Origin of the sequence: Peptostreptococcus russellii (assembly GCF_900110295.1) — a bacterium.
Taxonomy (GTDB): Bacteria; Bacillota; Clostridia; order Peptostreptococcales; family Peptostreptococcaceae; genus Peptostreptococcus; species Peptostreptococcus russellii_A.
In genome coordinates, this window is sequence record NZ_FODF01000007.1 from 1 (window position 1) to 115,343 (window position 115,343).

Annotated in this window: 94 protein-coding genes, 1 pseudogene and 1 other annotated feature (1 of these 96 running past the window's edge); of the genes and pseudogenes, 11 read left to right on the top strand and 84 right to left on the bottom strand. The window is 30.8% G+C overall.

Features of this window, described 5'->3' with window-relative positions:
• Nucleotides 1–280 precede the first annotated feature (280 nt).
• The 3 genes from BMY82_RS05275 to BMY82_RS05285 all read right to left on the bottom strand — a co-directional run bounded on the left by BMY82_RS05275 (nucleotide 281) and on the right by BMY82_RS05285 (nucleotide 3,629).
• Complete coding sequence (locus tag BMY82_RS05275; RefSeq protein WP_180366742.1) at nucleotides 281–1,609, bottom strand: TldD/PmbA family protein; 1,329 nt, start codon at nucleotides 1,607–1,609, stop codon at nucleotides 281–283.
• A 10-nt stretch (nucleotides 1,610–1,619) separates the two neighbouring features.
• Nucleotides 1,620–3,005, bottom strand: a complete 1,386-nt coding sequence (locus BMY82_RS05280) for a TldD/PmbA family protein (protein WP_091975452.1) — start codon at nucleotides 3,003–3,005, stop codon at nucleotides 1,620–1,622.
• 315 nt (nucleotides 3,006–3,320) lie between these two features.
• Nucleotides 3,321–3,629 carry a hypothetical protein gene (locus tag BMY82_RS05285; protein ID WP_091975454.1) on the bottom strand — a complete coding sequence of 103 codons (309 nt, stop codon included), beginning with the start codon at nucleotides 3,627–3,629 and terminating at the stop codon, nucleotides 3,321–3,323.
• A gap of 1,015 nt (nucleotides 3,630–4,644) precedes the next feature.
• On the opposite strand from BMY82_RS05285, the gene BMY82_RS05290 reads away from it, so the two are divergent.
• Nucleotides 4,645–5,604, top strand: a complete 960-nt coding sequence (locus tag BMY82_RS05290) for an Abi family protein (protein ID WP_180366743.1) — start codon at nucleotides 4,645–4,647, stop codon at nucleotides 5,602–5,604.
• A gap of 43 nt (nucleotides 5,605–5,647) precedes the next feature.
• Here BMY82_RS05290 and BMY82_RS05295 read toward each other — a convergent pair whose 3' ends face one another.
• The 18 genes and pseudogenes from BMY82_RS05295 to scfB form a co-directional block, all read right to left on the bottom strand.
• Nucleotides 5,648–6,952: a UDP-glucose dehydrogenase family protein gene (locus tag BMY82_RS05295; protein ID WP_091975458.1), complete on the bottom strand. Its 1,305-nt coding sequence runs from the start codon at nucleotides 6,950–6,952 to the stop codon at nucleotides 5,648–5,650.
• A 26-nt stretch (nucleotides 6,953–6,978) separates the two neighbouring features.
• Entirely contained in the window at nucleotides 6,979–8,187 is a 1,209-nt protein-coding gene (locus tag BMY82_RS05300; RefSeq protein WP_091975460.1) for a CDP-glycerol glycerophosphotransferase family protein, read from the bottom strand.
• Between the two features lie 237 nt (nucleotides 8,188–8,424).
• Nucleotides 8,425–9,396, bottom strand: coding sequence for a phosphate acetyltransferase (pta, locus tag BMY82_RS05305; RefSeq protein WP_091975462.1), 972 nt, complete (start codon nucleotides 9,394–9,396; stop codon nucleotides 8,425–8,427).
• 31 nt (nucleotides 9,397–9,427) lie between these two features.
• Nucleotides 9,428–9,793, bottom strand: a pseudogene (locus BMY82_RS05310) (SoxR reducing system RseC family protein); the annotation flags it as partial.
• Between the two features lie 155 nt (nucleotides 9,794–9,948).
• Nucleotides 9,949–11,736: an aspartate--tRNA ligase gene (aspS, locus tag BMY82_RS05315; protein WP_091975465.1), complete on the bottom strand. Its 1,788-nt coding sequence runs from the start codon at nucleotides 11,734–11,736 to the stop codon at nucleotides 9,949–9,951.
• Between the two features lie 16 nt (nucleotides 11,737–11,752).
• Complete coding sequence (gene hisS, locus BMY82_RS05320; RefSeq protein ID WP_091975467.1) at nucleotides 11,753–13,015, bottom strand: histidine--tRNA ligase; 1,263 nt, start codon at nucleotides 13,013–13,015, stop codon at nucleotides 11,753–11,755.
• Nucleotides 13,005–14,699, bottom strand: coding sequence for a coproporphyrinogen dehydrogenase HemZ (hemZ, locus tag BMY82_RS05325; protein ID WP_091975469.1), 1,695 nt, complete (start codon nucleotides 14,697–14,699; stop codon nucleotides 13,005–13,007). Before hemZ ends, hisS begins: the two co-directional genes overlap by 11 nt.
• Before the next feature lies 1 nt (nucleotide 14,700).
• Nucleotides 14,701–15,327 carry an MBL fold metallo-hydrolase gene (locus BMY82_RS05330; RefSeq protein ID WP_091975471.1) on the bottom strand — a complete coding sequence of 209 codons (627 nt, stop codon included), beginning with the start codon at nucleotides 15,325–15,327 and terminating at the stop codon, nucleotides 14,701–14,703.
• Nucleotides 15,328–15,336: 9 nt separating this feature from the next.
• The gene (dtd, locus tag BMY82_RS05335; protein ID WP_091975473.1) at nucleotides 15,337–15,786 is read right to left on the bottom strand and encodes a D-aminoacyl-tRNA deacylase; all 450 of its coding nucleotides are present in this window, start codon (nucleotides 15,784–15,786) and stop codon (nucleotides 15,337–15,339) included.
• 20 nt (nucleotides 15,787–15,806) lie between these two features.
• On the bottom strand, nucleotides 15,807–18,032 hold the full coding sequence (locus BMY82_RS05340) for a RelA/SpoT family protein (protein ID WP_091975475.1): 2,226 nt from the start codon (nucleotides 18,030–18,032) through the stop codon (nucleotides 15,807–15,809).
• 61 nt (nucleotides 18,033–18,093) lie between these two features.
• Complete coding sequence (locus BMY82_RS05345) at nucleotides 18,094–18,612, bottom strand: adenine phosphoribosyltransferase (RefSeq protein WP_091975477.1); 519 nt, start codon at nucleotides 18,610–18,612, stop codon at nucleotides 18,094–18,096.
• Nucleotides 18,613–18,629: 17 nt separating this feature from the next.
• Nucleotides 18,630–21,185, bottom strand: a complete 2,556-nt coding sequence (recJ, locus tag BMY82_RS05350) for a single-stranded-DNA-specific exonuclease RecJ (RefSeq protein ID WP_091975479.1) — start codon at nucleotides 21,183–21,185, stop codon at nucleotides 18,630–18,632.
• Nucleotides 21,186–21,195: 10 nt separating this feature from the next.
• On the bottom strand, nucleotides 21,196–22,740 hold the full coding sequence (gene murJ / locus BMY82_RS05355) for a murein biosynthesis integral membrane protein MurJ (protein ID WP_091975481.1): 1,545 nt from the start codon (nucleotides 22,738–22,740) through the stop codon (nucleotides 21,196–21,198).
• An 11-nt stretch (nucleotides 22,741–22,751) separates the two neighbouring features.
• Entirely contained in the window at nucleotides 22,752–23,645 is an 894-nt protein-coding gene (locus BMY82_RS05360) for a PIG-L deacetylase family protein (protein ID WP_091975483.1), read from the bottom strand.
• A gap of 4 nt (nucleotides 23,646–23,649) precedes the next feature.
• A complete protein-coding gene (locus BMY82_RS05365; protein ID WP_091975485.1) occupies nucleotides 23,650–24,849 on the bottom strand; it encodes an ATP-binding protein in 1,200 nt (399 codons plus the stop codon).
• Between the two features lie 85 nt (nucleotides 24,850–24,934).
• Nucleotides 24,935–26,041 carry a glycosyltransferase gene (locus tag BMY82_RS05370; RefSeq protein WP_091975496.1) on the bottom strand — a complete coding sequence of 369 codons (1,107 nt, stop codon included), beginning with the start codon at nucleotides 26,039–26,041 and terminating at the stop codon, nucleotides 24,935–24,937.
• Nucleotides 26,042–26,073: 32 nt separating this feature from the next.
• On the bottom strand, nucleotides 26,074–27,756 hold the full coding sequence (locus BMY82_RS05375) for an ABC1 kinase family protein (RefSeq protein ID WP_091975498.1): 1,683 nt from the start codon (nucleotides 27,754–27,756) through the stop codon (nucleotides 26,074–26,076).
• Between the two features lie 125 nt (nucleotides 27,757–27,881).
• Nucleotides 27,882–29,255, bottom strand: coding sequence for a thioether cross-link-forming SCIFF peptide maturase (gene scfB, locus BMY82_RS05380; protein WP_091975500.1), 1,374 nt, complete (start codon nucleotides 29,253–29,255; stop codon nucleotides 27,882–27,884).
• Nucleotides 29,256–29,495: 240 nt separating this feature from the next.
• On the opposite strand from scfB, the gene BMY82_RS05385 reads away from it, so the two are divergent.
• Entirely contained in the window at nucleotides 29,496–30,578 is a 1,083-nt protein-coding gene (locus BMY82_RS05385) for a hypothetical protein (protein WP_091975502.1), read from the top strand.
• A gap of 339 nt (nucleotides 30,579–30,917) precedes the next feature.
• On the opposite strand, the gene BMY82_RS05390 is transcribed toward BMY82_RS05385, so the two are convergent.
• From BMY82_RS05390 to BMY82_RS05415, 6 genes are all read right to left on the bottom strand, one after another.
• Complete coding sequence (locus BMY82_RS05390; protein ID WP_091975504.1) at nucleotides 30,918–31,571, bottom strand: hypothetical protein; 654 nt, start codon at nucleotides 31,569–31,571, stop codon at nucleotides 30,918–30,920.
• A 516-nt stretch (nucleotides 31,572–32,087) separates the two neighbouring features.
• A complete protein-coding gene (gene ptsP / locus BMY82_RS05395; protein WP_091975506.1) occupies nucleotides 32,088–33,800 on the bottom strand; it encodes a phosphoenolpyruvate--protein phosphotransferase in 1,713 nt (570 codons plus the stop codon).
• A 214-nt stretch (nucleotides 33,801–34,014) separates the two neighbouring features.
• Nucleotides 34,015–34,278, bottom strand: a complete 264-nt coding sequence (locus BMY82_RS05400) for an HPr family phosphocarrier protein (protein WP_091975508.1) — start codon at nucleotides 34,276–34,278, stop codon at nucleotides 34,015–34,017.
• 151 nt (nucleotides 34,279–34,429) lie between these two features.
• Entirely contained in the window at nucleotides 34,430–36,079 is a 1,650-nt protein-coding gene (locus tag BMY82_RS05405; protein ID WP_180366744.1) for an Eco57I restriction-modification methylase domain-containing protein, read from the bottom strand.
• A gap of 18 nt (nucleotides 36,080–36,097) precedes the next feature.
• Nucleotides 36,098–37,060 carry an N-acetylmuramoyl-L-alanine amidase family protein gene (locus BMY82_RS05410; protein WP_091975512.1) on the bottom strand — a complete coding sequence of 321 codons (963 nt, stop codon included), beginning with the start codon at nucleotides 37,058–37,060 and terminating at the stop codon, nucleotides 36,098–36,100.
• Between the two features lie 13 nt (nucleotides 37,061–37,073).
• A complete protein-coding gene (locus tag BMY82_RS05415) occupies nucleotides 37,074–37,868 on the bottom strand; it encodes an HAD family hydrolase (protein WP_091975514.1) in 795 nt (264 codons plus the stop codon).
• A 352-nt stretch (nucleotides 37,869–38,220) separates the two neighbouring features.
• Between BMY82_RS05415 and BMY82_RS05420 the strand changes: the two genes are divergently transcribed.
• From BMY82_RS05420 to BMY82_RS05430, 3 genes are all read left to right on the top strand, one after another.
• Nucleotides 38,221–39,270 carry an LCP family protein gene (locus tag BMY82_RS05420; protein WP_091975516.1) on the top strand — a complete coding sequence of 350 codons (1,050 nt, stop codon included), beginning with the start codon at nucleotides 38,221–38,223 and terminating at the stop codon, nucleotides 39,268–39,270.
• 209 nt (nucleotides 39,271–39,479) lie between these two features.
• The gene (locus BMY82_RS05425) at nucleotides 39,480–40,460 is read left to right on the top strand and encodes an LCP family protein (protein ID WP_091975518.1); all 981 of its coding nucleotides are present in this window, start codon (nucleotides 39,480–39,482) and stop codon (nucleotides 40,458–40,460) included.
• A 231-nt stretch (nucleotides 40,461–40,691) separates the two neighbouring features.
• Nucleotides 40,692–41,267, top strand: a complete 576-nt coding sequence (locus BMY82_RS05430; RefSeq protein WP_091975520.1) for a YdcF family protein — start codon at nucleotides 40,692–40,694, stop codon at nucleotides 41,265–41,267.
• Nucleotides 41,268–41,381: 114 nt separating this feature from the next.
• On the opposite strand, the gene BMY82_RS05435 is transcribed toward BMY82_RS05430, so the two are convergent.
• From BMY82_RS05435 to ruvC, 43 genes are all read right to left on the bottom strand, one after another.
• A complete protein-coding gene (locus BMY82_RS05435; RefSeq protein WP_091975522.1) occupies nucleotides 41,382–42,731 on the bottom strand; it encodes an alanine/glycine:cation symporter family protein in 1,350 nt (449 codons plus the stop codon).
• A gap of 102 nt (nucleotides 42,732–42,833) precedes the next feature.
• A complete protein-coding gene (locus tag BMY82_RS05440; RefSeq protein WP_091975524.1) occupies nucleotides 42,834–44,981 on the bottom strand; it encodes a family 10 glycosylhydrolase in 2,148 nt (715 codons plus the stop codon).
• 354 nt (nucleotides 44,982–45,335) lie between these two features.
• Nucleotides 45,336–46,811, bottom strand: a complete 1,476-nt coding sequence (locus BMY82_RS05445) for an NlpC/P60 family protein (protein WP_091975526.1) — start codon at nucleotides 46,809–46,811, stop codon at nucleotides 45,336–45,338.
• 600 nt (nucleotides 46,812–47,411) lie between these two features.
• A complete protein-coding gene (locus tag BMY82_RS05450) occupies nucleotides 47,412–48,860 on the bottom strand; it encodes a polysaccharide biosynthesis protein (protein WP_091975528.1) in 1,449 nt (482 codons plus the stop codon).
• Nucleotides 48,861–48,950: 90 nt separating this feature from the next.
• Nucleotides 48,951–49,718, bottom strand: a complete 768-nt coding sequence (locus BMY82_RS05455; protein ID WP_091975530.1) for a glycosyltransferase family 2 protein — start codon at nucleotides 49,716–49,718, stop codon at nucleotides 48,951–48,953.
• Nucleotides 49,719–49,748: 30 nt separating this feature from the next.
• Nucleotides 49,749–50,858, bottom strand: a complete 1,110-nt coding sequence (locus BMY82_RS05460) for a hypothetical protein (protein ID WP_091975532.1) — start codon at nucleotides 50,856–50,858, stop codon at nucleotides 49,749–49,751.
• 48 nt (nucleotides 50,859–50,906) lie between these two features.
• Complete coding sequence (locus BMY82_RS05465; RefSeq protein ID WP_091975534.1) at nucleotides 50,907–51,719, bottom strand: glycosyltransferase family 2 protein; 813 nt, start codon at nucleotides 51,717–51,719, stop codon at nucleotides 50,907–50,909.
• Nucleotides 51,720–51,731: 12 nt separating this feature from the next.
• Nucleotides 51,732–52,502 (bottom strand): glycosyltransferase family 2 protein, encoded by a 771-nt coding sequence (locus BMY82_RS05470; RefSeq protein WP_091975536.1) that lies wholly within the window; start codon nucleotides 52,500–52,502, stop codon nucleotides 51,732–51,734.
• Nucleotides 52,503–52,516: 14 nt separating this feature from the next.
• Complete coding sequence (locus tag BMY82_RS05475) at nucleotides 52,517–53,179, bottom strand: sugar transferase (protein ID WP_091975538.1); 663 nt, start codon at nucleotides 53,177–53,179, stop codon at nucleotides 52,517–52,519.
• Nucleotides 53,180–53,366: 187 nt separating this feature from the next.
• Entirely contained in the window at nucleotides 53,367–54,464 is a 1,098-nt protein-coding gene (locus BMY82_RS05480; RefSeq protein WP_091975550.1) for a cell wall-binding repeat-containing protein, read from the bottom strand.
• A 259-nt stretch (nucleotides 54,465–54,723) separates the two neighbouring features.
• Complete coding sequence (locus BMY82_RS05485) at nucleotides 54,724–56,583, bottom strand: N-acetylmuramoyl-L-alanine amidase (protein WP_091975552.1); 1,860 nt, start codon at nucleotides 56,581–56,583, stop codon at nucleotides 54,724–54,726.
• A gap of 179 nt (nucleotides 56,584–56,762) precedes the next feature.
• On the bottom strand, nucleotides 56,763–58,130 hold the full coding sequence (locus BMY82_RS05490; protein WP_091975554.1) for a phosphatidylinositol-specific phospholipase C/glycerophosphodiester phosphodiesterase family protein: 1,368 nt from the start codon (nucleotides 58,128–58,130) through the stop codon (nucleotides 56,763–56,765).
• 13 nt (nucleotides 58,131–58,143) lie between these two features.
• Nucleotides 58,144–59,502: a DUF5009 domain-containing protein gene (locus tag BMY82_RS05495; protein WP_091975556.1), complete on the bottom strand. Its 1,359-nt coding sequence runs from the start codon at nucleotides 59,500–59,502 to the stop codon at nucleotides 58,144–58,146.
• Nucleotides 59,503–59,504: 2 nt separating this feature from the next.
• The gene (secA, locus tag BMY82_RS05500; RefSeq protein WP_091975558.1) at nucleotides 59,505–61,868 is read right to left on the bottom strand and encodes a preprotein translocase subunit SecA; all 2,364 of its coding nucleotides are present in this window, start codon (nucleotides 61,866–61,868) and stop codon (nucleotides 59,505–59,507) included.
• A gap of 475 nt (nucleotides 61,869–62,343) precedes the next feature.
• Nucleotides 62,344–63,093, bottom strand: coding sequence for a glucosamine-6-phosphate deaminase (nagB, locus tag BMY82_RS05505; protein WP_091975559.1), 750 nt, complete (start codon nucleotides 63,091–63,093; stop codon nucleotides 62,344–62,346).
• A gap of 155 nt (nucleotides 63,094–63,248) precedes the next feature.
• Nucleotides 63,249–64,091, bottom strand: a complete 843-nt coding sequence (locus BMY82_RS05510; protein ID WP_420358842.1) for a CvfB family protein — start codon at nucleotides 64,089–64,091, stop codon at nucleotides 63,249–63,251.
• Nucleotides 64,092–64,104: 13 nt separating this feature from the next.
• A complete protein-coding gene (locus BMY82_RS05515) occupies nucleotides 64,105–65,280 on the bottom strand; it encodes an NAD(P)-dependent malic enzyme (protein ID WP_091975561.1) in 1,176 nt (391 codons plus the stop codon).
• A 27-nt stretch (nucleotides 65,281–65,307) separates the two neighbouring features.
• On the bottom strand, nucleotides 65,308–65,838 hold the full coding sequence (locus BMY82_RS05520; RefSeq protein WP_091975562.1) for a Fe-S-containing hydro-lyase: 531 nt from the start codon (nucleotides 65,836–65,838) through the stop codon (nucleotides 65,308–65,310).
• Nucleotides 65,839–65,847: 9 nt separating this feature from the next.
• Nucleotides 65,848–66,687 (bottom strand): fumarate hydratase, encoded by an 840-nt coding sequence (locus tag BMY82_RS05525; protein WP_091975563.1) that lies wholly within the window; start codon nucleotides 66,685–66,687, stop codon nucleotides 65,848–65,850.
• Nucleotides 66,688–66,697: 10 nt separating this feature from the next.
• Entirely contained in the window at nucleotides 66,698–67,183 is a 486-nt protein-coding gene (ybaK, locus tag BMY82_RS05530; RefSeq protein ID WP_091975564.1) for a Cys-tRNA(Pro) deacylase, read from the bottom strand.
• Between the two features lie 16 nt (nucleotides 67,184–67,199).
• Complete coding sequence (locus tag BMY82_RS05535) at nucleotides 67,200–68,594, bottom strand: DUF3329 domain-containing protein (RefSeq protein WP_091975565.1); 1,395 nt, start codon at nucleotides 68,592–68,594, stop codon at nucleotides 67,200–67,202.
• 123 nt (nucleotides 68,595–68,717) lie between these two features.
• Complete coding sequence (locus BMY82_RS05540) at nucleotides 68,718–69,956, bottom strand: 30S ribosomal protein S1 (RefSeq protein WP_330386683.1); 1,239 nt, start codon at nucleotides 69,954–69,956, stop codon at nucleotides 68,718–68,720.
• A 323-nt stretch (nucleotides 69,957–70,279) separates the two neighbouring features.
• Nucleotides 70,280–71,779, bottom strand: a complete 1,500-nt coding sequence (locus BMY82_RS05545) for a DUF1846 domain-containing protein (protein WP_091975567.1) — start codon at nucleotides 71,777–71,779, stop codon at nucleotides 70,280–70,282.
• A 290-nt stretch (nucleotides 71,780–72,069) separates the two neighbouring features.
• Nucleotides 72,070–72,423 carry a DUF6483 family protein gene (locus BMY82_RS05550; protein ID WP_091975568.1) on the bottom strand — a complete coding sequence of 118 codons (354 nt, stop codon included), beginning with the start codon at nucleotides 72,421–72,423 and terminating at the stop codon, nucleotides 72,070–72,072.
• A gap of 301 nt (nucleotides 72,424–72,724) precedes the next feature.
• On the bottom strand, nucleotides 72,725–73,792 hold the full coding sequence (locus tag BMY82_RS05555) for an SPFH domain-containing protein (RefSeq protein ID WP_091975569.1): 1,068 nt from the start codon (nucleotides 73,790–73,792) through the stop codon (nucleotides 72,725–72,727).
• Between the two features lie 60 nt (nucleotides 73,793–73,852).
• Nucleotides 73,853–74,305 (bottom strand): NfeD family protein, encoded by a 453-nt coding sequence (locus BMY82_RS05560; protein WP_242938928.1) that lies wholly within the window; start codon nucleotides 74,303–74,305, stop codon nucleotides 73,853–73,855.
• Between the two features lie 16 nt (nucleotides 74,306–74,321).
• Complete coding sequence (locus BMY82_RS05565) at nucleotides 74,322–75,854, bottom strand: NAD(P)H-hydrate dehydratase (protein WP_091975571.1); 1,533 nt, start codon at nucleotides 75,852–75,854, stop codon at nucleotides 74,322–74,324.
• An 89-nt stretch (nucleotides 75,855–75,943) separates the two neighbouring features.
• On the bottom strand, nucleotides 75,944–78,400 hold the full coding sequence (locus BMY82_RS05570; protein WP_091975572.1) for a U32 family peptidase: 2,457 nt from the start codon (nucleotides 78,398–78,400) through the stop codon (nucleotides 75,944–75,946).
• 175 nt (nucleotides 78,401–78,575) lie between these two features.
• On the bottom strand, nucleotides 78,576–79,154 hold the full coding sequence (locus BMY82_RS05575) for a cell division protein ZapA (protein WP_091975573.1): 579 nt from the start codon (nucleotides 79,152–79,154) through the stop codon (nucleotides 78,576–78,578).
• A gap of 218 nt (nucleotides 79,155–79,372) precedes the next feature.
• Nucleotides 79,373–81,769: a phenylalanine--tRNA ligase subunit beta gene (gene pheT / locus BMY82_RS05580; RefSeq protein ID WP_091975574.1), complete on the bottom strand. Its 2,397-nt coding sequence runs from the start codon at nucleotides 81,767–81,769 to the stop codon at nucleotides 79,373–79,375.
• An 18-nt stretch (nucleotides 81,770–81,787) separates the two neighbouring features.
• The gene (pheS, locus tag BMY82_RS05585; protein ID WP_091975575.1) at nucleotides 81,788–82,819 is read right to left on the bottom strand and encodes a phenylalanine--tRNA ligase subunit alpha; all 1,032 of its coding nucleotides are present in this window, start codon (nucleotides 82,817–82,819) and stop codon (nucleotides 81,788–81,790) included.
• Nucleotides 82,820–82,894: 75 nt separating this feature from the next.
• Nucleotides 82,895–83,119, bottom strand: a binding site (T-box leader).
• 132 nt (nucleotides 83,120–83,251) lie between these two features.
• Nucleotides 83,252–84,034 (bottom strand): TrmH family RNA methyltransferase, encoded by a 783-nt coding sequence (locus BMY82_RS05590; protein ID WP_180366745.1) that lies wholly within the window; start codon nucleotides 84,032–84,034, stop codon nucleotides 83,252–83,254.
• A gap of 15 nt (nucleotides 84,035–84,049) precedes the next feature.
• On the bottom strand, nucleotides 84,050–84,715 hold the full coding sequence (locus tag BMY82_RS05595) for a potassium channel family protein (protein WP_091975576.1): 666 nt from the start codon (nucleotides 84,713–84,715) through the stop codon (nucleotides 84,050–84,052).
• A 137-nt stretch (nucleotides 84,716–84,852) separates the two neighbouring features.
• Nucleotides 84,853–86,226: a TrkH family potassium uptake protein gene (locus BMY82_RS05600; RefSeq protein ID WP_091975577.1), complete on the bottom strand. Its 1,374-nt coding sequence runs from the start codon at nucleotides 86,224–86,226 to the stop codon at nucleotides 84,853–84,855.
• A gap of 391 nt (nucleotides 86,227–86,617) precedes the next feature.
• The gene (locus BMY82_RS05605; RefSeq protein WP_091975578.1) at nucleotides 86,618–88,783 is read right to left on the bottom strand and encodes an LTA synthase family protein; all 2,166 of its coding nucleotides are present in this window, start codon (nucleotides 88,781–88,783) and stop codon (nucleotides 86,618–86,620) included.
• Between the two features lie 12 nt (nucleotides 88,784–88,795).
• The gene (locus BMY82_RS05610; RefSeq protein WP_091975579.1) at nucleotides 88,796–89,752 is read right to left on the bottom strand and encodes a cell wall-binding repeat-containing protein; all 957 of its coding nucleotides are present in this window, start codon (nucleotides 89,750–89,752) and stop codon (nucleotides 88,796–88,798) included.
• A gap of 139 nt (nucleotides 89,753–89,891) precedes the next feature.
• Entirely contained in the window at nucleotides 89,892–90,035 is a 144-nt protein-coding gene (scfA, locus tag BMY82_RS05615) for a six-cysteine ranthipeptide SCIFF (RefSeq protein ID WP_021122491.1), read from the bottom strand.
• A gap of 142 nt (nucleotides 90,036–90,177) precedes the next feature.
• A complete protein-coding gene (gene yajC / locus BMY82_RS05620) occupies nucleotides 90,178–90,498 on the bottom strand; it encodes a preprotein translocase subunit YajC (RefSeq protein ID WP_091975580.1) in 321 nt (106 codons plus the stop codon).
• 210 nt (nucleotides 90,499–90,708) lie between these two features.
• Nucleotides 90,709–91,833 (bottom strand): tRNA guanosine(34) transglycosylase Tgt, encoded by a 1,125-nt coding sequence (gene tgt, locus BMY82_RS05625; RefSeq protein ID WP_091975581.1) that lies wholly within the window; start codon nucleotides 91,831–91,833, stop codon nucleotides 90,709–90,711.
• Nucleotides 91,834–91,900: 67 nt separating this feature from the next.
• Nucleotides 91,901–92,926, bottom strand: a complete 1,026-nt coding sequence (queA, locus tag BMY82_RS05630; RefSeq protein WP_091975582.1) for a tRNA preQ1(34) S-adenosylmethionine ribosyltransferase-isomerase QueA — start codon at nucleotides 92,924–92,926, stop codon at nucleotides 91,901–91,903.
• Between the two features lie 26 nt (nucleotides 92,927–92,952).
• Entirely contained in the window at nucleotides 92,953–93,963 is a 1,011-nt protein-coding gene (gene ruvB / locus BMY82_RS05635; RefSeq protein ID WP_091975583.1) for a Holliday junction branch migration DNA helicase RuvB, read from the bottom strand.
• A gap of 46 nt (nucleotides 93,964–94,009) precedes the next feature.
• On the bottom strand, nucleotides 94,010–94,621 hold the full coding sequence (gene ruvA, locus BMY82_RS05640; RefSeq protein WP_091975584.1) for a Holliday junction branch migration protein RuvA: 612 nt from the start codon (nucleotides 94,619–94,621) through the stop codon (nucleotides 94,010–94,012).
• Nucleotides 94,622–94,753: 132 nt separating this feature from the next.
• A complete protein-coding gene (ruvC, locus tag BMY82_RS05645) occupies nucleotides 94,754–95,254 on the bottom strand; it encodes a crossover junction endodeoxyribonuclease RuvC (protein WP_091975585.1) in 501 nt (166 codons plus the stop codon).
• 204 nt (nucleotides 95,255–95,458) lie between these two features.
• Here ruvC and BMY82_RS05650 point away from each other — a divergent pair, with 204 nt between their 5' ends.
• On the top strand, nucleotides 95,459–96,028 hold the full coding sequence (locus tag BMY82_RS05650) for a helix-turn-helix domain-containing protein (protein ID WP_091975586.1): 570 nt from the start codon (nucleotides 95,459–95,461) through the stop codon (nucleotides 96,026–96,028).
• Nucleotides 96,029–96,189: 161 nt separating this feature from the next.
• On the opposite strand, the gene BMY82_RS05655 is transcribed toward BMY82_RS05650, so the two are convergent.
• Nucleotides 96,190–96,855 (bottom strand): 3D domain-containing protein, encoded by a 666-nt coding sequence (locus tag BMY82_RS05655; RefSeq protein WP_091975587.1) that lies wholly within the window; start codon nucleotides 96,853–96,855, stop codon nucleotides 96,190–96,192.
• Nucleotides 96,856–97,300: 445 nt separating this feature from the next.
• On the opposite strand from BMY82_RS05655, the gene BMY82_RS05660 reads away from it, so the two are divergent.
• The gene (locus tag BMY82_RS05660) at nucleotides 97,301–97,816 is read left to right on the top strand and encodes a YtxH domain-containing protein (RefSeq protein ID WP_091975588.1); all 516 of its coding nucleotides are present in this window, start codon (nucleotides 97,301–97,303) and stop codon (nucleotides 97,814–97,816) included.
• 30 nt (nucleotides 97,817–97,846) lie between these two features.
• Nucleotides 97,847–98,185: a hypothetical protein gene (locus BMY82_RS05665; protein WP_091975589.1), complete on the top strand. Its 339-nt coding sequence runs from the start codon at nucleotides 97,847–97,849 to the stop codon at nucleotides 98,183–98,185.
• Between the two features lie 50 nt (nucleotides 98,186–98,235).
• Here the strand turns inward: BMY82_RS05665 and BMY82_RS05670 are convergent, their stop codons facing one another.
• The 3 genes from BMY82_RS05670 to BMY82_RS05680 form a co-directional block, all read right to left on the bottom strand.
• Entirely contained in the window at nucleotides 98,236–98,886 is a 651-nt protein-coding gene (locus BMY82_RS05670; RefSeq protein ID WP_180366746.1) for a TetR/AcrR family transcriptional regulator, read from the bottom strand.
• A gap of 597 nt (nucleotides 98,887–99,483) precedes the next feature.
• A complete protein-coding gene (locus tag BMY82_RS05675; protein ID WP_091975591.1) occupies nucleotides 99,484–100,599 on the bottom strand; it encodes a YkvI family membrane protein in 1,116 nt (371 codons plus the stop codon).
• Between the two features lie 35 nt (nucleotides 100,600–100,634).
• Nucleotides 100,635–101,957, bottom strand: coding sequence for an aminotransferase class III-fold pyridoxal phosphate-dependent enzyme (locus BMY82_RS05680; RefSeq protein WP_091975592.1), 1,323 nt, complete (start codon nucleotides 101,955–101,957; stop codon nucleotides 100,635–100,637).
• Nucleotides 101,958–102,320: 363 nt separating this feature from the next.
• On the opposite strand from BMY82_RS05680, the gene alr reads away from it, so the two are divergent.
• Both alr and BMY82_RS05690 read left to right on the top strand, forming a co-directional pair.
• Nucleotides 102,321–103,487, top strand: coding sequence for an alanine racemase (alr, locus tag BMY82_RS05685; protein WP_091975593.1), 1,167 nt, complete (start codon nucleotides 102,321–102,323; stop codon nucleotides 103,485–103,487).
• A 377-nt stretch (nucleotides 103,488–103,864) separates the two neighbouring features.
• Complete coding sequence (locus BMY82_RS05690; RefSeq protein ID WP_330386685.1) at nucleotides 103,865–104,953, top strand: Ldh family oxidoreductase; 1,089 nt, start codon at nucleotides 103,865–103,867, stop codon at nucleotides 104,951–104,953.
• Between the two features lie 293 nt (nucleotides 104,954–105,246).
• Here BMY82_RS05690 and rplT read toward each other — a convergent pair whose 3' ends face one another.
• The 4 genes from rplT to BMY82_RS05710 form a co-directional block, all read right to left on the bottom strand.
• Nucleotides 105,247–105,603, bottom strand: a complete 357-nt coding sequence (gene rplT, locus BMY82_RS05695; protein WP_091975594.1) for a 50S ribosomal protein L20 — start codon at nucleotides 105,601–105,603, stop codon at nucleotides 105,247–105,249.
• 32 nt (nucleotides 105,604–105,635) lie between these two features.
• Complete coding sequence (gene rpmI / locus BMY82_RS05700) at nucleotides 105,636–105,833, bottom strand: 50S ribosomal protein L35 (protein ID WP_091975595.1); 198 nt, start codon at nucleotides 105,831–105,833, stop codon at nucleotides 105,636–105,638.
• 26 nt (nucleotides 105,834–105,859) lie between these two features.
• Complete coding sequence (gene infC, locus BMY82_RS05705) at nucleotides 105,860–106,429, bottom strand: translation initiation factor IF-3 (protein WP_091975615.1); 570 nt, start codon at nucleotides 106,427–106,429, stop codon at nucleotides 105,860–105,862.
• A 219-nt stretch (nucleotides 106,430–106,648) separates the two neighbouring features.
• Nucleotides 106,649–107,512 carry a methionyl aminopeptidase gene (locus BMY82_RS05710; RefSeq protein WP_091975596.1) on the bottom strand — a complete coding sequence of 288 codons (864 nt, stop codon included), beginning with the start codon at nucleotides 107,510–107,512 and terminating at the stop codon, nucleotides 106,649–106,651.
• A gap of 722 nt (nucleotides 107,513–108,234) precedes the next feature.
• Between BMY82_RS05710 and BMY82_RS05715 the strand changes: the two genes are divergently transcribed.
• On the top strand, nucleotides 108,235–108,843 hold the full coding sequence (locus tag BMY82_RS05715; protein ID WP_091975597.1) for an ECF transporter S component: 609 nt from the start codon (nucleotides 108,235–108,237) through the stop codon (nucleotides 108,841–108,843).
• 187 nt (nucleotides 108,844–109,030) lie between these two features.
• Here the strand turns inward: BMY82_RS05715 and BMY82_RS05720 are convergent, their stop codons facing one another.
• The 6 genes from BMY82_RS05720 to BMY82_RS05745 form a co-directional block, all read right to left on the bottom strand.
• On the bottom strand, nucleotides 109,031–109,879 hold the full coding sequence (locus tag BMY82_RS05720; RefSeq protein ID WP_091975598.1) for a pirin family protein: 849 nt from the start codon (nucleotides 109,877–109,879) through the stop codon (nucleotides 109,031–109,033).
• Between the two features lie 24 nt (nucleotides 109,880–109,903).
• The gene (locus BMY82_RS05725) at nucleotides 109,904–110,314 is read right to left on the bottom strand and encodes a MarR family winged helix-turn-helix transcriptional regulator (RefSeq protein WP_091975599.1); all 411 of its coding nucleotides are present in this window, start codon (nucleotides 110,312–110,314) and stop codon (nucleotides 109,904–109,906) included.
• 9 nt (nucleotides 110,315–110,323) lie between these two features.
• On the bottom strand, nucleotides 110,324–110,890 hold the full coding sequence (locus BMY82_RS05730) for a nitroreductase family protein (protein WP_091975600.1): 567 nt from the start codon (nucleotides 110,888–110,890) through the stop codon (nucleotides 110,324–110,326).
• Nucleotides 110,891–111,081: 191 nt separating this feature from the next.
• On the bottom strand, nucleotides 111,082–113,007 hold the full coding sequence (gene thrS, locus BMY82_RS05735; protein ID WP_091975601.1) for a threonine--tRNA ligase: 1,926 nt from the start codon (nucleotides 113,005–113,007) through the stop codon (nucleotides 111,082–111,084).
• Nucleotides 113,008–113,504: 497 nt separating this feature from the next.
• Nucleotides 113,505–114,359: a DUF6873 family GME fold protein gene (locus BMY82_RS05740; protein WP_091975602.1), complete on the bottom strand. Its 855-nt coding sequence runs from the start codon at nucleotides 114,357–114,359 to the stop codon at nucleotides 113,505–113,507.
• Between the two features lie 129 nt (nucleotides 114,360–114,488).
• Nucleotides 114,489–115,343, bottom strand: partial view of a glycosyltransferase family 4 protein gene (locus BMY82_RS05745; RefSeq protein WP_091975603.1) — the 3' portion only. It continues 372 nt past the right edge of the window; the window shows 855 of its 1,227 coding nt (coding positions 373–1,227); its start codon lies beyond the right edge, outside the window — the gene reads right to left on this strand; its stop codon occupies nucleotides 114,489–114,491.

Below are 115,343 nucleotides of genomic sequence, written 5' to 3' on the forward strand. Positions count from 1 at the left end.
ATAACCATATATCTAATACCTTTTATATTTTTGTAGTCACTGCTTATAATTTTTAAATTTTTATCGCTAATTCCTAAAATTTTTGTTATACTATTATTTGAACACATATGATTAATCCTTTCTTATTTTTTTGTGGTGATTAAATTATACAATGGATTTCGTATGTGTTCATCTTTTTTTTGAAAAAATAGTGTTGATAGCAATTTTATCCATTTTCGTCTTACGACGTTTATGGATTATTTATTGCCATCAACACTAAATATTATAGAGCCCTTTTATTTTAAGAACCTGATATGTTTATATTTTCTAACATTATGCTAGGTACATATGAACCATCAAGGGTTATTTTAGAATCACTTCCTATTTCTACAATAGAGTTTAAGAACTCTTTTATATTTGAAGACATTATAATCTGGTTAACTGCTCTTTTTACCTTTCCTGATTCCACAAGAAATCCGTTGCAAGGAACAGAAAACTCTCCTGAAACAGGATTTAGCCCAGAATGAAGACCTTGGATAGATGTTATAAGCAAACCATCTCCCATTTTCTCTAGCAAAGATTCAAAGTCAGTATCGCCCGCTTCTATCAATAAATTGCTAATTCCAGGGAATGAAGTCGACTTGTAGCTTCTAGCTGCACTTGCAGTAGTTTCTACTCCATCCTTATCGGCAGTTTCAATATTATGTACGAAACTCTTTAAAACTCCATCTTTGATTATTTCTAAATCCTTTTTATCTACACCTTCATCATCAAAACTTTCTATAATGTTTGTTCCAGGTAAAACTTTTACATCTTTCATAGTAAGTTTGTCAAAAGCTATTTTTTCATTTAAAAGTCCCTTTAAGGGAGACATATTTTTTTGAACACTTTTGGCTGAAAATGCTGATTCTAATGCTGATAAAAGGCTTGATACCTCATCATTAATCAGTATAACTTTATACTTACCACTCTCTACTGATTCTGCTCCAAACTCTCTTTCAGCTTTTTTAACTGCATATTTTGCAATTCTTTCAAAATCACAATCCATAAAGTTATCTTTTAGTTCAAACTCTATTCCAGACTTCATTTCATCATTCTTTTTCAATATTGCATATGAATATACATAAGCATATGAATTTTCTTCATATTTTTCAAGACCATAAGTATTTGCAATATATTTTCTACTAGATATTTCTACACCCTTACCTTCTATTTGGTGTATAGAATCTGACATTTTTTTAGAAACTTCATACATTCCCAGTATTTTTTCTATCTTTTTATCTGACTCCACTTTTTCTGATTGAAATTCTCTACTTATAGCTTCCTTTTTTTCTGGCTTATAAATATATATTTTTTCTTTTTCACCGACAACTTGCATTGATTGGTAAGCTGTATCAATTAAATAATCTATTGAATTTTCACTTATATCCTCACTATAAGAATATCCTTCCATATTTTGAAAAATACCTCTAAAAGATACACCTGCTGTTTCTGAAATAGTAAATTTTTCAAGTTCGTCATCATAAGTAGATACAACAGTTGTATTTACACTATTAATATATATCTCACAGTTTTCAAATTTCTCTTTTGCCTTTTTAAAAATCTTTTCCTTAAATTCTTTATAGTTCACAATAACACCTCTATTCTCTTCCGCCTACTGTTAGACCTTTTATTCTTACCTGAGGTTGACCTACACCTGCAGGGATTGATCCTGAACTAGCACCGCATACACCTTCTGCAAGCTTTAAATCTTTACCTATCATATCTATATTCTTAAGCACTTCCAAACCAGTACCTACTAAAGATGCTCCCTTTACAGAATGATCTATTTTTCCATTTTTTATAATATATCCTTCCATAACAGCAAAGTTAAATTCTCCTGTTACAACATCTACTGATCCGCCACCTAACTTAGCCGCATAAAGACCAAAGTCTACTCCTGATACCATTTCTTCAAAACTTGAATTGCCCTTATCTATAAAAGTATTGTTCATTCTAGATGTAGGAGCATACTTATATGATTGACGTCTAGCTGATCCTGTAGATTTCATCCCCATTCTCTTTCCATTAAGATTATCTACAAGATATGATTTTAATACACCATTTTCAATAAGCACATTTCTCTGAGTAGGAGTGCCTTCATCATCTATATTGGAACTTCCCCATTGATTCTTTATTGTTCCATCATCTATTGCTGTTACCAAATCAGATGCTATTTTTTCACCTAATTTTCCTGCATAGACAGATGAGTTCTTAGAAACAAACTCTGCCTCTAAACCATGCCCACAAGCCTCGTGAAATAAAACTCCACCAAAAGCATTATCCATTATTACAGGCATCTTACCAGAAGGTGCATATGGTGATTTTGCCATTGTAACAGCTACTCTTGCAGCTTCCTTTGCTATATCATCTATATCTATCGTATCAAAAAACTCAAATCCCATTGCAGCGCCTGGGCTAGAACTTCCAGATTGAATATCTCCATTATATGAAGCTACTGCATTTTGCATAATTCTAGTTCTAACTCTTCTATCTCTTTCAAAGAGACCTTCGCTATTTGCAATTAATATTTTTTGATCAGAGTCAGCATATGCTGAACTTGCTTGAACTATTATCTCATCATAGTTAAGCATTATATCATGAGAATGTCTTAAAATATCTAATTTCTTCTTCAACTCAACATCAGCTGGATAAATCTTTATTGGAGTATTATTAATTTCTATGTCTCTATTTATAAAATTCATGACTTTTTTCTGGCTAGGAGATTTAAACGCCCTAGCAGCTTCCTTGGCAACACTTATTAAATTATTTTCTGAAACATCATTTGTATAGGCATATATTGTATTAAACCCCTTTATAAGTCTTATACCAACTCCAAAATCATTTCCCAAAACAGCATTTTCTATTTTATTATCTGAAAAAAGAAGATTTGTATTAATTCTATCTTCTGCAAAAATCTCTGCAAAATCTGCCCCGCTATCTATAGCAGCTGTTATTACATTATAAACTACTTTTTTATCTAACATATTTCCTCCTTCTTGCCTTTCACTTTTCATCTATATTACTATTATTATAAACTTTTATATTGTATTTTACAAATTTAGTCAAAGTCTCTATATCTTTTATATACTCTTAAATATTTATTTTAAACTTTTATTATAACAAAAAAGTGGCTCTTAAGAACCACTTTTCATTTCTTTGATTATACATCGCCTACATGTTCTTTTAAAATACTAATCACTCATAAGTACACACTTATTCTTAAATTATTCTAAGTATCTAAATCATAAATTTAGCCAATTAAATTATGGATTTATCTGTGCAAAACGTTTTTCTTTTTCTTAAATAAACATACTAGGCAACCATCTGTATCTCTCATATTTTTTATAATTTTCGCTACTATAATCAGGTACATCTTCAATATCATCAAATGAATCTTCTTGAAGTTTAATTATCTCTTCGCATAAAGAATCTACCTCTTCATCACTTATGTCTACTTCTACTGTGCAATTAGCATCTTCTTCCATCATTCCCAACTTCAACAGCTCGTAATCTTCTTCAAAAATTTCAACTGCTATTTCCGGACGTAGTTCAGACATCAGCTCTTTAAACGAAAGTGCTATACCCTTATCAATACTTGAAATCTTCATGTCAACCCCCGTATATATCTCAAAAATTTGTTATCATATTATATTGTACTCTCTTAGATATATACTTGTAAATACTATTTTAATTATTTTAAATAAAATAACCATATTTCCATGGTTGTATGATATTATTTTGACAATTTTTTCTATTATTTTTAAGAAAATGGCAGTTTTCCCCATTATATTACTATTTTTACTAACTATATTTTTTTATATGAATTCTATAAACAAAATTTTAACATTTTTTTGTAATTCATAATAATGTTTTTCAAAAAAATGATTATAGAAAACTTTTGGATTATCTTTTCTTATAGAGAAAAATAGCTGCCATATAGGCAGCTATCTACTAAAAATAAAAAACAATTTTAAAAAGGAACCATTTATTTAAAATGAAATTATAATTATAGTATAGCATATTTATGGCAAAATACAAGCTTATTCTTAAATAAAGTTGATAATAATAGAATTAATCTATTGCTAATTTTATTTTTTTATATTTTTACCTTTTATAATTAATTTAGTATATATTAATTATATTAAGTTTATCCTAAAATTATTTTTTCTAATAAAAACGTTTTCAATTTATTTTAGTTATTTTCTAATATTTATTACGTCTTTATAGCATTTTTATTTATTTAACTAATAATTCATATAATTATATTATTATAGTTATTTTTACGTCAAAATTTAATATTATAAACTCTTTAAAAATTCTATTTTTATATATTAACTTTTCTATTGACTAAAAAATTTGACACATTCATTGTTCTGATGTATATTTAAATTAATAAAAGATACTTAATCTTTTAAATAGTTTTCAATCCCTCCACATACTTCCAGATACGTTCTGACGTGGAGGTTTTTTATACAAAAAATATAACTAAAATATAAATATATTGTTCAAAAATACTCTAAAATGAACTTTTGTATCTTAATCTTTTGTATTTTAAAGTTCTTAACTATTGTATTCTTTACAATTTATTTTATATTTTTTGTTTTAATTTTAGAGGTGGTTATTATGTCAAAAAATCCTGAATCAGAAAAACATCTGTCCTTTGAAGAGCAGATTGATTTGTTTATGGAAAGAGGTATGTTTGTCGAAGATCGAAAAAAGGCTGCAAAGATATTAAAAAATATAGGCTATTATAAGTTAAAAGACTTCACCTATCCTTTCGCAAAAGTACACAAGCATAAAAATAGAAAAGACAGTATTGAATATTTCAATATTTCCTTTAATGAAGTTGTTTTTAGATATAATCAGGATAAAGACTTTAGACTATCTCTTTTACATGCAATAGAGGATATTGAAGTTTCCATAAAAACACAAATTGCCCATACTCTAAGTAGAAAGTATGGTGCTATGGGTTATCTTAACTTTGCCTCATGGTCAAATAGAGAAAGCAACGATAAAAAGAAAATAAATAGTATAGAAAAGCAATTCAAAAGCACCCTACATAGCGCTGTAAAAAGAGTAAAAAAATCTGAATTTGAACACTATAATATATTAGGAGATTTTCCTACTGTTTGGGTTATGGTAGATATTATTTCTTTTGGAGATGTAATCAAGCTACTTGATTGTATGTCTACTGCAAACCTCAAGGAAATTGCATCTCATTACAATTGTACTAAAAATGAGCTACTTACTTGGATGAATCTTATTAAACTCGTAAGAAATATTTGTGCTCATAATAAAAACGGTATTGATCTTCAAATTAAAACAATGCCGATAATAAGAAATGAATGGAAAAAGTTTTTATTTATGTATAGGGATAATCAGGCCAGCAATAGAATTGCCTTTATTATATGTATAGTTATGTACTTGGTAAATGAAATCAACCCTGACTACTCTTTTGACTCTATATGGAAGCCCCTTGACAAACTGATCAATGAAAGTGATAAAAGGGCAATGAGATATGGTTTCAAGAATTATGAGGCTACTATCAAATTAAGAGAATACATTAAAAATCTTAAAAGATAATAAAAAAGCGATTATAGATTTTTTTCTATAATCGCTTTTTTTATTAATAGCTAGCCCTACCTATTGAATAGTATTTTACTCCCTTTTCTTCCATTATCTTGGGATCATAACAATTTCTTCCGTCATACACTATAGGACTCTTCATAAGCTCTATAAACTCTTCAGCCTTTATATTCTTAATTTCACTCCACTCAGTCATTACAAAACATATGTCTGCATCTCTTAAAGCATCTTCTATCTTTTCACAGTAATTGATCTTATTTCCATATATCTTCTTGGCATTTTCCAGACCTACTGGATCATAGGCAAATACTGTAGCATCTCTTTCTAAAAGACTGTCTATATTTACAAGTGCTGGAGCTTCTCTTAAATCGTCTGTTCCAGGCTTATAAGTAACTCCTAGCACAGCAGCCTTTAAACCTTCAAAGCTTTCTATGTCCTCTGCAGCCTTCTTTATTAACTTCAGTTTTTGAGCTTCATTTACTTCAATAGCTGCACTAACTGTTTTTAGTTCATATCCGTTTGAATTTGAAAGCCAATGAAGTGCCTTTGTGTCTTTAGGGAAACATGAACCCCCATAGCCTATACCTGCTCTTAAAAACTTTGATCCTATTCTATCATCAAAACTCATTCCATATGCAACATCTTCCACATTTGCGCCTACTATTTCACACAAATTCGCTATATCACTCATGTATGAAATTTTAAGAGCTAGGAAATCATTAGAAGCGTATTTTATCATCTCAGCAGAATTTCTATTAGTTATAACTTTCGGAGAATCAAATCCCTCATAAACTTTTTCAAGAATTTTTCTTGCTTTATTGCTTTCAGTTCCTATTACTATTCTAGAGGCTTCAAGAGTGTCTCTTACAGCTGTCCCTTGAGCTAAAAACTCTGGATTTGAAGCTAACTCAATCCAAACATCATTTTTAAGATGTTTTTTAATATATTTTTCTATTGTCTCATTTGTACCAGCAGGAACTGTCGACTTAATAACTACAAGACAATCTTTTTTTACAAAATTGGATATCTGCCTTGCAACCTGTTTTATATACTCAAGATTTGCCGAACCATCAGATCTCTCAGGAGTTCCAACAGCTATAAAGATAACATCTGCATCTTCATAGGCGCTCTCGCTATCTGTTGTAAAATCAATATTTCCATTTTCAAGACCTTCTTTTAATAGTTCTTCAAGATTTTCTTCGTATATAGGCGACTGCCCTTTTTTTAACTTTTCTATTCTATTTTCATCTACATCTACACACACAACATTATGAATTCCCTTGTGTGCTAGACATACCCCTGTTACTAAACCAACATATCCTGTTCCAGCAATAGCAATCTTCATACAACTTCCTCTTTCCATTTTAATTTCTATTTTTTAATCTTTAATATCTCTTCAAAAATTCTGTCACAATTGTGGGAATCCCTAATATTAAAGTCCTTATTTATTCTTTCAAGATATTTCTCTTCGATTTTAAATTCTGTGTCCATAAGTTTTATTAAATAATCAACTAACTTTTCTTCATCTGAGTACACAGGTCCAAAGCCATCTCTATCATAATCAAAATATCCCATTTTATAATGTTCTTCTATTGAGTCAAACTGATAATAGGCTTGTGGCTTTCTCATATATGCAAAATCAAACTGAATAGACGAAAAGTCAGTAACCATTGCCTTTGAACTTTTTAAAAGTCCTTGAACATCATACTTATCCTTAGAAGCCAATATAAGCTCACTATTATTACAATCAAAACAATCAATATATGGCTGTATTTCATAGTGAGGATAAAAGACAAGCTTTATCTTGTGTTCTTTTAGAACTTTTTCCAATCTTTTATTGTTTATAAGTGAATTAAATCTATTGAAATACTCACTACTCTTAAAAAGCTCTACATCTCTCGTATCGCTTTTCATATAGGATGGAGTAATAATATTCTTCCTCCATGTCGGCATTATCAATATTTCATCTTTTAATTCAAACTCATTTAACTTGTCATATCTAGCTATACCTGTCTGAACAACTTCGCCAGAATCATAACCATAAATACTAGAAGATATTGATTCATACTCTCTTTTTGTCGTAGTTATAAACAAATCAGCCTTTATTTTATTTTTTGCAAGAAATTCACTTAAATCGTGAAGTATTACTCCATGTTGTAAAAATACAAATACTTTTTCATCTTTCCTATCTATTAAAAGTTTGTATAGTTTATAACTCCAAGGCTCTAAAAATCCTGCATGTGAAGATATGGCATACTTTGCAAGTATATAGGCTATCTTGTGTTCAAAACTACCATACTCTATAAGCCTATCTTTATAAGGCTCTACCTTTTTATAATCATCCCCTGAAGCTTCCTTATCAATTACATATCTAGCATTTATCTCAGGATGCTTTTCGCAAAGATATTCAAAAAAACAAAAGCCATTATCCTTAGCCTCAGTACCTCTCTCCGATATTATCCAAAGGTCTTTGTACTTGGGGTCATCTTTGTATGCTTTTGCTTTGAAATTATAATATATCATACTAAAAGACTGCTTAGTTAGTCTTATAATCTTCTCTACTTTCTCTTTTATTCCCATAAAAAATCAACCATTCCTATTTCATATTATTTTATATTGACCTTAATCCTAATCAATCTACTATATTATATCACAAGTATATTTTTTTTAAAAGAATCACATATCTATACATTATCTATACTAAGAAATCTAATTAGAAATATATTTTATATTATAATTTCAAATTTTCATATAAAAAATACCTCCCGTAAAAAATACCTCCCGACATAGGTCGGAAGGTATAATCATTAATAATTACTACATAACGCTCTGACAAGCTGTTATTATACTTAGCTTATAAACATCTTCTGCATTACATCCTCTTGATAAGTCAGTTATAGGCTTATTTAATCCCTGAAGTATTGGACCTAATGCTTCGAATCCACCTAATCTCTGAGCTATCTTATATCCTATATTACCAGCTTCTAGAGATGGGAATATAAATACATTAGCATGTCCTGCAACCTTAGAACCTGGAGCCTTCTGACTACCTACTGATTCAACTATAGCAGCATCAAACTGTAATTCTCCGTCAAGTTCTAATTCTGGATCTAATTCATGAGCAAGCTTTGTAGCTTCTTCAACCTTAGTTGCTAAATCATGCTTAGCTGATCCCTTAGTTGAGAAACTTAACATAGCAACCTTTGGGTCTATTCCAAACATTTTTGCAGTCTTTGCACTTTCTACTGCAACCCCTGCTAGACCCTCAGCATCTAGTTCTATGTTTATTGCACAGTCACCAAATATGTATCTAGTGTCGTCCTTCATCATTACGAAAGCACCACTTGTTCTTGATACGCCTGGCTTAGTCTTTATTATCTGAAGAGCTGGTCTTACAGTATCACCAGTTGAATGAACTGCACCACTTACCATACCGTCAACCTTGCCCATATAAGTAAGCATTGTTCCAAAATAGTTTTCGTCAAGAAGCTTCTTCTTAGCATCTTCTACAGTTGCCTTCCCCTTTCTTCTTTCAACGAAAGAATCTACCATAGCATCGAACTCATCATAGTTAGCTGGATCAACTATTTCAACACCTTCAATATCTATATTCTTTTCAGCAGCTACTGCCTTAATCGCATCTACGCTACCTACTAGAACTGGTACTAATATACCTTCCTTGTGTAGTCTTGAAGCAGCTTCAAGTATTCTTGGTTCCTTTCCTTCTGGTAGTACTATTCTTACATTCTTACCTTCAATCTGAGCCTTTAGGCTTTCCATTAATTCCATTTTATACCTCCAAATATTTATTTAATACGGTTTATAGAGTATCTACCGTATCTAAATCTATCATAACGCGAGTTACTGTAGGCATATATTCTCTACTATCCCTAAGTTTTGCGTCTTTAAGCTTGATTCCTAAATAAGCAAGCCCTGTAAATGCAAATCCAATCAGCATACTATACACTTCTAGCATATCGCCACCTATTGTATTTTTAAGGACATAGTATCCTCCTACTGTACCAATAAGCAAAGCTATTAGCGGTATTCCATACATTATCCCCAATGCCTTCATTACATTTACCTTTTCCATACTTACCTCTACATAGTCACCAACCTTGGCACCTGCAGAGTTGTCGACCTCAACAATAAGATCTTGAGATTCACTACTTGTCTTCGAACTGAAGCACTTTCCACACTTCGCTCATGCAGATTGCCTCTGCATTTTAAATCTTGCAGTTTTTTCGTCGACTATCTCAACAATATATCCTTTTTGGTCCATACTTTAACCTCATTTTCTAATACACAAACTGTAAATAAACTTATTATAAATAAGTATTTCTATTTTTCTTCTTTAACATCTACCTTTATACTTAACTCTTCTAACTGCTCATCATCAGCAAATGACGGTGCATTTGTCATAGGGCAAACAGCATTTTGATTCTTAGGGAAAGCTATGACTTCTCTTATATTATCTGCACCAGCAAGAAGCATTACAAGTCTATCAAGACCAAATGCCAAACCACCATGTGGTGGAGTACCAAACTTAAATGCATCTATAAGGAATCCAAATTTATTGTAGGCTTCCTCATCAGTAAATCCTAAAGCTCTAAACATCTTCTGCTGTATTTGAGAGTCAGATATTCTTATTGAACCTCCACCTACTTCATAACCGTTCATTACTATATCATACGCCTTTGCTCTTAGCTTATGCTTGTCTCCAGTTTCCAAATCATCAACATCTTCATCTAAAGGTGAAGTAAATGGATGATGCATTGCTGCAAATCTTCCTGTTTCTTCATCTTCTTCAAATATTGGGAATTCTGTTACCCATAACATATTAAACTGGTTTTTATCTGCTAATTCTAGCTTCTCTGCAACTGCTATTCTAACCTGTCCTAAGGCATTGAATACTACAGAGTCCTTATCAGCTACAAATAATAGAAGATCCCCTTCTTTTGCATTCATAGCCTTTACTATATTTTCAAGTTCTTCTTCTGTAAAGAACTTAGCTATAGGAGATGCTACTCCTTCATCTGTAATCTTCATCCAAGCAAGTCCCTTAGCCTTATAAGTCTTTGCGTGATCTTCTAAGTGTGAAATTGCCTTTCTTGTGAACTTTTCAGCTCCGCCTTCTACATTTATACCTCTTACTGAGTATCCTTCCTTAGCACATCCTGAAAATACCTTAAATCCACAATCTGCTACTGTATCTGTAATGTCTACAAATTCTAGACCATATCTTGTATCCGGCTTATCTGAACCAAATCTTCTCATAGCTTCTGCATATGTAATTCTAGGGAATGGAATCTCAACGTCCTTATTTAAAACCTGTTTAAATATTTCTTTAAGCATTCCTTCCATTATTGTCATTACATCTTCTTCTTCTACAAATGACATTTCACAGTCTATCTGAGTAAACTCTGGCTGTCTGTCAGCTCTTAAATCTTCATCTCTGAAACATTTTACTATCTGGAAGTATCTATCCATACCACTTACCATTAGTAGCTGCTTGTATAGCTGTGGTGACTGTGGAAGTGCATAGAACTTTCCTTCATTTACTCTTGATGGAACAAGATAGTCTCTTGCACCTTCTGGAGTAGGTTTTACTAAGAATGGTGTTTCTATTTCACAGAAATGATTATCTGATAAATAATTTCTTACAACATTTGTAACCTTGTGTCTAAGCATAAGATTTTTCTGCATCTTAGGCTTTCTAAGATCTAAGTATCTATACTTTAATCTTAAAGATTCACTTACTTCATCGTCATCCTTTATATATATTGGTGGTGTTTGAGATTCATTAAGAACTCTAAGTTCTTCTGCAAATATTTCAATATCTCCAGTAGGCATATTAGCATTCTTAGACTGTCTTTCACATACCTTACCTCTTACTGCTATTACATATTCGCTACCTAGCTTTTCTGCCTTCTTAAAAGCTTCTTCGCTAACATCTGTATCAAATACAACCTGAGCAATTCCAGCTCTATCTCTCAAATCAACGAAAACAAGTCCACCAAGATTTCTTTTCTTCTGAACCCATCCCATTATTATTACTTCTTTTCCTATGTCAGAAGCTCTTAAATCTCCTGCATAAGAAGTTCTCTTAAATCCTTTTAAATTATCCAATTAAAGTACCTCCGATTTATAGTTCCTTTTTTAGCTCTTTTACAAGTTCACTTATTTTTACTTGTTTTTGTTCGCCAGTTTCCATATTCTTCAACGATGCTTCATCTTTTTCCAATTCATCATCGCCTATTACTATAGTATATTTGGCATTTATTTTATTAGCATATTTAAACTGAGCCTTAACACTTTTGTCAAGATGATCTTTATCAGCTGATATATAATTGCTTCTAAGTTCCTTCAATATAGCAAATGACTTTAGCTTTGCTCTATCTCCTATAGTTACAATAAATATGTCTGTAGGAGCTGGTTTTTCTATTTCTATATTATTCGCCTCAAGTGTCAGCATCAATCTCTCTGCACCCATCGCAAATCCTATACCACTATATCCTTCTGGTCCACCTATTTGTTCCACTAGACCATCATATCTTCCTCCGCCACATACTGTTGACTGACTTCCTAATCCATTTGCAATTATTTCAAATGCTGTTCTTTTGTAATAATCTAGTCCTCTAACTATTTTCTTATCTACTTCATATCTAATGCCCATTTCATCTAGATATTTCTTCAAAGTCTCAAAGTGTTCCTTACAATCGTCACATAAATTATCTGCAATTAGAGGAATATCCTGAATATTTGCCTGACAAGTCTCATTTTTACAATCTATAACTCTCATAGGATTTTTTTCTCTTCTATCATTGCATAAGTCGCAAAGTACATCTGACTTAGCCTCAAGATATTTTTTTAGTTTTTCATTGTATGTTTTTCTACATACTGGACAACCAACTGAATTTAATGAAACACTTAGATCTTTAAGACCTACTTCGTTTAAATACTGCATTGCAAGTTCTATTGCTTCTGCATCTAAAGAAGGTGTATCACTTCCTATGGCTTCTACTCCAAACTGATGGAATTGTCTCTGTCTCCCTGATTGTGGTCTTTCATATCTAAAACAAGGAATTATATAAAACAGCTTTGTAGGCTGTGCATCTGCATACATTTTATTTTCAATAAACGCTCTTATAACTCCTGCAGTACCTTCAGGCTTTAAGGTAATACTTCTATCACCTCTATCTTTAAAGGAATACATTTCCTTCTGTACTATATCTGTAGTGTCTCCCACACCTCTCTGAAATAATTCAGTGTGCTCAAAAATAGGAGTTCTTATCTCTTCATATCCATAAAGTGAGCAAAGTTTTCTAAATTTGCTTTCAAGGTAATTCCACTTATATGATTCTGAAGGGATGATATCTTTAGTTCCTCTTGGAGCTTTAATTACCATTTTTCTCTACCTCCCTGTATTTTTTCAATATCATATCGTCTACTCTTTCCAAATATACTTGTAGATTTTTTACATCATCTACTCTTTCTATTCTATTTTCATCAAGATAGACAAACTTTGAAACTGCACCCGCGCCTATTGCATAGTTCGACTGCTTTTCTTCCATTATCTGCATATTATACAGACACTCATATCCTTCTTTAGCATAGCCTATATTTTCTAGATTTCCAAGCATATGCTTTTGTCTATACATATAATACGGATTATACCCGTATTCATCCATATATTTTCTAGATAAAGATATCATATCTATTACCGTCTGATATCCTATTAATGCATCTTTATATGATTCCATATTAATATTTAAATCTGATGCTCTCTTTAAAGCCAGAGTATGTACTGTTACACTCTCAGGATTTAAAGAAACAATTTCTTTCATAGTATTTTCAACCATATCTAGATTTTCTCCAGGTAGCCCCAAAATCAAGTCCATATTTATATTGTCAAATCCTAATTCTCTTGCCAGAATAAAACAATCTTTAATGTCTTCTACACTGTGTTTTCTTCCTACAAAATCAAGTGTTTCTTGATTCATAGTCTGAGGATTTATACTTATTCTAGAAACATTGTTCCTCTTTAGAGCTTCAAGCTTTTCTCTTGTAATACTGTCAGGTCTACCTGCTTCAACTGTAAATTCTTTGATATTTGAAAGATCCAATCTCTCAAATAATCCCTGAATAAGATATTCTAGATCTTCTGCTTCTAATGCAGTCGGTGTTCCTCCACCTATATAAAGAGTCTCTATTTCTTTTCCCTGTTTTTCAATTATATCTGCTACACCTTCAGCTTCTTTTAAAACAGTTTCTACATATTCATGTCTGTAACTTCCAAACTTTTCCAAAGGATGTGAAGGGAAGGAACAATAAAGACATCTAGTAGGGCAAAATGGTACACTTACATATAAAGATATTTTTTTATCTGTTACAGGATATATAAAGGGTCTCTCCCTAAGCGCTATATCTATTATTAGATCAAGCTTCTCATCCCTAATAAGATACTGTTTCTTCATATTTTCTCTTATATCTTCAATTTCTAGACCATCATCCAATAATTCCTGAACTATCTTGACAGGTCTAATACCTGTAAGAATTCCCCAAGGAACATTTGCATCAAATTTTTCATTTAAATAATAAAACAAACTTCTCTCGATTATTCTTTTAGATATTGTTCTAATATTATTATCTAATTTTTTATTAGTTTTTGCAAATATTTTTTTATTGTGCTCATTATTATCTACTATTACTGTAGATATATTACCACTTTTTAGAGAATCTGTCATTCTATACTCAGAATTTAAGATATTTTTATTGCCTAAAATGCCTGATTTTTCTGCAATAATACTATTTTTTTCTTCTTCACTAATTTTTCTTATATATATCTTTTCCGAAATTTCTTTTTTATATACTTCAACTGAATTTTCAAATACTATAGTTTTAGTGAAAAGCTCAACACGGTCCTCTTTTCTCTCAACTTTTAATTCATTGACAACTAGTTCTGAATTTTCAACATCTTTGATAACGTCAAAATCTTCTGAGCCCTCCACAAAGGAAAACTCAGAAGAAAATAACTTCAAAAATTCAGCGATTTCGTATTTGTAATCGTGTCCTTTTAACAAAACTCGCATACTACTTCACCAATTTCATATAATAATTGCTCTTATTTTCTGCAGCAATTGTACTTGATGGTCCGTGTCCAGGATATATAGTCATACTGCCATCTAACTTTGAAAGTTTCTTCAAAGAATTTAGCATCTTTTCATAATCCCCACCATATAAATCAGTTCTTCCTATAGAACCCATAAATAATGTATCTCCAGTAAATATCTTATCTTCATTAACTATACACATTCCACCAGTAGTGTGACCTGGAGTGTCTATAAAAGTAAATTTATGCTTACCCATTGTCAGTTCATCACCTTCTGATACATAGATATCGGCTTCAAACTCTATTCCGCTTGTATAAAAATCACTACTTAAATTTTTCTTAGCGTCTATAAGCATTTCTCTTTCATTTTTATTTGCTACAACTTCTGCACCAGTAATTTTCTTTAATTCCTCAACATCTGCAATATGATCCGCATGTGAGTGAGTAAGAATTATATATTTAACCTTAAGATTTTTATTTTTTATAAATTTTGCTTCTCTTTCAAGACATAAAGCAGGGTCTATAATTACTGCTTCTAAAGTGTTTTCATCATAATATATATATGAATTTTCCTGCATCATCGAATCAATAAATACTTCTATTTTCATTGCTTCCTCCTAAAAATTTTTCTTAGAATCAATAAGGAGTGTAACAGGTCCATCGTTTATTAATTCAACCATCATATGCGTTTGAAATCTTCCTGTTTCTGTCTTGATTCCCATTGCCTTTGCTTTGTTTACAAAGTCTATATAATATTCGTCTGCCTTATCAGGTCTTGCTGCATCACTAAATCCTGGTCTTCTACCTTTTCTGCAATCTCCAAATAATGTAAACTGGCTGACTACAAGAAGTTCTCCTCCTACATCTTTAAGCGAAAGATTCATCTTGTCATCCTCATCTTCAAATATACGAAGATTTACTATTTTTTCAACCATATATGAAGTGTCTTTTTCAGTGTCGTCTTCTCCTACACCTAATAAAACTAATAAACCTTTTTCTATTTGTCCTGTAACTTCTCCATCTACTTTTACATTAGATGAAACAACTCTTTGTACTACTGCTCTCATTGTCTCTCCTAACTATATACCTATCTGCCCTTTACCCTTCTAGCAGTTTCTACGCCAGGTATATTTTTTATTTTTTTCATAATATCATTTAACTGTTCTTTTCCATTTACTTCAAGTATCAAAAATACATTGATTCCAAGTTCATGACCTTTTCTTGCATATATTCCAGTAAGGCTTATTTTCTCATTATTTATTACATGAGTAATTTCATTTACCATGCCTCTTCTATCAAGTGCCGATACCTCTATTTCTGCCTCAAATCTAGAATTATTATCCTCTACCCAAGACACTTCTACCATACGACTACAGTCTTTTTCCTTATCTCTTATTAGATTTTCACAATCAACTCTGTGTACCGTTACTCCTCTACCTCTAGTAATATATCCTACTATATCATCTCCTGGTAATGGATTACAGCACTTGGCAAATCTAACATATATTCCTTCTAAACCATCTACATGGACTACAGTGTGTCTTTTTTTATCACGTTTCTTCTGATTCGTCTTGGACTTTTCTACTTCTATATTATGTTTTTCAATATCTTCTTCAAGGTTTGCCTTACCTTCTTTTTCTTGCTGTCTCTCAGTCTTTAAAAGTACATCTTTAACTTTTGTCAAAACCTGATTTGCAGCAATTCCACCATATCCTATAGTTGCAAGAAAATCGTCATAATCTGGTTGATTAAACTTTTTACCAACTTCCTTTAAAATATTTGTGATTTCAGGATCGCTTCTATTTATATCATTTCTTTTGCATTCCTTGTCGAGAATTTCAATACCTCTTTCAATATTTTCTTCTCTTCTTTCTTTTTTGAAAAACTGTCTTATTCTATTTCTTGCATTTGGAGTCTTAACTATATTAAGCCAATCTCTGCTAGGACCTGGAGAATTTGAAGAAGTTAGAATTTCTACTATTTCTCCATTTTTCAAGTTGTATTCAAGTGGAACTATTCTTCCATTTACTTTCGCACCAACACAGGCATTACCTATCTTTGAATGTATTCTATATGCAAAGTCTATTGGAGTAGCTCCATTTGGAAGCTCAATTACATCTCCTTGAGGTGTAAAAACATAGACCTGTGCACTAAAGACATCGTCTTTTAGAGCATCTAAAAACTCATGTGGATCTGTAACATCTTTCTCCCACTCCATCATTCTTCTAAGCCACTGCAATCTTTCATCAGCCTTAGAAACATCTTTATCTGTTATGCCTTCTTTATACTTCCAATGGGCAGCGATACCAAACTCTGCTATATCATGCATTTCATGAGTTCTTATCTGTATCTCAACAGGTTCCCCATCTGGACCTACTACAGTAGTATGAAGTGACTGATAAAGATTGGGCTTTGGCATGGCTATATAATCCTTAAATCTTCCTGGTATAGGTTTCCAAAGAGTATGAACTACCCCCAAAACCGCATAACAGTCTTTAACTGAGTCTACTAGAACTCTTACAGCTGTTAAATCATATATTTCATCAAAGCTTTTATTTTTCTTCTTCATTTTTCTATATATGCTATAAAAATGCTTTGGTCTACCATATACTTTACATGGTATTTCCATTCTCTCAAATGTTTTAGTAAGCAAATCAACTATATTTTGAATATATTTTTCTCTTTGCTCTCTTTTCATCCTTACTTTTTTGACTAACTCATAGTATCCCTGAGCATCTAAATATCTTAAAGAAAGATCTTCAAGTTCCCACTTGATTTTTGATATACCAAGCCTATGAGCTATACCTGCATATATATCTAGTGTTTCCTGTGCTTTATATTTAGCTTTTGCAGGATCCATATATTCTAGAGTTCTCATATTATGAAGTCTATCTGAAAGCTTTATAAGAATTACTCTCATGTCCTTTGCCATTGCCAAGAACATCTTTCTTAGATTCTCTGATTGAGACTCTTCTTTTGTCATGTACTTAATTTTACCAAGTTTGGTAACACCATCTACTAGTATAGCGACATTCTTGCCAAACTCTTCTTCTATGTCTTCTAATTCGTAGTCTGTATCCTCTACAACATCATGTAAAAGACCGCCACATATTGTATCTTCATCTAGCTGCATATCTGCTAATATATTGGCAACAGCCTTTGGATGAATAAAATACGGTTCACCAGATTTTCTGAATTGACCTTCGTGTGCTTTTTTTGCTAAATTGTAAGCTCTTGCCACCTTATCAAAATCAGCATTTGGTGAATATGTTTTTATTTTTTCTATTAATTTTTGTAAATCTTCATCATACATAATATCACCTCTCTAAACTAAAAACTCGCTAAATTTAATAAAAAGCGACAAGAATAAATAATTATTCAGTATAGTGTATAAGAGAATTTACTTCATATCCCTCAAGATGCTTTCTTCCATTAAGAAAATCTAGTTCAATAAGAAACTCTATATCTACAACTTCACCGCCTAATTTTTCTACCATTTTGGTAGCCGCCGCTATTGTACCACCTGTTGCAAGTAAATCATCTACTATTGCTACTTTTGTTCCTGGCTTTATAGCATCTTTGTGCATTTCAAGAATATCAGTACCATACTCAAGGCTGTACTCATATGATATAACTTCTGCAGGAAGTTTCCCAGGCTTTCTTATAGGAACAAATCCTATACCTAATTCATATGCAACAGGTGTTCCCATTATAAAACCTCTAGCTTCTGGTCCTATTACAAGGTCTGCACCCTTTGCTTTAACATTCTCTGCTATCTTCTTAATTGCATATCTAAATGCTTCTCCATCCTGTAATAATGTTGTTATGTCCTTAAATCCTATTCCAGGCTTTGGAAAATCCTGTATATTTCTTATTTTTTCTTCTAAATTCATTTCTTCCTCCATTTTGACTAATTGATAACCTTCTTTGAGTTAAAAAAACTAACTATATTATTCTCTTCCAAATTTAATTTATTTTTTGGTTTTGGAAGTAATTCAAATTCAAATAAATCATTGTCGTAGTCCACACTATACTTGATAAGATTTTCAGTTGATAATACCTTTAGTATTATATGGACCTTAATAGGAGAAAGACCTAAATTATGCACAAATTCGCTATATTTCATACTTAGTCCCTTATTTGCCATAAAAAACTTATATGCCAAAACAAATTCATCTCTGTTAAAGAAACTTTCCCTATTTTTATTTCTGATATATACATAGTCGCTAGAATTGAAATTTATTAAAAATTCCGAATCATTTCTCTTAGATTCTAAAATATATTCTATTTCATTACAATTATCAAAATAATCATACATAATAAGTTTATTATATACTTTAAAATCAGTTTTATCAATATTTGACAAGAATATATAGTCAATTTTTTTATCCGATAGTAGATTAATGTCGGACTTTGCTCTATAATAGCCATTCATACTATTGACTATAAGTAAATCCCCATCATCTAATAAGTCTGTAATATATTGAATTCTAGCGATTTCAACTGCATTTTTATCTTCAGTTTCTTTCTTTTTTTCCTTCTTGCATATATACCCAATTTTTCTCTCCGATAAATTATATTTTTTATCGTGTATTTTTGATTTATTTGAATCTATTAAGTCAATTTCATTTAAATTGTTTATTTCTCTATTATAAAAGTATTCTTCCTGTTCTTTGTTTGAACTTCTATACTTACTTATAGCTTTTTCAATATTATCTATATTTAAAAGTTTTTCAATTTCTTTCATATTGTTCGGATATTTCAAAATGTTCTCTGGTCTGCTTAGTCTAATATCTTTTAATAAAAGTTGAACTTTTGTATTCCCATTGAAAGTATTCTCATCTATTTGAAATACTATATCCACCAAATCTCCTATATCAAAATTATCCATCAAATGGCTTAAACCAAATCCTATACACTCAAAATCTCTAGACTTTTCTATATTTAATTTTAAATGATTTTTGTCTTTCCCTATTAGGTAGGCATTTTTTACATAGCAGTCCCTCAAAAGAAAATACGGCGTAGGATTTTTTATTCCAAAAGGTTCGAGAATATGGAGTTTATCTACAAAAGCCAAATCAACTATTTTTTCATCAATTTCATATTCTATCTTAATTTCCTCTATAAGATCTTCTTGCTCAAGTTCATAATCTGCTATTTCATTAATTTTATCTCTTAACTTATCTATATTTTCAACTTTTACAGTAAGTCCTGCCGCTTGTTCATGACCACCAAACTTTTCCATAAGCTCTTTGCACTCTGATAGAGATGCAAACATATCAAATCCCTTTATAGATCTAGCTGAACCTGTTGCTTCATCTCCTTCTATACATAAAAGTACTGTAGGTTTATAATATTTTTCTGTTAGTTTAGATGCCACTATTCCTATAATACCATGGTGCCAATTTTCTCCTGCCAAAACAAGAACCTTATCGTCTTTAAATCTCGGATTAGATTTTAGCATTTCTTCTGCTTCTTGATATATTCTAGCTTCTATAAGCTGTCTTTCTTCATTTTTCATATCCATTGCAAGAGCTAATTTTTCCGCTTCTTTTTTATCCTTAGTAGTAAAAAGCTCTACTCCTAAATTAGAGTAGCCAAGTCTTCCAGAAGCATTTATTCTAGGTCCAATTGCAAATCCAAGATGAGAACTTCTTATTTTAGTATCTTCTAACCCACATACTTTAACTAACTCTCTCATCCCAATATTATCTCCGCTACCTATAAGTTCAAGACCGTTTTTTACTATTATTCTATTTTCATCAAGAACAGGCATTACATCACATATAGTAGCTAATGAAACTATTTCAATATACTTTCTTATATCTTTTTTAAAATCTTCACCGCTTAATCCATGAATTAATTTAAAGGCAACACCACAACCACATATTCCCTTAAAAGGATATGGACAAGCTTCTTGCTTTGGATTTATTACTGAATACGCATTTGGAACTTCTCCTTGACACTCATGATGATCCGTTATTATTACATCCATTCCCAATTCATTGGCAACTTCAACTTCTTTAATAGATGTAATACCACAATCTACTGTAATCATCAGCTGAGTTCCCAGTTCATAAACGTACTTAACAGCATCTTCATTAAGACCATAGCCCTCTTCTAATCTATTTGGAATATAGTATTGAACAGGATATCCTATTGAATCAAAATATATCTTCAAAATAGATGTAGATGAAACACCATCTACATCATAATCACCATATATACATATTTTTTCTTTATTAGAGATTGCTTCTTTTATTCTACTTACAGCCCTATCCATTCCCTTTAACAAAAATGGATCTCTTAAAAAGTCAAAAGAAGGATTTATATACATTTTTATGTCTTCAAGCTTTTCTATTCCTCTATTTATCATTATATCGGCTATATTTTTATCTATACCTAGATACTCTGTAGCAGAGTTTCCATGTGGCATTGATTTTTCTTTTAAAAGCCACTTCTTCATAATGCACCTCCTATCTATTTTTCAATAACTTTTTCTTAAAAGAGCTAAATACATAGTCTATTTCATCAATTTTTAAAACTTTCACTATTACAATATATAAGGCTCCACCTAGAGCAGCACTTATACCTAGCATTAAAAGGCTTACTATTTTAGAATCGCTTAAAATACCAACTCCAAAATGGTAGGAAGTTTTAACAACTATAGCCATAATAACTGTAGCTATAATTGATTTTATAAATGTTGCTGTCATAGATTTGAAGTTAATACCATTAATCTTCTTTCTAAGTGAAAGAAGGAGTATCACTACACATACTATTGATGAAACACTTGTTGCAAGTGCTATTCCAGATATTCCCATATATTTTACCAAAATCAAGTTTAAAACTATATTTATAACAACTGCTATTACACCATTGTACATTGGAGTCTTAGTATCCTGCATTGAATAAAAAACATTAGCTATTACATTTTTAAGACTAAGTCCTATTAATCCTATTGAATAAAAAGCTAATGCAGCTGAGGTCATCTGAGTAGCTGCACTATCAAAAGCACCTCTTTCAAATAGCAACACTACTATTGGCTCTGCCAAGACAATGGCTATTGCTGTAATCGGAAGTATCATAAGTATTACAACATTTATAGATGTTTTTATATACTCATTAAATTTTTCATATTGTTTTTCTGATTTTAGCTTTGAAAGCATTGGATAGATTACTATTGTAATGGACGATATAAACAATCCCAAAACAAAAGTATTTAATCTATCGGCATATTTCATTGCTGAAATACTACCTACTGCTAATTGAGAAGCTAAAGTTCTATCTACCATAGTATTAATTTGACTTGCACCTACACCTATCATAACAGGCATAGTAAGCATCATCATTTCCTTAATATATCTATCCTTAGGATTATATACTAAACTGTACTTATAGCCTCTTTTTTTAGACCTTGGAATCTGAAAGAAAAATTGTGATGCCAAGGCTAAAACTGCACCTATAGGTAATATATACAAACCAAAGTATTTACTTAAAACAATACTAGCAATAATTATTATATTAAAAGGAAAACCTATCATTCCTGAAATATAATACTCCCCCTTACTCTGCAAATAGGACTGCATTATCTTTGAAAGTCCTGAAAATATTGTTCCAAATAATATTATTCTTGTAAACTGCACTGTCAACTTTAGGGCTTGCTCATTAAAACCACTTGCAAATATTTTAGCTAAAGGTTTTGCAAAAATAAAAGCAAAGATAGAAATAACAATTCCTATACTAATGGTAATATTAAGCACATTATTTGTAAAATAATTGCCTTTCTCTTCTCCACCCTCTTTAATATTATCAAAGAATAGTGGTATATATGTAGTTGATATGGCTGTACCTATTACTTGGAATACCAATCGTGATATATCTAAAGATACGAGATATACATCGCTGTACATTGTAGCGCCATAAAAAGCACTTAATACAAGGTCACGACCAAATCCAAGAACTTTGGAAATCAATGTGATAACCATTAAACCTATAGTGGCTTTAGCTACTTTACTCATAAATTCTCCTTTTACTTCATTAATTTTCTATACTTTTTATTACTTTCCAAAAATTTTATTAATCTTATACTAGAAGTAGCTGTATGCATTTTTTTTCTAAAATTATTGTCATAATTACTTTTAGCAATAAGTTCCTCTATACTAAGGCTTGAAAATATTTCAGCTGCTTCATATCTTTCTTTTTCAAAGATATCTATATTCAGCTTCTTTTTATCCATAATTTTCAAGGTAGAAAAAGTGATATACTTTTGGCTTTTAAAAAAATCATATGCCTTCCATTTTTTTTCAGCTTCCTCTTTATCTAATTTACTAATACAATTTAATGCCTCACCCTGTATAGAGTTGTTTATATCATATAAATAAAACTGTGTGTTTTCCCTTATCTTACCTTCTTTTGCAAGCTTTAAAATAGCTTTGTAAGCTGCAAAATGATCATCATTGCACTCATAGGGAGCTGTTAAAAATATTGCATCATAATCTGATAATACTATACTTTTTTCTATTTTTTCTGCCAGCTTATCTATATTATTCAGTAGTGTTTTATTGATAAAATTAAGAACAACATTTTTATCAATACCGTATATTTCACAAGCCTTTTTAGCTTCCTCTAATCTTATTTTTGAGCTTACTATATCATCTTCACTTAGTCTGCCATCTGTCAAATAAATAATATCTAGCACTACTCCCTTTTTATTTAACTTTGCCATTGTTCCACCAAGTCCTATTGATTCGTCATCTTGATGTGGTGATACTACAAGTGCTTTTTTCATATTTTTTATTGCAGAATCAATATCTTTTATAGAGGACTTATTATTTTTTATTTTTTTATAATAGTTATCAAGATATATAGCGTTTGCTATATTAAATGTTGGCTCTAAAACACTTTTTACTGCTTTTTTTAACATATTTTTACCTTCCAAATATTTTCTTTTTTATTTTTTTAAATGCTTTTAAAATAAGTTCTTTTTTATATGCCTTATATGTTAAAATATCATCTTTGTCCTTAACTGAATCTATAAAGTATCCCTTTTCTTTATAGAATTTATACTCACTTTTCCAGTCTATTTTTTTTGCCATACATGCTCTAATATCATAGGACTGAAGCACCCAATAAGCACTTACTTTACTCCAGTCAAATAAAACTTCTTTTTCTTTATTTGGATTTAGCATATCTTTGTATATTCTATATACAAAATCATTTCCTATTTTATCATTGATATTAGCTTCTATAGGAAATCTTCCATTTACTTCAATTAGAACAAATTCCTTATATTTCTCAGAATACTTAAATTCAATCATGGCTATACCAGTGTAGTCCTTTTCTTCCAAAAGTTTCACTGACAAGTCGGCAAGCTTTTTATTATCTACTGTAATGTGACAAGAACCAGTTCCATTTTCAATTGGGTACTCTCTCAACTTCTTTACAATGTTGCCTATTATACAATATCCGAATTCATTTCTATACATAGTAATACAATAAAGATTTTCTGTTTCTCCCGCTATTACTTCCTGTGATATTGAACCACCCTTGCTAGACAGTTCATCTAAGTACTCTTTTAATTGAGTCTTATCATTTGCTATAAGAACCTTTTTACCCATTCTTAAAGTATGAGATAGAGGCTTTATCATTACAGGAAATTCTTCTATTTTGTATTGACTATCTCCCGTATAAGTTTTTGGCACTCTTATATTTTTTAAATTATTTTTCAATAACTTTTTGTCAGTTATATTTTTATATTCTTCTATTTTTTCTTTTATTGGCAAAATATAATAGTCTTTTATTTCATCAAAATGTTCTAACATCTGATCCATAGTTTGATCGCCATCAGTGAAAAATACTATTTTTTTATCACTAACTTTTCTAAACTCCTTAGCTATTTTTATTATATATTTTATCCAATCATTTTTGTCTTCTATACAAAGGGCATTCTTTCCAAGTGCCTCTATAAGATATCTTTCATGGCTTATTGCAATAATATCTACACCATACTTTTGAAGTCCTCTCTTGATTCCAAGTGAACCTACATTATGCATTGCAATAAGTACAGGATTTTTTTCTAAATTAATATTTTCAAATAATAAACCATAATCTATGTTTTTATTTTGCATTTATTTAAAAACCTTTCTTTCTATAAAAATATACAGTTATAAGCAGACAGCTTACTTCTGTAATAAAATCTATATAAATTTTATATTATTTCTTATTTTCTTCAAGAATCATATCATATATTAAAGATATATCGTAGAAATTGTCATTTACTTCATAGTTGTTTCTAACAAAAACTCTTCCATATTTTCCCATCTCTGCTCTTTTATCTTCATCGTCTATTAGCATAGACATTGCCAACACAAGCTCTTCAACAGATGCAGGGCTTACTACTAGACCACTTTTACCAGTTTCTATGGATTCCTTATGACCTCCAACATCAGTTATTATCACTGGTGTTTCACAGGCTTCAGACTCAATAGCAGCCACACCAAATCCTTCTCTTAAAGATGGAAATACAGAAAACTCGAAGCTATTGAACTCTTTACATATGTCCTCTGGTTGAACTCTTCCTAAAAATTCAACTGAATCTTCAATTCCTAAGTCTTTAACTTGAGCTTTTAGATTTTCTTCGTCTTTACCACTTCCACCTATCACAAGCTTTAGTTTTCTTCCTCTTACTTCTCCGTCATACATTTCTAGAATATCTTTAAAAGCACTTATTAAATAAGTTATACCATATTTTTTTTCTAGACTTTTTATTATTCCTATTCTATAGTATTCATCTTTTTCCACTTCCATAGGATGAAATCTTTCCATGTCTACACCGAAAAATGTTACATATACCTTTTTCTTAGTATACAAATTAGCTTCTCTAGCCATATCTACACTATTTGAAAAAATATAATCAGCCTTTCTGAAGTTGTGCTTAATTATACTTTTCTGTATAAATCCATTTCTCGGAAAATCATATATATCTGTTCCCCAAACCGAAACTACATATGGATGGTATCCCAAAAGACTACCTATAAATCCATATGAACTCGCATACTGCGCGTGAAGAATATCTGGCTTTAATTCATGTACAAGCTCCTTTATCTTTTTTATATTACTTAAATAGCTTGTTTTTTTATAAATTTTTTCATTTCTTACTTCATTTACATTAGTTTGGAAATTGTGTACTGTTACTCCATCAATTTCTCCCCCATTTAAACTTATACAATGTATCTCATAATCTCTCTTTAAAAAATAATCACACCATTTTTTAACATGTGGATTAGATGCATCTGCAAGATAACAAATTCTTTTCTTCATTTTTTTCCCTTTCTATAACAAAGTTTATATCATTATTTACTATTTTTATGATAATTGTTCTTTAATATCAGAAATACAAGAGTTATTCCTATAATAAATGAAATTATAAAACCTAGTATACTTACATATTTTATCATTTTGCTCCATTTTATATTATCTGACGCCATTATTAGAGAAGAACCTACTATACAAGCAGCAAGCATAATACTCATAGATACTTGTGTTGTAAAGTTTTTTATATTTTCTTCTAGCTTAGGAGATTTCATTTCACCTATATCCATTTTCAAATTGTTCTTTTCAAGTATTCCCAATATAGTCTTTATTTGACCTGGTACTGTAACCATGTCGTAATAGTATTCGTCCACATCAGACTTTAGTCTTTCCATATTTCTTTTTATATTCATCTTATCTTCCCTATAATATCTCATATAGGATCTAGCTATTGTTTCAACACTAAAGTTTTTATATAAACCTCTAGAAGTTCCCTCTAAAGTTATAACTGTTTTTCCTAAAAGTACTAATTGAGATGGAAGTGTTATTTTATGACTTCTCATAAATCTAAATGCTTCATTTAAAACTTCTGCAATACTTAATTTATCAAATGGTATATCATAATAATAATGTATAAGGTATAGAAGATCTCTTCTTAGAACTTCATTATTAGATTCATTTGGCATTGCATTCATGTCTGTAAGTATTCTTATAATTTTATCAATATTTTTATTTGTTGATGCAATAATCATCTGATTCAAGTGTTTTAGTGTTTTTTCATCTATTATTCCTATCATTCCAAAATCTATAAATGCAAGTTTGTTTATTCCATTGCTGGACTCAACTATAAATATATTTCCTGGATGTGGATCTGCATGAAAAAATCCACAAGTCATTACCTGTCTGAAAAATGATCTTACACCTATATCTACGATTCTCTTTTTTTCATCATCACTTATTTGATGATTCTCTATATCTGATAGACATATACCATTAACTTTATCCATTACCAATATCTTTTCAGTTGTATAGTCATTGTAAATTTTAGGTATAAATACATCTTTGCTGTTTTTAAATATTTTTCTCAGCTTTATTCCATTAATAGCTTCAAATTTATAATCTAACTCCCTTAAAAGCTGTACTTCTAATTCAGAAATCATTTCTTTAACGTCAATATTCCATTCTTTATTAAAATAGTCAAGATTTTCAGCAAGTCTTTTTAATATTGAAATATCAGCTTTTATAGTATTTTCTATTTCTGGACGTTGTATTTTTACAACTACTTCTTTACCATCTAAAAAAGTTGCATCATATACTTGACCGATTGAAGCTGCTGCTATAGGTTCTGAACTCACATAGCTAAAGACTTCATCTATATTGCAGGCAAGTTCCCTTTCAAGTATGTCCATTGCAATCTTATTATCTATTGGTATAACATCATCTCTCAGCTTGGACAATTCTGATATTATTTCATCGTCAAATAAATCTTTTCTTGTACTCAAAATCTGACCTATCTTTATATATGTAGGTCCCAATTCTTCAAAGGCGCATCTTATTCTCTGACCTGTTGTCATTACTTTTACATCCCCCTTAGGTGACTTTGTACTTATCTTTGAGGCAACAGAATCTTTATTTAGTTTTTCTATTACATATCCGAAACCGTATTTTATTAATACTCCTGCTATTTCTTTATATCTTCCAATGTATTTATAACTTATTCTCATAGATCTATTCACCCTTTTCAATTTAAAGTAATGACATAATAGTCAGACTTATATAAGTGTAAAAGGCTACTAACACAAAATATATTGTAGTAACCTGTAGCCTTTTTACCTATATCAATCCAATATTATTTTCCTTCAGATAGAAGCTTTGCCTGTATCATTATTGCACATTCTGTTCTCTTTCTTTGCATTTCACAACCAAGTTCATATGGCTTTCTTATATCGCCATTAAAGTTGATTGCATTTGCATGACAACCGCCTGAGCAGTAGAACTTATTCCAGCAAGTCTTGCATTCTTCTTTATTATAGACATGAGCATTTCTAAACATTTCTCTCATATCTTCTGGTATTTCAATCTTTTCATCATTTAAGTTAGCCATTATAAATTCTTCTTTACCAACAAACTGATGACATGGATATATATCTCCATTTGGAGTTATTGATATATATTCATTACCAGCACCACATCCTGTTATTCTCTTAATAACACATGGTCCCTGATTTAAGTCTATCATAAAGTGGAAGAATTTAAGTTTTTCACCCTTTAACTGTCTTTCTGCAAGTTCTGCAGCATAATTTTCATATTCTTCAAATATCTTAGGAAGATCTTCTTCTCTAAGAGCAAATGGATTTGACTCATCATCTACTACTGGTTCTACTGAAGTAAGCTCAAAACCTAGATCAGCAAAGTGATTTATATCCTTTGAAAAGTCAAGATTATTTCTTGTAAATGTTCCTCTTACATAATAATACTTATCCTTTGGTCTTTGAGATACTAACTTTTGGAATTTAGGAACTATTACATCATAGCTTCCCTTGTCATTTACTGTTAGTCTCATATTATCATTTATTTCTTTTCTACCATCAAGAGAAAGAACTACATTATGCATATGTTCGTTTATAAAATCTATTTTTTCATCATCTAAAAGAACACCATTAGTTGTAATTGTAAATCTCATATTCTTTCCTGCTGGCTTTTCTATTTCTCTACCATATTTAACTAATTCTTTGACAACTTCCCAGTTCATAAGAGGTTCTCCACCAAAGAAGTCCACATCTAGATTTCTTCTATTACCACTGTTGGCAACAAGAAAATCCATGGCCTTCTTACCAATTTCAAGTGGCATAAGTTCAGCATTGCCACCGAAATCTCCCTGCTTAGCAAAACAGTATTTACACTTTAAGTTGCAATCATGTGCTACATTAAGACATAGTGCCTTTATAACTGGTTCTCTATTTACAAAGCTTGGATGAAACTCATACTCATCTTCTGTGTATAATAAACCTTCCTTAACTAACTCTTCTATTTCCTTATATGACTCTTCAACTTTTTTTCTATCAAATTCATTAGATAATAGTTCTACTATTTCTTCTAAATTCTTATCTTCATAAAAGTCTAAAACTCTATAAGTCACATCATCAACAACATGAACAGCTCCACCATTTACATCTATTACTATATTGTATCCGTTCATATTGTACTTATGTATCATCTTCAAAACAAATTCCTCCCTTTTAACCCTATAATGTCAAATTATATTATATCACATTTATATGTACATTGTGAACTTATGTCTAATGTAGTAAATTACATAATTAAATTAAAATTCTCTCTACTTTATAGACATTAAAATTTCAATATTAGAGCTATTTCTGAGTCATCTTTTTCTTATTTTTTATATGTTTAATCGTATTTTTGTGTTATAATGATACATATGTATTAATGGAGGTGAATAATTTTGAAGCTATTCAAAAAAACTATGGTGACTCTTTTAGCGTTAACTATGTCAGCTACAATGGTTGCATGTGGCCCTAAAAAGAAGACTTCAACGAAAAATGACACTCAGAAAATTGAATATATAACAGAGATAACAAAGGATAATGTAGAAGAGGTGGTAATTGAATACAAGGAAATTCTTTCATACTACAATGAACTGAAGAATAACCTTAAAACAATTGACGATGTAAGTAAGAATCCAGATCTTGAAAGAGATGCTGTATCAGCTAAGGACTCTATAAAGAATGGCAAGACTCTTCTTAAAAATACACAAACACTTTACAAACCTCTTGTAGAGGCAAAGTCCCTGTTGTTGAAAATGTATGATATATCTCTTGAACTTGCAGATACTGTTGTAACTGACCCTAATACTTATCAGGAAAAGTTAAAAGAATATGACAAGTTATTTAACAAATTCAAGGATATGATGGATAAGATACGTTCTGATATTAAGGAAGTAAGAGGTAAGGCTCCTACAGACGATAAGAACGCTCCAAAGGATGATAAAGAATCTAGTGACAAGGACAAAGATAATAAGAATGATAGGGATAATTCAGATATAAATTCTCTTGATGACGAAAAGAATTCTAACAAGAAGAATGATTCTAGTTCATCTGATAAGGGTAACAATAGCGGAAATTCTGATAGAGATAATAACTCAGGAAATTCTTCTAGTTCAAGTTCTTCTGGAAACTCAGGTGGATCAAGCAGTTCTTCTGGATCAAACAGTTCTTCTGGTGGATCTTCTGGAGGCTCAGGTGGATCAAGCAGTTCTTCTGGTGGATCAAGTAGTTCTTCTGGAAATGACGAATTTGTTCCATCAGTATCAAGTCTTAACAACAATTTAAGAAGTGAAATTAGAAGTGCTGGATACAACTCAGGTGCAAGTTACAAGCAGAGTGGTGGAAATTCTTCTAACCTTGATCAGGTAGCTGCACAGATGTTTAATGACTTGGAGGGAGATAATCCAATTCAGTCAAATCAGATATCTGAAGCAAGAGCAATATTCGTAAGTGCATTTAAGCAAGCATATAATAGTAAATAAATAAATTTAAGCCATTGCAAAAGCAATGGCTTTTTTTATTTTCTTTTTTCATTAATTAATTTCTATTACTTTCAAAAGCTAAATTATTTTCATACATAGTCAACTTCTATACTCTCTTTACAAATCTCATTTAGCTTTAGTTACTTTCTATTTCCTATTATTTTACAAAAAAAAAGAGACTCTGGCGAAGTCTCTTTTTCCGACCTTCTCAGATTTCCGCTGATTCTGATATTTTCAAAATCTATACTTTAAACTGTTTCAAGTCTTTTGAGTGATTATGGTAGTTTTTTGTAAACAAAACCTATCTGCTTTTTTGTTTCATCCATTTAGGATCTTTTATTAATTAAATACCTTTTTAAGGTCTTGATTTCTGCATTCTAAATCGTCATTATTTGTAGCTTCCATTACTATTGAATATCTGTCTCCATCTACAAAGAATACTATAACTTTTTTATCGCTAAAATTGTACTCTCTATACTTGTCCATTTCCTTATTGCATACTTCACGCAACTTTTCAATATCATTGTCTTCAGTATTTATTACGTACTTTGCGTCAGCCTTGGCAAGAAGATTAATTATATTTTTTTCTTCTCCAGCTTCGTATATTCCATATCTATTTACTACTCTATCTAACTGTTCATCAGCTAATTTAACATTAATTGGATTTCCTGAATCATTTCTAGCTATTCTTCCATAAACGTCCTGATGATGAACTGGATAAAGCTCTTCAGGATTAACATCCATTATCTTATCAAAATGAACATACTGTTTGTTGTTTACATAACCTTCATTTTTAATTTCAACAAAACCTGGAATATCTCCAATACAGAAGTTCTCTATTGAATCCTTGTTATATCTGCTTGTAAAAGGCAATATTTTTATGATATCGTTTTCTTCATCCTTGTCTAATACTATAGCATAATCTAATGCATATGTCTCCTTATCTGCATCGTCTAAAGTGAAAAAATTGTATCTAACTATATCTCCTATCATCTGTTACGCCTCCTATAATTTTAAATAAGCTCTATATTAATTGTGAAATCACTTTCCAATTCAATAGTAACATATTTATTTCTTTTTGTCCATGATTTTTAAGCTATTTAATTGGATATAATATATATTATATCTATTTTTATTATATATAGTATATCATATTTATATAAAAACTCTATATTTACATCATATATCTTCTATTAGTATTTTATTTTGTCCAAGATGGACTATCTTTGACCATCTATTATTAGTCCCTCACCAGGATTGATTTTACTATAATTTTATTTTCAATATTAAATAATTATTTCTGCAGATGTATAAAAAAAGTTTTTATTTTTTATTTTTAAAAATCTATTTATTTCGTTTTTTTATGTTTTATAGTTATTTTCTATTTATCATATTTTTTATTTAATTTTATTAATATTTGTCTTTCACACTAAAAAAGACCGTCTGTTGAGATGACGGCCCTTTTTAGGTATATTAAAATTTTATATTATATATCTTTTAAACTTTCTACTATCTATTTGATATAAACTTTTCCATATATTCTTCTATTTCCTCTGCTGTACTCAAGCTTAATACTTCATTAGCAAGAGCCTTCATATCAGCTTCACTTACTGAAGTTACTAATTTTCTAGCTCTTAGTATTGATATTGGAGACATTGAGAACTCATCAAGACCAAATCCTAAAAGAATAGGTATCATCTTCTGATCTCCTGCTGATTCTCCACACATTCCAACCCACTTACCTTCTGCATGAGCGTTCTTTATTACAAGATTTATTAATCTAAGAACTGCAGGGTTAAACTGATTATATAGATAGCTTATCTTCTGATTCATTCTATCTACAGCACAAGTGTACTGAATAAGGTCATTTGTACCTATTGAGAAGAAATCAACATGCTTAGCAAGTATATCTGAGATTACTGCTGCTGATGGAACTTCTATCATCATACCGATTTCTACATCCTTAGAATACTCAATACCTTCATTAGATAGTTCCTTCTTTACTTCATTACAAATTTCCTTTGCCTTTAAAAGTTCTTCTAATGAAGAAATCATTGGGAACATTATTCTAAGCTTACCGTGTACTGAAGCTCTATAAAGTGCTCTTAGCTGTGTCTTAAATATTTCAGTCTTATCAAGACAAAGTCTTATAGCTCTATATCCTAAGAATGGATTCATTTCCTTTTCCATTTCAAAGTAGCTAAGCTTCTTATCTCCACCTATATCTAAAGTTCTTATTACTACTGGTTTACCTTCCATACCTTCTAATACAGCCTTGTAAGCTTCATACTGTGTATCTTCTTCAGGGAACTTGTCGCTATTCATATAAAGGAATTCTGTTCTATAAAGTCCTACTCCTTCAGCATCATTTTTTATTAAACCTTCTATATCGTTTGGTGTACCAATATTTCCAGCAAGTTCAACATGCTTTCCATCAGTAGTTACTGACTTCTTACCCTTTAAAAGTTCAAGTTCTTTCTTTTCTTCTTCAAAAAGTCTCTTCTTTTCTGTATATTCATCTATTAAAGACTGTTCTGGATTTACAAATACTTCGCCAGTATCTCCATCAAAGATTACCATATCGTTATCCTTTATTGTCTTTGTTGCATCACTTAATCCTACTATAGCTGCTATTTCAAGAGTTCTTGACATTATAGCTGTATGAGATGTTCTTCCACCTATATCTGTTAAAAATCCTAAAACCTTTGACTTATCCATTGTTGCTGTGTCAGATGGAGTAAGGTCGTGGGCTACTAGTACAACTTCATCCTTCAATGAAGATAAGTCTATTACCTTTATTCCAAGAATATGTCTTAATACTCTCCCAGTTACGTCCTTTACATCTGCTGCTCTTTCCTTCATATATGCATTGTCCATACCTTCAAAAATAGCTACAAACATATCTTTTACTTCATTTAGAGCGTATTCAGCATTAACTGCTTCATTTTTTATCTTGTTTTCAGCTTCACCTATAAATTCAGGATCTTCTAAAACCAATAGATGTGCACCAAATATTTCAGATTCTTCTTCTCCTACTTCCTTGGCAACTTTTTCCTTAACTGCAGTTAGTTCTTCCTTTGATACTTCTACTGCATCATTTAATTTCTTTACTTCAGCCTCTACATCTGTAACTGCTCTTTTTTCTATTACTATTTCATTTTCTTCAACAACCAAAGCCTTGCCTATTGCAATCCCTGGTGATGCTCCTATGCCTTTCATCATCTTAATCTTCCTCCAAACTTTTCATATACTTCATATACTACAGAAGTTAAGATTCTTCCTTCTGCTTTACATTTACCATAATCTATTCATATATTAGTTGTGTAATACACATACCATGAAATCATTTTCTTTATTTGAAACTGAAAGCCTCTACTTAGTTACAAAAAATGTTAAGGGCAAAAGCCCTTAACATCTTGCCATTTTAACCTTTATATTACTTTTCGCCGAAACCATCTTCAACTAGCTTAACCATTGTGTCAAGAGCTAGTTCTTCATCTTCACCGTTAGTTTCTATTTCAATTGTAGTTCCCTTTGATAAACCTAACTTCATTATACCCATTATTGACTTAGCGTTTACCTTTTCACCATCATGTATAAGTTCAACAGATGACTTAAACTTTGATGCCTCTCTTACAAACATACTAGCTGGTCTTGCATGAAGACCTGTTTCATTGATAATTGTTACTTCCTTTTTCATAAAAAAACCTCCATTGTATACTCATTAATTTAACCTTGTTAATTATATAATCGACCCTCATGGTCAGATTACGTCCCTATTTAAATATAAAAATAAAAACCAATTATATTTTACAACATTTACAGAGAAAATACCATATTAATTTTAACTTTTAATCAAAGTCTGTTAATTTTAAACTTTTTTCTATTATTTCATCAACTTTTTTCATTAAATACTCTTTTTCACTTGTATTTGTTTGATTTAATATATCTTTTCCTGTATTTTCAAGCATTTTATAATTTTCATCTATAAAAATATATGTTTCTAGAAGTCTATATGGGTAATATTCATATACAGAATTGCCCATTTTCTTTAAAAAAGCCTGCATATAAGTTTCATAAATACTAGAATTTAAAATAGCTAGAAGATATGGGTAAGAGATTAAATCCTTAAATTCATCTTTTATAGTGAAGAAATATATATCTGCACTAAAAAAGGAGTTATCTTTATCTAGAGCAAATCTATTATTTTTACTCTTAAAAGGATATATTATCTTTTCCTGTTCGAAAATCTTTTCCTGTCTTCCCCACTGTAAATGATACCAGCGTCTGATTCCACGAACTACCTCTCTTCTACTTTCTAGTTTATTCCTATAATTTAGAAGATGTATCCTTAATTCTCCCTCATCAAGTTCCTTAATGGAGTCTGTATACAAGAGAACTTTTTTACTTTCTTCTATATTATAACTTTTTATGTTTTTTGACTTGATCCATTTTTTACATAGATGACAATCAATCTTTTTTATAAGGTCAGAATCTGTATCTGTAATAAAAGCCTTATCACAACCTGTTATTACACCTTGGTAGCTATCTACAATATCTCCCAGCTTATATCTTACCTTATCTTTAATTGAATCCATTATTACTTTTTCTTTTTTAGTAATAACAGCCCATGATGTATCGTCTTTAAATAAAACTCCATCATTATTTATATTAGTACCCGATAAAAGATGTTCTAAATCCTCTTTATTATGAATTATTTTAATCTTTACATCTTTTTTGTGTGAATTATCTTTTGAAGCTGTATTCTTTCTAAAAGTTATTATACACGGAGATATCCCTATATGTTTTGAAAATACATCACAATTTCTAAAATCTAATATACTGATTATCTCCGTGTTATTTTCTAAAAATTTTCTTACATATAAAGCTGACTGTGATTCAAGAAAGTATCTTGGAACTATATATGAACATATTCCACCTTCTTTTAAATAATCTATAGCTCTCTTAAAAAAACAATAATATATATCAGACTTATTAATATATACCTCTCCATAGCACTTTCTCAAAGCTTTGGAATAGTCTGCATCAATACTTTTATGTCCAACATATGGGGGATTTCCTATTATATAGTCAAACATCCCCTCTTTTATTTTTTTATTTTGAGGAAATAATGCATCGTCAATAAATATGTTTTTGTTGATTGATGCAAAGTTTTCATATTTATTTCTAATGTATTTTTTTAAAATGTTAGCGGAACCTTTATCTTTTTCAATGGCATATAAACTTTTGCTAAAGATATCCAATACTTCAGACTTATTGCTTTCCTTTTCTACAAAGTAGTTGATTACTTCGCTAAAAAAAAGTCCACAACCTGAAGCAATATCTAGAATTTTAATCTCTTTTGAAATAGCTGTATCTTTAAATAGCTCTTCCACCATCAACTTTACAATTGATTCTGGAGTATAATATATACCGTCTTTTTTGCATTTCAAATTATCTAAAGCATCTCTATATTCCCTTGAAGCACTATAAAGATTCACATCCATTCTCCTCTCAAATTATCGATAATTAACTCTATCTTTTATAATTTTATCTCTATTAGAGTCAATATAATTTAAAATACCATCGCTTATTCCATCTGCTATTTCCTGTCTTGTTTCTTCATCTTGAAGCCTTTCTCCATCTGCCTCATTAGAAATAAATCCACACTGCACTATTACAGAAGGCATATCTGTATAAAGAAGCATATCAAAATTTTTGCTACTGATTCCCCTATCCTTGAAATCTACAAAGGACAATGTTGTAGATTGAATAGACTGGGCTAAATCTTTAGACAACATAGTTCTTGCTTTTTGTTTTTCTAGCTTCTTTTTCTTAATTTCTTCCTCTTTTTTTAATCTTTTTTCTTTTTCAGATTCACTTTCTTTTTTATCAATATCTTTTTCTGAAAGTTTCTCTGAATCTGATTCTTCTTCGCTGTCTTTTTTAAGCTTTATGCTGGCTTTTTCCTCATCTGCAATATTTTTTGTTGAAAGCAGGCTAGAATAATAAGTATCCATCCCCTGTGCCTCATTTGATTTTCCCTGTGCATTTAATCTTATTGATACCAATGCATCTGCATTGTGTTTTTTAAGGGCCGCAACCCTTTCTTTGGTATCTACATTATCGTCATACTCTCTGGTAAGCCAAACCTTAACATCTTCATGCCTATCTAAATTAGCCTTTATTCTCTTAGCTATATCTAAATTTATATCTTTCTCTTTCATGCTTCCGTCAGGTGTAGCTAAACCTTCATTAATACCACCTTTAGCTGGGTCTATTGCTATATTAATAATCCTTTGCTTTTCTCTATCAATCTCTTCTTGAGATTTAACAGCAGGCTCAGGCTCTTTTTTTGAAGCTACATATCCTTTTATACCTAAAAAAACTCTAGAAAGAAGAAATATAAATAAAACAAATATAAAGACAACTAGAAATAACCTTTTTTTATTTATTTTCCCTTTTCTATTTATTTTTTTCATAAGCTCTCCTCAACTAATCTATGTTGAAAAATTCTTTTAGAACCTGCACTACTCCATAGTCATTATTAGAAGGTGCGCTAAATCTACATATCTGCTTAACCTCATCTATAGCATTATCCATAGCATAACTATAATATGCAGAGTTTAACATATCAAAATCATTCATCTGATCTCCAAATGCCATTGTTTCCTTATCAGTTATATTAAGCATCTTCTGTATCTTCTTTATACTAGTTCCTTTACTTGAATTCTTTGGAATAATATCCAACCATTCAAAACCTGAAGTACAAACTGTTGCAATATCTCCAAATTCTTCAACAAGTTTTTCAAAGTCACTATCATAACCGTCTTTTGAATAAACTGAAAACTTTACTGGAAGTTCTTCTATATTATCAAAGTTCTTTACGACCTTATGCTTAGGAAGAAATAGTTCAGCATTTTTTCTTGATTGTTCATCATTTAAGTCATCTATATATGAATATTCTTTTGTACAATAAATAACTTTCTTGTCATCCTTTAACGTCTTTATTCTTTTCAAAACTTTATCTCTAATATCTGAACTTAAATATTCTACATGTGCTATTTTTCCATCTATTTCTATTACAGATCCGTTTTCAGCTATAAATATCATATCATCTTGATATTTTTTAAACTGTTCTTTTATACTTGCTAGCTGTCTTCCACTAGCTGCACAAAACTGAACCCCTTTTTCTTTTAAAGCCTTGAAAACTTTCCCAAATTCAGGGCTCATTTCTTTATTATCATCTAAAAATGTTCCATCTAAATCTACAATTACTAACTTTACCATTAAGACCTCCCAAATACATTGTTATCATAGTTATTATATCACAGTATAGCACTTTCTACTAATATAATAGATTTTTATTTTATATAATAACTATAGTCTTATTTTTCCCTTATTTCATACAATTATTCAATTTTATCACTTAATTTCATTATTTTTTTCTTTAAGTTTTTTATATGTTTTTTTTAGTTATCAACTAAAAAACCATCACAAAACATTTTAAAATAATTTAAATTGTTTTTATAACTATTTATTAAAATTAATCAACATCTAATTTTATTTTCTCTCTTTACTACTGACAAAATATTTAATATAATAGTTAATGTGTAACTTAGAATGTAAAGAAGGTGATTTTTTGTCTGGTCTTAGAAAGTTCGTAATCTTTCTAGCGCTATTGGTAGTTGCAATACCGGCATGTTTTGCTACTGTTGTATACTCAAAATTGAAAACAATGCAAGTCGATGGTGACTTTGATATGCTTGCTTCAAATCAATATAAATATGATAATCAGATTGTAAATATATTATTGGTCGGAAGTGATGCACGTCCTGGAGAAACTGTATCAAGATCCGATTCAATGATGATACTTACAGTTGACAATAAACATAAGAAGCTTAAACTTACTTCACTTGGTAGAGATACTTTTGTAGATATACCAGGTCATGGTTTCCAAAAGCTTACTCATGCCTACGCATTTGGTAAAGAAAAGCTTCTAATTGAAACTATCGAAAAAAACTTTAAGCTCGATCTTCAAAACTATGCTAAAGTCGACTTTTTCTCATTTATTGATATCGTTGACGCAATTGGTGGTATAGATGTAACGCTTACTGAACCCGAGATTAATGAAATGAATAAGTTTATAAAGGAATGTTATAGTTGGGATCAAAAGAAAAACAAACCGCCTATGCAACTGTTAAAAAAACCTGGTGAGCAAAAACTTGCAGGGTATCAAGCATTAGCATTTGCTAGAATTAGACACAATGACGGTACAATGGAAAGAGATGATAGACAGAGACAGGTTATTGAGGCCATTATTAAAAAGGTAGACACTATGCCAGTGTCAAAATATCCAAAATTATTGGACTCAATATTACCGTATGTAAAAACAAATATGAATCCTGGACAGATTATGTCACTTGGTATGACTGTTTTAAATCTTGGAGATTTGCATTTAACTACTATGCAATTCCCACTACATCCTGAAAATGAAATTAGACTTCCAGAATCAGGTTATGTAATACCATTTGAACAATATGAAATTCCACTACTTCATGAATTCATATTTGATAATAAAAAACCTAGTCAACAGGATATAGAAGAAGCTACTAGAGCTTGGAAGGAAAAGGGGGAACAGTCTCAATATACTGATGACCCAGAATATATGAGTGCTCCATCTTATGAATAGTAAAGAAAAAAGTGTTGTAAACTTACAACACTTTTTATTTTTTATTAACTACTATTGACATTAAAGTTTTTCAATAGTATAATCAACCTCTAATATTTTAAAAATACTTTTTTATAACTATTATGCTGAAATTAATATTTATATTGTAAAATTGTATAAATAGACTCTGTTGTATTTTACAATGGATCAAATATGAAAGGATGAAAAATATGTCTAAATTGAAAAAGATAGTAATATTTTTATTTATACTTGTTATAGCTCTTCCAGTAGCAGCCTTTGGTATTACTTCTTCTTTTGTTGGAAATATGCATGATTCAAAGCTTAATACTGAATCTCTAAATGATTTATCATATGCCAATAAAGAAGGTATAAAAAATATACTTATAATGGGAAGTGATGCTAGACCAGGTGAAAAAACTTCTAGAACAGATTCTATGATGATTCTTACTATTGACAAGATTCATAAGGATATAAAGATAACATCTCTTGCTAGAGATACTTTTGTAGATATACCAGGTCACGGTTATTCAAAACTTACTCATGCCTACGCATATGGTAAGGAAGATCTACTTATAAAAACAATTGAAAAAAACTTTGGAATAGATATAAACGACTTTGTTCTTATTAACTTTGAATCATTTATAGCCATAATCGATTCATTGGGTGGAGTAACTGTCGATGTTACTCAAAACGAAATAAATGAACTAAATAAATTTATTCCGGAAACATATAAGTGGAGCACTAACAAGGACAAGGGCGAAATGAAGCTTATAGAACATCCAGGAGAGCAGAAATTAAACGGATACCAGGCTCTTTCATTTGCTAGAATAAGACACAATGACAGTGCCTTTGGAAGAGATAATAGACAGCGTATGATTGTTGCCAGTGTAATGAAGGAAATAAAGAACACTCCAAAAATAAAATATCCATTCCTGCTAAAGGCTGCATCACCATATATCAAGACTAATATGACTACTCTTGATATACTAAAGAGTGCTTTAAATGTAGCATTTATCGGAACTGACAATATTAAGCAGATGGAATTCCCTATTGTAGATCCTCCAGGATATTCTACTGGTGGTATACTAGGAAGACATGGTTGGGTTCTTAGATTTGAAGATTCTACTGTAGAAGATTTAAAGAACTTCATTTTCAACGATATAGAGTTTAAACCTGGAATTGGAAAATAAGTTCCCTAAAAATATTAATATCAAAAATTAAAAATTTAAACCGGCTCTTTTTATTTGAAATGTACTAACAAATTGGAGTCGGTTTTTTATTGATAGTACATAGATAATGTTTACTTATTTATTATTTACTGTTATAAAATATTACACTATTTATTAGCAATATATAGTATAATATTCTTGTATTTGAGAATTTAATTTCTATTCCAATACTATATTTGAAAGGTGGAAAGTATGAAAATGAAACTACTTTTGATTGTAAAAATTGTTTTTTTGACCTTTATTTCTATAATACTTATTTTAGAAGGGATGATAATTTATGGATCTAGAAATAACTTCTCTCCAGATGCAGAATATATTATGGTTCTTGGGGCAAAGCTACATGGTTCAAAACCCTCTAGATCGCTTTTAAACAGGATGAACACTGCTCTAGTATATATGAAGCGCTACCCTAATATGAAGCTTATAGCAACTGGAGGACAGGGTTCAGATGAGCTTATCCCAGAAGCTCTTGCTATTAAAAACTTTTTTTTAGAAAAAGGTATCTCTCCAGATAGAATATTACTTGAAGATAAATCAGAGAATACCTTTGAAAATATGAAATTTGCTAGAGAGCTTATTGACAAAAAAGGTCCTGTGAAAGTTAATATAGTCAGCAATAACTATCATATTCTAAGGGCAAAAATGCTAGCAGAAAGAAATAATTTTCAAGCATATGGAGTACCTGCCAAAACTCCTAAAACTGTTTTGCTAAAGTCTTATTTTAGAGAAGCTCTTGCTCTAGTAAAATCTTATTTTTTAGATCGATAGTTATATGGTAAAATTGGAAAATTAATATATAAAAGTATGAAATAAAGTTTTCTACATAAAAAAGAGACAGGTAATTACCTGTCTCCTTTTTAATTTATATAAAGCTTAAATATTTTATAATATATTTCTCTCTTCTGCACTAACAAGCGCCTTCTTAACTACCTTAGAAAGGCCAACTAGACCAATTACGTTTGGTATTACCATTATACCATTAAACATATCTGCTAATTGCCATACAAGCTCAACATGAAGAGCTGTACCAAGTATTATAAATAATAATACGATTATTCTAAATGGATTAAGAGCTTTTGGTCCAAATAGGTATTTGATATTTGCTTCAGCAAAGAAGTACCAACCTATTATAGTTGAGAATGCAAAGAAAAGAAGAGCTATTGCTACGAAAACTATACCGAAATGACCGAATCCCATTTCAAAGGCTTTCTGAGTAGCTTCTATTCCTGTTGCACCAGATAAATTTGCACCTGTAGCAATTATTACTAAGGCTGTTATTGTTAAAACTACAAATGTATCTATAAATACACCTACTATTGCAACAAGACCCTGCTGAGTAGGATCGTCAACTTTAGCTACTGCATGTGCATGTGGAGTTGAACCCATACCAGCTTCATTTGAGAATAATCCTCTTGCAACACCATATCTAACAGCATCTTTCATTGCAACACCTGCTGCACCACCAAGAACTGCTGAAGGATCAAAGGCACCTACAAATATTTGCTTAAATGCTACTCCAGTTTCCTTGCCCATTATTACAAGTATTATTATACCACCTACGATATAAAATGCAGCCATGATAGGAACTAGTTTTTCTGTAAAAGAAGCTATTCTTCCTATACCACCTATAAATATAAATCCAGCTAGAAAAGCTAGAACTACACCTACTATTAGTGGATTGATATTAAAAGCTGACTTAAATGCAACACCAATTGAGTTTGCCTGAACCATATTACCTATGAAACCTAAGGCTATAATAATTGATACCGCAAATAAAGATGATAAAAATTTACTGTGCATACCATATCTTAAATAGTAAGCTGGACCACCTGTAACTTGACCATCTACTTCTTTCTTGTAAGTCTGTGCCAATACTGCTTCTGCAAATATTGTAGACATACCAAAGAAAGCACTGATCCACATCCAGAATATTGCTCCTGGACCACCTGAAACAATAGCTGTAGCTGCACCTGCAAGGTTACCTGTACCTACCTGTGCTGCTATAGCTGTAGCAAGAGATTGGAAAGACGACATACCATCTTTACCTGCTTTTTCACCCTTTAAAGTGAAACCTCCAAAAGCTTGCTTAAATGCCTTACCAAACTTTCTTATTTGTATACCTCTTAAATTAATAGTAAAGAAGATTCCGCAACCTACGAGCATAACAATAAGAATTTTTCCCCATAAAATATCATTTATGGCCTGAACAATTGTTAGTAATTGATCATTCATGTAAAACACCCCCAAAGTATTTATAATATATATATATTAATCGGATGTCGGAAATCCGAAAAATATCTTTATTATTACCTGGGGGTGACTACTTCTTGGCTATTAATTACTCATTACACCACCAAGTAAATTGTATATCATATTATAAGTGTTAGTATTTATTTGACCACCAACCTTATAAACTAAACTTGCACTTCTTGGCTCTAATACATTTTTCTGGTATTGAGAAACACTATTTCCAGCTAATATTACTGGAGAATCTGTTCTCTGAGCCAATGCACTTACTGTAATAGCATCTATCGGTGCACTACTTCTAGCTATAAAAGCTTTCTGTGTAAATTTCTTATTGTAAAGTTTTTCAATTACGGCTGTATTTGTTTCAACTCTATCTGTACCTGAAATTCGGCTTACTTTTGTATCCGGCTTTGCAAGAGAAGAAATTTCGTTCACAAGAGAATCTGATATAGTATCAGAACCACCTATTACATATATATTTTTTAAATTATTCGACTTAATCCATTCCTTATTATTATCACTGATACTATCTTTATCTGTAATAATTATAGGATTTCTTTCACTTCCCGCCTTAGGAGCTACTGAAAGAACATCTGCCATTGCATTTTCACTTGCAATATAAGCTGTATCTACAGATGTATTTTTTTCAATAATCTGTGCTATATTTGTAGAAATCTCCTGAGGATTTTCAGCGAATATTTTTTCTACTGTTATTCCAGGAATAGCATTTGTTATTTTATCTATGTCATTTTGATTTATTGTATCTTCATTACCTATTAATGTAATCTTCTTTATATTAAGTCTTTTCATTTCATTTATTGTAGCATCACTTATACTACTTGGATATTTAAGTAAAATTGGTGCATTAAGACTTGAAGCTAAAGGACTTGCTACAACTCCTGATATAGTGTCTTTCCCATTTACAAGAATTGCTTCTGAAGCTTCATTTTCCCAACCTTTTTTACTTATTTCAATAGCTGTATCAGCTCTATCTCTTCCCATAAGAACATTTTGATAAGGAAGTCTTCCTCCATCTGGTAAAGCAACACCAGTATTAGAAGAATCAAGATATAATGACTTCAAATCATTATAAACTTGTGGTTGATTGACTATATCCTTTGCTGAGAAGAATATACTTCCCTTTATTTCTGGATATCTTCTGTTTAGAAGAATCTGTTGTTTTATTTCTTTTGCAACATTTTCTCCACCATAGTCACTTTGTCCATGTTTATATATTCCTTGACCTATATAAAGTTTTACATTTGTTCCCTTTACTTGATCTGACCACCACTTAACCAAAGTTGCATAATCTGCCTTAGGGTGACCTATTCTCCAATAAACCTGTGGAACTACATAGTCTACCAAACCATTTTTGATCCAGTATCTAGTATCTGCATACTGCTTAATATAAGATTCACCACCTGAAGTTTTGGAACCATTTGGATCATTGTATGAATTTCTCCATATACCAGCAGGACTTACACCAAACTCAACATTAGGTTTAATTGAATGAACCTTATCTCTTACTCTTTTAATCATATTGTTTATATTTGATCTTCTCCAGTTGTCCTTATTTCCTGAACCATACTTTTTAAATGTAGCATCATCTGGAAAAGCTGGACCTGGATAGAAATAATCGTCAAAATGCACACCATCTACATCGTAATTCTGTACTACTTCTGCTACAGTATCCACTATGTAGTTTACAACCTCAGGCTTACCTGGATCGTAATACCATTTATTTTCATATTTTATTACCCAATCTGGGTGCTTGTTTATTGCATTACTTGATGCACTTGATGACTTGTCTGAATATACACTAGCTCTATATGGATTGAACCATGCATGTACTTTCATTCCTCTTTTATGAGACTCCTGTACAATAAAAGCTAAAGGGTCATATCCTGGATCCTTGCCTTGTGTTCCTGTAAGAAATCTCGACCATGGGTTAATTTTTGAACGATATATTGCATCGGACTCTGGTCTAACTTGAACCACAACAGTATTGATACCTGCTCCCTTTAGTTTATCCAAAAGAGCAATATACTCTTTCTTTTGTTTTTCAGCATTCCCATATGAAGACTTTGACGGCCAGTCTATATTATAAACTGTAGATATCCATGCCGCTCTCATCTCTGTTTCTGCTGCTTTCGAATCAGTAACACTAAATGCTGGAGATATTACCATTCCAAGCATTATAAGAACTGATGTAAAAATAGAAATAATCTTTTTCATCTTTATCCCTCCAAATTTTCTATTACATTAAGTTTACACAAGGGATGAATACAATTCAAGATTATATCAATAAATAGATTTCCAAAGACTTTAAAAAACTTTACTCATATCATCTGTATATAGTATTGTGTTTCAATTGTTTTTTTGTTGTTTGTCAATCTATATTTTAATATTATCATGTATTATAAATAAAAACAATGCTTTTTTTAAAATTTTAAAATTATCTTATTATTTTCTTTTTTAAATAAAAAACCATTTAGCTTTTTTAAAAATAAAATTTTAACATTATTTTTCTTTCCATCCCTTTATTTTATTAAAAAAAGGTGAGAAAATACCTCACCTTTTAAATTATGCCTATTCTATTATTCTTCTTGCTGTTGTATATCCACCTAAGTTCGATATTCTTACATAATCTCCAGGCTGTGGAGCATGTATATACTTACCATCTCCTATATATAGAGCAACATGATATACAGGATTTCCCCAGAAAATAAGATCTCCAGGTCTTAAATCAGATCTAGATACATATCTACCTACTGTAGCCTGATGCTTAGAAACTCTCGGTAAGTTTATTCCTGCACCATGTTTAAATGAGTATACCATAAGTCCTGAACAGTCAAATGACGAAGGACCAGTAGCACCCCATACATATGGACTTCCTAGCTTAGACTTTGCTACAGATATTACTGCATTAATTTTTTCTTGTCTAAGAGCTAGTATCGAATTCGAAGGAATCCAACCAGTAACTTTTCCGTCTCCAGTTCTTACCTTTGAATAGTTTCCGCTTTTATCTAAGACTTCTACTCCATTTCCCTTCATAAACTTTCCTATGATTTGAGAAGTGTTGTCAGGAGATACTCTAATCGAAATATCCATTAGAGCTATTGTAGTAGCAGCTTTTTCATCTAGAGAACCATCTGCATTAAACTTATATGTCTGATTTCCTATATATTTAATTGTGTTGTTATACATTGCACCATCAGAACCGAAATAGTAAAGCTTTCCATTTATCTTTCTCCACATATTTTCCGCTCTGTTAAATGTATTTAGGAAGTAATAAGTTTTATTTCCTTCCTTATACCAACCTCTAGTTCTTTTTCCATCTTCGTATTTATACCATGTTCCACCTTCATTTATAACACCAAACTTCTTATTGTTTTTAGCTTCAATCAGGTTCTTTTCTCCCTGATCATATATAGCTTTTTGTTCTTCTGGTATTATACCTACTGGTGTAGTCGTGTCATTAGGTATTAGATGACCTTCCTTATTGAACTGGTATACCTTGCCATCTATTGTCATCTTTTGGTCTCTTATCATTACTCCATCTTTATTAAAGTAATATTTGTGACCTTGTATCATTCTCCACATATTCTGAGGGAGCTGATAAGTATTCAATATATAATATTTTACACCTTTATAATCTACCCATCCCTTTTTTCTCTGTCCGTTTGAGTAGAAATACCATTTTCCATTTTCATTAGCAAATCCTTCAAAGGATTTAGCTGAAGTTTTAGCTGCATTATTTAGATCTTCTGTTTCTAATGTGCTTTCTTCAACTATATTGCCTTCTGGTTTAGTTTCTATAACTTCACCGTTTACACTGTTAACCTTGTTAGGAACATTATTTTCCTGACTTGATTCATCTACACTTATATTTTCACTAGATGTACTGTCATCTAACGTATTGTCATTCTGTATCGTTTCTGTAATACTTTCAGTCTGCTCTACTGTATCTGCTAGAGACATTCTCGTCCCCGCTCCCGATGTCATCATTAAGGCAACTAAGGCAACAGCTATTATTTTCTTATGACTGTTCTTTTTTAACTGCATCATTACCTCCCTCTATTACTACTTTTCATTTAACAAGTTTTATTTTATCACAAGAGTTTCTAATAATCAAGCAAAAAATTACATTTTGTAACTTTTTAACGTTTTCTTGTCATACTTTTTTATTATTTTGTAACTTTTATCAAATATTTTATATAATTTTTCTTTTTACATTCTTTATAATATTTGAACTAGTTTTCTTAAATTTATACTAAACAGTAAAATATCTTTGCCAAAAATATTCTATAAATCCAAAAAATATATGATTTTTTTCATATCCATTGATAATAAACTACTTATATTAATTTAACCTTGTTTGTAAAAAATCAAATTTCTATTATTTTGTATTTTTTTATCTATTTATAAATTCAACTTGCTTAGATATAAAACTATTATTAACAATTTGTAATTCTTTTCACATACTAAATTTTAAATAGAAAATAGGCTATTTTCTTGCAAGCCTATTCTTTTTAAGATTTTTTCTGTGTTTTAACTTAGATTTGAAATATTCTATTTCAAAATAAAAACACAACAAAAAAACCAATTTACTATTAATTAGATAAAATCCAATTATCTTTAGGTTAATTTGCCGTGTCTTAATCCTTAAATATTATTTACATCTTCTGGTCTTATATACGTGTTTACTAACTTTCTCATAAGTTGATCTGTTTCTTCTTCTCTTTCTTCAAAAGATGCTTCCTTTAACTTATCTAGCATAAAGAATATTTTATCCTTATCGAAAGTCTGAGGCTTTCCTATAAATATCTTCTCGTGTTCTGTATTTTTAAGACCTTCTTCTGCCATAAGAAGTTCTTCAAATAATTTTTCTCCAGGTCTTAATCCTGTATATTCTATCTTTATATCTTCATCTGGAACAAATCCACTTAATCTTATTATATTTCTTGCCAAGTCATCTATTTTGACTGGTTCACCCATGTCTAAAACAAATATTTCTCCACCCTTTGCCATAGCTCCTGCCTGCATTACAAGTGCTACAGCTTCTGGTATTGTCATAAAGTATCGTATTATATCCTTGTGAGTAACTGTTACAGGGCCTCCCATGGCTATTTGTTTCTTAAATAGAGGTATTACTGAACCAGAGCTGCCAAGTACATTTCCAAATCTTACAGCTACGAACTCTGTATTGCTAAGATCATTGTAAGTTTGTATTAGCATCTCAGCCATTCTTTTTGTAGCCCCCATTATATTTGTAGGATTTACTGCCTTATCACTTGAAATAAGAACAAATCTGCCTACATTGTGTTTATCTGCTGTTCTTATAACATTAAGTGTTCCAAAAACATTATTTTTTACTGCTTCAGTCTTGTTAAACTCCATCAAAGGAACATGTTTATGAGCTGCTGCATGATAAACAATCTCTGGTTTATATTTTTCAAATATAATATCAAGTCTCTTTTCTTCTCTTATAGTAGCTATTACTACATCTAAATCAAGACTATTTCCATACTTCATCTTTAGTTCTTGCTGTATAGCATAGGCATTGTTTTCAAAATTATCCAAAATAACAAGCTTTTTAGGATTATACTTTGATATTTGTCTACAAAGTTCTGAACCAATTGTCCCACCGCCACCTGTTACCATTATAACTTTTCCATTTATCTGTCTTTTGATGGCTTCTGTGTCTAGCTTCACTACATCTCTGCCTAGAAGGTCATCTATCTCTACGTCTCTGATAACCTTAAAATCAACCTTGCCATCAATTATCTCAGTCATAGCTGGTATAGTCCTTGTATAGCATCCTGTCGCCCTGCAGACATCTAATATTTCTTTCTTTCTTTTATTTGTTATATTGGCAATAGAGAAAATTATTTCATCTATTTTCTTTTCTATCACAACTTCTTTTATTTTGTCAGTATTAGCCAATACTTTATGGCCACATATATTCTTACCTATAATCTTTTCATTGTCATCTAGTATTGCTTCTACTCTTCTTTTTAATTTTTTTCTATTTTTATCTATTTCACTAATTACCATTTGACCGGCTTCACCAGCCCCGATAATCATAACTTTTATTTCCTTATAGTTACACATAGCTGACCTCACTTAATCTACATATTATAAAAGGCTCTGTAAGCTTGTCTAATTCATATAAATTAACAAAACTATACAAAGCCTACTATATTATTCTTTTTCATTTTTTATTCTTTTCTTAAGAGCATTATATGCATAAAAAACGAAAACATACATAGCTTTTGGTAAACTTAAATGTTCAACGTTTCTATATGTATTCCATGTTCTCTTTATAGCCTTCCACTTATTATGTGAAAGAGAACCATCTACTACTCTATACCATACTAGATCTTCATATATTCCATATGCATAATCAGTTCTTTTCAGAAGCTGTAACCATGTGGCAGTGTCCTGCCCTCTTCTAACATTAGTCATTCTGAAATCACCAATTTTTTTCTTATCTACTAATACAGTGGAACACCCGATAATTGTGTTTTTAAGAAGTCCGTTATAGTTAATCTTTTCAGGAGCTCTTGCTACCTTATTAGTAGGAGAACCATCTTCAATCATATATCTATATGATGTAAAGCAAAATCCAATATCTTTTGATTTCATTAAATCCATCTGCTTTTGAAGTTTTTCTTCCTTCCAGACATCATCACTGTCCAAAAAAGCTATATATCTTCCCTTTGCGTTTTCCAGTCCCATATTTCTAGTAACTGCCGCTCCGGAGTTTTTATCAAGTTTTATGTATCTTATTCTACTATCTCCTTCAGCAATTTTTTTAATTATTTCAGCCGATGAGTCAGTAGAACAATCATCAATCAACAACATCTCCCAATTTTTATATGTCTGATTCACTACGGATTCTATTGTATTACTGATAAATTCCTCCGCATTGTAGACGGGAGTTATTATCGATACTAAATCATCTCTCATCTATTCTCTCCTCAATTTATAAGAAACCTGCTAACTTCCAACTTTTTTAAGCTTTATATTACCTGCCGTTTTCTTAAATCTTTTAAATCTTAAATTTGAAACACCTGATACTATTAAAATCAATCCTACATTTGTTGCCAAATCTAGCATTATACTTTCTGCAAAACAGTAGATAAGCAAACTAACTATTAAAAGTATCTCCGCCCTCTTTTTTTCTACACATAATCTGTACAAAGTATAAGTCATCATAAGTATCAAAACTGTGTAAACTACTAGTCCCGAACTATACAATGTCCATATATAGCCACTATCTAGAGGCATTCTTTGAGTAAAAAGTATGTCTCTTATATTTGAAGGATAGCCAAATAAATTAATTCCCTTACTTGGGTGCATTACATAGGAATGCCAATACAAAGGTCTATGAGAAAGAATCTTATTTATAAAGTAATTGTTACTTAAAACTGTAGCAAAAACAAGACTCAATGTAGTCATGAAAATTGGAAATCCCGATATAAATACCTTAACCCACTTTTTCTCCAAATTGACTTTTTCAAGTATGAAAAATGCAATTATTGTCATTATCGCTGTCAACAGACCTGTTCTAGTAGTAGTCTGAGTATACATTAAAAACACAAATAAAAACAGTAATGCATAATCTAATTTATTTTTCTTATTGTATATACTATAGAAATACGATATCCAAACAAGGAACATACTTATAAAGGCTGTGTTTGGATTTCCAAAACCAAAATCATTTCTGCCTTCTAGATATTCTGTCGGATGGATTCCTACAAGGTTCATACACAAATATATCGAAAACAAAATTGCGTTGATAATCATAAACCATTTTACAATTATCTTAAAGTCGACATTGTAAAGTGCCAGACACAGATAATATGTGTATATCGCCGTTATATTTTTAGACAATAGAAATTGCACTGCAAATATAGCGAATATGCCATAATGAACTAAAGTATATCTTTTAATATTTGTAATTACAAGCACAGTCGCAAGTAACAACGAAATTAACATAAAGTATTTAGATAGATTTGAAAATCCAAAAAATACTCCATAGTACTTCATTATTGCTAAGAAAATAACGGTTACACCAATTCTGTTTTTCCATTTATCTTTTATCATCTGTAATACCTCATTTCCAGTAAGTATCCTGCTAGCTAAGACTATATTTTACAATTTAAATCTTAGCTGCTCCTTTAGAGAATCAATAAATATTCCCCAAAATTCACCGTTATTATTTTCTTTAATTTCTTTCTTCTTTTTAAAAGCAAAGGCAATAAACATAAAAAATCCCCAAAATCTGCCAAAAAGTCTTTTAAACAAAGGTCCTTTTCCTAACATGGACTTTTTATCTATATAATTAACTGCCTTATATGGATGGTATGAAACTATTTCTGGGAAATAATAAATCTTTCTTTTCCCAGCTCTATAAGCATCCATTATATAAATATTTTCTTCTCCTGAATTGTACTTAGTTCCAATTCCAAATCTCTCATCAAACTTATGTGTATGTGGATCAATACTTTTTGAATTAAACCACATATCAAGAGTAGCCTGTTTTAAAGTCTGCATCCTACTTATCCCCAATATTTTCTCTTTTGGATAATTAATCGTAGACTTTTTTTCTATAGGGTCATAGTGCTGAAAACTAGCTATATCGGGATTATATTCATCAAAATATGATTTTACAATCTCTAGTGTGTTATCCAAATACCAACAATCATCATCAGTAAATGTATAGACATCACCCGTAGCCAAATCCATAGTAGCATTTCTACTATTTGAACAGCCTATCCCATCTGCATGTACATGCTTATACTCAAAACTATGTTTCTTTAATAATTCTTCTATTTCTTCAAAATTAGTTTGGGAACCGACAATTAGTTCAAAATTTTTATATGTTTGTCTATCTAGGCTTTCAAACAAAAAATCTAGTTCTTTCAATCTAGACCCATAGGTACCCAATAATAAACTGAATTTCATTTATACACCTCTTTACTTAGAAATAATATGCTTATATACATTTACAACAGCATAATAACAGAAGCAATAAATCGCTTTTATAAGTCCTAAATTTTCTTCATTTCTTAAAATATTCCATGTCCATCCTGCTGCTTTTAATTTATTTCCTGATAAAGAATTTTGTCTTGTTCTATACTTTGCCAAAATTTCATCAAGACCATAAGCCTTGTAACCCTTTTTCAGTATTCTAAGCCATGCTGCATAGTCCTCATGATGTATCTTAGGCATATATATGTCTTCTATATATTCCCTATCTATAACCACTGTCAGACATGATATAGCATTCTGTCTTAAAAGTTTGTCATAAGTTAATTCTTTCTTTGCATGTACGACAGTATTTAAAAGCTTGCTGTCAGCATCCATGAATCTGTAACCTGTAAAAGTAAATGCATATTTATTTTCTTGCATAAATTTTATCTGTTTTTCTATTTTTTCTGGCATCCAAACATCATCGCTATCAAGAAAAGCTATGTATCTCCCCCTTGCATTAGCAATACCAACATTTCTTGCATTGGAAACCCCACCATTTTCTTCAAGAAGAATCGGTCTTATATTTTCATATTTGCTTGCATAATCTTCTATTATAAGTCTTGAAGAATCCTTTGACATATCATCAATACATATAATTTCTATATTTTTGTAAGTCTGTGCCAATATGCTATCTAAAGTTTCGCACATAAAATCTTCTGCATTATATACAGGCACAATTACAGAAACCAGATTATCAATAAACTTTTTACTCATTAAAAATTCCTTTCTTATCTCGCGCCATCTCCTGTAAATACAACCTTTACAGTCATAAATACTATTTTTATATCCAGTAGTACGCTTCTATTTTTTATATAATATAAATCATATTCAAGTTTCTCTCCAGGATCCATTTCATATCCACCATTTACTTGAGCCCATCCTGTAAGCCCTGGTTTTACGGCAAGTCTATATACAAAATTAGGATACTTTTCTTCAAATTCTTTTGTGAAAATTGATCTTTCTGGTCTTGGACCTATTATTCCCATATCACCTTTTAAGATATTCCAAAGCTGAGGTATTTCATCAATTCTTGTCTTTCTTATAAACTTTCCTACCTTTGTGATTCTAGGATCATCTTTTTCAGCCCACTGTGCTCCAAATTTTTCAGCATCAGTTCTCATTGATCTTAACTTATAAACATAAAATTCTTTTCCATTTTTACCTAGTCTCTCCTGCTTATAAGTTATAGGTCCCCTATCCTCTATTTTAATAAGTATACCAAATATTAGTATTAACGGTATCCCTATTACAAGTCCAATTAAAGATAATAGTATATCGAAAAATCTTTGATATAGTTCAAATCCCTTTCCATGTTTTACAATATCATAATCTATAAGATCAATGTATTCTTTTAATACAGCATCTTCACCTGAGTATTTATTAAAAGACATACTGTCCTCCCTCCATAAATTTTTTTTAGAATATTTTTATTAATTTATCAAAGTATATAATATTACCAAATGAAATATTATTACATGATTTTCCTACATTTAGCGTATTATACACCAAATGATATTATACTAAAAAAACAGCTATAATACAAGTTGATTACTATTAATAAGCTTTTGTAATCTTTATCTATCTTAATTTGTATCTATATACTCTGGCTGCCATAACTAGTGCAATTATTACTAATAAAACTGTAGTAAGTGTTTTGAACCTTTCAACATTAAAGAAGTTTCTTCTCTCTATTCTAAAACCTACTTGATTTATTTCTTTATATCCTTTTTCCTTAATTATCTTAGCTTCATCTGAAGAAAAATAACTTTCTTGAATATACATCAAAGGTGCTTTGCTATCAGCTGCAAGAGGCGTTACCGAAAGTGCATTGATAAGCTGACCTACTGCAATATGTCTTTTGTGCATAAGTTCTCCACCCTTTGATATAAATACCTTCTTTATGCTCTTATCTTTGTAGAAACGATTCATTATATTTCTATTTACATCATATCTATCTTCTCCTGCAATTCTTTCAACATTAGGAAGTATTTTTTCGATATTATTATTATAATAATTATCATTTCCTATAAGATATGTCTTTTTAATATTATTTTTTCTTGCAAATTCCTCTATTTTTAAAATATCTTTTTCATCATTGTTAGTTACAAATATTGGAATATTGTTTACATCTGCATATGGAATAAAAGATATTCCATTAGGTAGGTCCATTTCATCATCTGAAACAACTGCTATTTCACTTACTTTTTTATCTTTATTCATTTTTTCAGCTATGTTTAAAGATAAATTCACGCCCTTTGAATCTATTATTCTATCGTACTTATAACCGTATCTATCTAAAGATCTTTCAACTGCATTCGAAATATAATTTACCCCACCTATTAAAATAACTTTTTTAACTCCAAGTCTTTCCATTTCATCATATGTCGGTGGTAATATTCTATTCTTTTCAATATAAAAAACAGGTAAGTTCTTTGAATATGCATAAGGTGCTATAGAAATTGCCTGCTGCAGATAATCTGTATTAACCAAAATTGCTGTATCTGATTTTTTAAATTTCTTTTCTATACTCTTATTTACCGTAGTGTACCTAGTTTCTCCAGTATAGTCTATAATATCATATCTTGATAAGTATAGCTTATCAAGTATCTTTCCACCTACCTTGTATCCTAGCACTAGAATTACAATCAGTAGTATATATTTTAAATATTTCTTCATTCCTCTTCTCCTAAGTCTCTTTTTTTCTCGCGTTTTACCTTTATATTATACTATATATTACTATTTTTTAAAACTGTAATCGACTTTACTTTATATTATATCTGAAATTATCTCTTGCTATTATTTTATAAAAGTAGATGTTTTCAAGATATTTTTTAATTATGAAGAAAATTTTACAACTATTTAGATTCAATTAAAAAACTTTCTAGAAATAAAAAACATGGTCGATATATATCGACCATGTTTGAAATTCTATTTATTAATTTGAGAATGCTGCTATAATTCCCTTAGCAATCTGAATTCCCATTTTCTTTAATGCGTTATCATTATTTAAAAGACTAACATCCTTTCTGTTTGAAACAAATCCACCTTCTACAAGTATTGCAGGGGCATTAGTGCTTCTTATTACATAAAGATGAGATCCGTCTTTTACACCTCTATTTTTTAGGTCAAAAGAGGAAAGTATACTGTTAAGAACATTTTTCGCAGATTTATTAGCCATTGTTCCACCACCCTTATAAACCTCTACTCCAGTACCACTGTACTCTTGATTAGATGGGTTAATTGGGTTACCACCCTTATTGTAATGTATACTACAGAAGAAATCTGCATTCTTACTATTGCTCAAGTTTGCTCTATCTGGAAGTGTCGGATATGTATCTCCAGTTCTTGTTAAGATTACATTAGCTCCTGCCTTCTTTAGATAGTCTGCACAAGCAAGAGCAGTTTTAAGTGTCCAATCCTTCTCTCTTACCCCATACATTCCTATTGCTCCACTATCGCTTCCTCCATGTCCTGGGTCTATTACTATCTTTTTACCCTTTATGGAACTAACTACACCAGGATTACTATCCGGTTGTGGTGTAGGTTGTGGTTGAGGAGTTGGCTGTGGTGCTGGTTGAGGTTTTGCAGCCTCCTCATTTTTTATAATTTCCTTTAACTTGGACTTTATAGTGTTGCTTACTGAAGAACTAATACCTCCACCTATTTGATAGATATTATCAGTTTTTCTAGCATCTAATAGTCCCATTGTTACTTTTGCTATGGAATTTTTACCTGTTATTATAATTGGTGCATTATTCTTAGCAGCAAATGGACCTGCTGGAACAGTATCTATAAGACCTGCATTTTCTGACTTTGTAATTACCACACCTGGAAGGACTGAGTCCTTGTAAAATCTATTTATTACACTTACATTTGTCGAATGCCTGTCACTGCCATATATCCTGTTTATATTACCGGCATCTTTTACCGACGCATCTATTTGGTTTATAAGTTTGTTGGATATGGAGTCCTCTCCACCTATATAATATACTGTCGATGTATGTTTCTTAAGAAAGTTCATCGCATTTGTATTTATATAGTTCTGATCTACAACTATCACAGGATTTTTTGTATCTCCAGCTTTTGCAGATATTGAAAGAGCATCTGCAACTCCATTTGTTATGCTGACAATATAGGCTGTATCGACTGATTTCGACTTTGCTATATTCTCTGCAACATTAGCTGAAACTTCGCCTGGGTACTGACCAAATATTCTTATCATATTGGCTCCAGTTGCATTTTTCATTTTATCTGATACTTGCTTGGATAAATGATTTCTATCGCCTATCATATATATGGTCTTTGGTTTTAATCTTTTCAACTCATTTAAAACACTACCATGTATATAATTTTCTTGTGCAAGTAATATTGGTGCATTGTGTGTAGTTGCCAAAGGAGTAGCTATTATCCCCATTATTGTATCTTTTCCATTTACCACAATAACTGTGTCCGCTCCATTTTTCCAACCTTCTTGACTTACCTTAACAGCTGTTTCATATCTATCAGCTCCATATATTGATTTGAATATAGAGCCACCTTTAGAGTAGTCACTATTCAATACATCCTCCGAAGAAGTAGCATCTTCTGTTGTTGCTTTTTCTTCCGACAAAGATGTTGCTTTGTCATCATTTAAGCTTTTGTCATTTATAGTTTCACTATCAATGCTTTCTTCTGCTTTAACGCTATTGTTGTCAACATTTGCAACTTCATCTGCAAATACCGACGGAGAAATAGCTGCAGCTAGCATAGAAATCGAAAGCATTACCGCCAAAAACTTTTTTCTAATTTTTTTCAATCCCTCTACCTCTCTTTCTAAAACATACTCTTAAAAGTTACATTATGTAATAATCGTCTCTTCTTTTAATGCCTTCACTGCTTTATTATAGCACACAAGTTACAATTTGTAACTATTTTTCAGCTTTTTAGGTAGCTATACTTTTTTATTTCTATTATTTTTTCTTGAAAAGCGCCTGTCTACTGACTTTGAGAATTACTATCTCCATTTTGAGAATTAGTATTTTCTTCTGGGTTTTCTAAGTTTTTGTTTACAATAACTCTACCCTCATCATCTCTTTCTATCTTTTCTTTCGGAAGGAAGTCAGTATAAAATCCGCTAACATAGTTATTTCTAAGTCTGTTGACTACTTCTTGATCGTTATATGTAAACATATACAGGCTTATGCCTCTATCTACTAGTTTGTTAGTAAGTTCCTTTGAGAACTTAAACTTATTCACAGCAACAATCTTTATACCATGCTCATAAGAAAAGTCTACTATTTTATTTACTTCTAATTCTTCCATTCTATAAGTTGTAAATATCATAGACTTAAAGTTGTAAATATTCATTACAGGTTTATACATTTCCTGATAATATATCTGAGGTATTATCCTATCCAATACCGATTTATCTACATTTTTCGCTATTTTTACAAGTTCCTTATAGCATCTCTCAACTTCTTTTATATCATTATTTTTCAAGTCTACTACCAAATACATATCTGGATGTTCTTTCATGTATTTTGCAAGTTCTTCAAAATTCATAGTATGGTAAGTATTCATTATCTTAGTATTTAAGAATTCTTTTTCCGTTGGCATCTTATTTTTCCAAGACATTGGAAGTCCTAAATTAGCTAAACTTTCCGCATCTGTGGAATGAAGAAGTATTAACTTTCCATCAGAAGAAAGGGACATATCTGCCTCCATAACTCTCAACCCTCTTTGATAACTTCTTTCCAATGCTTCTCTTGAATTTGTATATGTATTTCCATTTATGCCTCCAAGTGCATGAGCTATATATCTATTCTCCTTTACCCAAGAATAATTAAACTTCTTAGGATAATTATCCATGTAGACTGTACCATCATTTGCCTGTACAACATTGACATCAAGAATTTTATAAATAAAATCTAGTGGCACATATAGGGTATCATCCATATACTGTACTATACCATCCATCTTCACAACATTTTTATTGTTTTTAAATCTTACTTCATTAGAACCTCTTTTTAGCAGATAAGTGGCTTTTCTATATTTCAGTTCAATTCCACCTTTTGGAAGAAACTTGTAACTTGCCTGCGTATTAAAGTTTTTACAAAGCTCAAGAACCGGCACATAGACTATATCATTTCTTATTTTATAGGGCTTGTTCATTTGAGCTTGCTTGTTATTTATTATTAGTCTTTCTCTTATTTTAGTATCTTTAAATTCCGATATTAGCTTTCTTTGTGTTCCATAATAGTGGAATAGTTTGAAAAGGCCAAGTATCAGAAGCAAAGATGTCATCAGAATCACTATTTTTTTAATTCTGAGCTTTAGTCTTTCTTTCCCTACTTTCTTAAACATATTTCCCCCACTACTATATACTAATTTTTATATCATACTTATCTAAAAGATTAAGTAATAAGACCCATATTACAGTAAGCACTAGAGCGTATACTGTAGACGCCTTTTCTATTCCTGTTATAGGAAGTATAAAATCCGTTGTAAACCAATTATTAAAATGCAACCAAGTCCCCGTATAAATAGATTTTATCTTTATTAGATTTATTATTCCATTTATAGCAGAAATTGTAATCGTTACAAATAAGGCATTTTGCCCTATTCTTCTAACTAACTTTGTGCCAAAATCAAGTTTTATTATGTCAAAAAGTATATAAAAAATATCTATGACAAAAAACATTATAGCACAGCATCTCAAAACAAATGGTAAACTGAATACATTTCTGTTCATCGGAATCCATGCTCCCGTTATTGCTGATAAAATATACATAAGAAGTCCCAATACAAATAAATTCACTATTTTTTTTGCTTCATTATTTATTCTATAGTAATTACTTAAAAAAGACTTAATTGATTTCAGATTGAATCTGCTCTTCATATCAATCAATAAATTCTCTTTGCTAAAACCATGTTCTTTTATCATATGTGTTCTCTTATATCTTACATATTTTTTATGTTCAATTGGCTTTTTATTTAGTATACAACCTATTGAAATACCATACATAGTAATAGGTATTGCTGAAAAAGTAGCAAGTAAACCTTCTGGATCTGCTGCTGCAGAACTTGCAAATCCTTTTAGGACAGACTTATCTACACTTGTAAATACACTTTTTTCTATTCCTGCACCATTTTTAAATGCTACAATAGTAAAAATAAGTGACAATATCGCTCCTAAAGATATAAAGATATATGTTAAAGCATTATTTTTTATTTTCTTTTTAAGAAATCCTATATATATCATGGAACATAATAAATAGTTTATAGCAATTAGTTGATATGGTCCTGTCAATCTTACATTAGCTTTAGACTGTAAAAACAAGATACTATATATTAGACCTATAACAAAAATTATTACAGCCCTCTTAAATATAGATCTAGAAATTTCAGCTATAATCTTACCTTCCTGGTGGTTTTTTTTCACATAAAAAGGAATTGACATCCCCATTATCAGTAAAAAAAACGGAAGCAAAATATCTGCTATATTAAAGCCATTCCATTTTGAAATAATAAAAGTCTTCTCTATATTTCCTTCTAATCCCTGGGATATTAGAAATATAGTAAATATTACCAATATCCCTCTAAGAAAATCTATTGAATTTATTCTTAAATTTTCATATTTTTTATCGAACTCTCTTTTTTCCTTATATTTACTTTTTAAATCAGCAATTTTCTTATAAAATTTTATTTTGATTTTCGCTTCATTAATAGTTTCCATTTTTATTCTTCTTCACCTAAACCCTCAAAAGAGAACACAAACTTTAGTGTCTCCAATCTTATTTTTTTATTTAGAGTTTCGAACATATTGTATGCTTCTATTGTATATTCTTTTACTGGGTCCTTCTGAGCTACTGACACTAATCCTACACTCTGTCTCATCTGATCCATAAGGTCTATATGATCAACCCAATAATTATCTACAACTTTTAAAAGTATTTTCTTTTGTTCTTCTGCAAAAATACTCTCACCTATCAACATTGATTTTAAGTCATATACTCTTCTTGCAATATCTTTTACATTTTTTGCAATTTCTTCATTTGAAAGATCCTTTGCATCTGGAATTATTATCGTTCCGTCTGGCATAAATGAATTATACAGTCCCTTATAGAACTTAAAATAGTTTCTAGGTTTGCAATTTATATATTTTTCTACATACTCATCTATTGTTAAATTTACCATATGCATTATTGTTTCTGTAAGGTCTACACCATCAAGAACCTTGTCTCTCTCAGCATATATGACTTTTCTCTGTTTATCTATTACATTGTCATACTTTAGTACATCTTTTCTCTGTTCGAAATTCTTACCTTCTATACCCTTTTGTGCATTTTCAATAGCCCTACTTAACTTCTTGCTAGATATTGCTCCATACTTGTCTGGCTTTAGTTTTTTACCAACCTTTTCAATAGCAGCTCCACCATAAAGCTTGATAATTTCATCTTCAATACTTACGAAAAATCTTGATACCCCTGGATCTCCCTGTCTACCAGCTCTACCTCTAAGCTGATTATCTATTCTTCTTGATTCATGTCTTTCTGTACCTAAAACGTAAAGTCCACCTAATGCCTTTACCTTTTCTTCCATTTCACTATCGCCATTTCCAAGTTTTATATCTGTACCTCTACCAGCCATATTTGTAGCTATAGTTATAGCGCCAATTTCACCAGCTTTTTCTATTATCTCAGCTTCTGTTTTATTGTTTTTAGCATTAAGAACCTGATGCTTTAAACCTTTTTTCTTTAAAAGGTCTGATAAATATTCAGACTTTTCAACAGTTGCAGTACCGACAAGCATAGGTTGACCTGTTGCGTGTACCTTGCTTATTTCTTCTACTGCTGCTGCAAATTTTTGTTTTTCTGTAGCATATACCTTATCATCTAAATCTTTTCTTATTACTGGCTTATTAGTTGGAATCTGTACAACATTCATTCTATATGTCTGTTCAAATTCTCCTTCTTCTGTCTTTGCTGTACCTGTCATACCTGACATTTTAGCATACATTCTAAAGAAATTCTGATAAGTTACAGTAGCCATAGTTTTATTGTCTGCCTTTATTTCAACTCTTTCTTTTGCTTCAAGAGCTTGATGAAGACCATCTGAGAATCTTCTACCATCCATTATTCTTCCTGTAAATTCATCTACTATAAATACTTCTCCATCCTTGACAACATAATCATCATCTATGCTCATTAATTTATGTGCAGTTAAAGCTTGGTTTATATGATGATATATAGCCATGTTATTTATATTTGTGATTTTTCTTATTTTGAAATAGTCTTCAGCTTTTTTAAATCCTGATTCAGTAAAAGAAACTGTGTGTTCTTTTTTATCTAAATCATAATCTTCTTCTGTTATTGTCTTTACAAACTCATCTGCTCTAATATATAAATCAGTAACAGGGTCTCCTTCTCCAGATATTATAAGAGGAGTTCTAGCTTCATCTATTAATATAGAGTCAACTTCATCTATTATACAGTAATTTAGCTTAGCCTGAACCTTTCCAGCCTTTTCAGTTACCATATTATCTCTTAAATAATCAAATCCAAATTCTGAGTTTGTACCATAAGAAATATCACAAGCATATTGCTTTCTTCTTAAATTAGGATCTTGACCTGTTATTATTGTTCCAACTGTCATACCTAAGAAATCAAATACTGGTCTTACAGTATACGCATCACGTTCTGCAAGGTAGTCATTTACTGTAATTACATGTACACCTTCACCTGTAAGTGCATTTAAATAGCATGGTGCCACTGCTACAAGTGTCTTACCTTCACCAGTCTTCATCTCTGCTATTTTACCTTGGTGAAGAACTATACCACCTATCAACTGAACTCTATACTGTCTCATTCCTAAAACTCTCTTTGTAGCTTCTCTTGCAACTGCAAAAGCTTCTTCCAAAAGATCATCTATTGTTTCTCCTTTTGAAAGTCTTTTTTTAAATTCTTGAGTTTTGGCTGCAAGTTCTTCATCTGTTAAAGATGCAATTCCCTCTTCAAGAGCTTCTATTTTATCTACTATTTTATTAAGCTTTTTAATTTCAGCATTATCCTGATTGCTTAAAAATTTATCTAAAAACGACATACATTTCTCCTTTTCTATTTTATTACTTCTATCTTTATCTGAAAACACTACTAGAAAGCAGTATCTAAATAACAAATCTATTTTATTATATCACAATATGCAAGTTTGTAATAAAATTTATTAGACTTTTTGACTAACTTATTGTATAATAAAGGTACTTAAAAAATTACATTTCTTTTTAAGTATTTCTCACGAAAAAAGAGGGGTTGAGTTATTTCAACCGTTCTTTTTTTTTACAAAAAATAGGATTTCCTGTAATTCACTATACTAGCATACTTTTTATTTATAAACAAACTAGAAGTTATATAAATAAATTGCATGAAAAGGAAAAACACCACTAAATTAGTGGTGTTTTTCCTCTACAACAAATCGTTGGGAGTCAAACGACAACATCATAAATAATTATAACGTCATTAACTCTATTATAATCGCTTTTATGATTTTTTGCACGTTATTTTTTCCCTAACGTTAAATATTAAACTCTCTCGTAAATAGATTCATCAAGTAATGATGCAGCTTCTTCATCTATTATTACTACTACGTCATTATGGAACTGAAGAATTGATGCTGGAACTTCTGGCTTCACAGGTCCACATACAGTCTTGTATATAGCTTCAGCTTTTCCCTTACCAGATGCAAGTAGTAATATCTTCTTTGTTCTTACAATTGTTCCTATTCCCATACTTATTGCCTTCTTAGGAACCTCTTCTTCTGAGTCAAAGAATCTTGAATTGGCAAGTATAGTACTTTCTGTGAGTTTTACTACACCAGTAGTATTTGAAAAATGATCATCAGGCTCATTGAATCCTATATGTGCATTATTTCCTATTCCTAGAACCTGTATATCTATTCCACCACATTCTTTTATTTTATTTTCAAATTCCTTAGAATATGTTTCAAAATCTTCTACATTTCCATCAGGAATATTTATATTTTCCTCTTTAACATCTATTTTGTCAAAAAGATTATCATGCATAAATGTATAATAACTGTTTTCATTTTCTTTTGGCAAGTTAATGTATTCATCAAGATTAAATGTAGTTACATCCTTAAAAGATATTCCTTCATTCTGATATTTGTCTACAAGTTCTTCATACATACCTATTGGTGTTGAACCTGTAGCAAGCCCTAGTACTGATTCAGGCTTCATTAAAACCTGTGCAGCCACATAATTAGCTGCTAAAGCACTCATTTTTTCATAGTTTTTGCAAACGTAAATTTTCACAAAAATCCCTCTCTCTCGTTATTATTTTTATAAGTTTTTATACTATACTTATATTATAGTCATAAATTAAAATTAATTCAAGGCAATCTTTTTCATTTTTGAATACTTCTTTGCAATTTATTTTCAAATTTTATTTTTATCTATAAATTCTTTCTTTATTTTATAAGCCAAGTACCTTCTTCATCTTGTCTTATCTTTTTATTCTTCATCATAGTACCAAGAGTTCTTTTAAAATTCTTCTTACTTGTGTTGAATACTATTCTAAGATCTTCTGGATCAGATTTGTCATTAAATCTCATAAATCCATCATTTCCTTCCAGATAGCTTAGTATTCTATTTTCTAAAGAATCCATTTCTTCTTTTCTTTCTCCTCTTGTAGATAAACCTAGCTTTCCATCTTCATATATTTTTATAACTCTAAGATCTTTTAAATAATCTCCTTCTTTAAGAGTCCTATAATATTCATCTCTTAATATTATACCTGCTATATTAGGTTCTATACAAACAAGAGCTGTTTTATTTGTTTGAAATCCATATACATAGCCATTGCAAGTATCTCCTATTTTCAAATCGCTATCTGTTGATAGGTGTATATCTACATCTGTTGTAGCTGCAAGTCTACCACTTTTATCTACATATATATAGAAAGGATATTTTTCATCTTCTAAAATCAAATACTTCTTTTCTCTAAAAGGTACTAATACATCTCTTTCTAAGCCTATATCAAGGAAACTTCCTATTTCAGTATTGTCCGCTACCTTCAATATCTTAACTTCTCCAGCCATAGCCTTTGGAGTTTTTTGAGTAGCTATTAATCTTCCCTTTGAATCCCTATATACAAATACTTCAACATCATTATCTACTTGAACAGATTCTTCATCTACAATATTTCCATAAGGTATTAATATTTCTTTTTCTTCCTCTTCTCCCTTAAGAAAGTATCCATATTCACTTTTCTTAGTTACCTTTAATTTATTTATTTTTCCAACTTCCATCAATTTTTCTACCTCACTAAATTCTATTTACGCCTGTCTTTATAGCAGCTTCTTTTACGGCTTTTGCCACTGTTTCTGCTATTCCAGCTTCAAATGCCATTGGAAGTATTTTTTCTCTTCCCAATTCATCTTCTTCTACAAAGTCTGCTATTGCTTTTGCTGCAGCAACCTTCATTTCTTCATTTATTTCTGATGCCCTACATTCTAATGCACCTTTAAATACTCCTGGGAAAGCTAATACATTATTTACTTGATTTGGAAAATCACTTCTTCCTGTTCCCATAATAAATACCCCAGATTTTTTCGCTTCATCAGGCATTATTTCTGGCTCCGGATTCGCCATTGCAAATACTATTGGCTTGTCGTTCATTGTATCTATCATTTCAGGAGTCAACATCTTAGGACGAGAAACTCCTATAAATACATCCTTGCCCTTTACTGCATCAACTAAACTTCCCTTTTCATTATTTTTATTTGTGTATTTTAACATTTCTTTTTGAGCCCAGTTTATTCCTTCAGTATCTTCTTCAAGAATACCATATCTATCGCAAAGTACAACATTTTTTACATTCATATTTAAAAGCATCTTACAAATTGCAATTCCAGCAGCACCTGCACCGTTTATTACTACTTCTAAATCTTCCATTTCCTTATCTGGGAGCTGTTTTACAGCATTTATTATACCTGCTGTAACAATTATAGCTGTACCGTGCTGATCATCATGAAATACAGGTATATTAAGTTCTTCTTTTAGCCTATTTTCTACTTCAAAACATCTCGGTGCTGAAATATCTTCAAGATTTATACCACCAAACATAGGCTCTATCATTTTCACTGTCTTAACTATTTCTTCTACATCCTGAGTAGCTAAACATATTGGAAAAGCATCTACATTAGCAAACTCTTTAAAAAGTATTGCCTTTCCTTCCATTACAGGTATTGATGCTTCCGCACCAATATTTCCTAAACCTAAAACCGCTGATCCATCACTTACTACAGCTACCATATTTCCTTTTGATGTATATTTATAAACATCTTCTTTATTTTCCTTTATTTTAAGACATGGCTGTGCTACACCTGGAGTATATGCAATAGACAAGTCATCTTTATTTTCTACCTTTACCTTGCTGACTACTTCAATTTTACCCTTTTTTTCTTCATGAACTCTTAAAGCTTCTTCTGAATAATTCATAACAATCTCCTTAAATCTTTTTTGCATTTATTTTGTCTGTTCGTACAAGTTATTACCTTCTGAATCAATACACACAGTGAGAATCATATCTTCTACTTTCAACTTTCTCAAAGCTTCTGCTCCAAGATCTTCGTAATCTATTACTTCACATTCTTTTATACAATTTGATATATATGCTCCTGCTCCCCCTATGGCAACAAGATATACTGCATTATATTTTTTCATTCCTTGGATTACTTTATCTGCTCTTTTTCCCTTACCAATCATTACTTTTAATCCATTTTCCAATAATGGCAAAGTTAGATCATCCATTCTATAGCTAGTAGTAGGACCTGCAGAACCTATTACTTCTCCTGGCTTGGCAGGTGACGGTCCAACATAATAAATTCCTTGCCCCTTGGGATCAAATTTCAATTTGTCTCCACTTTCTATAGATTCACACATTCTTTTATGTGCTGCATCTCTTGCAGTATATAAAGTTCCACTAAGTTTAATTATATCCCCTGCTTTTAAATTTCTTATCTCTTCTTCTGAAAAAGGTGTTTTTAATTCTATCATTTGCTCCTCCTATAAAACAATTTTCTTATGTCTTGACGAGTGGCAATTAATATTTACTACTACAGGAAGACCTGCTATATGAGTAGGGAAACTTTCTATATTTACTGCAAGTGCAGTTGTACTTCCCCCTAGACCTTGAACTCCTATACCTAATTCATTTACCTTTTCAAGCATCTCTTCTTCCAAGTTCTTGATAAACTCGTCGCTATTATGCTCTCCAATCTCTCTAAAAAGAGCTTTTTTAGCTATTTGGGCACACTTATCGACGGTACCACCTATACCTACACCTACAACAATTGGAGGACATGGATTCGGTCCTGCCTTGTAAACTGTATCTAATATAAATTCCTTTATACCTTCTAAACCATCTGATGGTTTTAACATTTTCATACGACTCATATTTTCGCTGCCAAATCCCTTTGCCGCATATTCAATTTCCAAATTTTCTCCATCTACAATATCATAATGTATAATTGCGGGTGTATTATCTTTTGTATTTTTTCTATCTATTGGAGTAACCACAGATTTTCTTAAATGACCTTCTGTATAAGCTCTACTTACACCTTTATTTATGGCATCTGTTATATTATCTCCCTCAATATGAAGATTTTGACCTATCTTTACAAAAAATACCGCCATACCAGTATCCTGACATAAAGGTTTTTTTGTTTCTTTCGCTATTTGAGCATTCTCGATTAAAATATCTAATATATTCTTTGCAATATCTGAAGTTTCTTTTTCTTTATTGCTCTTAAAGCTCTCTATTACACTTTCATCTAGATTTACACATCCATCAACACACATGTCCCTCACTGCATTTTCAATGAGTTTTGAATCAATAGTTCTCATATCTTCACTCCTAATTTATTATTAAGTCTGCAAACTCTGCTTTAGCTACCTTTTTCAAGTCTTCAGGCTTTAATTCAATCTGAAATCCTATTTTTCCAGCACTTACTGTTATACTGTCTAGTTTTTCTCCAGACAAATCTATATATGTTGAATATAACTTCTTCATACCTATAGGCGAACAACCACCTCTTATATAACCAGTAATCTTATTAATGTCTTTTACATGAATCATTTCCACTTTCTTTTCTTTACAAGCTTTTGCTGCCTTTTTCATATCAAGTGTTTCGGCTACAGGTATAACAAATACAAAAAATTCTTTGCTACTTCCCTGTGTTACAAGAGTTTTAAATACAGTTGCTGGATCTTTCCCAATACTTTGAGCAGCGCTCACCCCATCAACATGATCTTTATCAGCTTCATAAGAATGCTCCTGATACTCTATTTCTTCAGATTCAAGTATTCTCATAGCATTTGTCTTTACTTTTTTCTTAGCCATTAACACAACACCTCTTCTACTTTTTTCTTAAAATAATTGAATTAACTCCATAATATCTGGCAATAGCTTCGTTTATCCAATTATTTTTATCTTCTTCACAATCCCCTAGACCATATGCCGCACAATATGGATTGTCTGTCTCTACTGCTGGAACCCTTATATTCTCAAAGCGTCCCATATTTTTGCTATCTTTTATTATTATCTCTCTTGCACTGTATTTTGAAACATATTCTCCTGCATCTTTAACTGCTTCAAAGTAAGTCTTGGCAAAATAAACTCCTCCAAGTACTATTCCTATAGATAAAATTCCCATTGCTATATTAATATTGAATCTTCCTATAACCGAAATATTCATAACTATAGATATTATAAATAATATTAATGTTATCACCATAGCTCTCGGTGGGAAAGTCGGAGCCATTATCATTGAAAAATATGACACTAATGCTGCCACTATATAAGCTTCTGTCTCAAAACTTTTCTTCAAATCTATAATTCTTGCTATTAACGCTATAATCAAAACAATTATTAAAATAACTGTAAAATGCTCAGAAAATGCCTCACTTATTCTTTGAAGTCTATTAAAATACCTAACTAGCATAATCTCTGACTCTTTAAAAAATGACATTCTTACAAAATTTCCAGGAGCTGTAATCATAACTATAAATCCTGCAAAACTACTTATAAACATCAAAATTAAAGTTGGCAATTCTTTATGTTTTTCCTTCATCATTTTGACTATATAGTATACATATATAGTTAAAAGTGCAGGAACTGAATTTTCATTTGTCATTCCTGCAAGAAGCGATATAAATATAGTAAAAACCATAGACTTAATACTTCTCACTCTATAATCAAGAACTGTTACTTTTCTTGCTATTAAAAGAGCTGATAAAAGTATTACATTAGTCCACATATAATTCGCAGCGCCAATTATCCACAGAAAGTCCTGTCCAAAGACAGGTGTAAATTTCCAAACTAGAAAAAATACATTTAAAAAGAACATTGTTTTATATATATGTCTCCCATATTTGTTCTTTTTTATTACCTTTCTATTGTGTTTGTAACCTATATCTATCCCATAAAAATCATTAAGCGTACTAAATTTATACATTAAATACATAAGAGCACAAAAACCTGCTGAATCAACAATATTAATTATATTTTTATTAAATATTAGAATAATTTCACCTATTGTATGCGCTAAAATTCTACCATTTGTATTATAATATCTTTTTGCTTGGTTACTAAAAACCTGGAATATGTTGGTTATTTTTTCATTATCCATAGTAAACATATTGTTAAAATCATCTGCAACAAATACGGTATTCATATTCAAAATAACCATTAGTGCAAAAACAAACAAGATCGAAACAATAAAGCTACGATTTACATTTATTTTTCTGTTCATTTTAATCTCCTAAATTCCAATTTCTCCAACTAACTTATATTAAATATGTAAATAGCTATAAAAAAGGGGGTAGCATTTGCACCCCCTCTTCTTTCACAATCTAGTCTTTATATTTTAAATATTTTATTCTTCGTCTAGAGAAGTTGTCTTTTCTTTTAATACTTCACCAATATTTCCTATTGTATCGTCACCAACTGACATATACTGACTTAAATCTTCTTCAGGTTCTCTTGTCAGTTCTCTTATTGAAAGCATCATTCTCTTATTTTCAGGGTTGAACTTTATAATTGCTGCCTTAACAGTATCACCGATATTAACAATGTCTTCTACCTTGTTAACTCTCTTTTCACTTAATTCACCTATAGGTAAGTAAGCTTCAACGCCTTCCTTAACTTCTACGAAAGCACCCTTGTCAATTATTCTAAGAACTTTGGCTTCAACTACTGAACCCATATGTACTTCATCTGCTATAAGCTTCCATGGATCTTCATCAGGATTCTTTAGAGATAAAGCTATTCTCTGAGTTTCAGGGTCAACACTCTGAATGAATACTTCAACTTCCTGTCCTTCGCTAAGAACAGATTCTACTGATTCTACTCTTGTCCAAGAAAGGTTGTTTATATGAGCAAGACCTTCTATTCCACCAAGATCTATAAATGCACCGTAAGGCATTATATTAGTAACCTTACCAGCTCTCTTTTCTCCTGGAACAAGTGAATTGAATAATTCTTCTCTTTCAGCCTTTCTCTGTTCTCTCTTAGCTTTTCTTTCTTCATCAAGAATTTCCTGAGCTACTTCTCTATGAGATACGATGATTCTATTCTTTCTAGGATTAACTTCCTTTACATAACATTCCATATCAAGACCTACATATTCATTTGTATCCTTAACAAATCTTGTGTCAATCTGTGATATAGGCATAAACATAGTATGAGACTTATAACTTACATATAAACCTCTTTCCAGAGCCTTAAATGAATGAACCATAATCTTTGTATGCTGTTCTAAAGCATCTGTTAATTCCTTAATATCATTCTGTTGTTCAAGCTTTAATCTTGAAATCTTAATAGTAGCATCTTTATAGCTAATATTAGTTATAATTCCAGTAACCTCATCATCTATTTTGTAAACATCTGCTATACTCTGACCCTTGTCAAGATTAAGTTCTCCTTCAGGTATAACACCGTCAAAGTCAACGTTTAGCTTTAAGACTAAACTATCGTTGTTTACTTGTGTTACCTTTCCAGTGATTTCATCACCAACATTAATTTTACTTAACTCCTGTTCTTGCATGTCAAGTAGTTCTTGCATTGTTAAATTGTTTTCCATTATAATAACATCCTTTCGCTGCGTAATATCCATATAACTATTATAGCATATCCTACACAATATAATACAGTCTAATTTTCATATTTTTAAATAAATTTTAGAAATTCCGTTGAATTCCATTATTAATATATTTTTTCCCTGATTTATAGGTAATAAAACACTCTTTTTATCGAAAATGAACAAAATTTATGGTTTTTTCTTAGAATCTTTACTATAAATAAACAAATTTTATAGATTTTCATTATCTTTCTCATCTTTCACTCTACTATAGGAACAATATCACAAGCTATTTTACAAAATAAAAAAGGACATCTTAAATTTATTTCTAAGATGTCCCTACTATAAACTATTTAATTTTAACCTTCAAATAGATTTGTTGATAAAAATTCATCATCACAAGTTACATCTATTCCTAACTTTCTAAATACCTGTTCATCATTTTTAGAAAGTATAACTGTTGAATGAGCCTGACAATTTTTTAACTGTGGCAACTTATCCATAGCATACTTAGCAACTGGATTTGTAACCGCACTAATACTTAATGCCATTAGAACTTCCTCTGCACTAAGAGATACATTTCTACTACTTAATGTATTTTTCTTTAAATCTATAATTGGCTCAAGAACAAGTGGCGATATTAAGTGCATATCATCTTGTATTTCTGCAAGATATTTAATTGCATTTAATATTACTGCTGCAGAACCATTCATTAAACTAGAAAATTTTCCTGTTATCATAGTTTTATCCTCAAGTTCAAGAGCTACTGCAGGACAACTTTCATCTTCGTGTTGGCAATCGCTACTTCTATAAGCTCTAGCTACATTGACAACCTCTCTATCTTCGCCCTTTAAACCAAGTTCTTCCATTATCATCTTCATTCTTGAAACTGCGTCTTTATCTATTCCACCCTTTTTATATTCACAAAGAGTCTTGAAATATCTTCTTATTATCTCTTGAATAGAAGCTTCTCTAACTACTTCATCATCTATTATTCCAAATCCAACTCTGTTTACACCCATATCTGTAGGCGACTGGAACATACTTTCTCTGCCTGTTATCTTTTCTATTATTTTCTTAAGAACAGGGAATAATTCAAGGTCTCTATTATAATTAACAGTTGTTTCACCATACTTTTCAAGATGGAATGAGTCTATCATATTTACATCTTTTAGATCTACAGTAGCAGCTTCATAAGCTATATTTACTGGATGTTTTAAAGGAAGATTCCAAACTGGGAATGTTTCATATTTTGAATACCCAGATTCTTTTCCCATTTTGTTTTCATGATAAAGCTGACTCAAGCAAGTTCCCAGCTTACCACTATTTGGTCCTGGTGCTGTCATTACAACTATAGGTTTTGTAGTTTCTATATAAGGATTTGCTCCAAAACCTTCCTCACTTACTATTGTGTCAACATCTGTAGGATACCCCTTAGTAGGTCTGTGTTTATAAACTTTTACTCCTCTTCTTTCAAGCTTGTTTATAAACATAGTAGCTGCGGGTTGATTTTCATATCTAGTAATTACAACTGAATTAACATCAAGATTATATCCTCTTAAATCATCTATCAATCTCATAACTTCCATATCATATGTAATACCAAGATCTCCTCTAATCTTATTTCTTTCTATGTCACCTGCATATACGCATATAACAACTTCTACCTGATCTTTCATATGGCTAAGTACTTTAATTTTAGCATTTTCATCAAATCCTGGAAGCACTCTCTTAGCATGTAAATCACCGATTAGCTTTCCTCCAAATTCAATATAAAGCTTATCAAAGTTATTAACTCTCTCTAATATATACTTTGATTGTTCCTCTAAATACTTATTGTGGTCAAAACCTATTTTCATATGTACACTCCTAATTCATTAATTATTTTTAGATAATTTTCGGAAAAATTATTGACATTTCAAAAATAATGTAATAAAATAGAATTCCATCACAAATTTATTTTATACATTGACATACAGCTTTTTTGCTGTGTGTTTTTTTTCCAAAATTTAACTAAGTATTTATTATACATCCTTTTTTTATAAAATTCAAGATTTTTTTATACTGAAAACCTCTTTATTTTTAATATGATAATAAACGTTTAATTTACAATAATTTTCAACACTTTTTTGAATATTTCTATATACATTTATCTCAACTCATTAAACAACTCCTTTACATCATTGATTCCTTCTTTAATTTCAGCTCTTGTAAAGTTATTTTCTTTTAATTCATCATCGCTTAAATCCATAAGCATAGTATAAAACTCTCCTGCAATACAAAGCATATTATCATTTCTGTTTTTTTCCAAGCTTGTAAATAACACATCTTCAGCTTCATTTATTTTTTTTTCCAAAACTAATCTTTTTATAGTTATTAAAAGAAACTCTTCTGTAGGAGAATATGCAATATTAAAATCATCTATATCACTATATTTTTTCCCTAAAAGCTCCTTATAAACTTTTTCTCTATTTTCATTTCTTAATCTATCTACTAACCCCATTAAAATCACCCTTTCCAATTTAATTTCCTAACCTCTATTATACACGATTTCAAATCCTTTATAAAAAATTTCCATATATTTTATATATATTTTTAATATAAGATATACTGTTTAAAAAAGCCTATTTTTTTCTGATATTATTAAAAAATAAAAATACCGACCTCCAATCATTAGATTTTTATGTCTAACTTTTTAGGGTCGGTATATACACAATCTTTTTTAATCAAAATTTACTGTTAATTAATACAATTCTATTCTATATATAATTTATTAATATATTTTTAGTTTCTAAAATAATAGATTAGATATCTTTATCGCAATTTTCGCCATCCAAAGTATCTTTTCTAATTTCTTTTACTTCCTCTACTATTTTATCACTTAACTTTTTATCATCACTCATAACTTCCTTTATTCCTTTAAAAGTTCCTAGGAAGTTTACAGCATCTGAAGGAAGTACAAGTTTTGATGATTCACTTTGTCCAAGTTTTTCAAGAGCTTCCATAGATTTAAGAGCCAAGATATTATCATCGATATTAGAGTCTTTCATAGCCTTAAATACCTTTAATATACCTTCTGAAGTAGCTTCTTGAGTCTTTAGTATAATAGATGCTTCACCTTCTGCTCTTGCTAGGTAAGTATTCCTAATAGCTGCAGCTTCACCTTCTGCTTCAAGTATTTTAGATTCTCTTTCACCTTCTGCCTCTCTAATCATTGCCTCTTTCTTAGCTTCAGCTCTTAATATTGCTGATTGTTTTTCACCTTCTGCAATAAGAATTTTAGACTGCTTTTCACCTTCTGCCTGAAGTATAGATTCTCTTCTCTCTCTTTCAGCTCTCATCTGCTTTTCCATTGCAGCCTGAATATCCTTTGGAGGCATTATGTTTTTAAGCTCTACTCTATTTACTTTTATTCCCCAAATATCTGTAGCTTCGTCTAATATAGTTCTCATCTTTGTATTGATAAGATCTCTTGAAGTAAGTGTTTCATCTAAGTCCAAGTCACCTATAATATTTCTAAGTGTTGTTGCTGTTAAATTTTCAATCGCTGATATCGGATTCGCTATTTCAAAAACATAACTTTTTGGAGCAGTTATTTTGTAATAGACAACTGTGTCTATTTGCATAGTTACATTGTCCTTTGTTATAACTGGTTGTGGTGGAAAATCTATAACTACTTCTCTTAGATCTATCATATAGCTCATTGAATCTACAAAAGGAATTAAAAAATGTATGCCTGTTTTTGCTTCTTTATGAAACTTTCCAAGCCTCATTATAATTCCTACTCTTGCTTGTTTTACTATCCTAATACATCTCACTGCTATTACTATTAAGCAGATTATGATAATTATTGTCAATATATTTTTAATCATTTTTATGTCCTCCAACTAATTTAGAGTGCTCTTCAACACTTTCTTACAAATAATGTTTCATTACTTTTTGCATACAACAAGCTTTACACCTTCTATAGATTTTACAATTATTTCTGTTCCCTTTTCTATAGTAGAATCTGAATCACAGGATATTGCACTCCATTCTTCGCCCTTTACTTTTACAATACCAGCCTCTTCTGGAGTTATTTCTTTTAATACAAAGCCCTTTTTTCCTATTATTGCATCCGTATTTGTGTCAACACTTGCCCAATGAGTATTGCTTTTATCACGATCCATTTTTATTAATTTCTTCGTAGCAATAAAAAGTAGTAAAAAAGATATTATTGCAAATACTGCTATCTGAATTGTTAAGCTCTCTGTAATATAAGATACTCCCAAAGCACAAAGTGCACCTATGGTAAACCAGATCATAGTAAGGCTAAGTGTAGCTGCTTCAGCAATAGCAAAAGCTATGGCTACCAACACCCAGATTACTTTTATGCTCAAAACCACCAAACTACCTCCTTTTCTATATATTTACTCTATTATACAATATTTTTAATTCCTTTGGTATTCTTTTTATAATATCCGTAGCATTGACAACCTGATTATTTTCAAAAATAGAATCTCCACATCTACCATGAAGATATACTCCTATTGTTGCTGCAACAAAAGCTTCATATCCTTGAGCACAAAGAGCTGTTATTATTCCAGTAAGGGTATCTCCCATGCCCCCATTTGCCATTGCATAATTACCCGTAGTATTTACCATTGTTCTTATTCCATCTGTTACTATTGTGTTTTTTCCCTTTAGTACTAATACTAGCTCATTATCCTTAGCATATTTTTTTGCATATCCTAATCTATCTTTTTCAATTTCTCTTATGCTAATTCCAGATAGTCTCGAAAATTCTCCTAAATGAGGAGTTAGTATACAATTTGTATTATTTTTTACATATTCTGCTTTAAATACGTTTATACCATCAGCATCTATCACTATTGGAATATTTATTTCAGATAAAATTTTCTGCAAAAGTTTCTCTGTTTTTTCATTGTTTCCTAGACCTGGACCAAAAGCTACTGCATTGGCACTTTCTAACAACTTCTCCACTCTTTCTGAATCTGAATACAGACAAGTCATGGCTTCTTCTAATTTAACAGCTAAAATTTTCTGAACATCTTCACTACAAACTAGACTAGTAAGACCTGAGCCAGTCTTTACACATGCTTGAGTAGAAAGATAGCCAGCACCATAAAATCCATTAGATGCAGCAAATATTACAGAACGTCCAAAATCCCCTTTATGTGAATAATCCTCTCTAATTATCAAGTTATCTAAAACATAGTCTTCTTCTATAAACGATGCTATATCTTCTATTTCATTATAAAATTTATATGGAATACCGATTTTTTCAGTATAAACTTTTCCTAAGTACTTTTCTGTATCATATCTTAAAAAACCTTTCTTGAAAAATTCAAAAGTAATTGTAAAATCTGCTTTAATAGAAACTCCCATAACTTCCCCTATACTTCCATTAATACCTGAAGGAATATCTATAGCTATGATTTTATAATCATTCTCTTCTTTAAGCCTATTAATACAGTTAATTAATTCTTTATAATCTCCTTCTATATTTCTATTTAGTCCAACTCCAAAAATACAATCTAAAACTAAATCACTTTTAGAAAGTTCTTTTAATTTTTCACTAATATCTATTCCTTTTTCTAGATGAAAAAGCTCTATTCCCATAGCTAAAGCAATGTCATAATTTGTTTTTGCTGAGTAACTCATTTTAGAAATATTACCTATTACTATAATCTTAATATCTCTCCCTATATTGTATAACTTTCTTGCTATTGCAAATCCATCACCACCATTGTTACCACAGCCACAAACAATTGTTATTTCTCTAAAATTCAAGTTATTTTCAGATTCTATTTTCATTATTCTTCTAAATCCTACTTCAGCTGCATTTTCCATCAACATTATTTCTGGCATTTTATATTTTTCTATACAAGTTCTGTCCATCAAAGAAGTAAATTCTGCTCCTGCTATATACATTTAAACCCTCTCCTTCTTAACATATACTGATAAAATACTTTTTAAATATATAAAAGTATCCCGCAACACTTTGTGCTGCGGAAATTAATTTAATCTATTTCTTTGTATAAATGTCCCTTACTAAATTTTTTGCTATTCATTTCGATTTCTCCATAGTAAGAATCAAACTTTCCATTACATCTATCTCTATACTCCACAAACTTTTCAATCACATTAGAAGTTTCACTAGCTCCTTCAAAATAAAAAGCAAGTTCTATATTTTTAATACCTTCTTCATATAGATCTTCTACTTCCTCTAATAGACACACTGTTTCATCGGAATATATAGTTGTTCTACAATTTTCATCTTGTGAAAGCCTAAATTTCTCACCCTCAGAAGATTCCAAGGCATATATACTTTTAGAGCACATAGCATCCCTTTTATTTTTCTTACAATCTTTTGTTAAAACTCCCATCGGACAATATTCGCTTATCATCATTTCCGTATGACCATATACTAGATACTCGAGATTTGCCTTACTTTTCACATCTTCAGATAAATTTCTAATTTGCATCATCGAAACTTCCTGTGATAAACATATTGTATCGGCATTTATAGAGTCGTAATATTTTATAGATTCATCGTTTATTACATTCATCCAAGAAGATATTTTTATCTTTTTGTTAGGATAAATACTTTTTATTCTTTCTATTTCTCCATAGTTTGAAACTCTAAATGAGTCTAAATATTCAATATTCGCAGCTTCTATATTTTCTAGTGCCTTGTAAATATTATTTTCCTTACTTCTTATTATTCTAGGCATATAAAAAGAAATTTTTCTAGAATGCTCTCTCGCAATATTTACTGCTTCATTTAATGTATATACATCTTTGTAATAAATATTGTCCACGTCTTTTTCTATTGCAGACCTTAATTGCTCAAGATTTTTACAAGATACATTGACTTTTAAATTGTCATTATTTTCGTCAAAAATTTTTTTTATAGCTAAATCTCTCTCTACAGATAAATTTGCCTTGCTTCTGTCCACATATATTCTTTTTTCAGAAAGTTCATCTATTGCCTTTCTTCTAATATTATTTAATTCGCTTATAGCAATACTTACACCTTCTTCTATTAGAGCTTCAAAATTTTCTAATCTAAAAGGAGTATCTCCCATTTTTGAAATTTGCTTTTCAGCCTTTTCAGAACTCAAAGCTACTTTTATAGCCTTTTCAGCATCTTTCTCTCCACTTACTGTTACTATATTACCATCTGAATCTTCAAGAGTAAGTTTTGCTTTTTTACCTAAAGAAACTTCCAACTTAGCATTCAGTGGAATCTTTATATATTCCTTATCTTCCTCATAACTTTTTCTAACTCTGTCTATAAGCATTCCGTCACTTGTTTTAAATATTTCAGTTCCATTTGCAACTTTGCCTATATAATCTATTTCCACGACTTCTCCAGCTTTAGCATAGTCTGAAATTTCTTTTCCCTTTATAATTCTTCCTACTGTTCCTCCACCTATATTCAAACCATCACCCTTTTTAAGCGACTTTTCTAATTTTATTTTAAGTTTTTTGGATTTTGGATTATAGGAAATAGCCTTACCTATATATAGCCCCCTATTGTTAGGCTTATTGGAATTCATTATATCTTCTCCAACTTCACCAAGAATATAACCACAAGTAAACTTTCTATTAAAAATAGTATATAATTCTTCTATTCTTTCACTGTCTATTTTACTATCTTTACTTTCTATGTAATTTACTATCGCATCTCTATAAGCAGAAATTACAGTTGCAACATATTCAGGTCTTTTCATTCTTCCTTCTATTTTAAGTGAAAGAACATTTGCATCTATTACCTTTCCTATATTTTCAACTGTATTTAAATCTCTAGGACTTAAAAGGTATTCTCCATTTGTTTCTAAATACTTATCTTCATCTATATTGTATAGCTTGTATTTTTGTCTACATGGTTGAGCACATCTTCCTCTATTACCAGATCTAGTCCCCAATACCGAACTCATAAGACACTGACCTGAATAACATACACAAAGGGCTCCATGAACAAAAACTTCTATATCCGCCTTACAATTATCTGTTATGTATTTTATCTCGTCTACATTTAGCTCTCTTGCCAGAACTACTCTTTTGAAACCTATTTTTTCTAAATATCTTACATCATCTAATGAATGTGCAGACATTTGAGTACTTGCGTGTAACTCAAAATCTGGTAATTCTTTCTTGATTAATACCGCCATTCCAATGTCCTGTATTATAAGAGCATCTACTTGAATATCATATAAAAACTTAATATACTCTAGAAAATCCTCTATTTCATCTTGCTTTATAAGAGTATTTACTGTTACAAAAACCTTACATCCTCTTATATGTGCATATTTTATTGCCTCTATAAGCTCTTCTCTATCGAAGTTATTTGCACTTGCTCTTGCGCTGAATTCTTTTCCACCTAAATAAACTGCATTTGCGCCATTTTGTACTGCAGCTTTTAGTGATTCAAAGCTCCCTACTGGAGCTAGTAATTCTAATTCTTTATTCATTTAATCAAGGTACTTACAAGCACCTTGCCTCCCTCCTATTTCTTTTTTATCTTATAAAAATCATCTTTATCTATATCGTTATAGTATATTATATCATTTTTTATATCTAAATATATAACATTTATTTCAAGAGAATATAAAAGGACTACTTTAAAGGTAGTCCTAAATAGTTTTTCTACTTTTTATTTTTTAATTCCTCATAGTTAAGCTGTAGATTATAGGCTTTGTTTTGGAACTCTGTTGCCATACTTTCCGCTACTGCAACCTTCTTTTCCATATCCTTAAGCTTCATCTCTAGTGCTTTTATTTTCTTTTCAGATTCTTCATCTGTTTTATTTGCATCTGCATTACTTTCCTTCTTGTTAATTACTTCTTTTTCCTTTTCTTCAACAAGCTTTTTTAGTCTTTCTATTTCTTTTTCCGATTCAGATGCCTTGTTTTCTGCGACTTCAAGTTTTTTAAGTACTGAATCAAATTCTTTTTCTACATCTTCAGTTGTATTGCTATAACCCTCTTTAATTGATTTAAGCTCTTTTTCAAGCTTCTCAACCTTCTCTTTATTTTCAAAAAGTTGATCAACTATATTTATTGAAGTAAGAACACTTGCATCTACCTTATTAAGATTAGGAGCTGCACTTCTTATTTCACCTAGCTTTTTATCAATATATTTAGCAATTTTTACTATTTGGGCTTCATCCCTGTCCCCGACTATTTTATAGTCTATACCATCAATTGTCACACTCACTGTTTTCATTGCATCACCTCATTGTAATTATACATTTATTATATCACAAAATAGACCTTGTTACTATTATATAAGGATTATATCAACATGATTTTGAAAATATTAATCTATATATACAAAAAAGCCAACTGCAATATATACAGCTGGCATTTTTGTTTTTATAGATATATTTGCGTTTGAAATAAAACCTTGCTAACGTTAAAAATATACCTAATATTTATCTAAAATTATATTTCTCTAAGCTTTGCGCCTATTTTGTTTTCTAATTCTTTTAATATTCCCTCATGAACACTTGCTACATCTGAATCTTTTAGTGTCTTTTCTGGGTTTCTATATACTATTGAATACGCTATTGATTTGTATCCATCTTCTATCTGGTCTCCCTTGTATACATCGAATAATTCGCAATCTTCTACAAGACCTTCTCCATTTGCTTTTATAATAGCTTCTATCTGTGCTACTTCTACCTCATCTTTTACAAGAAGAGCTATATCTCTTGTTATTGCAGGATACTTTGGAAGTGGAACAAATACTATCGTCTGGTCAGATATTCTATAAGCTTCATCAAGATTTATTTCAGCTATATAAACTCTCTTTGATATTCCATAGTTATCTAAGACTAATGGATGTATTTCTCCTATAGTTCCAAGCTTTACTCCGTTTGACATTATATCTGCACATCTTCCAGGATGGAATGATGTATTTTCAGAATCAGCAATATAAGTATGCCCCTTAAGACCAGTTCTTTCAAATATCTTTTCTATTATACCCTTTAGTGTAAAGAATTCTGCTTCTCCACCACATAAACCAACACATAGGCGAGTTTCTTCAACTCCTGCCATATCTTCTGGAGTAAATACATGACCACATTCAAATATAGCTACTTCATCTATATTTCTTGATACATTTGTATGTAGTACATCCATCATATTTGGTATCATTGTCGTTCTCATTATTGAAGTATCTTCACCAAGTGGATTTATTAGTTTTACAACATCTCTAAGCTTTGAATTTTCCGGTACTCTTATTTTATCTAATCCCTTTGGACTTACAAAAGAATATGTTAGAGTTTCATATAAGCCACATCCTATTGCAGTATTTTTAACCTTGTCTAAGTATTTCTGCTTGTCAGTCTTAACACCAGCAGTTGTGTTTCCCTTCAACTGAACAGATGGAATTCTTTCAAATCCATATATTCTAGCTATTTCTTCAAATATATCAGCCTCTTGCTCTATATCTAGTCTAAAGTTTGGAACTTCAAGCTTTAACTCATCTTCACTTACAAGATTGCACTTAAATTCAAGATCTTCTAATATTTTACAGAATTCATCCATAGGTATATCTACACCAATTCTTGAATTAATTCTCTTTGGGCTTACTGTTATTGTCTGCTTTTCCTGCTTAATTGGATTTACATCTACAACATCCTTCATGACTTTACCTGCTCCTAAAAGTTCAACTAACTGAGCCGCTCTTTCCATAGCAAGTTCTGCTGTTTCTATTGCAATGCCTTTTTCAAATCTTGATGAAGATTCACTTCTTAGACCTAACTTCTTAGAAGTCTTTCTTATATTTTCTCTGTTAAATGATGCTGTTTCAAACATTATCTCTGTCGTATCATCTTTAACTCCTGACTCTTCGCCCCCCATTATACCGGCGATACTTAGATTCTTCTCTCCATTTGTTATCATTAACATTTCAGAATCTAATTCTCTTTCCTGTCCATCAAGTGTAGTAAATTTGTCTCCTGTATTGGCATTTTTTACAACGATTGTATTATTTTCAATCTCTCTCATATCAAATGCATGCATTGGCTGACCCATTTCAAGCATTACATAGTTTGTAATATCCACTATGTTGTTTATCGGTCTTACACCTGATTCAATAAGTCTTCTCTGCATCCAATATGGTGATCTTTCTATCTTTACATCTGTCACCCTTCTTGCCATATATCTTTGACAAAGCTCAGGATTTTCTATTGATATGCTTACATCTGTTGTCTGATTTGATTCTTCCTTTACCTTTATTTCAGGATACTTTATCTTCTTACCAAGAGTTACAGCAGCTTCTCTTGCTATACCTATCATACATCTGCAGTCAGGCCTGTTTGAAGTAAGTTCGAAGTCTATAACTGCATCATTAAGTCCTAAAACTTCCTTTATATCCTGACCTGGAGTATATTCTTCTTCCATATCAAGAATATATATTCCATCTTTTTTATATTCTTCAACGAACTTTTCATCTATTGCTAATTCATTACAAGAACACATCATACCATTAGACTCTACTCCTCTAAGCATGCCCTTATATATTTCTACTCCACCTGGAAGCTTTGCTCCATCAAGTGCTAGTGGTATATAGTCTCCAACTCTTACATTCTTTGCGCCTGTTACAATCTGAATAGGTTCATCTTTTCCTATATCAACCTTTGTTACTATTAATTTATCTGCATCTGGATGCTTTTCTATTTCAAGAATCTTTGCTACTACAACATTTTCTATTTCCTTACCGTAGTATTCTACTGTTTCAGTCTTTGTACCTGTCATAGTCATCTTGTCACCGAATGTCTGGGCATCCACATCTATATCAACATATTCTCCTAACCATTTTAATGAAACTAACATTTATATCTACCTCCTAATTTAGAACTCATCCAAGAATCTTACGTCATTTTCAAACATCAGTCTTATATCGTCTATTCCGTACTTTAACATAGCAAGTCTTTCAACTCCCATACCAGCAGCAAAACCACTATATACTTCAGGATCTATACCACAGTTTTTAAGTACATTTGGATGCACCATTCCAGCTCCAAGGATTTCTATCCATCCTTCTCCCTTACATACTGGACATCCCGCTCCACCACACTTAAAGCAAGTAACATCTATTTCTGCACTTGGTTCTGTAAATGGGAAGTTGTGAGGTCTAAACTTAGTCTTTGTTTCTGGTCCATAAAGTTTCTGAACAAATGTCTCCATTGTTCCCTTGAATTCAGTAAAAGTTATGTTCTTTCCTACAACAAGAACTTCTATCTGATGGAACATTGGTGAATGAGTAGCATCTGGGCTGTCACTTCTGAAACATCTTCCTGGAACTATTATTTTTAGAGGAAGATTATCCTCCTTTACAGCCTTCTTCATAGTTCTTATCTGAACAGGAGAAGTCTGAGTTCTAAGAAGTATGTCTTCAGTAATATAGAATGTATCTGACATATCTCTTGATGGATGATCCTTTGGAGCATTTAGAGCATCAAAGTTATTTGAAACTGTTTCTACTTCAGGACCTTCAGCTATAGAGAATCCCATTCCCATAAATATTTCAGTTACTTCATCTATCATCTTGCTTATTATATGCTGCTTACCTAACTTATACTTCTTTCCAGGCATTGTAACATCTATTTTTTCCATTTCCAATCTCTTATCAAGCATAGATGCCTTTATAGCCTCTTTCTTTGAATTTACAGAGTCTGTAATTAACTGTCTTACTTCATTTCCAAGTTTTCCGATTACTGGTCTTTCCTCTGAAGAAAGCTTGCCCATACCCTTTAATATTTGAGTAAGTTCTCCCTTCTTTCCAAGTAGATCAACTCTTAACTGTTCTACATCATCTAAAGTTTCTACAGATTTAATTCGTTCTTCTGCAATTTTTTTTAAGTCTTTTAATTTTTCCTGCATAGTATTCTTCCTTTCTAAATCTTTTTTATGGAGTTTTCTCCTTTAAATTTTTAAAATAAAAAAAGACCTTTCATCCATAGGGACGAAAGGTCTGAAATCGCGGTACCACCCTAATAGTCTGTACTAAAAAATATAATACAAACCACTCAAAAGTTTAACGCACATCACGTCTTTACTTACTATTATTTCAGAAAAGCTGCTCCAGAGTGAACTTCCCATGTCAATACAAATAGCCTCTCACCAAACGGCTACTCTCTTAATTGCAAGAAACATAGTACTTTTCTCTTTCAAAGCATTTAATTTATCTCATTTTATTAAACCTTGTCTGTATTGTATCAAATGTGTCAATTTTTTGCAAGAATTTTTTTACTTTTTCTAAATAATAAAATAGTTTTCTGCCTTTAAATTTAAATACTATAAGTATTTCTATAGCTATAAACTTATCTGATACATCAAAAGAGCTGCTGAAATCCCTACATTTAGAGATTCCGCCTTACCATACATAGGAATTTTGACAAGCAAATCGGAATTATCTATCCAAAAATCACATATTCCATTTGCTTCATTTCCCAAAACAAGGGCACATCTTTCTGAATAATCTACTTTGTTGAAAAAATTATCAGTCTTTAGGTAGCTAGAAACAATTTCAACATTATTTTCTTTTAATACTTCAAATGCCTTCTCTTGACTTGTAGAGACTATATCCATATAGAACATAGAACCCATTGCAGATCTTACAACTTTTGGGTTGTAAAGGTCTACACAGCCCTTTGTCATTATTATCATATCAAATCCAGCTGCATCTGCAGTTCTTATTATTGTTCCTAGATTACCTGGATCTTGAAGTCTATCTAAAATTATTATTTTCTTATGCCTATTACAATCATAATCTTCTATCACAAGATCTTTCATATTTATCATTGCTACTATACCTTGTGAGTTCTCTGTTTCTGAAATATTTTTAAATAAATCATCTGACAGAGCATATATCTTTGTTACTTCTTCTAACTTTTCTATCACATCAATATTTTCATCATTGCTTACAAATCTTTCACTTAAAAATACGTACTCTATTTTTGCTCCGTGTTCAAGAGCAAGTTCAATTGTCCTTAAACCTTCTGCTAGATATTTTTTTTCTCTATTTCTATATTTCGTTTTCAAAAGAGATTTTGCAAGTTTGAATTTATCATTATCTTTGCTTTTTATAAATATCATTTCTTTCCTTTCTTCTTACCACTTACCTGAGGATACTCTTAGGGCAATATTTTCAATTAGTTTTGAATTTCCTGCAACTACTATTATATCACCTTCTTCAAATTCCTTGTTTGGATCTGGCGGAACCTGAAATCTTTCCCCTCTTTTAACAGCTACTATATTCATATTGTATTTCTTTCTTACACTTAAATCTATCAAATTGCTTCCTATCCAAGAGCTAGGAACAGTTATTTCAAATATAGAATGAGTGTCATCAAGCTCCATATAATCTACAAGATTATCAAATGTAAGAGCCTTGGCAAGTTTTACTCCCATATCATGTTCTGGGAAAACAACTCTGTCAGCACCTATTTTTCTCAAAACATCTGCTTGGATTTTGTCAGTTGCCTTACTAATTACATAAGGAACCCCTAAATCTTTAGCAATAAGTGTCGCCATTATAGAGGCTCTTAGATCTGAACCTATACATACTATCGCTACATCAAAGTTGCTAAGTCCTATATTTTTTAGAGCTATTTCATCAGTAGCACTTACTATAGCAACATTATCCATTGTCTCCGAAAGCTGCTGTATAATTTTTTCATTTTCATCTATTACCATTACTTCTTGCCCTGCGTTTAATAGAGACTGCGCTAATGAAGTTCCAAATCTCCCTGCTCCTATAACTATATACTGTTTCATAAAAAATCCTCCTATAAGGTCTTTTACCTGTATTGATTATTATCTAAATTAAATTTTATCGCTATATCCTAATATGTGATTTACAAGCACATATTCTTTTTAATTTATCTATTTCTTCCTAAATATACACATAACTTCTATCCTACCAATATCTTGGCTTCTGGATATCTTACACTATTTGGTTCAGGATCGTGTATAAACATTGCAAATACAGTTAAAGAACCTACACGTCCTGCAAACATAAGAGCTATTATTAATAGTTTACCGAATATATTTAAATTATATGATCCAGCAACTGAAAGTCCTACTGTTGCAAATGCAGAAGATACTTCAAAGGCACTAGCCAACAAATTAAACTCATGACCTTGGGTAACATTTATTAAATATGTTCCCGTAACCACTGTGGCTATTGCTACTCCAAATACACCTAAAGCTTTTCTAAATGTATACTTATTAATTCTTTTTTTAAAGACTGTTATTTCATCTTGATCTTTCATAAATGCCCTTATTGCCAAAACTATTACTGCTAAGGTAGTTGTCTTTATACCTCCACCTGTAGATGCCGGTGATGCACCTATAAACATAAGTATTATCATAACAAATAGAGTACTCTCCCTTAATGTTGAAAAATCCACTGTTCCAAATCCTGCTGTTCTCGTTGTAACTGATTGAAAATAAGAAACTTGGAACTTATCCCAAATATTCATATTACCTATACTTGCTGGGTTATTAAATTCACCAAAGAATATAAGAGCTGTACCTATTAAAATCAATGAAATGGTTGTTATTAATGCAAGTTTTGAACTTAAATCAAACTGCTTAAAACGTTTCTTTTTAATAACACATACCATTACCCCAAAACCTATACCACCTAATATTATAAGTGAACTAATAGTAAATACAATAATAGGGTTATTATAAAAAGAAACAAGTGATGTATATTCACCGCTACTTCTTCCCAATAAATCAAATCCCGCATTACAAAATGCTGATATAGAGTGGAATACACTATAGGCAATTCCCTTAGCAAGACCAAACTTTGGAATAAATACTGTCGACAAAATTAGACTTCCTATAAATTCTATTATGAAGGTATACTTCATAACATATATAATAAGTCTTACAGATCCTGACAACTGATTCTGATTAAGAGCCTCTTTTATTAATATTCTTTGTCTAAGGTTAATTTTTCTTTTAAAAACAATTGCTATTGCAGCACTTATTGACATAAATCCAAGCCCACCGATTTGAATTAATAGAATAATTACTGTTTTGCCAAAGACACTCCAATGTAAACTCGTATCTACAACTACAAGTCCTGTTACACATACTGCAGACGTTGCTGTAAATAAGCAGTCTATAAAGCTTGTACTGGTTCCGGAATTGCTTGCTAATGGCGTCATAAGAAGCAATGCTCCTATTAATATTACACTTCCAAATCCTAGTACCATCATTCCTGCAGGTCTTATCCTGTAGAGAAATGATGGATAGACTTTCTTTACTGTATCCATTTTTTCCTCCAAAATATACCTTTTAAAATTTTTACAATTCATTGTACCATAATAATATAAAAATATATATGATTTATATTATTTATTAAAATCTATTTATTAACATATTTCTCATAAAGTCTAATACATATTACTATTATACTCCAAGTATATTCTATTTTGCAAAATCATAACTTTTCTTTAAATTACTATTTTGTAATTTAGCTATTTATATTTAATATATTTTAATATATTGTACGCAAAATTTCCATTGATTATTTAAAATATTAAATTTAATTACTTTACTTCTATTCCAACTAATTGTTAAATTTCTAAAATCAAATTATTTATAAATTCACATTCACTAAAAATAAAAGAAAGTTGTGGCGTACATAAACGTCACAACTTAACTTTAAAAATCAAATTTTATTTTCTTTGTTTCCTGTATAGGATTCCCATTGTTATCATTAATTCTCAGGAAAACTTCCTTCTTACCAGTATAGAAGTTATCATACAGCCTTATAGTTTTATCATTATAATAATCTGATTCAACCTTTTTACCATCTATATAAACCTCTGTATTTCTGTTAAATCCTTCTCCTAATATAAAGAAATCCCCTGCTCTTTGTTCAATTTTATCCAACTTCAAATCCTTGTTTGCAACTTCCATCTTTTTGCTTTTTGGCACTTCATTTGCCTTTAAGAAATACCTCTTACCAAAAAGTAAATCATATTGAACTAGTTTTAAATAATCTTGATAATCCTTATTATTCTTAAAATAGGCATGTATCATATTTAAAGGTCCATATGGCTGACCTGCAGTTTGCAAAGCAAGTGTTGAAAGTTCATATGCCTGAAAATCCTTTGGAATACTTTCTTTTTTCTTTCCAAAATTATTAGCAACTACAAATAAAGATTCAAATTTATCTACACCAGCCTGCTCTCTTCTTATAATATCTAGTGCAGGAAGGTGATCTCCATATAAAACAACTACTGCAGGTTTTTTTGACTTATTTACATCTTCAATTAACTTTCCAACAAAATCGTCCATTTCCTTAACCTGGTTCGCGTAATAAGTTATTTGGTTTTGATCTTTTATCGGTAATTTGCAATCTACTAGCTTGATTGGATATTCTATGTCCAACTTTGTCATAGGATATTTACTATGACCTTGAGTTGATATAGTAAATATAAAAGCTGGCTTATTTTCTTTTCCACTTTCTGGAATATCTTTGTCATCTAGCTGTTCATCTATATATTTTGTAAGTATTTTATCTTTTGGCCAGTAGGTAGGATTATACTCTACATTAGTCATAACATCCAAAGGGATAAATTTATCAAAACCTAAGTTTTCAAGTCCCTTATTTCTGTTGTAAAATCTCTGATAGAAATTGTGTATAGCAATAGACCTATATCCACTTCTATCTAGATCATTTGCCAAAGATATAGACGGTTTTTCTGCTAAAAATGTCTGATATGGTATCTCACCCTGATTTAAATAATTGAAGTTTGCACCAGAGAGAACTTCATACTCTGTTCTTGCAGTACCACCACCGGTAACTGGAACATTCATAAGACCTGAAGTATAGTTTTTCATAAGCCTTCTCATATTAGGCATAGGGTCCTTATCGAATTTGACACCTTTTATCCTTGTTGGATCCATAAAGGCTTCTAATTGCACCACTATTATATTCGGTCTGCTGTTTCCTTTTAAAATCTCTCTTTTATCTTTTTTCACTTCTTTATCTAGCTTACTTCTTATTTCATCTATATTTTTTTCATTGTAGCCCTTAGGCTTTCTTCTTACAGCTAAAACACTTTCTCTTGCAAAGGAATATACAAAACCGTTCTTCTCAAAAGAAGCGCCGGGATTCCAAGCCATTGCAGATATTATTTTAGCGTTATTCAATTGTGGAACTGCCACAGTATATACAGTAAGTGTAACTATAAAAACTATTAAATTTCTTTTCCCAATAAATCTATTTCTTTTGCCTTCTTTTTTAAATAATATTATAGCAAAAATTGAAAATACAATTATAAGAACAATTACTACAATTTCAAATCTAATATTCAAAAATACGCTTGAAATTTTAATTGCCTCTTTAAATGATAGAATATCGTATGGAAATAGTGGCATTCCTCTTAATTTCATCAATATAGCACTTATACTAGAAAGCACTAATAAAGTAAATGTTATTAATGACTTAAAAAATACCCTTCTTCTAAAAAACATGGCTGCTGAAAAAATCAAAAATATTAGTACATAATTTACAATTGCTTCTATTGGAAAGTCAGCAAAAAAATAAAATGCCTTTGCTACACTCTGTCTCGCTATCGACTCCACTATAATCAAAATTAAAAATGAATATACAATATTAAATAGAAGCTCTCTATTTTCATATTTTTTCTTCTTTATAGTCTTATTTTTAAGAGCACCTGCAGATACTCTTCTCTTCGATCTATCCACAGGTGCCTTATTCTTAATCTTAGCCTTGTCTATACTTTTCCTATTTCTTGACGACAAAGTTCTATCACCAAAATGTATTTTGTCTTTTTTGTTTCTTCTTCTACTGCTCATAGTTCCCTAGAATTAATTTGTTGCCTGTGCACACTGTTTTAAAACAGAATCAGGTATTCCACCAAGTGCAACTAACTGATTTGCTCCCTTTAACACAGATTTATTACTATTTAATCCTACTAGAACTATTGGGCTTATATTTCTTCCTGCAAGAGGACCTCCTGTAAGGGCATCTACAAGTTTGTATCCATCACTTAGATAGTATCTTGTAGGTTTTTCTCTGTAAAACTCATTTATTACTGCACTGTTTGTGCTATATCTATCACTACCACTGATTCTTGTTGCTCCTAATGAGCTTACAAGAGATGACTGTATATTTCCTCTTCCACCTACTGCATAAATATTTTTAGTCTGCTCCACAACGCCAGCACTTGCATCAGTAAGTGTACTTCCATTTGTAAGTATTATCGGTTCTCCATCTCTAGCTGCTACTGCAGATATACTCATGGCATCTGCCTCTCCCTTATATCCATTTGCAACAAAGACTTTACCTATTGAACCTTTTATATTCAATATTTCTTTAGCTATATTACTACTTGTTTCAAATCTATCTTTTCCACCGATTCTCTTTACATTGAATCCACCCATATTTTCATCTCTTAATTTATTTTCAAGATTGTCACTTATAGAGTTCGTTGATCCAATAATATAGATTTTCTTTGCTATATCTATTCTTAACTGAGTTTCATTTGGAATAATATCCTTGTGTACTAATAGAATTGGAGCTTTTACTACTCCTGCTAAACCACTTGCGCTCAAACCATCAGCTAGCTTATTATTATCAGCATTTACAAGTATTACTGTATCATAGCTACCAATACTTCCCGCAATTGCACTTGCTGTAGCATATCTATCTGATCCCTTTAATCTCTGAATTGAGTCAAAACTTACGGCATTTGAACTTGCAGCAAACCCTGTAAAAAGCATTAAACTCACTGCCAATGATAAAAATTTCTTTTTAAGTTTCATATTTACCTCCTAATTTATTTCTACACTCCTAGTGTAACATTATTTTCTTGATTTTTCATTGAATTTTAATATTAAAAATTTTATTTTTATAATTAAGTAAAAAAAGAGACAACCATGTAAAGGCTGTCTCCTACGAATACTATCTTTCGCACTCTTGATTAGCAACTGTACAAGAAGTCTTGCAAGCAGACTGGCAAGAAGTCTGACATTCGCCACATCCACCCTTTGCTGCACTTTCCTTTAAAGTAGCCTTTGAAAGAGTCTTTATATGCTTCTTTTCCATCTCATATACCCCCATACATATATTTTTGTATATAACATTATACCATATATAGCAAAAAAATAACAGTACTTTCTAATACTTACTTTTTTTACAAAAATAAAGTCAGGACAAAACAATTCATCCTGACTTTATGTGATTTACTTTATTGTTCTATCTTTTCTTCAGCATCTGTTGATACTTCTTCACTAGATGCCTTTTCAACAACTCTTCCTATTGCCCATTTTTCAAATGGTACCTTCGTTCTGCTTGGTCCTAGGTCAAGAACTATTCTATCTTCTTCTACCTTTGCTACTTTTGCGATTACACCGCCTATTGTAACAACAGTATCACCTTTTTCTATAGAATTTCTCATTTCCTTTAACTTTTGATCTTTCTTTTTCTGAGGTCTTATTAAAACAAAGTAGAATACTCCAAATACTACTACCCATAAACCAAGACTCATCATTAATTGTTTCTGTGGCATTTTGACCCTCCTAAATTTTATTTTTTCTATAATTAGTATTATAATGCATATGCCTTATATTTACCATAATATTTTTTATAATAAGTATGTCAATAATCCTATTTTTAAGTTCTTTTTATTTTCATACTTAAAATATTTCTAATCCATTTGAATTATATTTAAAATGTACTAATTAATGTATGTCTTATAGTGAATAATAATTTTTTTATATTATTTGCTTTCACCATAATATTTCTTGTAAAATTCATCTCTAAAGTCAAGAAGTCTATCATCCATAATAGCCTGTCTAACATCTTCCATTAACTTTAAAAGGAATCTTAAATTATGTATTGATAAAAGTCTAGCTCCCAATATTTCATTTGTTTTTATTAGATGTCTGATATATGCCTTTGTATAGTTTCTACAAGTATAACAATCACATTCAGGATCTAGTGTTGTAAAATCTTCAGCATATGTTGCATTTCTTACAACTACCTTTCCTTGGCTTGTCATAGCAGTACCGTTTCTTGCTATTCTAGTAGGAAGAACGCAATCACACATATCTATACCTCTTATGGCTGCCTCTATTAGTATATCTGGTGTACCAACTCCCATTAGGTATCTTGGTTTATTTTCTGGAAGAAGCCCTACTGTATAGTCCAAAACCTCATACATTAATTCCTTAGGCTCTCCAACACTTAGACCGCCTATAGCATATCCTGGAAGATCTATTGCTGTAATTTCTTTAGCCGATTGCTCTCTAAGGTCTTTATACATTCCACCTTGAACTATTCCAAACAATGCCTGATTTTCAGTATTCTTATGTGCATCTTTACATCTTTGAAGCCATCTTGTAGTTCTTTCAAGAGATTTTTTTACGTACTCTCTATCTGCTGGATATGGAGCACACTCATCAAATGCCATCATAATATCAGAACCTAAGGCATTTTGTATTTCCATTGCTTTTTCAGGAGAAAGCATATGCTTAGATCCATCTATATGAGATCTAAACTCAACCCCCTCTTCTGTTATCTTTCTAAGTGGTCCTAGACTAAATACCTGAAAACCTCCACTATCTGTAAGTATTGGTCTATCCCAATGCATAAAGTTATGAAGACCTCCTGCTTTTTTAATCAACTCATGACCAGGTCTAAGATAAAGATGATACGTATTACTTAATATTATCTGTGCATCTATTTCCTTTAATTCTTCTGGTGTCATTGACTTAACTGTAGCCTGAGTTCCTACTGGCATAAAAATTGGAGTGTCTATTACCCCATGTGGTGTATGTAATCTTCCCAGCCTTGCCCCAGACTGTTTACATTTTTTTATTAATTCATATCTTACTGCGTACATATTTTTCCCTTTCTTAATAATTGTCTTTTTTTAATTTTAGTATTTTTAGTATTTTTATTATTCTCTATTATTTAAGAAACATTGCATCTCCAAAGCTAAAGAATCTGTATCTTTCTTTGACTGCCTCTTCATAGGCATTCAGTATATTTTCTCTTGTAGAAAGAGCACTTACAAGCATAATTAAAGTTGACTCTGGAAGATGGAAATTAGTAATAAGATTGTCCATTAATTTAAACTTATACCCTGGGTATATAAATATATCAGTCCAACCGCTAGTAGCCTTCAAAACACCATTGTTATCTGCTGCTGATTCAATAGTTCTACAACTTGTTGTACCTACGCAAATTACCCTCTTTCCATTTTCTTTTGCTCTATTAATTTTATCTGCCGCCTCTTGGCTAACCATGTAATATTCTGAATGCATCTTGTGTTCCAATACATCGTCTACCTTTACTGGTCTAAATGTACCTAGACCCACATGTAGTGTTACAAACGCCTCTTCTACACCCTTGTCTCTAATTTGCTTTAGTAAATCATCTGTAAAGTGTAGTCCTGCCGTTGGGGCAGCTGCAGAGCCATTATGCTTTGAATAAACAGTTTGGTATCTTTCTCTATCTTCTAGTTTTTCTGTAATATATGGTGGAAGTGGCATATTTCCAAGTTCATCTAAAACTTCTTCAAATATTCCTTCATATTCAAATTTCACTATTCTAGCTCCATCATCGCCCATTCCAACTACTTCTGCAATTAACTTTCCATCGCCAAAACTAAACTTTGAGCCAATTTTTGCCCTCTTACCAGGTTTTACAAGTGTTTCCCATGTATCATCTTCGTTTCTCTTTAAAAGGAGAAATTCAATTTTACCACCAGTTTCTACTTTTGAACCTATTAATCTTGCAGGAATTACTCTTGTATCATTTAAAACAAGACAATCCCCTTCTTCTAAATAATCTATAATATCTTTAAATACCTTATGTTCTATTTCACCAGTCTTTTTATCTACTACCATAAGTCTTGAACTAGATCTATCCTTTATTGGAAACTGTGCAATAAGTTCCTCAGGAAGATCATAATTAAAATCACTTGTCTTCATCAATCTACCTCATTTCTATAGCTCTATTACTTTTTTTCTTCATATTTAATGCCAAGGTGTTCATAGGCTCTAGGCATTGCAATTCTACCTCTTGGTGCTCTATTAATAAAACCTAACTGAAGAAGATATGGTTCATATACATCTTCTATAGTATTTCTATCCTCACCTATTGAAGCAGCTAAAGTGTCCAAACCTACAGGTCCCCCATTAAATTTTTCTATTATTGTAAGCAAAAGTTTCTTATCTATAAAATCAAGACCTAAACTATCGACACCTATTAACTCTAGAGCATCTTCTGCAACATCATTAGTTATAGTACCTTCTGCCTTTACTTGGGCGAAGTCTCTAACTCTTTTTAATAATCTATTGGCAATTCTAGGAGTCCCTCTTGATCTCCTTGCTATTTCAACTGCACCTTCATCCATTATACCTGCATTTAATATTCCTGATGATCTTCTTACAATCTCTGCAAGTTCATTTTCCTTGTAATAATCCAATTTGCAAATTACTCCAAACCTATCTCTCAATGGATTAGTTAACATCCCAGCTCTTGTAGTAGCCCCTATAAGAGTAAACTTTGGCAAGTCCAGTCTTATACTTCTAGCTGATGGTCCTTTACCAATTATTATATCCAAACAGTAGTCTTCCATTGCTGGATATAACACTTCTTCAACACTTCTATTTATTCTATGTATTTCATCTATAAATAAAACGTCTCCCTCTTGGAGATTTGTAAGAATTGCAGCAAGGTCTCCTGCTCTTTCTATAGCAGGCCCAGAAGTAATTCTTAAATTAACTCCCATTTCATTAGCAATTATACCAGCAAGAGTTGTTTTACCAAGACCAGGCGGTCCATAAAGAAGTACATGGTCTAAAGCTTCATTTCTATTTTTTGCCGCATCTATAAAAATCCTAAGCTGTTCCTTTGATGTTTCTTGTCCAAGATACTCATCAAGCGTTTTGGGCCTAAGATTGTTTTCTATATCTAAATCTTCTTCTTTCATTGTAGAAGTGATTATACGTTCTTCATCAAACATCGCTGCCTCCTTCTAGTTAAATCAATTATTGAAAGATATTTTTCCACTAAAATTTCATGCTCGTCTTCATTATATATTCTAGTGATTTTTTAATAATATCCTCTAACTCCATTCCTGGCTGCTTTACATACAAAACAGCTTCCTGTGCTTCAGCTTTTGAATATCCTAGTTGCATCAAAGCTTCAACTGCCCCATCTTCATCATTGCTTACTTGAGTTTCTACTGGAGATATAACTTCTCCATCATCTTCAAATGCAATCTTCTTTATCTTGTCCTTTAACTCTAGGACTATCCTTTGAGCAGTCTTTTTACCTACTCCTGGAGCTTTTGAAAGTGCTGCAGTATCATTTGTAGCTATATATCTACTAAGTTCTGCAGGTGTCGCAAAAGAAAGAATAGACATCCCTACCTTTGTACCTATCTTAGAAACTGATGTCAATAGATTAAACATTTCTTCTTCGTCTTTTGAATGAAAACCACAAAGACTTATATCATCATCTCTTACTATCATCTTTGTAAAGACTTTCTTCTCTTCATCTAATTGCATATGAGATATTGTATTTGAAGACGCATTAAGTTTATAACCTATATCATTATTTTCTAAAATAATATAGTCTGCTCCTATTTCAACAACTTTTCCTTTTATATATCCTATCATGTCCCATCCTTTCAAATCACACTGTTTCCATCCTATTTAAAACTATATGAATTTCATTAAATATAGTTGAATTAAAAAAGATAGTCAATCTTTACTTAATAAAGAAACAGTTTCGCCAACTAGTTTTAAAAACTAATCGCTAAATCTTCCCAATTCCTTACCTATTCTATTTGAATGTGCATGACATATTGCAACTGCAAGAGCATCTGCTACGTCATCTGGTTTTGGAACTGAGTTTAATCCTAAGAATGCAGTAACCATCTTTTGTACCTGAGTCTTATCTGCTCTACCATATCCACAAACTCCCTGTTTTACCTGAAGTGGAGTATATGAATATACTGGAACCTTATGATGTGCACAAGAAAGAAGGGTTACCCCTCTAGCCTGTGCGACTGCAATACCTGTTGTAACATTTTTATTGAAAAACAGCTGTTCAATACCTACTTCATCTATATCGTACATATGGAAAAGCTGATTCATTCCTTTATATATAAGTTCAAGCCGCTCTACTATATCCATTCCGGCTGGTGTAGTAATAGCTCCATAATCTATGGTTCTGAACTTACTATTTTTGTATTCTAATACTCCGTAACCTATTATTGCAAGTCCCGGATCTATGCCTAATATTATCATTTATTACCACAATCTTTCTCTTATTTTTACTTCCTTTTATTCCATCATTATATTTTATCATAGATGATATTTTTATACAAACACTTAAAGGAAACAAGCGTTTTAAATTAAATTACTTTTTTCGCAATCCAACTATTTTTTTCATATTAATAATGTTATAATATAATTATATTTTCAATTAATCTCATAAGAAGGAGGATTTTTATGAACGTTGAACAAATAGGAACTCGTTTAACTAATTACAGAAAGAATAATAGTATGACTATTAAAGAATTTTCTCAGTTATCTGGAGTTAGTACAGCTCTTCTAAGCCAATTAGAACGTGGCATGGGAAACCCTAGTTTGAGTGTCTTAAATTCTATAGCTGAAACAATGAGCTTATCTATATCTTCTCTTTTCGAAGATGCTGTCAAGTTAGATAATCTTGTTAAAAGGGTTGCTGACCAACCCGTACTTTCCGATTCCACAAAGGATAATCTTGAATTTCAACTTTTAACTACAAAATCAAGTAAAATAAGTGATGATTTACTTAGAATAATCATCAAGCCACACACAGAAACTCCATATTATCCTTTTGGGAAAAATGAATGCGAAGAAATAGTGCTAGTGGAAAAAGGAACTTTAAGCGTTCATAGTGATAGTGGGGACAGCGTAACCCTAAAAAAAGGAGATACTATGAGATTAGTACCTAAACTTAGATACAAAATCAAAAATACTTCTTCACACAATGCAATTATTTTATATATCGTTAGCAATGCGAAGGATATTTTATAGATTTTAATATAAAATTCACTCCTAACATATTATAATATGTAGGTTTTAAATAGGCTGTAATTAGTCATTAAAAAAAGAGGCTTTTGCCTCTTTTTTTAATAATTTATGATTATTTTATTGTAACATTCAAAATCATATAAGTTAATTTAGTGCTTTCTAAATTAGTCTAATACTATAATTTCTAAATTTCTTCTTCCAAAGTTATTCATGTTTCTAGCTGAATTCATAAATATATCTATCATAGTACCTCTTATTATCCCACCCGTATCATTTGCTATAAATACCTTGTCAAAGTACGGTATATATACTCTCGAACCAAGAGGTATAACTCTAGGATCTACAGCTATTGTCCCCCATCTAGGTCTCTGTCCAGAAGCTGTTATAGTATCTCCTGTATAGGCACTTGCATTTGATATATACTTTTTACCAATTCCAAGAGGGTTTCCACTCTTATCATAATAGATATTTGGATCTTTTTTATCAGAAGAAGTTTTAACATTTTCCTGACTTACTTCTTCTTGTATTTCCTTGTTTAAAGTTCCATCTTCATTAAATAGATATGTCTTATTAGAAATAGTTTGTTTTCCTTTTACCATGTCACCCTTACTATTGAAATAATACCACATTCCATTTAATCTGTTCCAACCCTTCACTTTATTTCCAGATGCATCTATATAATTATATGTTTCTCCATTTTTCTTCCAACCCATATCAACTGTTACTAAAGATCTTTCCTGAGCCTCTATTGTTGTATTTAATGTTTTCGCAGATAGGAATATTGAAGTTGTCATCAATACCGTTGCTGCTACTGCAAATATTTTCTTCATATTACTCTCCTTTTTATTAAAATATTATAATTAATTTCTATGAAACTTTTATTTCATATTTTACAAACTCATTCGTTAAAATAAGTTACAATTTGTAATTTTTATCTTTTACACTTCCCTAGTCTAATATAAAAATTACAAAAATGCAACCTTTTTTTAATATATATTTTTATTGTTACATCCATACTCATTGGTATAACTGGTTTATATCTTTTTTAAAAAATTACATTTTGTTACCATTTTCCAAATTCAGAAAACATTTTCTAGCTCTAAATGCAAGTAAAATTTCATTTATCTATTATTGTCATTTTTTTAATTAATTTTTTCTATATCAATTTTAAAGAACATAAATAATATATACATATATTCTCATGATTTCATTGACATTATATTGATTAAATTATAATATTATATTAAATCATTATTATAAATCGGAGGTGTAATTATGGTATTAACTAAGGCAATTAAGAAAAGAAAAGAAAAAATTCTAAAAGCAAGAAGAAGAGCCAAAGCGGTTAAGATCGCAAAAGTAGCAGCTACCGGTGTTACTCTTGGGGCTATTGGAGGAGTGCTTTTCGCACCAAAGTCAGGAAGAGAAACAAGAAAGGACCTTTCAGAAGGAATATCTGATACAGGTCAAGCAATAAGTGATAAGTCAAAGGAAATAGCAAGTAGAACAAACGATTCACTTCAGGAAACTAAAGATAAAGTTAGTGAATCTAAAGAAAAGATAAAAGAATATTTTGATAAAAAGAAAAATGAAGTAGAAGTATCTATTGAAGATTGTTTTGATGATATAACTCAGAAAAAATTAGAAGATGCAATTGATTCAGATTCTACAATTGAAAATGATGCTGACAAAAAAGAAGAAAAGGAAGATTCGAAAAAAGCTTATAATGAATCTGATAAAAAGAAGAATGAAAATAACAAATCAAAATCTGAAAATAAATCAGGTAAATAAAATATAAGCTAGGGAGAATTTACAATTAAAATGAGTATTACAGTTAATCTTGAAGTTGTTTTATTTGTATTGGTTATTTTGGGATGTATAGCTCTTATATTTCTAATAATTGTGCTTAAGAGACTATCTGCTCTCATGTCAAATATTGATATGCTAATAACTCAAAACACAAATAATGTGGGACTTACTATTGCTAAGCTTCCAGGAATACTTTCAACAGTGGATAGTGTTTTGGATAATGCTAAAGATGTTACAGATGTTGCAGTCGATGTTTCAGCCGATGTATTAACAGCAAAGGAAAAGGTTAAAACCGGACTCCATAATACTGCTGCAGTAGCTAATATAATTAAAACATCATTTAGAAGATAATAAAATAAGTTAAAAATACCATGGTCTAATTAGATCATGGTATTTTTAACTTATTTTATTCTATTTTTTTGTATTATCTTCTCTATGTAGCTCTTCATCTTTCTTTCGCCTTCTTTTTTATCTAATTCCAGTTTATGCATTCTAAATAATAAAGATTCATATGTATAAACTGACATATCATTTATCCATATAATATCCTTTTCATTTATAAAACCATCATCTGCCACTTTTTCTAAAAGAGCTATATTTCTTTTTTCAACTGATGATTCACTAATCATTTTTAAAATTGAATCATTATAATTTTCTACTTGAAGTGGAAAAAGTTCATGATATTCACAAATATATTCTGATACAGTTCTTTCAAGTTCATTAAAAAATACTGTATAAAAGACCTCCGTATTCCTAACTGTGTGTTTTATAAAGCATTCCCATATTTTTATATAATTATCAATAGAATCATTATTTTCATCTATATAGTTTTTTATATCTTCTGAATACTCATTAAATACGAAAAGACATGCAAATATTTTCAAGTGTTCAAGATTTTCAAAATAATTATATATAGTTGCACTGTTTAACTTTGCTCTTTCACCAACTTTTCTTATTGTAATATTATCAAGACCCTCCTCGTCCATAATTGACTTAGCCGCACTGATCAGAGTCTTCATTGTCATTAATTTATATTGACTTAACTTTTTCATATCCAACCTCCGTCCAAATTTATATCTTATATTATACATGAGAATCATTTTTTTAAATAGTTTATTTTTATACTTAAAACTGTAAATCGAAAATTTTCTTAATATCCTACTATCTTCTTAGAAGTCTCTTTCACCTTCATGTAGTCTTTGTTTTGTTATAATATAGAATCATACTGTTAATAAGAATTGCATCCTTAGAAAGCATTTTAGATGCCTTAGAAGCTATTGTATTTTTCAAGCATTAGCTATTATATTCAAAAATACTTACTATTTCAAAACTTTTACTTTCATCATTACATATTTATTATTTATTTTTTTATTAAACTTAAATTTTTCTTACTATTATTAAATACTATCACATACATTTATTATTATTCTATTTATCTTTTATTAAACATTTTTTTAGATGTATTTTATAATATAACTTTTAAAAGTCTTTTTGTGAAAATCTATTAATACTTTCAAAAACTTTAAATATATATAAAAAGACCTACTGAAATAAAATTTAGGATTCAAAAATAGTTATAAAAACTCCTAAATTTTATTAGTAGGTCTAAAAAACATTAAATAAATTTTTACACATATTTAATATTGCATTTATTTACCTTCTTCAATGGCCCTAATCTCTTCTTCGCCTGTTCTTCCCTCTTTTTTGAGCTTGATAACTTTAATAGCGATAAGAACTAATAATACTATCCCTACATATCCAGTATATGGATATACTGTTCCTACCAAAACATCAAATGGAAGGAAACCACCTATTAAAGCCAGTATAGAAAATATAAGTGAAAGTATCTTAAATCCTTTTGTTCCATCACTATAAAATCTATTTGTACACTGCCATAATAAAGGTGCTGCTGTTGAGAATATACCCAGTATTAGCACTATAGAGAATAACTTCCCAACTATTGGGCTAATTTCATCTGCTAGTACTAAAGTTGGAATACTCTTATTAAATAGTTCTGGAGCATTTGATAATATTGCAAGATACATCATAGCTGCAGCAAGCATTAAAGATACTGCTCCCAAAAGTCCACCGTAATATGCCTCTTTTTTGCTACTAGCTGTAGTTCCAAGTCCTGCAAGGAATCCCATTACAACAAATACATTGAAAGATGCATATAAAACACCTGACATAAATGCATTTGGCGCTGGTTTTTGTATTGGCGCTGTCTTTAAAAATTCAAGAGAGGATGCAAATGTTCCCGCATTTTTAAATAAGCTAATTCCACCAACAAGTATTGTAAATACAATTATTATAGGTCCTATATTACCTAAAACCTTAGACAATTTGTCAACACCAAATGAAACACTAAGATATGATAAGACAATCATACCTATTCTTCCAACATGAGGACTCAAACCGTAGTATTCAGATAAAGTTGCTCCAGAACCTGATATCATAACAACTAATACTGCAAATAAAAATGCTGGAACAAACCAATCTAAAAATTTACCTATTGTTTTACCTGTGTATAATGAAAATATTTTTGTTGAATCTTTAGGTTTTACAAGTCTACCTCTATTTAGTACTTCCATTCCTAAAAACGCAAATAATGCCATCGATACTAAACATGCTATTATTCCTGATAGTCCATAAAAGGAGAAAAACTGCATTATCTCCTGCCCCGTTGCAAATCCAGAACCTATAACTGTTGCAACATAAGATCCTGCATAAACTATCACTTTTCTAAAACTTACTGAATTATCCATCCCTTATTTACCTCTGCCATTCATAATATTACTTTTTACCAACCCTTTATTTCATCAAGTATAGAATCGCTTATTTTCCCTTCACTGTAATCTTTCATTACAGAGTCTAGTATTTCTATAGCTTCATCCATTTGTTCATACTCAATTACTAGTGGTGGCTGTACTCTTAATGTGGATTTATTTAAGAATATTAAAACTAGACCTCTCTTAAATGCTTCATAGCAAATCTTTGCTGTTGCATTAGGATTCTTTTTTCCTGTTTCAGGGTCTATAATATCTACCCCCATACTAAGACCCATTGGTCTTATTTCACCTATAAAGTTATATTTTTTCTTTAATTGTTCAAATTTATCTGTAAGGTATTTACCCTTTTCAACAGATACCTTATTAGCATTCATCCTTTCAAGTATTTCTATATTTTTTAATGCTGCAGCACATACTGTTGCATTTCCTGCAAGAGTAAATAAATGTGCTGGTGCTTCTAGTGAGTCCATTATTTCTGTTCTACCTACTACTGCACCTAGTGGAAGACCACCACCTACAGATTTCCCCATTACATAAAGGTCTGCTTCTACACCATAATTTTCTATACAGAACCACTTACCTGTTCTACAAAGACCAAGCTGTATTTCATCAGATACTAGAAGTATTCCGTGCTTATCACAAATGTCTCTCAATGCCTGAACCCATTCAGTTGGTGGTATTATAAGACCTTGATCACCTGCTATTGGTTCAATAAATATAGCTGCAACTTCATCTGCAGGAAGATATGTTGAAAATGCAAGTTCCATGTCTGCAATACAGTCTTGCCAAGGAGTATTTTTATCTGGATATTTAAAGTGATACATCTCTGGAAGTAACGGACCTATGTTTTTTCTCATATTAAGACTTAAAGCTGATAATGAAATTGATCCATATGTGCTACCGTGATAAGCACCTATCATAGAAATTACCTTTGTTCTACCAGTATATGCTCTTGCTAATTTTATAGCAGAGTCAATTCCTGCTGAGCCAGTTGCACTAAATAAAACCTTCTTATCATCTTTACCTGGCGCCAACTTTGCTAGTTTTTCAGCCAAAAGAATAGGCGGTAATGTGTTAAAATATGCAAAAGTATATTGAGTAATCTTGTCCATCTGCTCTTTAACTGCTTCTGCAATCTCTTTGTTACCATGTCCTAAATTAGCTGAACATGCACTTGATAAAAAATCTATATACTTTTTACCATCATGATCAAATAATAGTGCACCGCACCCACTTTCAAATGCAATTGGCGCATATGCAATCTGTTGAGTAACTGCTATACTCTTATCAGATTTAGCCTGAATTGCATCATTTCTGTAATCACCTAAACTCATATTAATTCCTCCTATTAAAATGTACTTTTTTGTATATTATTTCATGAAATTAAAACAATTTCTTTTTTAAAGTATATATTATGTTATTTATTATGTCAACGTTTTTCCAAATCACAAATAAAGCCTAAAACCACTTATTAAGATTAAGTTTTTAACTTTAAAGGAATTTAACCTTAATTTACTTATTTTATTTATTATATTTAATGTATATATATTTATTAAAATAAAAACACATATATCACCTTTTTTTTATAGTTTTATATTTCGGAAGATTGTGAACTATTAGTTTTTTCCTTATAAATACAATAATTAGTGCCGATTAATGATATAATATATATACATTATATATATGGAGGTATCATTATGTCATTAATAAATAATTCAGTCAATTGGGTGGAAGTAGATTTAGATGCAATTTTATACAATCTAAATGGACTTAGAAAAAAACTTCCAAGTCAAACAAAAGTCTGTATGGTAGTTAAGTCTAATGCATATGGACATGGTTCAGCCAAACTGGCAAAATTTTACGAAGAAAATGGTGTTGATTTTCTTGCCGTTGCGAGAGCAAGAGAAGCTTTTGAAATTAGAAAAGCCGGTGTTACCATCCCTATTTTAAATCTTGGTTACACCAACCTTCCAACAGTTGAAGACTGTATTAAAAACAACGTGTCAATGACAATATTCGACTATGAGTATGCTAAGAAAATAAATGATATTGCAAAGAAAATAAATAGAACTGCAAAAATACATCTTAAAATGGATACAGGCATGTCAAGACTAGGGTATGTTGTATTAGAGGAAGATATAGATCATATTGTTTTAGAAATAGAAAAAATAAGTAAGTTGGAATATATAGAAATTGAGGGTATGTATACTCACTTTGCTACAGCAGATGCTAGAAACAAAGAATTTGAAGAGTTACAAACAGGAAGATTTGCTAAAATGGTAGAAGCTCTTGAGAATAAAGGCTTAAGACCGCCATATGTGCATTCATCTAATAGTGCTGAAATTCTAGATATGGAAGAAAAATACGATATGGTAAGAATGGGAATTGTTCAATATGGACTTTATCCATCTGATGAGGTTTCACGTTCAGTAGACCTTAAACCTGCTATGAGCTTCAAAGCAAAGGTTTCAAATATAAAAATACTTAATCCTGGTACATCAATTAGTTATGGTAGAATATATTTTACTACTGTAAAAGAAAGAATTGCTACTATTACAGTTGGATACGCCGATGGTTTTCTTAGAGGAAGAAGAAATCCATATGTATCTATCAATGGAATAAAATGTCCTATAGTAGGAAGAATTTGTATGGATCAGTGTATGGTTAGAGTTCCTATGGATATGGATATAAAGATCGATGATGATGTACTTATATTTGGAAGTGAACATGTTACAGTAGATGATATAGCGCATGACTGTGACACTATAAACTATGAGGTTTTATGTCAGGTTTCAAGAAGAGTACCTAGAGTTTATATACAAGATGGAAAGATTGTAGACATTGTAGACTATCTACTAGATTAATACGTATTTGAACAATCAAAAATATTATTTTTAAAAGGAGAGTTTTCTCTCCTTTTTTTATTTATTTATAGAACATTTATAAATAATATTAAAACTCAATATATACTCTTGAATTTTGAACTGAAAATATATAAATTTTATATAAATACAGCTAACTACACCAAAGAGCGTTGTCTAGTTATTTTATTTATTATTTCCCTCTTAAAAGTATTTTTAAACTAAAACTTAATTTTATGTACTTATACTCTATTTTTAGCAGTCAAAAAATCTTTTTTTATTATTTTATTCTAATTTAATTAATAATTTTAGGTTGAAATATACTTTAAATAGTAGTAAAATTAATCTTGTAAAAAACTTAATAGAAAGAGGTATAGATTATGGAAATACAAGCAATTAGAGTAAACGCCGATGAACTTACTAGTTTCTGCAAAAGAGCTTTTAAAAAGTACGGTTTTTCAGACAAGGATGCCGATACAATTACAGATGTACTTTTAGCAGCAGACTTATATGGGGTAGATACTCATGGTTCTCAAAGACTTGAAATGTATCGTAAGCAGATACAGAAAGGATTTATCCACGTTGAAAATCAGCCTAAAATAGCTTTTGAAACTCCTATATCTGCAGTAGTAGATGGAAATAGAGCTATGGGACAGGTAGTTGGTAAGTACGCAATGGAAATTGCTATCGAAAAGGCAAAAAAATCGGGAATAGGACTTGTTACAGTTCGTAATTCCAATCACTACGGTATAGCAAGTTACTATAGTAAACTAGCTTGTAATGAAGGACTTATCGGGGTATCTATGACGAACTCATTCCCTGTTGTTGTACCAACATTTGGAAAACATCCAATGATGGGAACAAATCCTATAGCTGTTTCAATACCTGCAGATCCTGTAGATTTCAATTTTGATGTGGCTACTTCTGTAGTTGCTTATGGAAAAGTTGAAGTTAGAAACAAAAAAGGTATAGAACTTCCAGTAGGTTGGGGAATTAATGATGAAGGTAAAGATGCAATAAACCCTATGGACATCATAAATGGTATTGCCTACAGAACTTGTGGACTTCATCCTCTAGGCGGATCTTCAGAATTATTTGGTGGACACAAGGGATTTGGATTTTCACTAATAGTTGAATTCCTTACTGCAATATTATCAAACGGATTTACTTCTAACCATTCTGAAGATGATGGCATAGCAGGTATATGTCATTACTTTATGGCAATAGACCCTAACTTATTCGGTGATGCTGAACAAATTAAATCACATTGGAATACTTACCTTCAAGAAGTTAGAGATTCAGAAAAGGCATATCAGCAAGATAGAATATATATTCATGGTGAAAAGGAAGCAGAAAAACACCAAGATAGATTAGATAATGGTGTACCTATACTACCTAAGACTCTTGAAGAAATGGAAAATCTTGCAAAGCAACTTGATATGGAATTTGGTATAACTCTTCCTGAGTAATACATTTAACTTACAGTATGATTAATATGAATATATAGTTAATTATATATAGTATGCTCTTATAATTAGTTTGGAAAAATATTCTTTACAAGCTTTTATGTATACAATATATGTTATTTAATATAATCAACTTAATATTTCATATATTATCAATATTAACTTAATATTATTTTATAAAAAATAGACAGCTAGTTAGTTTTACCAAAAGCTGTCTATTTTTATATTATTTTTGACAATAAAAAAGGTCTAACACAAATCCTGCGTTAAACCCTAATTTTCTATATTTGAAGCTATTAAGCTAAGTTGCTTTTAGCAACTTCTACTAACTTAGCAAATCCAGCTGGATCAGCTATAGCTAATTCAGAAAGCATCTTTCTGTTTACTTCAATTCCAGCCTTCTTTAGACCGTTCATGAATCTTGAATATGACATGTCGTTCATTCTACATGCTGCATTTATTCTCTGTATCCAAAGCTTTCTGAAGTCTCTCTTCTTCTGCTTTCTTCCTATATATGCGTTATTTAAAGCCTTCATAACGAACTGGTTTGAAGTCTTGAAAAGCTTACTTCTTGATCCCTGGTATCCCTTTGCAAGCTTTATTACCTTTTTATGTCTCTTATGGGCGTTCATTCCCTTTTTTACTCTTGCCATTGTAACTCCTCCTCGATTTTATTTCTTAATTCCTACTTGTATGGTAATAACTGTGCTATTCTCTTAGCATCTCCATCACTTACTAAAGTTGACTTTCTTAAGTTCATCTTAGTCTTTGGTGACTTCTTTGTAAGTATATGAGCTTTATAAGCTTTAGCTCTCTTAAGCTTTCCACTTCCTGTTCTTCTTAATCTCTTTGCTGCACCTCTATGTGTCTTCATCTTTGGCATAACAAAATCCTCCTCTCAATTATTATCTATTTCTTTGGATCTATAACTGTAACCATGTTGTTTCCCTCAAACTTAGGGGGTTTACCTGGTTCTCCAAACTCGCTTAACATGTCAATGAAGTTCATCATTACTTCTCTTCCGATGTCCTTATGACCAAGCTCTCTACCTCTAAATCTAAGTTCAACTTTTACTTTATCTCCCTTTTTAAGGAATTTAATTGCCTGATTAGCCTTAGTCTTTAAATCATTTTCACCGATAGCCGGTCTTAATCTTATTTCCTTGACATTGATTGTCTTTTGCTTTTTCTTTGCTTCTTTTTCCATTCTTGACTGTTCATACTTGAACTTTCCATAGTCCATAATCTTACAAACAGCTGGTTTTGCATTTGGAGAAATCATAGCTAAATCAAGATTCTTACGTCTTGCTAATTCTAAAGCCTGCTTTGAGCTCATTATACCTAACTGTTCTCCAGTTTCTGATATAACTCTGATTTCCTTTGCATTAATTTCTTCGTTGATTAATAATTCCTTACTGATATTAGAGCACCTCTTCTTTCGCTTATAATAAAATAAAAAGACGGATATAAAATCCGCCATAAGTTCCAAAATAAAATAGCAAAACAAAAGCTTTTACTAATTTCACTTTTTAACCCAACTAGCTACGCAAAGTGCTGTTAGGTGAGAACGGATTCTACTTCTTTTCATTACTTTACTAAGTATACAGGGATATTTTTAGATTGTCAAGTTTTTTTTTACTTTTTTTCTATTTTGGAAGTTTAAATATATCTACTTCTTACTAATTGACATATGATACTATTAATAAGATATTATTTCATATCCATCTTCTGTAACTAATAACTGATGCTCCCATTGAGCTGATAAAGAGCCATCTTTTGTATATGATGTCCACCCATTTTGCTTGTCTACATATACCTGTGGCTTACCTATATTTATCATCGGTTCTATTGTAAACACCATTCCAGGAACCATAACCATTCCAGTTCCCTTTCTTGCAGCATGTGAAACAAATGGTTCTTCATGGAATTCATTTCCTATACCATGACCTCCAAACATTGTAACTACTGAGTAACCCTTAGATGTTGCATATTCATATATTGCAGCGCCTATGTCTCCTATATGCCCCCAAGGCTTAACCTGTTCCATCCCCTTTTCAAGGCATTCCTTAGTTACTTCTACTAGCTTCTTAGCTTCTTCAGAAGCTTCTCCTACTATAAACATTCTAGATGCATCTGAAAAATATCCATCCTTTATAGTTGAAACATCTATGTTTATTATATCGCCTTCTTTAAGAATAGCTTTTTTTGAAGGTATACCGTGACAAACTTCATTATTTATAGAAGTACAACAACTTTTTGGAAAGCCTTCATAGTTTAAAGGTGCTGGAATTGCTCCATGCTCTACAGTATAATCATGTACCATATTATCTATATCTTCAGTACTCATTCCAGCCTTGATCTTATCTGATATAAAATCCAATACACCAGTATTTACTACTGCACTTGCCTTTATACCCTCAATCTCTTTTGGAGTCTTTATTATAAATCTATTAGGTACTATATTACCTGCCAACTGTAATTCTCTTAATTTTTCATCTTGTTCCATGTGGCATTTTTTGTACTTTAGTCCGCTTCCACACCAACACTTATCATTTCTATTCAAAACACATTCCTCCTTGTTTTTTTATCTATTTTATCTTTCGTATCTAACTTCGAGTACGAAAGCTATTAAATTTTCCTCTATTTATTATAATACCATAAAACTCTCTTTCATATTCAAAAATTATAAGAATTACTACTTTCTTTTAATGATTTTTATAAATTTAAAATTCTTTCTTTATAGATTCTCTATTATACTAATAAAAAATATATTATTTAAATCATAAAAAAATAATTATATATATGATATAAATGCTTATATTAATATTTTCTCCCAATTCTCGAAGGAAACTTCCTTTAAATTCGCAAGGTGATTTTTATTTTCTATTTTATAAGTTATCTTTTAGCTTCTTTCTCGAAACTTTACTTTTTCTATCTACTATATACTCGTACTTTCTATTCTAAATTTAAATTTTATTTCAATTTAGGAAAACGATTGACAATATAAAAAATAAGTTATATAATGAATATATTAAAGGTTTTGTTTTTCATTTCTTTACCTCAAATTTTGTTAATTGTTATCTTTTTTTGAAAAACAGAACACTGTCAGGACAGTTTGGTAGCTGTCCTTTTTTATTGTAAAAAATATATTTTATATATTCATTGCATATTGTATCGATTCATTTTCTGTATTTGCTATATTGTACCGTTATTTATTGACTTTTATCATTTTAACTACTAAAATTGTATTGTACTAATAATTAAATAATTTTCGGAGGTATTTTTATGAATAATGTAAGTAGTAAATTATCAAAACTTACTCAAACAGCAATACTAGCAGCTCTTTGCTTTATTACATTCACTTTTTTACAGATTAAAATTCCTGTTCCAGGTGGAGATATGACATCTATACATTTTGGTAATGTATTTCTTGTTTTAGCAGCTCTTCTTTTAGGAGGATTTTATGGTGGTCTAGCAGGCGCTATAGGTATGACAATAGCTGACCTTATGGATCCTGTATATATTTTAGTTGCTCCTAAAACTTTTATCTTAAAACTTTGTATAGGACTTATTGTAGGAACAATTGCTCATAAAGTTGCGCATATTAATGAAACAAATGACAAAAAATATATTTTTAAGTGGTCTCTTATCGCTTCAATATGCGGTATGGCATTTAATGTAGTTGCAGATCCTGTTGTTGGATATTTTTACAAGATTTATTTATTAGGTCAGCCACAAGATGCGGCTAAAATTCTTGCAAAAATAAGCGCTGGTGCTACACTTTTCAATGCTATTACGACAGTAATCATTGCTGTAGCTATCTATTCTGCACTAAGACCTATTTTGATTAAGTCTAATCTACTAGTAGACTATGATGCAAAAAAAGTGGCATAGCTTCAAAATTATCAACTAATATAAAATAAAAAACAAGAGACTCATAATTTTGAGCTCTTGTTTTTTGTATTTTGACTTATTATATATGCTAAAGCTAATTACTCTTTAGGTTATTTCATTTTTAAAATATACCCATATCTAAGTTTTATCTATTTTACTTAAAACTCAATGGTATTTTAATTTTACTTTAATATTCTATTTTCTTTTTTATAAAATTTCCACTTCGCATTTCTTCAAATGCTTTTTCAAGACCCCTTCTAGTATCCATAACTACAGGTCCACCCCAATAAATTTCTTCTTTTAAAGGTTCTGAAGCTAATATTAATATATCTGTATCAGTTTTGGCTTTTATTTCCAGATTTCCTTTTTCAGAGAATTTAACGGCTGTTTTTTCCTCTATATATTCAGAATTTATTTCTACATTACCTTGAAGAGTAAAAGCCATTAAAGAGGCTTCAGTAATATCATCTAAAATTATTTCTTTACCCTTTTCTAGATATAAATGATAAAATTTCAAAGGTGAATGCTTTGCCTGAAAAGCATGTATATCCTTGTAATCACCGCTTATTACTCTCAAGTACCCACCATCTAGATCTAGTTGTGGAATATCTTCTTCTCTTATATTATAATATTCTGGATCTGTCATCTTCTCTTTGGCTGGAAGATTCAACCAAATCTGCACACCTAACATTCTATCTGCTGCTGGAATTTCTTCTTCATGGAATATACCAGAACCAGCTGTCATCCACTGTACTGAACCTCCAGTGACTACATCTTCATTTCCTAGACTATCTTTGTGTTTCATTTTTCCTTCTTTTAAAAAAGTTATCGTTTCTATACCTCTATGAGGATGCATAGGAAATCCACCTATATAGTCCTTGGGATCTCTACTATCAAAAGAGTCTAACATCAATATTGGATCAAAACTTTTTGCTGTATTATTTCCTAAGACCCTTACTAAATGAACACCATTTCCATCTACTGCTGCTTTCCCATTTACCTTTTTTAAAACTTTTCTATTTATATCCTTTAACATTTTTCACCTCTTTGCTTTTAAGCGCTACATTTTCTTTAATAGTCTCACTAAAGTTTCTTGTTCATCCTTACTAAGACTTCTATCTATTTCATTGCATATTATTTCTTTATTTTGTGGAAATACTTCATCCATTAATTTACTTCCGTCATCTGTAATCCTAATAATAAACTTTCTTTTATCTAATTTATCTTTTTCCTTTGTTAAAAGTCCCCTCTTTTCAAGGTTTTTTATTATTACAGGAATTGTTCCACTTGAACTAAGTATTTTCTCTTGAATTTCTCCAACACTTAAGGGCCCCTTGTGATAAATTGCCTCTAATACGCCAAATTGTGGTTCGGTTAATCCGTATTTCAAAAATAACTTATTTGATTTTGCTCCTATTTTTTTCCTAGCCCTGCTTATGCCTATAAATATTTTTAATTGCGTTGAGTTCATCTACTCTGCCTATGGTAGTATTATTACTCTCTTACTTATATCTTCTTTTTCTTTTGCTGACGGTTCTGAAAGTATTTCTCCAAAAGGCATCTGTCCTACAAGCTTATAGCTATCTGGAAGGTTATATAGATTTCTAATCATATCATCTATAACAGGGTTGTAGTGCTGAATATTAGCACCTATATTCATTTCTCTAAGACCAGACCAAATTGAAATCTGTAACATTGCAGATGACTGCATTGCCCAATTTGGGAAATTATCAGCATACGGTGGGAACTGTTCCTGTAATCCCTTTACTACTTCATCATCATAAAAATATAGTATAGTACCAAAAGCGTTTTTAAATCCGTCGATCTTTTCTCTTGGAACCTTTCCTTCAAATTCATCGTATATTTTATCCCAAAGTTCCTCTTGCTTTTCTCCTGAAAGAACTACTATTCTTGTACTTTTCATATCAAATGCGTCTGGAACAAGCTCAGTAGCCTCCTTAATAAAATCAAATACTTCCTCTTCACTTACAGGTATTTCTTTCCCTAAATTGTAATATGTTCTTCTCTTTCTTAATGCTTCTATCATTTCTTTTCCTCCTTTTTATCTCTAATTAGAGATATTTATATTTATAAGATACCCACATATTTTTTATAAAAACATATTTGTCAAAAAATATATATTATTTTTAAATTTTCTGCATTTTCATCTATAGCTTTTTACACAAAAAACTCCCCACTATATAATAGTAGGGAGTTTTTTCAAGTTTTTTAAATATATTATAATACTTCTACTTCAACATTTTCTCTTTCTTCTATCTGCTTGCTTATCTTTTCTATGAATGCATCAACGCTCATACTTCCAAGCTCACCTTCATCTCTTGATCTAACAGATATTTCACCACTTTCAAGTTCTTTTTCACCAATTACTAGCATATATGGTATCTTTTCAAGCTGTGCTTCTCTTATCTTGAATCCAACCTTTTCAGTTCTATCATCAAGTTCAACTCTTATACCCTTCTTAAATAACTGATCCATTATCTTATTTGCATGTTCATTATACTTATCTGATACTGATATTACCTTTACCTGACAAGGAGCTAACCATACTGGGAACTTTCCTGCATAGTTTTCTATTAATATACCAATAAATCTTTCTATAGATCCTAGACAAACTCTATGAATCATTACTGGTCTATGTTTTTCTCCATCCTTACCTACATAAGTTGCATCAAATCTCTGAGGTAACTGCATATCTAACTGTATAGTACCGCACTGCCAAGTTCTTCCTAGACAATCCTTTAGGTGGAAGTCTATCTTTGGACCATAGAATGCTCCATCACCTTCATTGATTACATAGTCCATTCCAAGTTCTTCAAGAGCTCCTCTTAGACCATCTTCTGCTACAGCCCATTCTTCATCAGTTCCCATAGAGTCTTCTGGTCTTGTAGACAATTCAACATGATAGCTAAATCCAAACTTAGTATAAACCTTGTCTATTAATTCTATTACACCCTTTATTTCTTCTCTTATCTGTTCTGGAAGCATAAATATATGAGCATCATCCTGAGTAAAGGCTCTAACTCTCATTAAACCATGTAATGCTCCTGAAAGTTCATGTCTATGAACTCTACCTCTTTCTGCAACTCTCATTGGGAAATCTCTATATGAATGTAACTGGCTCTTATAGAATATCATTGAACCTGGGCAGTTCATCGGCTTTATAGCATAATCTTCTTCATCTATCTTTACAGTATACATATTTTCTTTGTAATGATACCAATGTCCTGAAGTTTCCCAAAGTTTCTTGTTTAAAATTATAGGAGTTTCTATTTCTACATATCTACTTTCTCTATGTATTTCTTCCCAATACTTCATTAATGCAGCTTTTAATTCAACACCTCTTGGTAAAAATAGAGGGAATCCTGGTCCTTCTTCTGGAATCATAAATAATCCCAATTCCTTACCTAATTTTCTATGATCTCTCTTCTTAGCTTCTTCAAGCATCTTTAAATGTGCATCTAAATCCTTCTTCTTTTCAAAAGCAGTACCATATACTCTCTGAAGCATCTTATTGTTTTCGTCACCTCTCCAGTAAGCACCTGCTATATTCTGAAGCTTAAACGCCTTTACTTTCTTTGTACTCTGAAGATGTGGTCCACGACATAAGTCTACAAATTCTCCCTGTCTATACATTGAGATCTTCTCATCTTCTGGAAGATCATTTATCATTTCCACCTTGTAATCTTCATTTTTTTCTTCCATCATCTTTAAAGCTTCTTCTCTTGAAACTTCAAATCCTTCAATAGCTAGGTCTTCCTTCACTATTTTCTTCATCTCAGCTTCAATCTTTTCAAGATCTTCTGGTACCAATCTATGATCTAAATCTATATCATAGTAGAATCCATTTTCTATAGCAGGACCTATTGCAAGTTTAGTTTCTGGCCATAATCTCTTTATCGCCTGTGCAAATATATGAGCTGCTGTATGTCTGAAAGCTTCCTTTCCTTCTGCATCTTCAAATTTAAAGAAATTAACCTTACAATCATTTTCTAACTTTTCATTTAGTCCTACTGCTTTTCCATCAATTGATCCAACTAATACACTTCTTGCAAAACCATCACTTATACTTTTTGCTACATCTAATAATGATGATCCTTCTTCAACTTCTATAAAGTTTCCGTCTCTTAATTCAACTTTTATCATTATAATTCCCTCCATTTTTAAAATAAATAAAAAAATCGCCCCAATATAATATATTGGGACGAGTAAATCGCGGTTCCACCCAAGTTGATGCATTGCACCCTCTCGAAGGACTTTAAGGCAGTCAACCGAGTCTTTTCACTCTCGCTACTGGACTCTGCTAAAAGGTAGTTTTCAGATATCTCTTTTCTCGTGAACTTTCAGCCGATGATTCAACTTCTCTTATAGATGAACTATATCTTACTCTTCCTTTGTCAAAGCTTGTAATATTAATGTTGTTTTCATATTATCATATCAGATTTTATTTTGCAAGTAATTTTTTGAAATTTGCTAATATTTTCTGACAATATTCCTCTGTACTTTAATTTATCAAAATATTATCCATATATATTTTCCTTATTTTATACATTACTTATTTACTCCACTATACATATTTCATATCCTAACATTCTATATTTAGAAGTATAATCCCTTTAATTTTTTAACTATAAAAACAATAATTATTTTTCAAAAATAAACATACTCCCATAATCTGTAAGCTTTCTATTTGAAAGTTCCCTTATTTTTTTCCCTTTCTTTTCTACAAATTCTTTTATCCTTATATAATCTGGATGTTCGCTTATCTTTCCAAAAAATAATATTTCTTTTTTAAAAGATGCACTTGCTCCACCTATAAAACCATAATTAAAATCAAATAAATCTATATATCCTGTACTTATCTTGAGTACATCAAGCCCTCTATCTTCTAGACATTTTGCTATACCTTCATCATATGTAATTACAGATTTTTCATCTACTTGACATATTGAACAGTTAGAATATCCTTGCTTTATATTAATTACATTTTCTAGTTCAAGTATTTTATCTACTGTTTTTTCTTTTTCAGAAGTATTTTCTCCCATGTTATTTTTTTTAAAGTTACAACTTATATTTTCCCTAGAATTTTTTTTCATACTTCTGTTATTTTTTATTTTCTCATTTTTAATATATTTGCTATATATTAAACTCTTTATTTCATAGTCTGTATTTTCAAAGTTAGCTATATAGTATTTACCTGTGTAGCAAACATTGTATAAAATATCTCCAGGATATTTCTTAGATAGAGAAGTTTTTCCAGAAATTATATTTCTATTTACACCTAATTTTTGAAATTTTTCCCTGTAATAATTATAAGATTCAGGAGAAACTACTATGTTTTCTCCATCAGTAAACATATTTATATCTACATGTCCTGAAATAGCATCGTATATATTTTTATTACAGTAGGAATCTATTAACTCTAAACCTAAATTTTTAAGATTTCTTCTAGACTCTTTATCCATTCTAAAGTCTATCACTGCTATTTTCTTCTTCATGACACACTCCTTTTAGAAACTTTATATTTTAGAATATAGCATATAAAGTTTGAATTTAAAAGAAAAAATCTCCCTTTTAGATAAAGAGAGATCCTTCTTAATATATTTTATAATATTTGAAATTTGATTTTATAATAATTTTTCAAGACTAAAGTTAAGTTTTTTAGCCAATCCATTCCAAGATAAAGACTCAATATTTAAGCATTTTTCTCTGTCTTTAATTCTTGAATCTATAGCTTTCTCCAATGCAGTCTTTAGCCTATCTCTGAAGCCTTCCAACTCATCTTCATATGGAATAGATACTGACTTCATTTTTGGCAATTCTACATACTCAATAAGACCGCTATTTTTGATTTTATCACCTAGCCAAGCCTCTAATCCATCTACATCTGTAGATATTACATAATTTCCACAAGCCATAGCCTCCAAAAGTACCAAAGGCAAACCTTCATAGTATGATGGCAAAACAAATATATCTGATTTATTAAGTTCATCGCACAATCTATTCTGATCTACTCTGCCTATAAAATCGATTTCATATTTGCAATTATCAGCCGCTTTAATTATATCATTCTTCTCTTTTTCAATACTTCCATCACCAGCAAATACAACTTTTATAGCTTCTTCATCATACTCTAGACTATTAATAGCTTCTATAAAAGGCAATAATCCCTTGCTATAAGAAAGTTTACCGGCATAAGATATTTTTATTGCTCCTTCTTTTTTATATTTTTTATTGTAAAACACAGAGCTATCATATCCACTCCCCAAAACTTCTATTTTGTTGATATCAACTTCATAAATATTTGATATAATCTTTTTTTGTTCTTCATGTAAAGCATATATTCTATCGAGCTTTTTTATATTTTCAAGTATATATTCTTTTTCAAAGTCTATGCTTCTAATTTGTCTTAAACATGTTCCATGGCTTATAGCAACTACCTTTTTATTTGGAAACAACTCTCTAACTATAGAGGTGCAAAA

Bases quoted from the DNA above. Each gene is read 5' to 3' on its own strand.
- BMY82_RS05280 (WP_091975452.1), bottom strand. From the start codon at position 3,005: ATGTTAGATAAAAAAGTAGTTTATAATGTAATAACAGCTGCTATAGAT.
- BMY82_RS05285 (WP_091975454.1), bottom strand. From the start codon at position 3,629: ATGAAGATTTCAAGTATTGATAAGGGTATAGCACTTTCGTTTAAAGAG.
- BMY82_RS05290 (WP_180366743.1), top strand. From the start codon at position 4,645: ATGTCAAAAAATCCTGAATCAGAAAAACATCTGTCCTTTGAAGAGCAG.
- BMY82_RS05295 (WP_091975458.1), bottom strand. From the start codon at position 6,952: ATGAAGATTGCTATTGCTGGAACAGGATATGTTGGTTTAGTAACAGGG.
- BMY82_RS05300 (WP_091975460.1), bottom strand. From the start codon at position 8,187: ATGGGAATAAAAGAGAAAGTAGAGAAGATTATAAGACTAACTAAGCAG.
- pta (WP_091975462.1), bottom strand. From the start codon at position 9,396: ATGGAATTAATGGAAAGCCTAAAGGCTCAGATTGAAGGTAAGAATGTA.
- hisS (WP_091975467.1), bottom strand. From the start codon at position 13,015: ATGGTAATTAAAGCTCCAAGAGGAACTAAAGATATCATCCCTTCAGAA.
- hemZ (WP_091975469.1), bottom strand. From the start codon at position 14,699: ATGCGAGTTTTGTTAAAAGGACACGATTACAAATACGAAATCGCTGAA.
- BMY82_RS05330 (WP_091975471.1), bottom strand. From the start codon at position 15,327: ATGAAAATAGAAGTATTTATTGATTCGATGATGCAGGAAAATTCATAT.
- dtd (WP_091975473.1), bottom strand. From the start codon at position 15,786: ATGAGAGCAGTAGTACAAAGAGTTGTTTCATCTAATGTAAAAGTAGAT.
- BMY82_RS05340 (WP_091975475.1), bottom strand. From the start codon at position 18,032: ATGTATGATGAAGATTTACAAAAATTAATAGAAAAAATAAAAACATAT.
- BMY82_RS05345 (WP_091975477.1), bottom strand. From the start codon at position 18,612: ATGAATTTAGAAGAAAAAATAAGAAATATACAGGATTTTCCAAAGCCT.
- recJ (WP_091975479.1), bottom strand. From the start codon at position 21,185: ATGAAGAAGTGGCTTTTAAAAGAAAAATCAATGCCACATGGAAACTCT.
- murJ (WP_091975481.1), bottom strand. From the start codon at position 22,740: ATGAGTAAAGTAGCTAAAGCCACTATAGGTTTAATGGTTATCACATTG.
- BMY82_RS05360 (WP_091975483.1), bottom strand. From the start codon at position 23,645: ATGTTAAAAAAAGCAGTAAAAAGTGTTTTAGAGCCAACATTTAATATA.
- BMY82_RS05365 (WP_091975485.1), bottom strand. From the start codon at position 24,849: ATGCAAAATAAAAACATAGATTATGGTTTATTATTTGAAAATATTAAT.
- BMY82_RS05370 (WP_091975496.1), bottom strand. From the start codon at position 26,041: ATGAAGAAAAGAATTTGTTATCTTGCAGATGCATCTAATCCACATGTT.
- BMY82_RS05375 (WP_091975498.1), bottom strand. From the start codon at position 27,756: ATGAGAATAAGTTATAAATACATTGGAAGATATAAAGAAATAGCAGGA.
- BMY82_RS05390 (WP_091975504.1), bottom strand. From the start codon at position 31,571: ATGATAGGAGATATAGTTAGATACAATTTTTTCACTTTAGACGATGCA.
- ptsP (WP_091975506.1), bottom strand. From the start codon at position 33,800: ATGATGAAAGGCATAGGAGCATCACCAGGGATTGCAATAGGCAAGGCT.
- BMY82_RS05400 (WP_091975508.1), bottom strand. From the start codon at position 34,278: ATGAAAAAGGAAGTAACAATTATCAATGAAACAGGTCTTCATGCAAGA.
- BMY82_RS05410 (WP_091975512.1), bottom strand. From the start codon at position 37,060: ATGAAAAAAATAAATAGAAAAGGGAAAATAAATAAAAAAAGGTTATTT.
- BMY82_RS05415 (WP_091975514.1), bottom strand. From the start codon at position 37,868: ATGGTAAAGTTAGTAATTGTAGATTTAGATGGAACATTTTTAGATGAT.
- BMY82_RS05425 (WP_091975518.1), top strand. From the start codon at position 39,480: ATGTCTAAATTGAAAAAGATAGTAATATTTTTATTTATACTTGTTATA.
- BMY82_RS05430 (WP_091975520.1), top strand. From the start codon at position 40,692: ATGAAAATGAAACTACTTTTGATTGTAAAAATTGTTTTTTTGACCTTT.
- BMY82_RS05435 (WP_091975522.1), bottom strand. From the start codon at position 42,731: ATGAATGATCAATTACTAACAATTGTTCAGGCCATAAATGATATTTTA.
- BMY82_RS05440 (WP_091975524.1), bottom strand. From the start codon at position 44,981: ATGAAAAAGATTATTTCTATTTTTACATCAGTTCTTATAATGCTTGGA.
- BMY82_RS05445 (WP_091975526.1), bottom strand. From the start codon at position 46,811: ATGCAGTTAAAAAAGAACAGTCATAAGAAAATAATAGCTGTTGCCTTA.
- BMY82_RS05450 (WP_091975528.1), bottom strand. From the start codon at position 48,860: ATGTGTAACTATAAGGAAATAAAAGTTATGATTATCGGGGCTGGTGAA.
- BMY82_RS05455 (WP_091975530.1), bottom strand. From the start codon at position 49,718: ATGAGAGATGATTTAGTATCGATAATAACTCCCGTCTACAATGCGGAG.
- BMY82_RS05460 (WP_091975532.1), bottom strand. From the start codon at position 50,858: ATGATAAAAGATAAATGGAAAAACAGAATTGGTGTAACCGTTATTTTC.
- BMY82_RS05465 (WP_091975534.1), bottom strand. From the start codon at position 51,719: ATGAAATTCAGTTTATTATTGGGTACCTATGGGTCTAGATTGAAAGAA.
- BMY82_RS05470 (WP_091975536.1), bottom strand. From the start codon at position 52,502: ATGAGTAAAAAGTTTATTGATAATCTGGTTTCTGTAATTGTGCCTGTA.
- BMY82_RS05475 (WP_091975538.1), bottom strand. From the start codon at position 53,179: ATGTCTTTTAATAAATACTCAGGTGAAGATGCTGTATTAAAAGAATAC.
- BMY82_RS05480 (WP_091975550.1), bottom strand. From the start codon at position 54,464: ATGAAGAAATATTTAAAATATATACTACTGATTGTAATTCTAGTGCTA.
- BMY82_RS05490 (WP_091975554.1), bottom strand. From the start codon at position 58,130: ATGTTTAAGAAAGTAGGGAAAGAAAGACTAAAGCTCAGAATTAAAAAA.
- BMY82_RS05495 (WP_091975556.1), bottom strand. From the start codon at position 59,502: ATGGAAACTATTAATGAAGCGAAAATCAAAATAAAATTTTATAAGAAA.
- secA (WP_091975558.1), bottom strand. From the start codon at position 61,868: ATGTCGTTTTTAGATAAATTTTTAAGCAATCAGGATAATGCTGAAATT.
- BMY82_RS05515 (WP_091975561.1), bottom strand. From the start codon at position 65,280: ATGAATTATTCAGAAGAAGCTTTAAGAGTTCATGAAGAAAAAAAGGGT.
- BMY82_RS05520 (WP_091975562.1), bottom strand. From the start codon at position 65,838: ATGATAGAATTAAAAACACCTTTTTCAGAAGAAGAGATAAGAAATTTA.
- BMY82_RS05525 (WP_091975563.1), bottom strand. From the start codon at position 66,687: ATGAGAACTATTGATTCAAAACTCATTGAAAATGCAGTGAGGGACATG.
- ybaK (WP_091975564.1), bottom strand. From the start codon at position 67,183: ATGGCTAAGAAAAAAGTAAAGACAAATGCTATGAGAATACTTGAATCT.
- BMY82_RS05535 (WP_091975565.1), bottom strand. From the start codon at position 68,594: ATGAACAGAAAAATAAATGTAAATCGTAGCTTTATTGTTTCGATCTTG.
- BMY82_RS05540 (WP_330386683.1), bottom strand. From the start codon at position 69,956: ATGGATATTACGCAGCGAAAGGATGTTATTATAATGGAAAACAATTTA.
- BMY82_RS05545 (WP_091975567.1), bottom strand. From the start codon at position 71,779: ATGAAAATAGGTTTTGACCACAATAAGTATTTAGAGGAACAATCAAAG.
- BMY82_RS05550 (WP_091975568.1), bottom strand. From the start codon at position 72,423: ATGGGGTTAGTAGATAGATTAAGAAATGAAAATAGAGAAAAAGTTTAT.
- BMY82_RS05555 (WP_091975569.1), bottom strand. From the start codon at position 73,792: ATGATTAAAAATATATTGACAATAATTATCATAATCTGCTTAATAGTA.
- BMY82_RS05565 (WP_091975571.1), bottom strand. From the start codon at position 75,854: ATGTATATAGCAGGAGCAGAATTTACTTCTTTGATGGACAGAACTTGT.
- BMY82_RS05570 (WP_091975572.1), bottom strand. From the start codon at position 78,400: ATGAATAAAGAATTAGAATTACTAGCTCCAGTAGGGAGCTTTGAATCA.
- BMY82_RS05575 (WP_091975573.1), bottom strand. From the start codon at position 79,154: ATGAAAACAGTGAGTGTGACAATTGATGGTATAGACTATAAAATAGTC.
- pheT (WP_091975574.1), bottom strand. From the start codon at position 81,769: ATGTTAGTTTCATTAAAATGGTTAGGAGAATATGTTGATATAGATGTG.
- pheS (WP_091975575.1), bottom strand. From the start codon at position 82,819: ATGCAGGAAAAATTAAAAGACTTAAAAAAAATTGCAGAAGAACGAATT.
- BMY82_RS05590 (WP_180366745.1), bottom strand. From the start codon at position 84,034: ATGATATTTATAAAAAGCAAAGATAATGATAAATTCAAACTTGCAAAA.
- BMY82_RS05595 (WP_091975576.1), bottom strand. From the start codon at position 84,715: ATGAAACAGTATATAGTTATAGGAGCAGGGAGATTTGGAACTTCATTA.
- BMY82_RS05600 (WP_091975577.1), bottom strand. From the start codon at position 86,226: ATGGATACAGTAAAGAAAGTCTATCCATCATTTCTCTACAGGATAAGA.
- BMY82_RS05605 (WP_091975578.1), bottom strand. From the start codon at position 88,783: ATGAGCAGTAGAAGAAGAAACAAAAAAGACAAAATACATTTTGGTGAT.
- BMY82_RS05610 (WP_091975579.1), bottom strand. From the start codon at position 89,752: ATGAAACTTAAAAAGAAATTTTTATCATTGGCAGTGAGTTTAATGCTT.
- scfA (WP_021122491.1), bottom strand. From the start codon at position 90,035: ATGGAAAAGAAGCATATAAAGACTCTTTCAAAGGCTACTTTAAAGGAA.
- yajC (WP_091975580.1), bottom strand. From the start codon at position 90,498: ATGCCACAGAAACAATTAATGATGAGTCTTGGTTTATGGGTAGTAGTA.
- tgt (WP_091975581.1), bottom strand. From the start codon at position 91,833: ATGTACGCAGTAAGATATGAATTAATAAAAAAATGTAAACAGTCTGGG.
- queA (WP_091975582.1), bottom strand. From the start codon at position 92,926: ATGAAGACAAGTGATTTTAATTATGATCTTCCTGAGGAACTTATTGCA.
- ruvB (WP_091975583.1), bottom strand. From the start codon at position 93,963: ATGTTTGATGAAGAACGTATAATCACTTCTACAATGAAAGAAGAAGAT.
- ruvA (WP_091975584.1), bottom strand. From the start codon at position 94,621: ATGATAGGATATATAAAAGGAAAAGTTGTTGAAATAGGAGCAGACTAT.
- ruvC (WP_091975585.1), bottom strand. From the start codon at position 95,254: ATGATAATATTAGGCATAGATCCGGGACTTGCAATAATAGGTTACGGA.
- BMY82_RS05650 (WP_091975586.1), top strand. From the start codon at position 95,459: ATGAACGTTGAACAAATAGGAACTCGTTTAACTAATTACAGAAAGAAT.
- BMY82_RS05655 (WP_091975587.1), bottom strand. From the start codon at position 96,855: ATGAAGAAAATATTTGCAGTAGCAGCAACGGTATTGATGACAACTTCA.
- BMY82_RS05660 (WP_091975588.1), top strand. From the start codon at position 97,301: ATGGTATTAACTAAGGCAATTAAGAAAAGAAAAGAAAAAATTCTAAAA.
- BMY82_RS05665 (WP_091975589.1), top strand. From the start codon at position 97,847: ATGAGTATTACAGTTAATCTTGAAGTTGTTTTATTTGTATTGGTTATT.
- BMY82_RS05670 (WP_180366746.1), bottom strand. From the start codon at position 98,886: ATGAAAAAGTTAAGTCAATATAAATTAATGACAATGAAGACTCTGATC.
- BMY82_RS05675 (WP_091975591.1), bottom strand. From the start codon at position 100,599: ATGGATAATTCAGTAAGTTTTAGAAAAGTGATAGTTTATGCAGGATCT.
- BMY82_RS05680 (WP_091975592.1), bottom strand. From the start codon at position 101,957: ATGAGTTTAGGTGATTACAGAAATGATGCAATTCAGGCTAAATCTGAT.
- alr (WP_091975593.1), top strand. From the start codon at position 102,321: ATGTCATTAATAAATAATTCAGTCAATTGGGTGGAAGTAGATTTAGAT.
- BMY82_RS05690 (WP_330386685.1), top strand. From the start codon at position 103,865: ATGGAAATACAAGCAATTAGAGTAAACGCCGATGAACTTACTAGTTTC.
- rplT (WP_091975594.1), bottom strand. From the start codon at position 105,603: ATGGCAAGAGTAAAAAAGGGAATGAACGCCCATAAGAGACATAAAAAG.
- rpmI (WP_091975595.1), bottom strand. From the start codon at position 105,833: ATGCCAAAGATGAAGACACATAGAGGTGCAGCAAAGAGATTAAGAAGA.
- infC (WP_091975615.1), bottom strand. From the start codon at position 106,429: ATGGCGGATTTTATATCCGTCTTTTTATTTTATTATAAGCGAAAGAAG.
- BMY82_RS05715 (WP_091975597.1), top strand. From the start codon at position 108,235: ATGAATAATGTAAGTAGTAAATTATCAAAACTTACTCAAACAGCAATA.
- BMY82_RS05720 (WP_091975598.1), bottom strand. From the start codon at position 109,879: ATGTTAAAGGATATAAATAGAAAAGTTTTAAAAAAGGTAAATGGGAAA.
- BMY82_RS05725 (WP_091975599.1), bottom strand. From the start codon at position 110,314: ATGAACTCAACGCAATTAAAAATATTTATAGGCATAAGCAGGGCTAGG.
- BMY82_RS05730 (WP_091975600.1), bottom strand. From the start codon at position 110,890: ATGATAGAAGCATTAAGAAAGAGAAGAACATATTACAATTTAGGGAAA.
- thrS (WP_091975601.1), bottom strand. From the start codon at position 113,007: ATGATAAAAGTTGAATTAAGAGACGGAAACTTTATAGAAGTTGAAGAA.
- BMY82_RS05740 (WP_091975602.1), bottom strand. From the start codon at position 114,359: ATGAAGAAGAAAATAGCAGTGATAGACTTTAGAATGGATAAAGAGTCT.